This window comes from Mycobacterium sp. pV006, assembly GCF_041287115.1.
GTDB lineage: Bacteria > Actinomycetota > Actinomycetes > Mycobacteriales > Mycobacteriaceae > Mycobacterium.
Map to the genome: position 1 here is coordinate 453,352 of NZ_JBGGKT010000002.1, position 115,079 is coordinate 568,430.

A 115,079-nucleotide genomic window follows, 5' to 3' on the forward strand; every position below is an offset into this window, starting at 1 on the left:
AGGGCCTGACCGGCACGGGGTACGACGGGCACGCGTTCTGGGACATGGAGGGGTTCGTGCTGCCCGTCCTGACCTACACCGCCCCGTACGCGGCCGCCGACGCACTGCGGTGGCGCGCGTCCACCGTCGAGCTCGCCCGTGTGCGCGCCGACGAACTCGACCTGAAGGGGGCCTGCTTTCCTTGGCGCACCATCCGCGGTGAGGAGTGCTCGGCCTACTGGCCGGCCGGCACCGCGGGCTTCCACATCAACGCCGACATCGCGATGGCGTTCGAGCGCTACCGGATCGTCACCGGCGACGATTCCCTGGAAAAGGAGTGCGGTCTGGCGGTGTTCGTCGACACCGCCCGGATGTGGAAATCGCTCGGCCACTACGACCGGCACGGCCTGTGGCGCATCGACGGCGTGACCGGGCCCGACGAATACACCGCGGTCGTCCGCGACAACGTGTTCACCAACCTGATGGCGGCGGCCAACCTGCGCGCGGCCGCCGAGGCGTGCCGACGCCGGCCGGATGCCGCCGACGAGCTGGATGTCGACGACGACGAGATCGCCTCGTGGTGCGCGGCCGCCGACGCGGTGCACATCCCCTACGACGAGGAACTGGGCGTGCATCCGCAGAACGACGGTTTCACCACCCTGCGGGAGTGGGACTTCACCGCCAACACCGAATATCCGCTGCTGCTGCACGAACCGTACGTGCGGCTCTACCCGGCGCAGGTGATCAAGCAGGCCGACCTGGTGCTGGCGATGCAGTGGCAGAGCCACGCGTTCACCGCCGAACAGAAGGCCCGCAACGTCGACTACTACGAGCGGCGTACCACCCGCGACTCGTCGCTGTCGGCGTGCACCCAGGCCGTGATGTGCGCCGACGTCGGGCACCTCGAACTCGCCCACGACTACGCCTACGAGGCCGCGATGATCGATCTGCGCAATCTGCACCGCAACACCTCCGACGGACTGCACCTGGCCTCGCTGGCCGGCGCGTGGACGGCGCTGGTGGCGGGGTTCGGCGGGCTCCGCGACGACGACCAGATCCTCGCCCTGGACCCGCACCTGCCCTCGGGCATCACCCGGATGCGGTTCCGGTTGCGCTGGAGGCAGTTTCGAATCACCGTGGAAGCCGATCACGAATGTGTCACCTACACGCTGCGCGACGGCCCACACTCGCGGTTGGAGATCCGTCACGCCGGGCGACCACTGGAACTCAGCACCGATCGGGAAGTCCGGGTGCCGGTGCGGCCGCGGGTCCCGCTGCTGCCCACTCCGCAACAGCCCCCGGGCCGTGAACCCTTCCGCCGCCACCGCTACCGCCGCGACAACCCCTGAAGATCGTGGCCGCCGGCGACGTCACCGAGACGGCACTCGACGAGCTCTACACCGCTCGGCCCGAGGACTTCACGACTGTGCGCACCCGGTTGGCCAAGGAAGCCAAGCGTCGCGGCGACACCGACGGCGCCGCACGGATCTCCGGTTGTCGCAAGCCCACGGTCGCGGCGTGGGTGGTCAACACCCTCGCTCTGCAGACCGCCGCCCGCGCCGACCTCGCCGATCTGGGCGCGCGTCTGCGCGACGCCCACGCCGCGATGGACGGCACCGAGATCCGCGCGCTGACCGCCGAGCAACGCAAGCTGATCGAGCACCTGAGCCGGGAAGCGCTGCGGCTGGCCGCGGTCGATGCGCCGACCGCGGCGCTACGCGACGACGTAACGGGGACACTGCAGGCGGCCGTGGCCGACCCCGAGGTGGCCGCGCGGCTCGGCCGCCTGACCAAGGCCGAACAGTGGTCCGGTTTCGGTGAGTTCGGCGCGGTGACAACGGTTTCCGGTACCCGTAAGGCCAAACCGCCGCCCCGGGAGCCCGTCCCGCCCAGCGGTCGCAAGGGTCCGGATCAGCAACAGCGTCGGCGCGCACACGCCGAGCTGCTGGCTGCCCGACGCGCCAAGTCCGACGCTGAAGCCGCGCTGAGCGAATTGCAGGCCGACCTGTCGACCGCCCGGCTGCGCCACCAGGATGCGCAGCGCCGGCTCGAGGACGCCGAAGCTGCGTTGACCGCCGCGCAGGACGCCTACGACGCCGGCAAGCGGGTCGTCCGGGAGGCCGCCGAGGCGGTCGCCGACGCCGACGCGAAGTACCGCCGCACCGAGTAGTCGATCCATGCCGGCACCCGCCGCGATATGTTGCCCTCGCACGTCTCACCCCGAGCCGTGTTAAGCGAAATGATCAGCGCCCCGCTTAGATTCGGGAGGTGTCATGGCATCCGACATCCGCAAGGTGATCACCGGAGCATCCATCGGCAACGCGGTCGAGTGGTTCGACTTCGCGATCTACGGCTTTCTCGCCACATTCATCGCCGCACAGTTCTTCCCCGCCGGCAACGAGACCGCGGCGCTGCTGAACACCTTCGCGATCTTCGCCGCCGCATTCTTCATGCGACCACTCGGCGGGTTCTTCTTCGGCCCGCTCGGAGACCGCATCGGCCGACAACGGGTGCTCGCCATCGTGATCCTGCTGATGTCGGCGGCCACCCTCGGTATCGGACTGCTCCCGACCTACGAGGCCATCGGATTGGCCGCGCCGCTACTGCTGCTGGTCCTGCGCTGCCTGCAGGGCTTTTCCGCCGGCGGAGAGTACGGCGGTGGCGCGGTCTATCTCGCGGAGTTCGCCAGCGACCGCAACCGCGGCGTCACCGTCACCTTCATGGCGTGGTCGGGGGTGGTCGGCTTCCTCGCCGGCTCGATCACGGTGACCCTGCTGCAGGCCCTGCTGCCCGCGGCGGCGATGGAGAGCTACGGGTGGCGGATTCCATTCCTGATCGCCGGTCCGTTGGGCCTGGTCGGGCTCTACATCCGCCTGCGCCTCGGTGACACCCCGCAGTTCGCCGAACTCGACAAGGCCGACAAGACCTCCGATTCACCGCTGCGCGAGGCGGTCTCGACGTCCCGGCGGCAGATCCTGCAGGTGATGGGTCTGTTCATCGTGTTCAACATCGGCTACTACATCGTGTTCACGTTCCTGCCAACGTATTTCATCAACACCCTGGAGTTCTCCAGGACCGCCTCGTTCGTGTCGATGACGCTGGCGTGCGTGGTGGCGCTGGTGTTGATCCTGCCGCTGGCCATGCTCTCGGACCGGATCGGTCGCCGACCGTTGCTGATCGCCGGCTCGGTGTCCTTCGCGGTGCTGGCCTACCCGCTGTTCCTGCTGCTGAACTCCGGCTCGCTGGTGGCCGCGATCGTCGCGCACTGCGCGTTGGCGGCCATCGAGTCGATCTACATCTCCACGGCGGTGTCGGCCGGTGTGGAGCTGTTCGCCACGCGGGTGCGGTTCAGCGGGTTCTCCGTCGGCTACAACCTGTGCGTCGCCGTCTTCGGCGGCACCACGCCCTATGTCGTGACCTGGCTGACCGCCACCACCGGCAACCCGATCGCACCGGCGTTCTACCTGATCGTCGCCGCGGTGATCTCGCTGGCCACGGTGCTGACGCTGAGGGAATCGGCCGGCCGGACGCTGGCGCAGGTCCAGTGAGACCCGGTTAGGGTGGGCACAGGCATCCACGAAGAGGAGGTGCACATGAAGTTCCAGGTGCTGCCTTACATCACCGTCGAGGTCGACGACCGGGTCCGGCGCAGGCTGCGCGCCGCCGGCGAGCGGCTGCGCGTCAGCGTCCGGGCCTACCTGCTCAGCGCCGCCGACGACGTCGACACCGCCGGGGACCGGGTCCGCGACATGTGCGACCGGGCCGTGCACCGGGTCGACTCCGTGGTCGCGTCGGTCAACGAGCGCATCGCGCCCGAGCCGCCGCCCGGGCCGACACTGCGGGTCGTGAACGACGACCGCGAGGCCGTCTGAGCTCAGGTCACTACGCGACTCCAGCCCGTCAGGTCGCTACGCGACTTCGGCCCGTCAGGTCGCTACGCGACCGCTGCCGCGGCCCACGAAGAACGACGCCCCCACCAACACCACGCCGACGACGGCGACCGGGATGGCCCACGACCGGCGCGACGACACCGCCGACTCGCACTCCACGGCATAGTCCTGATGCGGAACGATCTCGTTGAGGATCGGCAGGTTGGCCGGATTCTGGTTGTCGACCTGACGGGCCTCCGACAGGTCGGCAGAGATGCCGTTGCCGCAGCCGATCTTCGACTCGGGCCCGGACACCGACACCGGGACCAACAACGCGATGACACCCACCAGCAAAGCGGCCACACCCGCAAACAAGATCAGCTGTCGCAGTTTCATGTCCCGGGTAATAGCCCGGTCGGGCACAACCGAAACAAGATCGATCATCGAAGCCGTGCCGGGCGGGTTGGGCGCGAGGGCGCCGGATGTGTTGTCCTAGTGGGGTGATCGACCATGGAGTGACGGTGCTGCTGGCGCTTCTTGCTGCGGTGTTCCTCGCCGTGGGGATCGTGGTGCGTCAGCGCGCCACCCTCGACGTGCCCGCCGAACACGGCATCAGCACAGTGATGTTCGCGACACTGATCCGTCGCCCGCTGTGGTGGGCCGGCACCGCCGCCGCGCTCGCCGGGTTCGGCTTCCAGGCGCTCGCGCTGGTCGAGGGCTCGTTGCTGCTGGTGCAACCGATCCTGGTCTCGGCGCTGCTGTTCGCACTGCCGCTGTCGGCGCGCTGGGCCGGCCGCCGGGTCACCGGCGCCGAATGGGGCTGGGCGGTGCTGCTGACCGTCGCGCTGGCGGTGTTCGTGGTCCTGGCCAAGGCCAACCCCGGGGACTACGAGGCGTCGCTGTCGTCGTCGGCCCTGGTCGCTGTGGTGTGCACCGCGGCGGTACTCGCCTGCGTGCTGGTCGCGACGCGATCGGTGGGCTGGCGTCGCGCGGTGCTGCTGGCCGTCGCGGTCGGCGTGCTGTTCGGGGTGGTCGCGGTGCTGACGAAACTGGTCATGCACCTGCTCACCCACGAGGGCGTCGGCGCGGCGCTGTCCACACCGGTGCTGTACCTGCTGGTGGTCCTCGGCGTGGTCGCGGTGCTTCTGCAGCAGTCGGCGTTCCACGCCGGGTCACTGCAGACCTCGGTGCCCACCATGCTCGTGCTCGAACCGATGATCGCGGTGCTGCTCGGCGCCGTGGTGCTCGGCGAGAACCTCGACGTCGGACGCTGGGATGCGTTGGCGCTGGCGGTCTCCACCGCGGCGATGGTGGCCGGGACCATCGCGCTGGGTCGCGACGAGGGCGCCTACGAGGAAGCGCTGGCCCATCCGGAGGCCGAGACGGTCTCCCGCGTGGACTAGCCGCCCGCCCACGACGCCCAGCCGGTGACGCGGACGGCGATCACCGGCCCGTCCAGACCCACCCGGCCGTACTGGTCGTACTTGGCGCGCAGCGCCGCCCGCCCCGTCTCGGCGACCGGACCGTTCTCGTGGATCTCGGCGATCCCGTCGGCGCGCACCCACCACAGCCGCGACCAGTCGTCGGCGTAGTGCGACACCAGCAAGCTCACCACCGGCTGGTGCTCGATGTTGGCCAGCCGCTGCAGCCGCCGCCCGGATTTCGGTTTGCCGTCCACCGCCGTGTACACCGTCGGACCGTCGTCCTCGACGAGCGCGAACACCACCGGCACCACGTGCGGGGCGCCGTCGGACCGCACGGTGGCCAGCGTCGCCTCCGGTGCGGCGCCGAAATCGGAAAGCGGTGACCTGCGCTGGGGCACGGCACCCAGCGTAGGTGCCGGCCCTGCCGACTCAGACGTCCTGGACCGGCTCGATGCCGAGGTCGCGGTAGGTCACCAGCGCGTGGAACGGCACCCCGTGGCCGGCGAAGCGCCGCGCGGCCACGTCCCCGCGATCGACCATCGGGATGACGCCGGTGACCACGGCGCCCACCGCGCGGACCCGCTCCAGCGCGATCTCGGTGGACCCTCCGGTGCTGATCACGTCGTCGACCAGCAACACCCGATCCCCGGCAGCCAGGCGGGTGCCCTCGATCCACTGCTCGCGGCCGCGGCTCTTCTGCTCTTTGCGGACCGAGAACCACGCCTTGCCGGTCACCATCGCCACACCGTGGGCCAGCGGGTCCGCACCCATGGTCAGCCCGCCGACCGCGTCGAACTCCACGCCGTGGGCGGCGGCCAGGTCCGCGACTGCGCGGCTCACCACGGTCAGCCGTTCACCGGTGTCCACGGCGTACTTTCCGTCGATGTAGTCGTGGCTGAGCTGACCGCTGGCCAACCGGAAGGGCTCCTCGCGACGCTCGTAGCCGCGCGTGCGGATCAGGTCGAACGCGGCCTGCCAGGTCGGCGGTCGCTGCGGGGTCGCGTTCTGCTCGGGCATGTCGACAGATGGTAGAGGACGCCCGCAGCGGCCTCAGTTCCCGCGTGCCCGCCGCGTCAATTCCACGGCAGCCGAACGCATCTCACCGACCGAACCGATCGGTTGCGGGTAGCCGATCCGCGTGTAGGCCACCCCGCGTTCGGTGGTCAGCCGCAGGTCGAGCCCGTAGCGGTCGGCGCCGGTGCACGTCGCCTCGGTGGCATCGGGGTAGCCCCCGAGGGTGCGGGCCATCGCCAGCAGGGAGTCGGCGTGGTCGGCGTTGAGATGGTTGATCGCGCCGCCGGCGTGCGGAGTGACCGGGTCGGGTTCGGCCCCGGCGTACTCGGCGCCGCTGGTGGAGTCCATCCGGCCGTAGCCGCCGACCCAGCGCACCCGCTGCACCCGCAGCACCCACAGGGAGAAATCGCTGTAGTCGATGTAGTACTTCGCGGCGGCCACCGCGGCGAGGTGGGCCTCGCGGGCAGCGGCGAATTCGGCGCCCTCGGGACGCTCGACGTGGCCGGCCAGCGTGATGCGTGCGTTGGCCAGCGGATCGCCCTCGGCGGCGGGGGCGACGACGGCCAGGCTGGCGCGCGGGTCGCCGGCGAGGTTGCGGCCGTGCTCGGCCAGGTTGGACACGCACAGCACCGGCGCCCCGCCGAGCAGTCCGTAGGTCACGAAGGACGCCCACGGGTCGCCCTCGGAGGTCAGGCTCGCCAGCGTCGCGGTGTTGGTGGACGCGGCGATGGTGCGGGCCTCCTCGGCCGCCGTCGGGCGTGCGGCGCTCGCCGCGCTGGTCAGTGGCGGCGGCACGCTCGGGGCGTCGCCGGGGTCTCCATGGTCACGGCCACCGGTGGTCACGTCCGCACGATAGCGCGCTCGTCGATCAGGCGGGGTATCCGTGTCGCTGTGCGAGAATGGCAGGCACGTGGCGGCTGTCGGGGGAGACTCGAGGAAAATCTGGGAGCAGCATGGCGGAGATCGCGTTACGCGCATTAGCCGCTGCCGGCGTGCTCTCGATCGGTGTGCTCGCCGCGGCCCCGCCCGTGCTCGCGCAACCGTCGGACACCGACGGGTCCACCCAGACCAACGACGCTCCCGATGACGGTGCTTCCGACACCGGCGACACCTCGATCGGCGACGCGGGTGACCCGCCGAAGACCACGGCACCCGAACCGGAGATCACCGTCGACGACGAGGACGACGAACCCCTGGTGTCCGGCGGCAGCGGCACCCGCGACGCACCGCCACCGGATGCGATCGCCCCGCCCCCGCCCGCCAAGAAGGCCGAGTTCGAGAACTCGCTGAAAGTGCCGTTCTTCCGGTTGCCCGCCGCCGACGAGATCCCGGCCGGCACCTGGCCCAGCATCTCGTCGTTCTACACCACCGTCGACATCCCGCTGCCGACCCTCGGCGAGTTCTTCGCGGCGCTGCGGCTGGTGCCGAACCCCACCCCACCGCCGCCGGGCCCGCGGATGGGCATCATGCAGGAAGAACCGGTGCTCGATGCGGGCACCGGTATCCCGGGTGGCGCCGTCGCCGGCGCGGACGGCACCACCGCCGGCAGCGGGTCGACCGTGTTCCGGGCGCCCCTGGTGGTCTCGGTGCCGCGGGCGATGACGAGTGCGGGACCCGGTGCGCCACGGGCCCGGACCGTCGGACCCGGCCGCGCCGGTGACCAGCCGACCACCGCCCCGGGTGTGGCCGGGGTCCGCACGCCGCCGATCCGGGGCTCGATCGCACCCACGCCCGGGACGGCGGTGCCGGCCGCGCCGACCGCCGCGTCCGGTCAGCTGGCGCGTCCGGCGGGGTACCCGCGGGTGCTGACGGGTCCCACGCTCGCCGAGATCGCCGCGGTCGCGCTGCCCGGTCTGGCCGGTCTGATGCTGGTGACGTTCGGCGGCGGCGTGATCGGTTATCGGCAGGCCAACAGCCTGCGTTTCGTCCGGACCGCCGGCGCCGAACGGTTTCTGCCCTAACCGCCACAGGTGGTTGGGCGGCTGTCGTCCTGGGTAGGTTTCACACCAGCTATGGAGGACAGCACATGACACTGCCCTACGCCGACTGGCTGCAGCGGCAGCGTTGGTATGCCGGCCGCACTCGTGAGCTCACCGCGGTGCAGCCGGCGGCGGTGACCCCGCTGCCCGACTCCGGCCTGGATCTGGAACACGCGCTGCTCGACGTGTCCTACACCGACGGGTCCACCGACCGCTATCAGGCGTTGATCGGTTGGGGCGGTTCGGTGGTCGAGAGCGCGATCGCCACCATCGGCCGCGCACCGCGGGGCGACGGACAACAGACCGCCTACGACGCGCTCTACGATCCTGCGGCGGCCCGGCGCCTGCTGACGTTGATCGATCGTTCGGCCACCGTGGGTGCCCTGCGATTCGTCCGGGAACCAGGGGCCGATCTGCCGTTGGACGCGCCCCCACGGGTCTCGGGTGCCGAGCAGAGCAACACCAGCGTGATCTTCGGTGACCGCGCGATGCTCAAGGTGTTCCGCCGCGTCACCGCCGGCGTCAATCCCGACATCGAGCTGAACCGGGTGCTGGCCCGCGCCGGCAACCCGCACGTGGCCCGTCTGCTGGGTTCGTTCGAAACCCATTGGGCCGAGGCGGATTCCGATATGTGCGCGCTGGGGATGGTGGCCGAGTTCGCCGCGGGCAGTGTCGAGGGCTGGGATATGGCGACGGCCGCCACCGCCGCCGGAAGCGGCCCCGACGAGGACTTCGCCCGCGAATCCCACCGGCTGGGCGAGGCCGTCGCCTCGGTGCACGCGACGTTGGCCGAGCACCTCGGCACCGCCGTCGAACCGTTCCCCGTCGACGCCATGCTCGAACGGTTGCACGCCGCGGTGACGGCCGCGCCGGCGCTGCGGGAGTTCGCCGGCACGATCGAGGAGCGCTTCGGCCGGTTGGCCGGACATCCGACCACGGTGCACCGCGTCCACGGCGATCTGCACCTCGGGCAGGTGCTGCGCACCCCCGAGCGCTGGCTGCTGATCGACTTCGAGGGCGAACCGGGCCAACCGCTCGAGGAGCGGCGGCGACCGGACTCGCCCCTGCGCGACGTGGCCGGGATGCTGCGGTCGTTCGAATACGCCGCACATCAACGATCGGTCGACAGCCCCGGGGGCCAGGACGGCGAGGCGGCGGGGAACGCCCGAGAGTGGGTGGCGCGCAACAGCTCCGCGTTCTGCACGGGCTATGCCGCGGTGGCCGGCGCCGATCCGCGCGCACAGGCCGACATCCTGGCGGCCTACGAGTTGGACAAGGCGGTGTACGAGGCGGCCTACGAGGCGCGGTTCCGGCCGTCCTGGCTGCCGATCCCGATGCGTTCGATCGCACGCATCCTCGGCTGACGCCCCCGCTTCACCAAGCTGGCAACCGTGGCCGCCGGTAGGTCGCCGCCGCTCTTCGGCTCCTACTGCCGGCCCGCCCAGGCCAGCCGCGTCCGGACGTCCGAGGACATCCGACGCCGACTGACGGCCACGGTTGCAACAGCGAGTTCAAGCTAACACACCGAAAGCGGAAAAATGCTGAACTGAGCCATCAAGGTCGATGGCTCGCAACGTCTTTCAGTCGGTCACCGCGCGCAGTACCAGGGTGGCCCGCGCGTCCACCGTCACCGGGCTCGCCGCGGCGTGCTCGGTCTCGGGATCGGGCTCGGAAGCCGTGCACAACACCGGCTTCCACGCCCGGCCGAACTCGGTGTCGGGCAACGTGAATTCGATCGGCTCGTAGTGGGCGTTGAAGAACATCAGGAACGAGTCGTCGATCACCCGCTGCCCACGGGCGTCCATGTCGGGGATGCCGTGGCCGTTGAGGAAGACCCCCACCGACTTCGCGTACGCGGTTCCCCAGTCGTCGCCGGTCATCTCGGTGCCTTCGGGGGTGAACCACGCGATGTCGGGCAGGCCGGCGTTGCCGCGCCGTCCCAGCGGCTTGCCGGAGAAGAAGCGTCGCCGCCGGAAGACCGGGTGCGCGGCGCGCAGTTGTGACACCGTGCGGGCGAACTCCAGCAGATCGGTGTCGGCGGCGTCCCAGTCCATCCAGGTGATCTCGTTGTCCTGGCAGTAGCCGTTGTTGTTGCCACCCTGCGTGCGGCCGAGTTCGTCGCCGTGACACAGCATCGGCACGCCCTGGCTCAGCAGCAGCGTGGCCAGGAAGTTGCGCTGTTGGCGGGCGCGCAGCGCATTGACCTCCGGGTCGTCGGTGGGCCCTTCGACGCCGCAGTTCCAGGACCGGTTGTGGCTCTCCCCGTCGTTGTTGTCCTCGCCGTTGGCCTCGTTGTGTTTCTCGTTGTAGGACACCAGGTCGCGCAGCGTGAAGCCGTCGTGGGCCGTGACGAAGTTGATCGACGCGACCGGGCGGCGCGCGGTGTGTTCGTAGAGGTCGGCCGACCCGGTCAGCCGGTAGGCGAACTCGTCGAGCGTGGAGGGCTCACCGCGCCAGAAGTCGCGGACGGTGTCGCGGTACTTGCCGTTCCACTCCGTCCACTGGGGCGGGAAGTTGCCGACCTGGTAGCCGCCCGGTCCCACGTCCCAGGGCTCGGCGATCAGCTTGACCTGGCTGACCACCGGGTCCTGCTGCACGAGCTCGAAGAACGTCGCGAGCCGGTCCACGTCGTAGAACTCGCGGGCCAATGTGGAGGCCAGGTCGAACCGGAACCCGTCGACGTGCATCTCGGTGACCCAGTACCGCAGCGAATCCATGATCAGCTGCAACGTGTGCGGATGCCGGACGTTGAGGCTGTTGCCGGTGCCGGTGTAGTCCATGTAGTAGCGCTTGTCGTCGTCGACGAGGTGGTAGTACGCCGCGTTGTCGATACCGCGCATCGACAGCGTCGGGCCCATGTGGTTGCCCTCGGCGGTGTGGTTGTAGACGACGTCGAGGATGACCTCGATGTTGGCCTCGTGCAGCGCGCGCACCATGGCCTTGAACTCCTGGACCTGCCCGCCGGGATTCGGGTTGGAGCTGTACTTGGAGTCCGGTGCGAAGAACCCGATGGTGTTGTAGCCCCAGTAGTTCGACAGCCCCTTCTCCACCAGCGTCGAGTCGTTGGCGAAGTGATGGACCGGCATCAGCTCGATCGCCGTGATGCCCAGCTGCTGAAGATGTTCGATGATCGCGGGGTGCGCGACCGCGGCGTAGGTGCCGCGGATCTGTTCGGGGATGTCGGGATGGGTCTGGGTGAGCCCCTTGACGTGGGCCTCGTAGATCACCGTGTCGGCGTACTCGTGGCTGGGCGGACGGTCGGTGCCCCAGTCGAAGTACGGGTTGATCACCACGCACTTGGGCATGTTGGCCGCGGAGTCGTCGTCGTTGCGGCTGTCGGGGTCGCCGAAGGTGTAGCTGAACAGCGACTGGTCCCACTCGAAGTGACCGTCGATGGCCTTCGCGTACGGATCCAGCAGCAGCTTGTTCGGGTTGCAGCGCGACCCGTTGGGCGGGTCGTACGGGCCGTACACGCGGTAGCCGTACCGCTGGCCCGGCTCGATGTTGGGGATGAAGCAGTGCCAGACGAAACCGTCGACCTCGGGCAGCGTGATCCGGGTTTCCGCCGTCCCGCCGGAGCCGTCGTCGTTGAACAGGCACAGCTCCACCTTCTCGGCAGCCTCGGAGAACACCGCGAAGTTGGTGCCGTAGCCGTCGTAGGTGGCGCCCAGCGGGTACGCCTTGCCGGGCCACAACTCGAGGTCGGGGGCGTTGCCCGGGGTGCTGACGAACTGGGTCAAAGGACTCTCCTGGATCTCGTCTCGTCGCGGCGCTGGGGGGCCGCGACGGTAGGGGATGCCCGTTGGGGGCGGGACGCAACCGTGGGGTGGGTCAGGTCACCACATCGACGCCGGCGGCCTGCAGCGCCGTGACGGCGTCGGCCGTCGAGGCCGGTGAGACACCGGCGGTGAGGCCGAGGAGCACCCGGGTGGCGAACCCGGCGGCCACGGCGTCGGCCGCGGTGGCCCGCACGCAGTAGTCGGTGGCGATACCGACGACGTCGACGGCGTCCACGTCGCGTGCGCGCAGCCAGTCCGCCAGCCCGGTCCCGGACTCGTCGGTGCCCTCGAAGCCGCTGTAGGCCGCGCTGTAGTGACCTTTGGCGAACACCGCTTCCACCGGTGCGACGTCGAGGTCGGGGTGGAACTCGGCGCCGGGCGACCCGGCCACGCAGTGCGGCGGCCAGGAGTCGACGAAGTCGGGGTTGTCGGAGAAGTGGCTCCCCGGATCGATGTGAAAGTCCTTGGTGGCCGCCACATGCCGGTAGCGCGCGGCGGATCCGGACAGCAGGTCGTTGACGGCGTGCGCCACTGCGGTGCCGCCCTCGACCGCCAGCGAGCCGCCTTCGCAGAAGTCGTTCTGCACGTCGACGATGATCAGGGCGTTGCGGGTGGGTGAATCGCTCACCGCTTCACGGTATCGCCGCCGCGGTCGACCCGCAGGTGAGCGGTCAACAGCAGGTGGTCGAACGCGGCCCGCGGGGGCAGGGTCTCCTCGTAGGACAGTTCGCCGTAGTCGGCCACCAGCTGCTCGGCCAGTGTGCGCAGCTTGACGTTGGTCTCCTGGGAGCGCCAGCGCAGCAGCTCGAACGCGGCGTCGGCATCGACCCGGTAGATGAGCATCAGCATGCCTTTGACCTGTTCGATCACCGCGCGGTTCTCGGTGATCTCGGCCAGCGCGGCGGTCATCATGGCCTTGGCTGCCGACTCGCTGGGGGAGACGTCGACATAGAAGCCGTGGGTACCGATCAGCCGGCCGGCCTCGTCGTTGAGGCGGTCGCCGATCACCACGACCTCATGGGTGTCGCCGCGGGTGTCGATGATGCGGTGGCGCGTGGAGAACGTGCGGTGGGTGCGACGCATCTCCTCCAGGGTCGCCGCCACCTGCTGCCGGTCCTCGGGGTGCTTGTGCGACAGCACCAGCTCGGTGGTCGGTGTCACGGTGCCGGGTTCGTAGCCGTGCAGGATCTGCACCTGTTCGGACCACTCCCACCGTTCGTCGGCGAAGTAGAAGCGGAACCATCCGACCCGCTGCGGAGACCCGCCCGCGAGCGCCTGTTCCAGAGAGTCCTCAGCTGACACAAGATGACATTATGGGCCAGCGGTTCGGCGTCACCCGCCGAACAGCAGATACAGCCCGGTGAACGTGTAGAACACCATCACCAGCATCATCGCGAGCTGCCCGGTGACCTGATGGTCCTTGGGCAGCAGCGCCAGCGAGCGGTCGTGCGCGGCCACCACACCGGCGATGTGACCGGCCACCACGAACCCCACCTTCAGCGTCGCCAACAGGCCGGGATGCATCGACAGCAGGTAACTGACCTCGGCGTCGGCGAGTCCCAGGACGTTCCAGCCGCGCCCCAGCGGATCGGCGAGCTGGATGATCGTCTGCTGGCCCCGTTCCACCAGGTAGGTCAGATAGTGGGCGAAGACGTAGCCGATGACGATCGGGATCAGCGAGTGCGCCAGCAGCCCGGGCAGCTCGCGCCGCCGCGCGGCGTCGACGCCACCGGTGCAGCGCGCCGCGGCCCAGAACGTGGCCGCCACCACGCCGACGAACAGCAGCAGCGTCACCGAGCGCACCAGCGTCGCACCCGTCGTGGAGTCCGTCAGGTTGCCGACCAGCCGGCGGAACTGCGGCGTCGCCGAGAAGCTGTCGAACGCCGTGGATCCCAGCAGTACCGCCAACACCGCGACGACGCCGGGGCGCACGGGCAGCGACGGCAGGTTGTCGAACGGGTTGCCCACGACGATGCGACCGTCGTCGCGGCGACGGAACAGCGACAGCCGCGACGCGACCACGCTGTACACCTCGAACGGGTCGGCGTTGGCGTTCCAGCGCGATCCGAACACCACCGCCCCGGCCAGCGTCACCAGGAGGTACACCACCAGCCAGGTTCGGATCGCGCCCAGCGAACCGGGATTCGGGCTCGCCAGCTCCAACCACACGAACGCCAGCAGGCCGGCCGCGGCGGGCCAGTAACCCAGCGAGCGGGGATAGCTGCGCCCTAGGTTGCGGCCGCCGATCAGCTTGTGCAGTGCGCGCACCGGTGACAGCACCCGCCAGACCGGGCCGATCGCCCACGACAGGGCGACCAGTCCGACCCAGAGCAGCACGTAGAACACCCCGGGCAGCGCGTTGTCCGCGTCCTGCGGTCCGAAGAATCCGGCCATCGCGACCCACGCCGTGAAGGCCAGCGCCAGCACCGCCAGCACCCAGCGGGTCACGGGGGAGTCGACGACGGCGGTCACCCACGCGGGCAGTGCCCGGCCGGGCTTGTCGGTGTCGAAGCGCGGGGTGCGCCACGCCAGGGCGACCACCGCGAACGTGAACGTCAGGGCCCAGGCGGCGCCGATCAGGGCGTAGGTGAAGGGGATGGGCAGATCGGTGGAGCCGCCCAACCCGTGGGCCAGCAGCTGGGTGCTCACCGCACCAGGATGGTGGCGATCGTGGTGTGGGTGTTGTGCAGTTCGACGTCGACACGCCCCGGCATCTCGACGGTGAACTCGAACTCCTGCCCGGGCGCCGCGGCCACCGGGAAGGTGTGTTCGGGTGTCGAGTGGACGTGCAGTTCGTCGGCGGCGTCGCTGTCCACGCGGATCACGATGGGCTGTCCCACGGACGCCTGGAGTTGCTCATTGGTCGGCGTGACACGTCCGTCGGCGATCGTGACGTCGAGGGCCACCTGTTCCTGCTGCTGACCGGTGTCCCCGGCGTCACCGGCCGGGGCGGTCGCGGCGGGTTCGGACGTCGCAGCGGCGGGATCTTGTGCGGTCTCGGAGCTGTTGCCGCAGCCGACGAGCACTACGGCCGCGGCGGCGACTGCCAGCACGTCCTGGAATCGGATTCCGATCACCTCTCATGGTCGATTGTCGTTGCTGTCCAGGGATTCTTCGGCTTCCCGCTTCTTCCGGTTGCGGACCGCGATGTAGATGACGACTCCGGTCACGACGAACGCGGGAGCGAACGCCGGCACGGCGATCCAGATCGGATGGTCGGCCAGGAAGACGACGTCGGCCGGGGGTGTCACGTCTGTCCGGAGGGTTGCAGGTTCTCGGCCTCCCGGCGCGGTTCGCTGTTGTTGATGCGCCCGGCACCCCAGGTGATGCCGGCGACCATCGCCAGCGTGCACGCCAGCACCACCAGGCAGCCGATCAGCCACAGCGACTGCGGGATGTCGGGGCTGCGTTCGCGCTGCAGGATGGTGATCTCGGAGACGAACGGTCGGGTGAACTCCGCCTCGGCGGGCACCTCCTCGGCGCCGATGCCGGGGTCACCGGCCAGGTAGATCGGCACCGCGGCCAGCGTCTTGCCGTCGTGCACGCGCAGCAGCGTTTTCCAGGTGCCCGAGACCGGCATCGGCTCGGTGGAGACGTAGTGGCCGTCGGCGACCTTCTCCAGCGTGTCGACGAACTGGCCCCGCTGGTTGTCGATGCCGCCCTGCCAGCCCAGCACCGCCACCCAGTTCGGGTCGTCGCTGATGACGTCCGGCGGATTGAAGCGGACGTCGGCGGTGACGTAGCGGGCGCCGTCGACGGGTGGCGCCTCGGTGAGCGTGATCTGGGCGGTCGCGTTCTGCGGGGTGTTGTATTGCAGGCCGTTGGCGGCGGCGCCGCCGATGGCCACGACGGTCAGCGCGACCAGGCCGACGCCGATCGCGCGCCGCGGCAGGCGCTGTCCGGTGAGGACCATCCCGCCCATCGCGCCGCACGCGCCGACCAGGATGGCCACCGGGATCGACATCGCCAGCGCCTCGCCCCAGATGCTGCCGGGCCAGGGCAGTGCGTAGACGGAGTTGATCCACAACGATTCCAGCCACAGCCCGACGGTGGCGATGCCCAGACCGCTGACCATGCCGAACACGACGGGTCGGCGGTACAGCGGGGTGAGCGCCAACAGCTCGACCACGACGGCCGCACCGAGGTACAGCGGGAACCAGTTGATCGGCGCGGCGAGGACCGGTCCCACCAGCAGCGCGACGACGCCGCGCAGGCCGATGGCGATGAGCGCGGCGATCAGGGCCGCGCCACGGCCGAGGAAGATGCGCGCCATCACCAGGGCGAGCGCGGCGGCCGCGGCGATCAGCATCGGCTGGAACACCTGCCGGAACTGCGGGACGCCGAAGTCGAACTCGATCTGGTAGACCGACGCGCCGATCAGGACCCCGGCGAACGCGAGGTACAGCACAGCCCGCAAGCCGAGGCCGTCACGCGGTGCGTCGGGGCCGGCGGCGCGTTTGCCTTCGTATTCGAGGAACGCCGCGGCCAGCGTGGAGAAGCCGGCGCCGCCGATCATCATCAGGTGGGTCGGTCCCCACAGCGTCACGTCCTGGCCGAAGATGCGGTGCCAGATGTCGTCGAGCGGGAAGCCGGTCAGCGCGTACAGACCGCAGCCGGCCATCACGATGCCGCCCACCGGCGCGTACCAGTCGTCGGTGATGCGCACGGCTGCCGGTCCGGGACGTTCGCCGTTCAGCGGCAACACCATCGCGGTGCAACCGGCGACGAAGATGCCGAACAGGCCGATCAGGATGAAGTAGTGCGCGGGGTTGGCCAGTGCACCGTCGTCGCGGCCGTTGCCGATGTGCAGGCTGACGTCCCAGATGAACCCGAACAGCGCGCAGATGATCGAGGTGGTGAACATGATGACCGGCAGCGCCACCCAGGACGGCCTCTTGAATCGCTGCGAGGTCCAGTCGGCCAGGCGGGTCAGCCAGGTGATCTTGTGGGTGCGGTGCAGATAGCCGATCCAGACCAGGATCGCGGAGACCACCACCGCTGCCACGGAGAGGCCGATGACCTCGTGGATCGCGGTGCCGCCGCCCTCGTCCTGGGCGAGAACCGACACGTCGTACTGTGCGTGCGCCCAGGTCGGCGCTCCGGAAAAGGTCATATCCATCCCATCGCTGTGCGCTCGGACACATGAGTGACTCTGCTGGCTGATGTTGCCAGAAATCCGCTAGGCGAAACCAGCGGTACCGGATTTTTCCGCAGCGCCACTTCAGGCCCGCCGGGAGGTCATTTCCTCGGCGGTCGGAGCACCTTCATCGCCATCTGCATGACCGGCTCGGGGACCCGGTCCTTGGCGGCCAGCGCGCGGGCCGCCGCCCGGGTGCGCAGCGGCGTACCGCGCCCGAAGTAGCGGTTGAGCGGTCCGCCCGTCGGCTCCAGGTCGACGTGCAGTGGCGGCGCTCCGTCGGCGGCGCCCAGTGCGCGGGCGATCACCATGCGCTGGATCTCACTGGTGCCCTCGAAGATGGTGTACAGCTTCGCGTCTCGATACCACTTCTCCACCGGGTGGTCGGTGATGTAACCCCACCCGCCCATCGTCTGGATGGCCCGCTCGGTGGTCTTCACGGCGACCTCGCTGGCGGCCAGCTTCGACATCGAGCCCTCGCCACGCTCGAACGGCACCCCGGACGCCGCCATCCACGACGCCCGCCAGGTCAGCAGCCGGGCCGCGTCGATCTGCGTGGCCAGGTCGGCGATCGGGAACGCGATGCCCTGGTTGTCGATGATCGGCGCGCCGAACGCCTCGCGGCGGTTGGCGTACTCGGTCATGTACTCCAATGCGGCGCGCGCGATCCCGAGCGCCTGGGCCGCGACCATCGGGCGGGTCTGCTCGAACGTGCCCAGCGCCGCCGACCGGGAGTGGCGCGCTCCCTCTACCGCTTCGCGCGCCTTGGCCAGCTTGTACTCGAGCTTCTCCTGTCCGCCCAGCAGGTTCTCGCCGGGCACCCGCACACCGTCGAACCGCAACTCCGCGGTGTGCGACGCGCGGCAGCCCAGCTTGTCCAGCTTGCGCACCAATTCCAGGCCCGGTGTTCCGCCGGGCACGATGAACAGCGCCTGACCCCGGTGCCCGAGTTCCTGGTCCACCACCGCGTTGACGACGTGGACGTTGGCGATGCCGCCATTGCCGATCCACATCTTGTGGCCGTCGATGATCCAGTCGTCACCGTCGCGGCGGGCGGTGGTGCGCAGGTTGCGCACGTCGCTGCCGCCCTCGGGTTCGGAGATCGCCAGCGCGGCCAGCTTCAGATCGCCGGGGGTGCCGAAACACTCCGGTGCCCACTGCAGCATCTGCTCCGGGGACGCCGCCTGGCCGATCGCCGACAGCGCCAGGGCCGGCATCACCACGGCCAGGCCGATCCCGGCGCAGCCCCAGAACAACTCCTCCATGAACATCGGGAGCGACAGCCCCGTCGGGTCGCCTATCAGGTCGCGGTAGAACAGCGGACTGTAGAAGCCCCGGGTCGCGGCCTCTTCGAGCACCGGCCACGGAAACTCCTGGCGCTGGTCGTATTCCTGGGCGACCGGCCGCACGACCTCCGCGGCGAACTCGTGGGTGCGCCGGGCCAGGTCGTGCTGGGCGGCGGTGGGCGTGATGTTGAACGTCATCTGCGTCCCCTGTGATCGGCCGGATGGTCACCCTGTACCCACCTCGGCCGACAAACTCACCGCACCGCGTCGCCGACCTCGCGTGGACGGACTTCCCAGACGGGCGCGGGTTTCAGCAACGCCAGCGACAGACTGCTGATGCCCATCAGCACCATTGTCAGAACCAGGAACGGGGTGTAGCCGCCGAAGTGGTCCGACGTCGCGCCGGAGGCCAGCGGGCCGAACGCGGTGCCCAGGGACAGCGCGGCGACCATGCCGCCGAACAGTCCGCCGAAGTTGCGCAGCCCGAAGTAACGCGAGGCCAGGTAGGCGATGACGTCGACCTCGGCGCCCAGCGTCAGGCCGAACAGCGCGGCGGCCACCGTCTGGCTGACCGGGTTGGCACCGTCGAACAGCAACAGCGCACTGCCGGCGATCGGCACCAGATACGCACAGGCTCCCACCACGCGGGCCGGGTACCGGTCCAGCAGCACCCCGACGCCGAGCCGGCCGACGATCGAGAAGACACCCACCAACGCCGCGGTGCCGGCTGCTGCCAGCGGTTCGGCGCCGGCGTCGCGCAGGATCGGCACGAGGTGGACCACCACGCCCAAGGTGGTGAACGCGAAAAGCCCCGCGGCGAGCAGCAGTTGGTAGAAGGTGATCGAGCGCAGTCCCTCGCGCATGGTCACCCCGGGGAGCTCGACCGGCTCGCTGTCCTTCTCGGTGACGGTGGCGACGTCCGGTTCGATCCGTTTGCCGGCGCGCACGTCGTCCTGCGCGCCGCGGAAGAACAGGGCCACCGCAGCCAGCACCAGGCCGCCCCACAGCACGCCGAGCCCGATGAACGCGCCACGCCACCCCCACACGCCGATCAGCGCGGTGGCCAGCGGCGGGAACACCGCCGCGGCCAGCGATCCGCCGGACAGGGTCACGGCGAACGCGAGGCCGCGCGAGGTTTCGAAGCGGCTGGCCACCGCCGACGTCCAGACCGTGGTCTGCACCCAGAACGACGCGAACGACAGCAGCGCCCACAGCAGGATCCAGTTGGCCATCGATCCCGTGGCGGTGCCCATCAGCGCGAACGTGGCGGCCATCAGCGTCACGCCGCACAGGCCAACGCGCCGCGGACCCAGCCGGTCGACCAGCAGCCCGATCGGCAGCGCCGCCACGGCGGCGGCCATCCCGACGATGGTCAGGCCCACCGACGCCTGGGCCCGCGACCAGCCGAACTCCTCTTGCAGCGGCGCCATGAACGCGCCGAGGCAGTAGACGTGGATGACGCCCATCGAGTAACCGAGGCCGGCGGCCAGCGGGACCTTGCCGAATCGTCGCCACTCCGCCAGTGCCGCGGTCCTGCTGTCCGACATGCCGACCCCTTGTCATTTACGGGCAGAAGTGTAAAGGCGCTGTTGTTGAGCCGCAGTGTATCCACGCGGGTCTGGATACGCTGATCCGATGACCCGCAACTACGCCACCGCCGATGAGGTCACGCTGTCGGAGTTGCTCGATTTCGTGCGGCCGCGACACCGGATGGTGCTGACCACGTTCCGTGCGGGGGAGTCGCTGCAGAGTTCGCCGGTCACCGGCGGCGTCGATGCCGAAGGCCGCATCGTGATCGCGAGCTACCCGCGACGGGCGAAGGTGGCCAACATCCGGCGCCGGCCGCGCGCCAGCATCGTGGTGCTCTCCGACGACTTCAACGGTCCCTACGTCCAGGTGGACGGGTATGCCGAGGTGGTCGACCTGCCCCACGCGCTCGAACCGCTGGTCGAGTACTTCCGGGTGATCTCCGGGGAACATCCGGACTGGGACGAGTACCGGGCCGCGATGGTCGAGCAGGGCAAGTGCCTGATCAGGGTCACGCCGCAGCGTTGGGGGCCGGTCGCCACAGGCGGATTCCCGCCGCCCTCGGCGCAGTGATGACCCAGGGTGCGCAGGACTGTCGGCGCCGACTGTGGTAGTCAGAGCTAGCGCACGCGTTGCGTCAGCTAGCACGTCAAACTATAGTCTGGACACATGTCCAGGAGGGTTCGGATTCCTTGCTCCAATCGATTCGGGCAGCTCAGGGCGGCTTCCCAGCCTGGACCTGCGCGCCGACGCGTGTCGCTGAAGCGGTGAGCTGATGCGCATCGCACTGCTGTCGTATCGCAGCAAGACCCATTGCGGCGGGCAAGGTGTCTACGTCCGCCATCTCAGCCGCGGCCTCGTCGAACTCGGTCACGAGGTCGAGTTGTTCTCCGGACAGCCCTACCCGGACGGGCTCGACCCGCGGGTCACGCTGACCAAGGTGCCGAGCCTGGATCTGTACCGGGAGCCCGATCCGTTCCGGATCCCGCGGCCCAGCGAGATCAAGACCAGCATCGACCTCGAAGAGCTGCTGACCACCTGGACCGCCGGGTTCCCCGAACCCAAGACGTTCAGCATGCGCGTCGCGCGGTTGCTGGCCGATCGGCGCGACGAGTTCGACGTCGTCCACGACAACCAGTGCCTGGGGACCGGTCTGCTGACGATCGCCGAGTCCGGTCTTCCGGTGGTGGCCACCGTGCACCACCCGATCACCCGCGACCGGGTGGTCGAGATCGACGCGGCCAAGTGGTGGCGCAAACCCCTGGTGCGCCGCTGGTACGCGTTCGCCGAGATGCAGAAGCAGGTCGCGCGGCAGATCCCCGAGCTGGTGACCGTGTCCTCGACGTCGGCCGCCGACATCGCCGCCGACTTCGCGGTCGACCCGGCGCAGCTGCACGTGGTGCCGCTCGGTGTGGACACCGCGCTGTTCCAGCCGGCCCGTGAGCGCGTGCGCAACCGCATCATCGCGATCGCCAGCGCCGACGTCCCGCTCAAGGGGGTCAGTCACCTCCTGCACGCCGTGGCGCGGCTGCGCGTCGAACGTGATCTGGAACTGCAGCTGGTCGCCAAGCTCGAGCCCAACGGGCCGACCGAGAAGCTCATCGCCGAGCTGGGTATCTCCGACATCGTGCACAGCTCCAGTGGGCTGAGTGACGCCGAGCTCGCCGGGCTGCTGGCCTCCGCCGAAGTCGCCTGCATCCCCTCGCTCTACGAGGGTTTCTCGCTGCCGGCGGTGGAGGCGATGGCCAGCGGCACGCCGATCGTGGCCAGCCGTGCGGGTGCGCTGCCTGAGGTGGTCGGTCCCGATGGCGAGTGCGCCCGGTTGGTCACGCCCGCCGATGTCGACGAGCTGACCTCGGTGCTGGGTGAACTGCTGGACTCCCCGCGCGAGTTGCGCCGACTCGGGGACAACGGCCGGCAGCGCGCGCTGGAAGTGTTCAGCTGGGAATCGGTTGCAGCACAGACGGTTGCGGTCTACGAACGAGCTTGCGGGAGGGTCGCGGCATGCTGACCGTCGATTTCGACCGGCTCGGAGTCGGTGCCGGCACCAAGGTGATCGATGTCGGCTGCGGCGCGGGCCGCCACACCTTCGAGGCGTTCCGCCGCGGGGCCGACGTCATCGGTTTCGACCAGAGCGTCTCCGACCTCAATGACGTCGACGAAATCCTGCAGGCGATGAAGCAGCAGGGTGAGGTGCCCGCGTCGGCTGTGGCCGAAGCCGTGAAGGGTGACGCGCTGGATCTGCCCTACGCCGACGCCACCTTCGACTGTGTGATCGCCTCGGAGATCCTCGAACACGTGCCCGAGGACGACCGCGCGATCGCCGAGCTGGTACGGGTGCTCAAACCCGGTGGGCGCCTCGCGATCACGGTGCCGCGCTGGCTGCCGGAGCGCATCTGCTGGGCGCTGTCCGACGAGTACCACGCCAACGAGGGCGGCCACATCCGCATCTACCGCGCCGACGAACTGCGGGACAAGGTGCTTGCGCACGGCCTCCGGTTGACCCATACCCACTATGCGCATGCCCTGCACTCGCCGTACTGGTGGCTCAAATGCGCTGTGGGAACCGAGAAGACGGATCATCCCGCGGTGAGCGCCTATCACAAGCTGCTGGTGTGGGACATGATCGACCGCCCGTGGCTGACCCGCACCGCCGAGTCACTGCTCAACCCGGTGATCGGCAAGAGCGTGGCCCTGTACTTCGAGAAGCCACAATCGAGCTGATGACCGAGATTCCCAGCGTCCCCGGGGTTTTCACCGCCGCTCAGTGTCTGCAGACCGCTGAGTCCATCGCGGCGACGCAGGAATCCAGCGGAGCCATTCCGTGGTCCGACGGCGGGCACACCGATCCGTGGGATCACATCGAGAACGCGATGGCGCTCACCGCAGCCGGACTGCTCGAGCCCGCGCGCCGGGCCTTCGAGTGGTCGCGGACGAACCAGCGCGCCGACGGCACCTGGCCGATCCAGTTGCGCGACGGGGTGATCGAGGACGCGAACAGCGACAGCAACTTCTGCGCCTACATCGCCACGGGTGTGTGGCATTACGTGTTGGTCACCGGTGACAACGATTTCGCGGCGACCATGTGGCCGGTGGTGTCCAGGGCCATCGATTTCGTGCTCGAACTGCAGTACGGCATCGGGGAGATCGCGTGGGGCCGCGGGCCCGGCGGTCCCACCGGCGAGGCTCTGCTGACCGGCTGTGCGAGCATCCACCACGCGATGCGGTGTGCGTTGGCGCTGGCCGACCATGTCGGTGAATCGCAGCCGGAGTGGGAGTTGGCCGTCGGCCGACTCGGGCACGTCATCGCCGAGCACCCGGACGCGTTCGTCACCAAGGACCGTTGGTCGATGGAGTGGTACTACCCGGTGCTCGGGGGAGCGCTGCGCGGTGAGCGGGCGCAGGACCGGATCGATTCGCGCTGGGACGATTTCGTCGTGCCGGGTCTGGGGATCCGCTGCGTCGACGATCGCCCCTGGGTGACCGGCGCCGAAACCTGTGAACTCGTCATGGCTTTGGATGCGATCGGGCAGCAGGACCGGGCCCACGAGCAGTTCGCGGCCATGCACCACCTGCGCGAGGAGGACGGGTCCTACTGGACCGGCCTGGTCTACGCCGACGGCAAACGCTGGCCGGTGGAGCGCACCACGTGGACGGGTGCGGCGGTCATCCTGGCAGCCGACGCGCTGTCGTCGGCGACCCCGGGCAGCGGCATCTTCCGCGGCGTCGATCTGCCCCGTGGCCTGGAAGGCGACTACGACTGCGAGTGCGCGACCACCAGCGAGCGCTGACCGCCGCGCGAGATGCGTTAGCCGGCTCGTAGCGAGTGTGCCGGCCGCCCTTGTACCGGAGGGCCTTCCGATCCCACCAGCCCGTGTTTGTGCTGCACCCGGGTGCGGTCCGGGTGTGAAAGGTCGTGGCCGTCAGGCCACTTGGTCGCGGGTCGTCAGGCCACGTGGTTGTCGGGCCGTCAGGCCACGTGGTTGTCGGGTGGTGCGGGCCCGCCGGGTTCGCCGGGATCGTCGGGTGGTGGGGTGCCGGATTCCGGGTCGTCGATGGCAGGGTTGTCTGTCGCTTCGGCGTTGTCGGTTGCCGAATCGTCGTTCTCGCTCCATAAGTCGGGTTCTTCGGGTGGGCGGAGGAGTCGTTCGGGGCGGTGGTAGTAGTTGATGCGGTTTTGGCCGGTGTCCAGGCCGGGTGGGGGGATCCATTCGACTTCGCAGCGGTCGTTCATGCGGGTGGTCCAGCCGCCTTGTTCGACGCTGCGGTTATCCGGTGGGCAGGCCAGGCCGTTTTCGTCGACGTTGGTGTTGCCGCCGTGGGCGAAGTCGGCTTGGGCGTGGTGGACCTGACAGCCGTAGGCCCCGACAGGACAACACGGCTTGGTGCAGCCGCCGTCGCGGGCGATGAGCATGATCCGCTGCGCCGCCGAGGCGACCCGACGGGCCCGGAACAGGTTCAGTGCTGAGCCGGTAGCACGGTCGAACACCGCCAGGTAGTGGTTGGCGTGGGCGGCCATCCGGATCACGTCGCTGATCGGGATGACGGTGCCGCCGCCGGTGGTGCCGACCCCGGCCCGAGACTCCAAATCCTGCAACGTGGTGCGGATGATGATCGACACCGGCAGCCCGTTGAGTTGGCCGAGTTGTCCGCTCATCAGGGCGATGCGTCCGGCGGCGACCAACGCGTCGTGGCGGCGTTGGGCCAGGGTGCGGTGGTCGTTGTCGATCTGGGCCTGTGAGGGTGTGCCTGAGGTGCAGGGTTGCGGGTCGTCGGGGTTGCACATGCCGGGGGCGGCGTACTTGGCGAAGATGACCTCCAAGACTGCCCACGCCTCCGGAGTCAGGGTCGCCGACAGATCGGTCATCCCATCGGAACCCTGCTTGCACTTCGTGATCCCGCGTTTGCGGGCGCGGTCGGTGTCGTCGGGTTCGGGTCCGTCCTGGTCGAGCAGGAACAAGGTTTGTGCGGCGGCGTCTTTGAGCTCTTTGGGTCCGACCCCGACGGCGTTACGTACCAGATCCATTTCGAAGCGTTCCCGGGTCGCGGTGTCGACGAAGCCGGGCAGTTTGGCCATCGCGGCGCGGATGACCGCGACATGCTCGGCATTGATCAGCCCGTGCGCTTGGGCAACAGCAGTGGCCGGCAGCACCGGCGGCAATGCCGGCCCGCTCAACGGCTGACGCGGCGCCAGCACCGCGGCCTCGCCGAGGCGTCGGCACGCCTCACCGCCGGAGATGCGCCACCGCACCGTCAGTGCTTCTTTCCAGGATTTGGCGCCCAGCTGTTGCGGGGTGGCCTCGACCTGCAACCGCGCCAACAAACGGTGGCTCATCGTGGGCAGCTGACAGCCCAGGGTTTCCAGGTCGTCGAGGGCCTCGATGAGCTCGTGGCGGGTCAGCAGGTCCAGCTCGCACGCGGCGACCTCCTCGAAGGCAGCCTGCAACCCGCTTAGCGCGGTCCGCAGATCCTCACCCGACATACTTCGAACATACGTGCGACCACTGACAAATCCGGCTGCTAGCGCAGGATCAGCCGGGCGGACTTCTCGAGCCGCGCAGCGATGTCCTGATACGAGCCGTAGCCCATGCCGGCACGCACCAACGCACCGGCGTAGAGCATCTCCAGCGAATCGACGACGTCGGGATCGGTGTCGGGGCCGAGCGCCGCGCACAGCCGGTCACGGATGTCGCGGCCGATGCGCTGCCGCAGCACTTCGACGTCGGGATCCTTGCCCAGCAGCGCCGTGGTCACCGCACCGGCGAACTCGGGTTCGCCGGCGACCAGCATGGCGATGTGCGCGAGCACGTCGACAACACGGGTCACCGCGTCATCGGACGCATGCTCCACCTCCGGGGAGCCGGCCAGCCGGCGCCAGAACACCTCGGCGACGAGGTGCTCTTTGGAGGAGAAGTAGGTGTAGGCGGTCGCGGCTCCGACGCCCGCGGCGGCGGCCACGCGCCGCACGGTCATCCCGGCGAAACCTTCGCGGGTGAGCAGGTCGACCGCGGCCTGTCCCAACCGGTCGACGGTGTCGGCCTGTCGGGCCGTCAGCCTGCGCCGAGTCGACTCCAGAGCCGGATCGGACACATGTCCGGACGCTACTACAACACCCTGTGGTCAGCAACGGTAAGTTGACGGGCATGGGTACCGATACCGCGCTGCCGCCCGAGACCGCCGCGTTGTTCGAGCTCGCCGAGCGGGTCACCGGGTTCATGCCGGCCGACGAGGGGCGCACGCTCTACGACACCGCCGTGGCCTACCTCGCCGATGGTGTCGGGGTCGAGATCGGTACGTACTGCGGCCGTTCCACCGTTCTGCTCGGGGCCGCGGCGCAACAGACCGGCGGGCTGATCTACACCGTCGATCACCACCACGGGTCCGAGGAACATCAGGCCGGCTGGGAGTACCACGACGAATCGATGGTCGATCCGGTGACCGGTCTGTTCGACACGCTGCCGACCATGCGGCACACCCTCGACGCCGCCGGGCTCGACGATTACGTCGTCGCGATCGTGGGCCGCTCGCCGGTGGTGGCGCGCGGGTGGCGGACCCCGCTGCGGTTCCTGTTCATCGACGGCGGTCACACGGAGGAAGCTGCCAACCGCGACTTCGACGGGTGGGCCAAGTGGGTCGACGTCGGCGGTGCCCTGGTCATCCACGACGTCTTCCCGGATCCGGCTGACGGCGGTCAGGCTCCTTACCATATCTACTGTCGCGCAATGGATTCCGGAGATTTCCGGGAGGTCCGAGCGACCGGTTCGATGCGGGTGCTGGAGCGGATCTCCGGACTGCCGGGCTCGTTGCGCAGCGGCTAGGGCCGACCGAGAATCGCGGTCGCCGCGTCGACTGCCGGCTCCACCAGCTCGCGCACGTCGCGGCCGTCCTCGACGTACAGCGCCGTCAGTTCGCGCAGGCCGCCGAGCAGGATCAGCGCCAGCGGAGCCGACACCGGCGCCAGGCGGGCGCGGACGAAACCCGCATTCCCGGTCAGGTCGAGCAGCATCTCGGTCAGGCTGGCCATGGCGTGCCGGTGCAGCGGCGCGGCGACGGCGCCGAGCGCCGGGGCCTCACGGATCCAGCTGAGCGTGATCGCCGGTCGGGCGCCGATATGCCCGACATACGCCTCGACCGCCTGCCTGATCTGAAGTCGCCATTCGGCCTCGGGATCCACGCATGCGACGATCGTGGCGATCAACTCGGCGTTGTTGCGGCGCAACAGCTCGAGCAGGCATTCGTCCTTACCGGAGAAGTGTTCGTAGAACGTCCGCTTCGACGTGCGGGCGTGCCGGACGATGTCGGCGACGGTGGTGTCGCGATAACCGCGCTCGCCGATGGCCGCGGTCAGGCCGTCGAGCAGACGGTCGGCCACCGCGGGCAGCGTCGCAGATGTCGGCACGCGGCTTCCTCGTCGAACGGGTCTTGTCTGGGTTGGTACTACGGGGTACCGTACCGGAAAGGTAGCCGGTACATCGCAGTACCGCGGGACGGATCGGGAGCCCCCATGAGTGAGTCGACGATCACCTCGGCAACGCCCTCCGCACAGGTGCGCCTGCCACCCCAGCCGCGGATTCCCTACCCGGCGCAGGCCTCGGGCTTCACGTTGGCGCGCAAATGGACCGTCGCCAAGGTGGTGCAGCGCTACGGCGACGTGGTGTGCATGCGTCTGCCGGTATTCGGGCCGACGGTGCTGGTCGCCGACCCCGCACTGGCCAAGCAGGTGTTCATGGCCGACACCGAGGCCGTCGGCAACATCCAGCCCAACCTCTCTCGCGTCCTCGGTCCCGGCTCGGTGTTCGCGCTCGATGGAGCCGACCACCGTCGTCGACGCAAACTGCTGACCCCGCCCTTCCACGGCCGCAGCATCAAGAACTACGAGAAGATCTTCGAAGAGGAGACGCTGCGCGAGGCGGCGACCTGGCCGGAGGGCCGACCCTTCGAGATCCTCGAGCCGATGATGCGGATCACGCTGAATGCGATCCTGCGCGCGGTGTTCGGCGCCGACGGCAGCCATCTCGACGATCTGCGGCGCATCATCCCGCCGTGGGTGACGCTGGGATCGAAGGTGGCGGTGTTGCCCACCCCGAGTCGCACCTATGGCCGGTTCAGCCCGTGGGGCCGGTTGGCGGTCTACCGCCGCCAGTACGACGAGGTGGTCAGCCGCTTGATCGACGACGTTCGCAACGACCCCGAGTTCGACCAGCGTGACGATGTGCTGGCGCTGCTGCTGCGCAGCACCTACGAGGACGGGTCGGCGATGTCGCGCCAGGACATCGCCGACGAGTTGTTGACCCTGCTGGCCGCCGGCCACGAGACCACCGCGTCGACCATGGGGTGGGTGTTCGAACGCATCAGCCGGCACCCCGAGGTGTTGGAAAAGCTTGTCGCCGAGGTGGATACCGAAGGCAACGAGTATCGCCAGGCGACGCTGCTGGAGGTGCAGCGCGCCCGGACGGTCATCGATTTCGCGGGTCGCCACGTCTACGCGCCCACGTTCGAGTTGGGCGAGTGGGTGATTCCGCGCGGCTACTCGATCGTGGTGGCCATCGACCAGGTGCACCAGCGGTTGCAGGAGTATCCGGACCCGCAGCGTTTCGACCCGCAACGGTTCCTCGGTCAGCGGCCGAACACGTTCTCCCACATACCGTTCGGCGGGGGCACCCGCCGGTGTGTCGGTGCGGTGTTCGCGAACGTGGAGATGGACGTCGTGCTGGCCACCGTGCTGCGGCACTTCACCGTCGAGACCACCACCGCCCCCGGCGAGAAGACCCACTCCCGCGGAGTGGCTTACACGCCGAAGGACGGGGGAGTTGTGACGTTGCGCCGCCGCTGAGCGGCGAATGAGGCTGCCGCCGCTGAGCGGCGAATCTAGCTGCCGCCGCTGAGCGGCGAATGAGGCCGGCGCCGCTAGACCTGGGTGCGCTTCGGCAGCTTCCAGCCGGGTCGGGGGAAGTGGCACGTGTACCCCGTGGGGTAGCGCTCCAGGTAGTCCTGGTGTTCGGGCTCGGCCTCCCAGAAGTCGACCGCCGGGCTGACCTCGGTGACGACCTTGCCCGGCCACAGCCCGGACGCGTCGACGTCGGCGATGGTGTCCAGCGCGATCTGGCGCTGCTCGTCGTCGACGTAGAAGATCTCCGAGCGGTAGCTGGTGCCGACGTCGTTGCCCTGTCGGTTCTTCGTGGTCGGGTCGTGGATCTGGAAGAAGAACTCGAGCAGCGCGCGGTAGTCGGTCTGGGCGGGGTCGTAGATGATCTCGATCGCCTCGGCATGACCGGGATGGTTGCGGTACGTGGGGTGGTCGTTGCTGCCGCCGGTGTACCCGACCCGGGTGGACACGACGCCGGGCTGCTTGCGGATCAGATCCTGCATGCCCCAGAAACAGCCGCCGGCCAGTACGGCTCGCTTGTAGTCGCTCATGGATTCCAGGCTACCGGCGCCTGTACAACCGGGTGGCGGACCGTTTTAATCGACAGCCATGCGCGCAACGGTGGTCGCCCTGACGGTGCTGGCGCTCGTCGGCGCGGCGCCCGCGTCGGCGCAACCGACCCCCGTCGTGCCGGAGATCCCCGCCGACCCAGCGGTGACGGTGTTCGTCGACGAACCCGCGATCGAGAACGCGTATCCCGCGCGGCCGCAGGCCTTCAGCCGGTCACCCGACGACCGCTCGGTGCGGTTGTACTACACCAGCGGAACCCCGCAGTGCTACGGCGCGACCGCGACTGCGACCGAACATGCCGGGGAGGTGGTCGTCAGCCTGCGCACCGGCACCCTGCCCGGGCTGGGCGACCGGGCCTGCATCCTCATCGCGCTGGTCGGCGCGATCGACGTCCCCCTGGATCATCCGCTGGGTGCGCGCGCCGTCCGCAGCGCCACCTGACGCGCGCTCGACAAGCACAGCTGGAACGTGTTCTATTTTGCGGTGTGACGGCTGACACCTTCTCCCGTGCAGAACTCGAAGCGGCCTTCTCGAGGTTCGAGGCCACCGTCGACGAAGCTGCGCGTACGCGCAACTGGGATCCGTGGGTCGACCAGTACACCGAGGACGTGCTCTACGTCGAGCATGCGGCCGGGACCATGCGGGGCCGCGAAGAGGTGCGTCCCTGGATCTGGCGCACCATGGAGAGTTTCCCGGGCAATCACATGACGTCGTTCCCGTCGCTGTGGCACGTCGTCGACGAGGCCACCGGACGCATCATCTGCGAACTGGACAACCCGATGCGCGATCCGGGAGACGGCTCGGTCATCAGCGCCACCAACATCTCGATCCTGACCTACGCCGGTGACGGCCTGTGGTCCCGCCAGGAGGACGTCTACAACCCGCTGCGCTTCGCGTCGGCCGCGGTCAAGTGGTGTCGGAAAGCCGAGGCGCACGGCAGGTTGACTCCGGAGGCCGCCGAATGGCTGGCCACCTACGGGCGGTCGCGGTGACCGCTCTGGTCATCGGGGCCAACGGGTTTCTCGGCAGCCACGTCACCCGGGCACTGGTGGCCGCCGAACAGGACGTCCGCGTGATGGTGCGTCCCGGCGCAGTGACCACCGGAATCGACGACCTGCCGGTCACGCGCCACCTCGGCGACGTCTTCTCCGACGATGTGCTGCGCGAAGCGATGACCGGCGCCGAGGTGGTGTACTACTGCGCCGTCGACACCCGCGGCTGGCTGCGGGACCCCGCGCCGTTGTTCCGCACCAACGTCGAGGGGACCCGCAACGTCTGCGAGATCGCGACCGAACCCGAGATCGCCGCCGGCATACAGAAGTTCGTCTACACGAGTAGCTATGTGACGGTGGGTCGCCGCCGCGGCCGGGTCGCCACCGAAGCCGACGTCATCGGGAACCGCAGGCTGACCCCGTATGTGCGGTCCCGGGTGCAGGGCGAGAACCTGGTGCTCGACTACGCGCAGCGACGCGCGCTGCCCGCCGTGGCGATGTGCGTGTCGACCACGTACGGCGCGCGGGACTGGGGCCGTACGCCGCACGGCGCGATCGTCGCGGGTGCCGCGTTGGGCAAGTTGCCGTTCGTGATGGGCGGTATCGAGCTCGAAGCCGTGGGTGTCGAAGATGCCGCGCAGGCGATGCTGCTGGCCGCGGAACACGGTCGGGTGGGACACCGGTATCTGGTGTCGGACAAGATGATCGCCAACACCGAGGTGGTCCGGATCGCCGCCGCGGCGGCCGGTGCTCCGGCGCCGTCGCGGACGATCCCGCTGCCGGTGTCCTGGGCGATGGCCGCGCTCGGCAGCCTTCGCGGCCGCTTGCGGGGTACCGACGAGCGACTCTCGTTGGAGTCCCTGCGGCTGATGCGCGCCGAGGCACCCGTCGACTGCACCAAGGCCAGAACCGAATTGGGTTGGCAGCCCGCCCCGGTCGAGGATGCGATCCGTGCTGCGGCCCGGTTCTGGGTCGAGGTCAGCGCTGCCCGCCGCCGGAGCCCGCGATGACGGACAAGGTGCGCGTCGACCTGGCCGGGGCGCCGGTCACGATGTTGGCGACGCTCTACGCTAGAGCGCTCGACGCCCGCGCAGACCGGTCGATCCTGCACGACACCTGGGCGGCGGAGGTGGTCGACCGCATCGACTACGACTGGGCCGCAACGACGATGACCCCGGCCAACGCTCCGTCGGTCACGCTGCGGTCAGCCCACTTCGACGGGTGGACGCGCCGGTTCCTGGCGGCGCACCCCGAGGCCGTCGTCGTGCATCTGGGGTGCGGCCTGGACAGCAGGTTCTGGCGCACCGAGCCCGGACCGGGTGTCGACTGGTTCGACGTCGACTACCCCGAGGTCGCGCGTCTGCGTACCCAGCTCTACCCCGAGGCGCCGGGCAACCATGTGGTCGCCGCCTCGGTGACCGACCCCGATCTGCTCGCGAGGTTCCCTGATGACCGCCCGACCCTGGTGCTGGCCGAAGGCCTCACCATGTACTTGAACCGCGACGACGGTCTGACGTTGCTGCGCAATGTGGTCGACCGATTCGCCTGCGGTGAGCTGCAATTCGATGCGTTCAGCCGGTTCGGTATCGCCACGCAGTGGGGCAACGCGGTGGTGCGCGGGTCCGGTGCCCGGCTGTCCTGGGGCATCGACCGACCGTCCGACATCCTCGAGGCGGTCCCGGGAACCCGCCTGCTGCAATGGGTTCCGGTGTTCCGCCCGGAGGTGTTCGCTGCGGCACCGCCCCGTTACCGGCGTCTGGCCGCGGTGTGCAACCGTGTGCCGCTGATGCGCACGGTGGCGCAGTTCCACCGCTACGCCTTCTGACGTCTGCGGGCAGGCCTAAGCTGACGGGGTGCACAGCTCGGCCAGTGTGGCCTTCGCCGGACCGGTCAGCTACCGGCTGACGTTGGCGCCGTTGCGTCGCGGCAGCGGCGATCCGTGCTATTGGGACGAACCCGACGGCACGGTCTGGCGCACCAGCCTGATGGCCACCGGAGCGGTCACCGCGCGCATCAGTCGCGGCGGCCCGACCACCGTGGACTGCGAGGCCTGGGGCCCGGGTGCCGTCGAATTCACCGACGGACTGCCGGCGTTGCTGGGGGCCGATGACGACGCCACGTCCTTCGCGCCGCACCACCCGGTGCTGCAGCGCGCCCACCGCCGAGTGCCTCACCTGCGGTTGGGCCGCACCGGACGGGTGCTCGAGGCGCTCGTCCCGGCCGTGCTCGAGCAGCGCGTCTACGGTTCCGACGCCCGCCGCGCGTGGCGCCGACTGGTCACCCGCTACGGGGCGCCGGCACCGGGGCCGGCTCCCGGGCAGATGCGGGTGCCGCCGACCGCCGACGCGTGGAAGCGCATCCCGTCCTGGGAGTTCCAACGGGCCAACGTGGATCCCGGACGGGCCCGGACCGTGGTCGGTTGCGCTCAACGCGCCGACGCGCTGGAGCGCCTGGTGCGCCGGTCGCCGCAGGACGCGCGCACGGCGCTGACCAGCCTGCCCGGGGTCGGGGTGTGGACCGCCGCGGAGACGGCGCAGCGCGCGTTCGGTGACGCCGACGCGCTGTCGGTGGGCGACTACCACCTGGCCAAGGTGGTGGGACGGTCGCTGCTCGGCCACCCCGTCGACGACGCGGCCATGCTCGAGTTGCTGGCGCCGGCGGCCCCGCACCGGCATCGCGCCGTGCGGTTGCTCGAGGCCAGCGGGCTGGCCGTCTACGCGCGGTTCGGACCGAAGGTACCGATTCCGAATCTGGCCCAATTGTGACGAATTTTGATCATGATTATCGGACCCCGGTGCCGGGTACACGACGCCCGACACGAGCTAAGGAGTCAACTCATGCCAAGATCCTCATATACCGTTCCCGGGCTGTCGGAGAAGGAAGGCGCCGAAGTCGCCAAGTGCCTGCAGAAGGCCCTCAGCCGGTACAACGACCTGCATCTGACGCTCAAGCACGTGCACTGGAATGTGGTGGGACCGAACTTCATCGGTGTCCACGAGATGATCGACCCGCAGGTCGAGCTGGTGCGTGGCTACGCCGACGAGGTGGCCGAGCGCATCGCCGCGCTGGGCGCGTCGCCGAAGGGTACGCCGGGCGCGATCCAGAGCGATCGCACCTGGGATGACTACTCGGTGAACCGGGACACCGCCCAGGCTCATCTGGCGGCGCTGAACCTGGTGTACACCGGCGTCATCGAGGACACCCGCAAGTCGATCGAGACCCTCGGTGACATCGATCCGGTGTCCGAGGACATGCTGATCGGCCACGCCGGGGAACTCGAGAAGTTCCAGTGGTTCGTCCGTGCGCACCTCGAGAACGCCGGTGGTGAGCTCGTGAGTGCGGGCGCGGACTCGGAGAAGGCAGCGGCCTCGAAGGCCAAGTCAGCCTGAGCCAGCAAGGCCAAGTCAGCCTGAGCCTCAGCGGTACGCGGTGAGTCGAGCCACGAGGGCGGTCCTGCCGTCGTGGCCGACCGCCCGTGCCTCGGCGAGTCCGGTGCTGCGGCCCACGCGAAGGACATTTCCTTCGTAGTGGGCTCGCGCGCCGCCGTGGAACGGCCGCAGGTAGTTCACCCGTAACGACCCGGTGCGGAAGGGCGCCGTCGGCGCTGAGGACGCCGCGTCGAGAGCAGCCGATCCCACCACTTCCAGCCCCATCGCCGACACCCCGCCGTGCACGGTGCCGACCTGGTTGTTGAGTACCGCATCGTCGCCCTGCATCAGAATGACTGCGGCCCCGCCGGATTCGCCGATCTGCACGTTCATCAGGGACGTCAGATCGCTACCGGGCAGACACCCGCCCTCGTCGTTTCGCGGCCAGGTGTGGAACGACTCCGGTGCGGTGATGAAGAACGAGTGCACGGTGGCCGTGGCGATCGCTCGTCCGCCCGCCGACAGTTCGCAGTGCGCGACCGCGCCGTTGGCCTTGCCGCCCAGCGGCCGCGCAACGGCCTGCACCGGGGCGCCGGGCTCGGCTGCGATCGCTTCGCCGGCGTCCGGCGCGATCTCCACCGCGAGTTCGCTGGTGACCGTCCATTCCTCGGCAGCCCTGCGCCGGTGGTTGACCAGCCCACCGACGTGGTCGACCAGCAGGGCCAGCGGAGCCACCGTCGGAGCTCCGGTCACCGGATTGACCAGCCCGGCCATCGGGATCGTCGCGACGCAGCGGTCGTCGCGCTCCTCGGTGGTCTCGACGCCGAACCGGCCGAGCGGTGTGTTCAGGGGATAGGGCACGTCGTCAGCCTGACGCGACACCCGGATGCTGGATACCCCCAGGGGGTACCTTAGGGCGTCGCCGGGTCGGTCGCAGTGCGCCGACGCTGAAAATCCGCTGAAGTTCGTTGCGCCGCAGGGCTGTTGACGCGTCCGCGCGGCACCGATCGGTGCGTGGGGCGCCGCGGGGCCCGTCCCGTATCGAATTTTGCTGCGCGGACGCCGCGAGAACTTTTTCTAAGAATCCGATCAGGCTTTCGGCAAATCATGATCAACAGGATTAGAAGTAGTGAAAAGCAATTCCACCACGACATCAGCAAACTGAACCGACCACATGCCGCCAGGTGTGACCCAGCACTCACTCGCCGGCCATTCTATTTGACTATGTGAAACAACCTGTGCCGCAATGAAATTCGCCAACCGCCGGTTGGCGGAGGGAAGCCGCCGTCGGGAGGCCCGCCAAAGAAGTTAGGTAGTGCTAAGTTGGCATGTCACGGCCTTTTTGACATATCGTTTTCTCCACTCGAGGCGTGTGGACCAAGGGCCGTCGTTCATTGCTGCACGAAGGTGCTCCATCGCCAGACCGGCCAACGCGTATATGCGGATATCAGCTCAATGGTCCGTCACAGCGTGTGCACAAAAAAGGTAGGTGGGAATGGCGCCCAGGAAGCAGGGGCTCTACAACCCCGCGTACGAGCACGACTCGTGCGGCGTGGCGATGGTGGCCGACATGCATGGGCGTCGCAGCCGCGACATCGTCGACAAAGCCATCACCGCGCTGCTCAACCTCGAGCACCGCGGCGCCCAAGGCGCCGAACCGAACACCGGGGACGGCGCCGGCATCCTGCTGCAGGTCCCCGACGAGTTCCTGCGCGCGGTGTGCGACTTCGAGTTGCCGGAGCCGGGCAGCTACGCCACGGGCATCGCATTCCTGCCGCAGTCCGCCAAGGACGCCGCCGCCGCCTCGGAGGCCGTCGAGAAGATCGCCGAAGCCGAGGGACTCGAGGTTCTGGGGTGGCGCGAGGTGCCCACCGACGAGTCGTCGCTGGGCGCGCTGGCCCGCGACGCCATGCCGACCTTCCGCCAGCTGTTCCTGGGCGGCGCCTCGGGCATGGACCTCGAACGTCGCGCCTATGTGGTGCGCAAGCGGGCCGAGCACGAACTCGGCACCAAGGGCCCCGGCCAGGACGGCCCGGGCCGGGAAACCGTGTACTTCCCAAGCCTTTCCGGGCAGACCTTCGTCTACAAGGGCATGCTCACCACGCCGCAACTGCGGGCGTTCTACCTCGACCTGCAGGATGAGCGGCTCACCAGTGCGCTGGGCATCGTGCACTCGCGGTTCTCCACCAACACCTTCCCGTCGTGGCCGCTGGCCCACCCGTTCCGCCGGGTTGCGCACAACGGTGAGATCAACACCGTCACCGGTAACGAGAACTGGATGCGGGCCCGGGAGGCCCTGATCAAGACCGACGTGTTCGGCGGTCAGGACCTCGACAAGGTCACCCCGATCTGCACCCCGGGCGCGTCGGACACCGCGCGCTTCGACGAGGTCCTCGAACTGCTGCATCTCGGCGGCCGCAGCCTGCCGCACGCGATGTTGATGATGATCCCGGAGGCCTGGGAGCGCCACGAGTCGATGGACCCGGCCCGCCGGGCCTTCTACGAGTTCCACGACTCATTGATGGAGCCGTGGGACGGCCCCGCCTCGGTGTGTTTCACCGACGGCACCGTGATCGGCGCGGTTCTCGACCGCAACGGTCTGCGTCCGTCGCGGATCTGGGTGACCGCCGACGGTCTGGTGGTGATGGCCTCGGAGGCCGGTGTGCTCGACCTCGATCCGGCCACCGTGGTCAAGAAGATGCGCCTGCAGCCGGGTCGCATGTTCCTGGTGGACACCGCGCAGGGGCGCATCGTCGACGACGAGGAGATCAAGGCGCAGCTGGCTGCCGAGCACCCGTACCAGGAGTGGCTGGACGCGGGGTTGTTCAACCTCGACGAGCTGCCGCCGGGGGACTACGTCCGGATGCCGCATCATCGGGTGGTGGCCCGCCAACAGGTGTTCGGCTACACCTACGAAGAACTGAACATGCTGATCGCGCCGATGGCACGCACGGGTGCCGAGGCGCTGGGCTCGATGGGCACCGACACCCCGATCGCGGTGCTCTCGGCGCGTCCCCGCATGCTCTACGACTACTTCCAGCAGCTCTTCGCCCAGGTCACCAACCCGCCGCTGGACGCCATCCGCGAAGAGGTGGTCACCAGCCTCCAGGGCGCCGTCGGCCCGGAGGGCGACCTGCTCAACCCGGGTCCGGAGTCCTGTCGCCAGATCGTGCTGTCCCAGCCGATCCTGCGCAACGCCGAGCTGTCCAAGCTCATCTGCGTCGACCCCGACCACGAGGTGCGCGGCCACAAGCACGGCATGCGCGCCGCGGTCATCCGCTGCCTGTACCCGGTCAACCGCGGCGGCCAGGGCCTGAAAGAGGCGCTGGACAATGTGCGGGCCAAGGTGTCGGCGGCCATCCGGGAGGGCGCACGCATCATCGTGCTGTCCGACCGGGAGTCCAACGAACAACTCGCACCGATCCCGTCGCTGCTCAGCGTGTCCGCCGTGCATCACCATCTGGTCCGGGAGCGCACCCGCACGCAGATCGGACTCGTCGTCGAGGCCGGTGACGCGCGCGAGGTGCACCACATGGCCGCGCTGTGCGGTTTCGGCGCCGCCGCGATCAACCCCTACATGGCCTTCGAGTCCATCGAGGACATGATCGAACGCGGTGTGATCACCGGCATCAGCAGTGACGAGGCCAAGGCCAACTACGTCAAGGCCGCCGGCAAGGGCGTGCTGAAGGTGATGTCGAAGATGGGCATCTCGACGCTGGCGTCCTACACCGGTGCCCAGCTGTTCCAGGCCATCGGCATCAGCCAGCAGGTGCTCGACGAGTACTTCACCGGGTTGTCGTGTCCCGTCGGCGGCATCGACCTCGACGACATCGCCAACGATGTCGCGGCACGCCACGCGCTGGCGTTTTTGGACCGTCCCGACGAGCGGGCGCACCGTGAACTCGAGGTCGGCGGCGAGTACCAGTGGCGGCGCGAGGGCGAGTACCACCTGTTCAACCCCGACACGGTGTTCAAGCTGCAGCACTCGACCCGCACGGGGCAGTACTCGATCTTCAAGGAGTACACCAAGCTCGTCGACGACCAGAGCGAGCGCATCGCGTCGCTGCGCGGTCTGCTGAAGTTCCGCGAGGGTGAGCGCCCGCCGGTGCCGATCGACGAGGTCGAGCCGGCCAGCGAGATCGTCAAGCGGTTCTCCACCGGCGCAATGAGTTACGGCTCCATCTCCGCCGAAGCCCACGAGACGCTCGCGATCGCGATGAACCGCCTCGGCGGACGCTCCAACTCCGGTGAGGGCGGCGAGGCCGTCTCCCGGTTCGAGCCGGACGAGAACGGGGACTGGCGGCGCAGCGCAATCAAGCAGGTCGCCTCCGGCAGATTCGGGGTCACCAGCCACTACCTGAGCAACTGCACCGACATCCAGATCAAGATGGCCCAGGGCGCCAAACCCGGTGAGGGCGGCCAACTTCCGGGACACAAGGTGTACCCGTGGGTGGCCGAGGTGCGGCACTCGACGCCCGGTGTGGGGCTGATCTCCCCGCCGCCGCACCACGACATCTACTCGATCGAGGACCTGGCCCAGCTGATCCACGACCTGAAGAACGCCAACCCGCAGGCCCGCGTGCACGTCAAGCTGGTCAGCGAGAACGGCGTCGGCACCGTGGCCGCCGGGGTGTCCAAGGCGCACGCGGACGTGGTGCTGATCTCCGGTCACGACGGCGGCACCGGCGCCTCGCCGCTGACCTCGCTCAAGCACGCCGGCGCCCCATGGGAGCTCGGCCTGGCCGAGACCCAGCAGACGCTGCTGCTCAACGGTCTGCGCGACCGCATCGTCGTGCAGGTCGACGGTCAGCTCAAGACCGGCCGTGACGTCGTCGTCGCCGCTCTGCTCGGCGCCGAGGAATTCGGTTTCGCCACAGCGCCGCTGGTGGTGTCGGGCTGCATCATGATGCGCGTGTGCCACCTGGACACCTGCCCGGTGGGTGTGGCCACGCAGAACCCGGTGCTGCGGCAGCGCTTCGCCGGCAAGCCCGAGTTCGTCGAGAACTTCTTCATGTTCATCGCCGAAGAGGTCCGGGAACTGATGGCGCAGTTGGGCTTCCGCACCGTCAACGAGATGGTCGGTCAGGTCGGCGCGCTGGACACCACCCGGGCTGCCGAGCACTGGAAGGCGCACAAGCTGGACCTGAGCCCGGTGCTGCACGCCCCGGAGTCGGCGTTCATGAACCAGGACCTGTACTGCAGCTCGCGGCAGGACCACGGCCTGGACAAGGCGCTCGACCAGCAGCTGATCGTGCAGTGCCGCGAGGCGCTCGATCACGGTACCCCGGTTCGTTTCTCGACGACGATCGCCAACGTCAACCGCACCGTCGGCACCATGCTGGGCCACGAGGTCACCAAAGCCTATGGGGGACAGGGTCTGCCGGACGGCACCATCGACATCACGTTCGAAGGGTCGGCGGGCAACAGCTTCGGGGCCTTCCTGCCCAAGGGCATCACGCTGCGGGTGTACGGCGACGCCAACGACTACGTCGGCAAGGGCCTCTCCGGCGGCCGCGTCGTCGTCCGGCCGCCGGACAACGCGCCGGCGGACTACCGCGCCGAGGACAACATCATCGCCGGCAACGTGATCCTGTTCGGCGCCACCGGCGGCCAGATGTTCCTGCGCGGCCAGGTGGGGGAACGGTTCGCCGTCCGCAACTCCGGCGCCCACGCAGTCGTCGAGGGTGTCGGCGACCACGGATGCGAGTACATGACCGGGGGTCGCGTCGTGATCCTCGGGCCCACCGGCCGCAACTTCGCCGCCGGAATGTCCGGAGGCATCGCCTACCTGTACGACCCCGACAACGCACTGACCGAGAATCTCAACGCCGAGATGGTCGACATCGAAGACATGGGTGGCTCGGAGTCCGAGGACTCCGTGTTCGTCCGCGACATGATCCAGGCCCACGTCGACGCCACCGATTCCACGGTGGGTCAACGGATCCTGGCGGGATGGGACAACGAGTTGGCGCACTTCAAGAAGGTCATGCCGCGCGACTACCGGCGGGTGCTGGAAGCGATCGCAGCCGCCGAGGCCCGCGGGGCGAACGCAGACGAGATGTCCGAGGCGATCATGGCGGCGGCCAATGCCTGATCCCCGCGGCTTCATGAAGCACACCCACCGCGAGACGCCGCCCCGGCGTCCGGTCGACCTGCGTCTGAAGGACTGGAAAGAGGTCTACGAGGACTTCTCCCTGGACACCCTGAAGGTCCAGGCCAGCCGCTGCATGGACTGCGGTATCCCGTTCTGCCACAACGGCTGTCCGCTGGGAAACCTGATCCCGGAGTGGAACGACCTGGTGCGCACCGACCGGTGGCGCGATGCCATCGAGCGACTGCACGCGACCAACAACTTCCCCGAGTTCACCGGCCGGCTCTGCCCGGCGCCGTGCGAGGGCTCCTGCGTCCTGGGGATCAACCAGGACCCGGTCACCATCAAGCAGGTCGAGGTCGAGATCATCGACCACGCCTTCGATCAGGGCTGGGTGGTGCCCCTACCGCCGGACCGCCCGACCGGCAAGACCGTCGCGGTCGTCGGTTCGGGACCTGCGGGTCTGGCTGCCGCGCAGCAGCTCACCCGCGCGGGTCATCAGGTGACGGTGTTCGAGCGCGACGATCGCATCGGTGGTCTGCTGCGCTACGGCATCCCCGAGTTCAAGATGGAGAAGCGCCACATCGACCGGCGCCTCGAGCAGATGCGCGCGGAGGGCACCGAGTTCCGCACCGGCGTCAACATCGGCGTCGACATGACCGCCCAGCGCCTCCGTCAGGACTTCGACGCCGTCGTGCTGGCCGGCGGGGCGACCGCCCGCCGCGACCTGCCGATCCCGGGTCGCGAGCTCGACGGGATCCACCAGGCGATGGAGTACCTGCCGTGGGCCAATCGCGTCCAGTTCGGCGATCCGGTCCTCGACGAGAACGGCCAGCCGCCGATCACGGCCAAGGGCAAGAAGGTCATCATCATCGGTGGTGGCGACACCGGCGCCGACTGCCTGGGCACGGCCCACCGGCAGGGTGCGGTCAGCGTCCACCAGTTCGAGATCATGCCGCGGCCGCCGGAGACCCGCGCGGACTCGACCCCGTGGCCGACCTACCCGCTGATGTACCGCGTCACCTCGGCCCACGAGGAGGGCGGCGAGCGGGTGTACTCGGTCAACACCGAGGAGTTCTTCGGCGAGAACGGCCATGTCACCGGTCTGCGCGGCCATGAGGTGGTCATGAAGGACGGCAAGTTCGAGAAGGTGGAGGGTACGGACTTCGAGATGGAGGCCGACCTCGTGCTGCTCGCGATGGGCTTCACCGGTCCGGAGCGCGAAGGACTGCTCGACGACCTCAAGGTCGAGATCAACGAGCGCGGCAACGTCTCACGCGACGACGCCTTTGCCACTTCGGTCCCGGGCGTCTACGTCGCCGGCGACATGGGGCGGGGCCAGTCGTTGATCGTCTGGGCCATTGCCGAGGGGCGGGCCGCCGCGGCCGCGGTCGACCGCTACCTGATGGGGAGCTCCGCGCTGCCCGCGCCGATCAAGCCGACTGCCGTCCCGCAGCGGTAGGGACCGACACCCTAGTCACATACGTCACTCCAGTCACGTTTGTAACTTGAGCCACATTTGACGGCGTGGCGTGAACCGTTTGCCAGCCATGCGGTGTCTAATGACTTGCCAAGAGGGCTGCGGTAAGGTGGCCCACGGTTCAGCAATTCGGTAGTCGCAGGGGTGAACGCCGTGTATGTCAACCCGATAACTCGGACGCGTGTGGGTCGAATCGCCTGGTCATTGCTTCGCCATCCCGTGAAGAGCCGGGAGTTCCCGGCCAAGGCGGAGCGTCTGATCACCGCCGACGAACTCCTGCGGTACGGCGTCTAGCGAACCCCGCAGAGGTCCACGCAGCCGGTTCGGCGGCAACTGAGAGGGCGTTTGCCCATCTGTTATCGATTCGTGACCCTGCCGGGAGCGCCAGGGGCGGAGCCCACGTGTGTGCGGGCATGGGCGATGGCGTCGTCGAGCGAGTCCACCAGGTGGTTGCGGTGTCGCAGCGTCTCGAACACCCCGACGCGGTCCAGCAGGTCGCGGTGCTCCGGTCGCACCCCCTTGATCAGCACCGTGATTCCCCGGGATTCGAGTTCGGTGCAGATCTCGGCCAAGGTGTTCGCCCCGGTCGCATCGAGCATGCCGAGCTGGGACAGGCGGATGATGACCACCGAGGTCTGCGGATGGCCGTCGTCGATGATCGCCGATGAGATGCGCTCGGCGGCACCGAAGAACATCGCGCCGTCCACGCGCAGCAGCGCGATCTGGTCGTCACCGGGTTGCGGCGGCCCCGGCAGTTCTTCCCGGGTGACGCTGCTGCGCCGCGACACTGCCCGCAGCGCGAAGAACGCGGCGACCACGACACCGATCTGAATGGCCTCGATCAGGTCGAAGCAGACGGTGACCACGGCGGTCAACGTGAAGGTCAACGCATCGGATCGGGTGGAGAACAGGATCTTTCGCATCGTGGAGGCCGACACCATGCGAAACGCGGTGACCATCAGCACGCCGGCCAGCGCGGCCAGCGGAATGGCCGACACCGGACCGGTGGCCAGGTAGACCACGGCGAGCAGGACCAGGCTGTGCACGACGGCGGCCAGGCGGGTGCGCGCACCCGAGCGGACGTTGACCGCGGTACGCGCGATGGCGCCGGTGGCCGGCATCCCCCCGAACAGCCCGGAGGCCACCGAGGCCAGACCCTGCCCGACGAGCTCGCGATCCGGGTCGTACCGTCCGGTGGCGGCCATGGTGGCCGCCACACGTGCCGAGAGCAGCGACTCGATCGCGGCCAGCGCCGCGACGGCCAGCGCGGCGCCGGCCAGGTCGCGCATCGCATCCAGGTCGGCGTGCGGCAGCACGGGTGCCGGCAGCGACGCGGGCAACTCGCCGATGGCCGCGACCGGGATGTCGAACACGACCACCACCAGCGTCGCCACGATGACCGCCGTCAGCGACGCGGGGATCCCGCGGTGCAGCCGGGGCAGGCCGACCATCAGCACCATGACGACAGCCACCAAGGTCAGCGTCCAGACCGCTGCCGTCCAGTCGGCGGCGCGCAGCGCCTGCCACGCCGCGGTGAGCGTCCGCTCGCCCGCCGGCGTGCCGGTCCCCAGCGCCGCGGGCACCTGCTGCAGGAAGATGATCGTGGCGATGCCGAGCGTGAAACCCTCGATGACCGGCCACGGGATGAAGGTCACGGCGCGCCCGAGGCGGCTCGCTCCGGCGGCGAGCACGATCAGACCGCCGAGCACGGTCACCAGCGCGATGCTGCCGAGTCCGTGTTGCGCGACGATCGGCGCCAGCACCACTGCCATCGCGCCGGTCGGTCCGGACACCTGCACGTTGGAGCCGCCGAACACCGCGGCGACCAGGCCGGCCACCACCGCGGTCACCAACCCGGCGGCGGCGCCGACCCCGGAACTGATCCCGAACGCCAGGGCCAGCGGCAGGGCCACGACACCGACGGTGATGCCGGCCAGGACGTCGCGTCGCCAGGTTGTGCGCGCCGGGACCCAGTCGGTGCGTTCGGGCAGGTGGCGACGCAGACCTGCGGTGCTCACGACGGCTCAGTCAGCGGCGGCAGGCTGTCCAGTGCGTCGAGCTGGTCCCGTTGGGCGGCCAGGGTGTCGGCCAGAAACGACCGGGCGATGACGAGCAGCTCGGCGATCTTCGGGTGGGCCAACGTGTAGAAGACGGCATTGCCGACGCGCTCGGCGGTGACGACCCGGTGCCGCTTGAGTACGCCGAGATGCTGGGACAGCAGCGTCGCCTCGAGGTCGGTGCGCGCCAGGATCTCGCTGACCGGGGTGGGCCGTGAACTGGACAGGATCTCCAGGACGCGGATGCGTGCCGGGTGGGCCAGTGCTTTGAAGAGGTTGGCCTTGATCTCGTAGAGCGGTCGGTCCGCGCGCAGGTCGTCGGGCATCATTCACCTAGTGGTTTTATGGATTGATCAAGTCTTCAATCCACTGTAATCGGACGTCGCGGTCTCCGCTCGTCGATGTGTCGAACGTGACAGCGGCACACTGGAGACATGGACCCGGTCACCGCGCTGCGCCAGATCGCCTACTACAAGGACCGCGCACGCGAGGACCCGCGCCGGGTGATGGCCTACCGCAACGCCGCCGACGTCGTCGCGGCGCTGACCGAGGAACAACGCGAGCGCCACGGGACGGCGAACAGTTGGCAGTCCCTGCCCAGGATCGGGCCCAAGACCGCCAAGGTGATCGCCCAGGCGTGGGCGGGCCAGGAGCCCGACGTGCTGGTCGAGTTGCGGGAGTCTGCGCAGGACCTCGGCGGCGGCGAGTTGCGCACCGCGCTGCGCGGAGATCTGCACGTGCACTCGAACTGGTCCGACGGGTCGGCGCCGATCGAGGAGATGATGCTGGCGGCCCGAGACCTCGGCCACGAATACTGCGCGCTGACCGATCACTCGCCGCGCCTGAAGATCGCCAACGGGCTCTCCGCGGAGCGTCTGCGCGAGCAACTCGATGTCATCGACGAGATCCGGGAGACCGTCGCGCCGATGCGCATCCTCACCGGCATCGAGGTCGACATCCTCGAGGACGGCTCCCTGGACCAGGAACCCGAACTGCTCGAACGTCTCGACGTGGTGGTCGCCAGCGTGCACTCCAAGCTCGCGATGGACGAGCCGGCGATGACGCGCCGCATGATCAAGGCGGTGACCAATCCGCACACCGATGTGCTCGGCCACTGCACCGGCCGGCTGGTCACCGGGGGTCGCGGCATGCGGCCGGAGTCGAAGTTCGACGCGGAGAAGGTGTTCACCGCCTGCCGGGACAGCGGCACCGCGGTGGAGATCAACTCCCGGCCCGAGCGGCGCGATCCCCCGACGCGGCTGCTGAACCTGGCCCGCGACATCGGTTGCGTCTTCGCCATCGACACCGATTCGCATGCACCCGGCCAGCTCGACTTCCTCGGTTACGGCGCCCAGCGCGCGCTCGACGCGGGACTGCCCGCCGAACGGATCGTCAACACGTGGCCGGCCGAGGACCTGCTGGCCTGGACGTCGTCGTGAATCAGTCTGGGTCGTGAATCAGTCGGGGAGCATCGGCATCTCCAGCCCCGGGTCGCGCCCGACCAGCACGCCGCGGGTCAGCGCGGTGTTGCCGTAGCGCCCGCGAATCGCATCGACGGTCAGGTCGATCTCGGTGCGTTCGGCAGCTCCGAACGGCAATTCCAGCTGTGCCGCGCCGGCCCGGTCGATGTTGCCGACACTGAAGCCGATCAGCGTCAGCCCACGCTCGGCGATCAGCGGTTGCGCGGAGACCACCAGCTGCCGCGCCGCGGCGAGGATGACATCGGTGGATGCGGTGGCCCGCGGCATGGTGTGTGAGCGGGTCGCCCGGCCGTAGTCGTCAAAGCGCATGCGCAGCACGACGGTCCGGCCGGTCCGGCCCGCCGCGCGCATGCGCCGCGCGATCCGGTCGACGAGGTTGACCACGACGGCGTCGAGTTCGACCGCGGACAGGTGATTGCCCGTGCGGCCGAGCGCGCGTTGCGCCCCGACGGAGCGTCGGCGGTGCCCGGTGACGACACGGCGGCGGTCGTTGTGGTGTGCCAACGCGTAGACCTGGCGGCCCATCGCGCCGCCGACCAGGGACGCCAACGTGGTCTCGTTCAGGTCGGCGACGTCGGCCACGGTCTCGATGCCATGGGCCCGCAGTTTGTCGGCGGTCTTGGCGCCCACACCCCACAGCGCGCGCACGGGCAGGGGATGCAGGAACGCGAGCTCACGGTCGGGCGGCACCAGCAGAAGTCCATCGGGTTTGGCCTGCTGGCTGGCGACCTTGGCGAGGAACTTGGTGCGGGCGATGCCGACCGTGATGGGCAACCCGACGCGCTCACGCACCTGTTCCCGTAGCCGCGCCCCGATCTGGACCGGGGTACCGGCGACGCGGCGCAGACCGCCGACGTCGAGAAACGCCTCGTCCACCGACAGCGGTTCCACCAGCGGGGTGGTGTCGGCGAAGACGTCGAACACCGCGGCGCTGGCCTGTGAATAGGCCGCCATGCGCGGCGGCACGACGACCGCCTGCGGGCACAGCGCGCGGGCCTGCCGTCCGCCCATCGCGGTGCGCACACCGAACGCCTTGGCCTCGTAGCTGGCGGCCAGGACCACCCCGCCGCCGACGATCACCGGGCGCCCCCGCAGCGAGGGGTCGTCGCGCTGCTCCACCGATGCATAGAACGAGTCGAGGTCGGCGTGCAGGATGTCGGCCTCGCCGGTAGATGACACGAACACATGTTCGCATCGGTGGCCGACAACTCAGGGGGCGTCGCCGTAGACCGCGTTCATCCAGATGTGGACCAGGTTGTCGAGGACGCGCTCGTCGGGGACCGCAGGCCGTTGTCCGGCGAAGGACGCGGTCATCACCGCCTCGTTGAGCAGGTTCAACGAGGTCGAGAGCTCGTGGGCCGGCATGTTGTCGGGCAGGTCGCCGCGCTCGCGCAGCGCGGCGATGACGTTGGTGGTGTGGTCGATCGAGCGTTGCATGAACGCCGACCACAGCTCGCGCACCTCGGGGTTGGTGTAGCGCGCGGCGGCCGCGGGCCCGACCAGGGCGCGGTGGGCCCGGAAGGTGGAGTAGAACACGTCGATGCCCGCACGCCAGAACTCGTTGCGCTCCCGCGGCGGGTTGCGGATCAACTCGTCGAGCGCCACGTCGGCCTCGGCGATGACGCGCTCGAGCAGCGTGAGCAGCACCGCGTCCTTGGACGGGAAGTAGAAGTAGAAGGTCGGCCGCGAGATGCCCGCGCCCTTGGCCAGGTCGTCGACGGAGATCTCGGCCAGGGGGCGTTGTTCCAGGAGCCGTTCGGCGGTCTCCAGGATGGCGACCTCGCGATCGTCCCCCGACGGACGGGTGCCGCGCCGGCCGCGCGTCGAGCGTCCGTTCCTCGTGATCGTCACGAGACGTGACTTTACAGCATGTTGAATTTCTCAACACAGTGTTGACCAGATCGACGTTGCGTTGATAACTTGACGCCATGACCGAGTTTGTCGACGTCCTCATCGTCGGAGCGGGGATCTCCGGTATCAGTGCCGCGTGGCACCTGCAGAAGGCCTGCCCGAACAAGAGCTATGCGATCCTGGAGCGCCGCGACACGCTGGGCGGCACCTGGGATCTGTTCAAGTACCCCGGTATCCGCTCGGATTCCGACATGTACACACTCGGATTCCACTTCAAACCGTGGGCCACCGATCAGTCCATCGCCGACGGCCCCTCGATCTGGAACTACCTCAACGAAGCCGCGGTCGAGAACGGGATCGACAAGCACATCCGCTACGGCCACCGGGTGCTGTCGGCGAACTGGTCCGACGAAGATCAACGTTGGGAACTCGTCGTCGAGCGTGACGGCGCGCAGGTCGAGATCCACGCCGCGTTCCTGTGGGCGTGCAGCGGCTACTACAACTACGACGAGGGCTACTCGCCGGAGTTCGCCGGTGTCGAGGACTTCGCCGGCACCGTGATCCACCCGCAGCACTGGCCGGAGGATCTCGACTATCAGGGCAAGAAGATCGTCGTCATCGGCAGCGGCGCCACCGCGATCACGCTGATCCCGGCGCTGGCCGACACCGGCGCGGGCCATGTGACGATGCTGCAGCGCACACCCACCTACGTGGGGTCGCTGCCCGACAAGGACCCGTTCGCCGCGCGGGCCTACAAGCTGCTGCCGGAGAAGCTGGGTTACGCCGCAGCGCGCTGGAAGGCGATCCTGCAGGCCACCGCGCAGTACCAGACGGCGCGCATGTTCCCGGACGTCTTCCGGAAGGCGTTGCGCACCATGGCCGAACGTCGGTTGCCCGAAGGCTTCGACTACGACCGCCACTTCGCCCCGGACTACAAGCCGTGGGATCAGCGAGTGTGCCTGGCGCCCAACGGCGACCTGTTCAAGACCATCCGCAAGGGCAAGGCCTCGGTGGTCACCGACCGCATCGAGCGCTTCACCGAGAAGGGCATCCTGTTGGCCTCAGGCGAGGTGCTCGAAGCCGACATCATCATCACCGCAACGGGTTTGAACGTCCAGTTCTTCGGCGGCGCGCAGGTTCTGCGCAACGGCGCTCCCGTGGACCTGTCGCAGTCGGTGGCCTACAAGGGCATGATGCTCTCCGGTATCCCCAACATGGCGTTCACCTTCGGCTACACCAACGCGTCGTGGACCCTGAAGGCCGACCTGACCTCGGAGTACGTGTCGCGTCTGCTCAGTTACATGGACGAGCACGGCTACACGACCGTGACGCCGCGCGAACCCGGCCCCGACGTCGAGCGGTTGCCGTTCGTGGATCTGACCTCGGGCTACATCCAGCGGGCACTCGACCGGCTGCCGAAGTCCGGGTCGAAGGCTCCGTGGCGCCTCAAGCAGAACTACCTGGTGGACCTCCAGGTGATCCGCCGCGGCAAGGTCGACGACAAGGCACTCGAGTTCAGCCGGGCGCGCGCACCGATGGCGACGTCCGCCTGAGCCGGACCCCGCTCAGGTGACGACGATTCCGTCGTCGTCGCTGTGGACGACCTCGCCCGGCGCGAACGCCACCCCGCCGAACTCGACGGTGACGTCCCGCTCGCCGGCGCCGGTCTTGGTGCTCTTGCGTGGGTTGGTGCCCAGCGCTTTGATCCCGATGTCGAGGGTGCGCAGCGTCGCGGCGTCCCGGACCGCGCCGTGGACGATCAGGCCGGCCCACCCGTTGGAGCGGGCGAGTTCGGCGATGACGTCGCCGACCAGTGCGGTGTGCAGCGATCCGGAACCGTCGATCACCAGCACGCCGCCGTCGCCGGGTTCGGAGAGCACCGACTTCAGCAGCGCGTTGTCCTGGAAACAGCGCACGGTGGTGATCCGGCCGGCGAACTCCGTCCGCCCGCCGAATTGACGAAACTGCAGGTCACAGCTACGGACGTCGGGTCCGATCTCGTCGACGAGGTCGGCGGTGGGGCGTGGTTGCACGGTCACCGGGCCAGTATCTCAGTCAGCGTCGCGGCTGCCCGCACGGCGGGCCACCAGCAGCACCAACAGCAGCGCCAGCAGCCCGGTCGCCGCGGCCGCGGCCACCGGTACGCGTGACGACTGCGGGGCCGGGGCGCTCAGCGGGGCAGAAGCCGCGGTACTGGCGGTCGCGACCGCCGATTTGGCTTGTGCAGCAGCCTCTTTGGCTGCCGAGGTGACGGCGTCCTCGGCCCGTGGCGGGGCCGCCGCAGCCGGGGGAACCGCCGGCTTGTCCGGAGCGACCTTCTTGGCGGGAGCTTTCTTGACCGGCGCCTTCTGCGGGTTGGCCTTCTTCGCGGGAGCCTTCTTCGCCGCCGCCTTCTGCGGAGCGGCCTTCTTGGCGGGGGTCTTCTTCGCCGCCACCGTCTTCTTGGCGGGCGCCTTCTTCGGCGGTGTCTTCTTCACCGGCGCGACCGGCGGATCAGAGGCCGGGGTGGCGGCGTCAGGCCGTTCCTCGGGCCGATCCGGCTGCTCTGCCATGTCGTTGCTCCTTTGAGTGTCTGCGCGCGGCAGTGGTTCCCATCATGCCAGGCGGCTCACCCTGCGATCGCCAGTGCGGCAGCCGCCGCGAGCGCCACGCACATCACGGCCAGTTCCGTCAGCGCCCGCTTGCGGGACAGCTCCGCGGGGCTGCGGTGCCCGCGGGCCGCCGGTACCCACACCGTCCGGTGCCGCCACGCCAGGCCCAGCAGCACGCCGGTGCAGACCACCTTCAGCGTGAGGATGCGTCCGTAGCCGGTGTGCAAAAGCGCACCGGGAGAATCCAATTCGACGAAGCCGGCGACGGTTCCGGCGACGAGCAGCGTCAGCACGCACCACAACGACATCTGGGAGAAGCGCGGCAGCACCCGCGACCACCGGCCCCGATGCGTGACGGTCAGCACCACCGCGGCCAAGGCGCCACACCACAGGGCCGCGGCCAGAATGTGCGCGGCGACAGCGAGGCTGCCGACCGCGTCATGCGCCAGATGCCCGCTCAAGGGGCGTCCGAGCAGCCCGACCGCGGCCGCACCGGTGGTGATCACGGTTGCGGCCGGGGTCGGCGGCGCGAGCGCCGCGACGACGACGACGAGCGCCGCGGCGGCGATGCTCAGCAGCGTGACCCGGCCCGCCGCGGTGGCCGTGGCGAACTCGTATGCGGTGCGCCATCCCAGGGTCCACACCCCGGTCCCGGCGGCCGCGGCGCCTTGCGTCACGAGCCGCACCAGCTCGGCGCTCAGCCACACCGCGGCGGTGATGACCAGCGGTCCGGCCGCGTCGCGGCGCAGTTCGGCGCGGTGACGTCCGGTGTCGAGCAGCGGGACGGCCGCCAACCCGAGGGCCACGACGGCGGCGCCGCCGGCGATCGCCCGCACCGTGGCGGCGCCCAGCGCGACGTCGGGGTAGGCGAGCGCCCAGACCAGGACACAGGAGAGCGACGAGAGCAGTGCCGCGCCGGCTACCGCGCGACGCCGGTTCACCGTCGGCGCCGAACCGCCCATACACCGGCCAGCGCGACCAGCACCACGGCCCCGGCGACGAAAGGCCACACCGGCGCACCGGCGTCGGCGTCGGGTTGCTCGGCGTCGTCCTGCACCGCCGGAGAGGTCGGCGCTTCCGTCGGATCCGGCACCGGAGCGGGCGCACCGGTGGTGACGCGGAACGTCCAGGAACCGCTGACCACGTGACCGTCTGCGGAGGTGGCCCGGTAGTTCACGGTGAAGTCCCCGGCCGGGGCGCCGGGTCGCACCCCGACGCTGATCACCGGCCCGTCGACGACGGGATCCCCGTCGCCCCACTGCTCCCCGTCGGGGCCGACGACGGTCATCGCCGCGAACTGCGGCTGCATCGGTTCGTTGAACGTCGCACTGACCGTGGCGGGAGCGGTGGCGACCTCACTGTCGGCGGCCGGATCGGTGCCGATCAGCGCGGCGTGTGCCCAGGCGACACCGCCGTTGACGCCGGCACCTGCCATCAGCAGGGTCGCGGTCAGCACCGCGAGCGCATACCTGGTCAGGAACGTGATCCGCACCGCGATCAGGCCACCCCGAGTCGCGCCATCAGGTCGGCGTCGATCCCGTCGAGCTGCTCCGAGATCGCGGCATGGGCGGCCCGGCGGCGGGCCGACGGCATGTTCTCGGCCGCGGCGACCGCGGCGGCCAGATCCCCGAGCCGATCGGTGATCGCGGTGACGAACTGGCGGGTCTCGGCGTCCTTCGGCTTCTTCTCGGTGAGCAGCCGGACCGACTGTTCGGCCCCGGCGATGCGCGCCGACAGCCCGGCGCCGTGTCCGGAGAACTGCCCCAGTTGGCTCAGGGGCACACCGAGCTGGTCCGCCCGGCGCTCGTCGATGAGCCCGCGCGCGGCGATCGACGCCCGATACACCAGCGGTACCGCCACCGGGGCCAGCAGGCGCACCACCGTCAGCACGCGACGGATCCGGCCGGGGGAGAGCAACGTGCCCTCCCGGGCGGCCTTCAGCTGGGTCTCGGCGACCCGCAACGCGGTGCGGTCGCTGTCCCGCTGGGCCTTCAGCTGCGCGGCCAGCGCCCGTGTCTGCGCCTTCTGCTCAGCCTTGAACCGGCGGACCTCGTTCTTGGCCGACAAGCGGGCCTCGAGCTTGGCCTTGGCTTTGATCGCACGAGCCTCGGCCTTGCGGGTAGCACGGGACTTGCGTGTGAACAGACCCATCCCTGCAGCCTCCGTCGGTCGTCGGCACCTCCGCGCGGATGCGGCGGCATGCAGCCAACATTATCGTTCGCCGTACGAGCGGGAAGCGCTCGTCCCCGAGGCGCCTCGTCACGGCCTTTCGTGAGCAAACCCGCCGTGCGAGAATCGACCGACAACCAGGGCAACATCTGGCGATCATCAGGGGGCGGTGAGGTCGTGGGTTCGGGAGCGCACCGCGTCGCGGCGGTTCTGCTCGCGCTGTTCACCATGGCCGGGTTGGGCGCCGGCGGCGCGGCCGCCGATCCGCGGCCGGTACCCGATGGCGAGACCCGGGATTCGGTGAGCAAGCACCGCGCCGCGGCCCGTGCCGTCGAGCAACGGCGCGACGAGCCGCGGCCCCGATGCCACCGCCGCGAGAAGAACTGTGGGTTCGGGTTGCCGTCCCGCGAACAGGACGAGCTGCAGTCGCCCGGCGGCGACGGAGGCTGGGGCAGCGTGCAGGCGCCCGAGTGGAACTTCCGGTCGCCGCTGGCGCCGCCGCGGGTGCCCCCACCGGTGGTCGAACCGCCCGCCCCGGACGTCGTGGACACCGTGCCGGGCGTGGGTCTGCCCGCGACTTCCCCGGCCGGCGCTCCGATCAGCGTCCCGGTGTTGCCGATGGTGCCGGTCGCCGTGGCGCCTCGCCCGGCCGGTCCCGGCGGACCCGCGGCTGCCGCGCCGCGTCCGCAGGCGCCACCGGAGCCGCCCGCCCGCAGTCCCGGCCCGCGGGCGGCCGAATCGACGGCGCCCCTGGGTAATTCCGGGGTGGCGTCATCGGCGCCGAGGGTCGGGTACGCGGACTATCTCCGCGGTGCCGGCCTGGCGCAGATCGCGGCGGTGGCGCTCCCGGGGCTGGCGGGCATCCTGGTGCTCACCGGCGCGGGCGGACTGCTCGGATACCGCCAGGCCAAGGCCGGTCGGGCGGTGGCCGTCCGTCCGGTCGCCCGATTCATCAACTGACCGAAACCGCGCACCCACAACGGGTGTGCGGCGCATAGTGGACCCAGAGAGGGGGGTCGATGCCTGCGAGCCGGCGCGTCACCCGCGCGGTCAGCGAGGTGCTGAACCTGGCGCCGCGGTACGGCGAGATCACGCTGCCGCGCCTCGTGGAGGCGGTCAGCGAGCACCGCGGCCGTCCGATCGAGCTGACGACCGCGGAGTTGCCGCCCGGGGTGTGCGGGCAGTGGCGCCAGTACGCCGACCACGACGTGTTCCTCATCCAGGAGGGACTACCGGCGTGGGACCGCACCCTGGCCCACGAGCTCGGGCATCTGGTGCTCGGCCATGAAGGCATCCCGGTGGTACAGGCCGCGCGGGAGAGCACCGAGGTGGCCACCTCGGAGCTGATCGGCTACATGCTCAACCAGCGCACCGGCTGCATGGGACCCGCCGGCGAGGACCAGGAGCAGGAGGCCGAGGACTTCGCCGCGCTGCTGATCTACCGCTTGGGACGCCTGCCGTCGGACCGGTCGTCGATCGTGCAGGTGCGTCTCGGAGAGGCATTTGGTTGATCGTCTGGATCATCGCCGGTCTGCTCGGGTTGGCTACCGGTCTGCGCATCGGCTGGGCGCTGGTCAACAAACAGTCCCTGGTCAGCACCGCGATGATCGTGGCATTGGGCAGTCTCGGCGCGGTGGCGGCACTGAACTGGCAGCCTCTGGCCCTGCTCATCGACACCACACTGGGCCGGCCCAACATCTCGATGGGGTTCAGCCAGGTCGCGCTCATCGGATGCGCGGCGGGCAGCGCCGTGATGATCACCACGGTGTCGAGCGCCCGCAGCCCGAGGACCGCGCGGCGGATCGCGATCGCGCAGTACGGTGTGGCCGCCGTCATCGCGGCCGCCGCGATGCTGATCTTCCTGTCCGAGGACCAGCAGCAGGAGATGTCCCCGCAGGAGTACCTGCGGCAGAACCTCAATGCCGAGGGCATGTCGTGGGCGTGGTTGCTGCCGCTGCTGTATGTGCTGATGGCTCTGAGCCTGGTGGTGTGGGCGGGTCTGCGGCACTCCAACCGGACGCGGCGCGGGCGGGCTCTGTTCGTGTTCACGGTCGGGATCGTGCTGATCGCGTTGGCGCTGGCGTTCTTCCTGCTGCGTGCGGTCGGCACGTCCGGGTTGGTCGGCGTGGGGGCCGGGGCGACGCTGCTGGGGGTCGCGATGCTCGTCGTCGCCGCGGGCTCACTGCTGCCCAGCCTCGAGGACTGGTTGGGGGCGCGGCGGGAATTGCGTGTCATCGCGCCGCTGCTCGAGGAGCTGGGACGACGCCACCCTGACGTGGGGATCGGGGTGCGACCCCGCGGTCCGCTGGTGTTTCGGGTCGCCGAGCGGATGTCGCTGATCTCCGATGCGCTGTTCCTGGAAGCCACCGCCGCCGACGGGACGCGCCGGCTGGAGGCCGAGTCGGAGGACGACGAGAAACCGGCCCAGGCAGGCCAGGTTCCCGACGTCGACGCGCGAGAGCAGGCCGCCGCCGTCGCGGCGTGGATCCACGAGGGCCGCGACGGTGACGGCCACCGCGGGTTTCCCGGAATGAGCTGGCTTCGTCAGCCGCCGGACTATTCCGATCGCGAATGGATCCTGGAGATCGCCCGTCAGTACCGGGAGCTCACCCGCGGCAGCGGCGACCGCAAGACACCGAGGGCGTCTTCGCCGGTGCCGCAGCGCGGCTGATCTTCGCCGCTGCCGCAGCGGGGCGGAATCGAGCTAATCGAGATTCTCGCGACGCCGCAGCTCGTCGACCTTCTCCACGATGTCCTGCTTGGCCTCCGGGGACAGCCCGACGGTACGTGCGGCAATCCGGCGCACCCCTTCGTCGCGCATTCCGGCCAGCAGTGTCAGTTCCTTGTCGAGCTTCTCGTAGTACTCGTCGTCGGTGAAGTAAGCCGGCTTGATGCGGAAGAAGTTGGCAAGCGCGGCCATGGTCGCCATGGACGGGTTGGTTCGGTTGCCTGAGCGCAACTGGGAGAGATACGGCGCGGACATCGTGACCCCTTCGGCCTTGAGCGCCGCGATCACCTCCGCCGACGTGTGCGGGCCACGTCCGGGCGGGTAGACGGTGTCGAACAAGCGGTTCAGGCGGGCGGCAAACGTGTTGCTCATCGGGTTGACCTCCACAAAAGGCGAGCGGCTATTCAGGGGCGGCGTATTTGCTGATTATGGTAGCGACAGTTGGGTCGACAACCAAGTGCAAACGACGGAATTGTTCCTCCGGTGTACGCGGTGATGACGTCGCTGCTGCGTGAACGACGTCGTCGATCGCACCTCGCACGCTCGATACGAGGTGCAGCTAGGCAAATAGTAACGGGTCCGCGGCAGGGGTGGCTGCGTCGGTTGCCAGCCTCCGTCGAGCATGTGGGGTCATCTGGACTCCGGCAATCTCAGATAACGACACAAACAGCCGGCTTAATATTTGCTGAGAGAACCCGCGGCGCAGGGCTCGAATGTGGCTCTGAGCAGGGGACACGCCCTGTCCGGCGGCAAACCCGCGGGGCGGCCGGCGAAAAGGTCGCCGGCGACGTTGTCAGTAGCCAGTGGCAGATCGGCAGGTCTCGGGCCCCGAAGCTCCACGTGACGAATTTTGACGCTTACGCAAACATGTGACGATTGCCACTGTCGCGGCTGCCATCGCGACCGCCGACGTGACCCCCGCGGCCACCCAGGGCAGCCCGAGCGCCGCGTCGAACAGGATGAACAGGCCAAACAGCAGGAACAGCACACTGGCCAGCCCATGCAGGAAGCGGTCGGGAAGACGCTTGTGCAGGATCGCGCCGACGGCGATCGCGACGCCGTCGGCGGCGATCATGCCCAGGGTGGCGCCGATCCAGACGCCGAGCCAGGGCCGGTCGCTGGCCAGCGCCACGGTCGCGAGCATCGTCTTGTCGCCGAGTTCGGCGAGTACGAACGACGAGATGATCGCCGGGACGACGAAACGGGGCTCGGCGAGACTCGGGCTGTCCTCGCTGTCCTCGGACTGCCGGCCCTCCCGCCAGGTCCACACCGCGAAGAGCAGGAACGCGATCGCCGCGGCGAAGGCGATGGGCCGTTCCGGCAGTGTCATCCCCAGGAAGTGGCCGATGGCCACCGACAGGCCGTGCACGAGCATCGCCGCGACGCCGACCCCGGAGAGCACCACCCACCACCGGTGGCGCAGGGAGTAGGTCATGGTGATCAGCTGCGACTTGTCGCCGAGTTCGGCGACGAAGACGACCGCGAGGCTGACGAGAATCGCAGAGAGCATGCAGACCTTTCGACACTCTGCCTGCGGGAGCCGGGCTCCCACGCGACATCGGCCGAAGGTCTCGCCCACCACGAGGTGTGGTTCGTCGGCCGGGCTCGCGCCAGTATGTCGACTCGACGATTGGGGGCTACTCCCCTTCGCTTACTTGACCGACCCTAACCACTTCCGTGTGAGATCGCCAGTGCGGGGGGCGATTTCGGGTCGCCGAACAAAATGTTCGGGCGTTCGAACGATGCTCTTCGAATGCCCTTACGCGGCAAGCAACATCGCCAGGATGGCGGTGTCGGGATGGCTGATCGGATCGACGCCCACCCGACTGACCATCGACGTCACCGTCCCGTCGGCCTCCGCTTCCACCCAGGCCGCACGATGTTCCAGCCCGAGGTGGGGCAGTCCCGGCAGCAGGACGCACCCCGATGCGGCGCCGGTGCACTCGGGCAGCGACGGCGTGGTCTCCGACGGTGGGTGCAGCATCAGCAGCGCCGGCGGTTGGGATTCGGCGAAATGGCCGGGCGGCACGGCGGATTCACCGACCACCGGGCCCTCGGCGACCACCAAGCCGACCGTACCGGGCTCGGGATCATCGGGCAGTTCCTCCCGCGCGCCGAATATCGTTGTGGTGGAGAGCAATCCGGGCAGCGATGCCACGCGGACCGCGACCATCAGAAGTTGCGCCCACTCTTTGGTGGAGTCCGGCCAGCGACCGGAGACCACGAATCCCTTGAGTGATCCGCGCGAATGGAACGGGGCGATCCCGATCGCCCGACTGGACCCGTGATCCAACTTCGCCTCCCGGCATCCTGGGTACACAAATGCCCGACACGACTGTGGGTCGCTCGCACAGCATGCGGCAGGAAGTCACTGGCACGCAAGGGGAGTCGAGTGCCAACGCAACGAACCCGGCTCGGCGGGGATCCGCTCGAACCGGGTTCGTGGGTGTCGGGGGAGCCGTCAGGACGGCGGGTAGACGCCCATCTGCTTGCCCTTGTCGGTCTGCCAGAAGATGTCGGCGATCTGGTCGATGATCTTGATGACGTTCTCGGCGACGGCGGGGTCGAGCGACTTCTTGATGTCGCCGGCGCCCTTGACGCCCTCCCAGAACAGCTGATGCAGGTTGGGGAACTGCTCGAAGTGCTCCGGGGTGAAGAAGTCGGCCCACAGCACGGTGAGGTGGTGCTTGACCTCGCCGGCCTGGCGCTCCTTGATGATGATGGCGCGCGTCTTGAAGTGCTCGTCGTCGGAGTCGTGGTACTTCTGGATCGTCTTCAGGCAGGACAGCGCCTCGATCTTCGCCTGCGCGGGATCGTAGACACCGCAGAACAAGTCGCAGTGAGCGTGGGCGGGGGTCGCTTGGGAAAAGGCGGAGTTGAAAAGTCGATGCAGCATGGCTCTAACTTACCCTTTGGGCGTGCGATGTCACCATGGGCTCCGATCACGTTGGCCGCTGCGCCGATTCGTGGTCGTGGAGCACTCGATGGCGCCGATGCTGCAACCGGGCGACGGGTTGCTGGCAGTGCGGTGCGGTGACGCGAAACCGGGGCAGGTGCGGGTGTTCCCCCACCCGCGTGGACGCGCGATGTTTCTGGTCAAGCGGGTGGATGCGGTGCACCACGGCGGCGATGGAGCGCGCTTCGAGGCGCGGTCGGACAACGCTTCGGAGCCCGGGGTGATCGACTCGCGGCACTTCGGCCCGGTGCCGGTGCGCGGCTCCTACCGGGTGGTGCTCGCCGTGCGGGGCGGACGCGTGTGGCCGGTCCGCGCGAGGAGGGTCAGAACAAGATGATCAGGGCGAGAACACCCAGCAGGAGCAGGGCGATCACGCCGGCGCGCATGAGCGACATCAGCTGGCTACGGGTGTAGGCGCGCGAGGAGGACTGCCACTCCGATGGCGGGAATGCGGATCCCGAACCCGTCGACGACGACATCAGAAACTCCTCACCTGCACGCTTACCTACCTCCCCCGAATACCCGAGATTCAGTGAGATCTGTCACAGTCAGACCGTGTGACGCCGATCATAACCCCTCGACTTCGCTGACGGAAAATCAGGGAAGTGCGCCCCGGTCCGACCGCCATGTTGCTTAGCCTAACGAGCAATTTCGCTCGCTTCGTTGGACGGCTGTGCAAACCCGGACCTGCCCACTTGGTCGTTATCCACAGTGACGGCCCGCGCAGACGCCTGTGACCGGCGTGCGGGAGGCGAGGTAGCGCGCCGCTGCCTGTGGATGAACCTGTGGAAACTGTGGATAGGTCGGCCTCGACGCCACATTGCTGACCGCTGAATGTGGCCTGGGCCACTCCCGCATGTCAGCATGGGCGCCATGAACGGGCCAGACGACGCGGGCATCCCGCAGGCACACATCGGCGAAGTGCCGACGACCTTCGACGCCTCGGTGGTGCTCCTCGATGTGCGAGAGCACGACGAGTGGCAGCGTGGCCACGCACCCGGCGCGCAGCACATCCCGATGGGCGAGATCCCCGCCCGCCTCGCAGAGATCGACCGCGAGGCGCAACTGTTCGTGGTGTGCCACCTCGGCGGCCGCTCGCAGCGGGTGGCGCAGTACCTCGCCCAGAACGGATTCACCCCGATCAACGTCGCCGGCGGCATGGCCGCGTGGGCCGAAGCCGGCCGCGCCGTGGTCACCGACAGCGGCGCGGCGGGCACGGTCTGAGCGACCGTCGCGCAGCGCCGGCGCTCTATCCTGGTGCGATGATCCAAGTGTGTTCCCAGTGCGGGACGCGGTGGAACGTGCGCGACCGGCAGCGGGTGTGGTGTCCGCGCTGCCGCGGCACGCTGCTGGCTCCGTCCGGGTCCGCCCCGGCGGCGGGTTGGGGGCGTCCGGCACAGCCGGCGGGAGCACCCCGGGGCGGCGAACGTCCCGCCCCGTCGTTGCCCGCGGGATTCCGCTGGGTCGCGGTTCGCCCCGGTGCGCCGCCGCCGCCGCGGCGCGGGCCTCGTCACCTGGGCCCGACACCGCGGTATCAGACCATTCCGCGGTGGGGTCTCACCGAACAGTTCGAGGCGCCGGCCGCACAGGAGCCGGTGCGCTCCGGCCCGTCGGCGACCGTCGTCCGGATGACGCTGGTGACGACGATGGCGGTGCTGGGTGCCGCGGCGTTCGTGCACTTGGTGCGCTACATCCTGCTGATCATCAACCGCACCGTGCTGTTGAACCCGTGGATCGCCGCCGGCGCGACCTGGGGCGGTGTCGCGGTCAGCGTGGTCGCGGCCTTCATGATCGTCGCGAGCGCAGTGGTGTTGACCAACTGGCTGATCGCGCGACGGGCGGCCGCGTACGCGCATCTCGGCCAGGCTGACCCGCGGCCGACCTGGTCGCTGCGGGCGGGGTCGCTGATCCCGGTGCTGAATCTGGTCTGGGCGCCGGTCTTCGTGATCGAGCTGGCCGACGCCGAGTCCCGGCTGCGGTGGTTGCGCGGACCGATCCTGCTGTGGTCGCTGGTGTGGACGGCGGCCACCGCGGTGTCGGCCTTCGCGATCGCGACGAGCTTCACCACCGACCCCCAGGGCATCGCCGACAACACCGTGACCTCGATCGTGGCGTACCTGTTCGGGATCGCGGCCCTGGTGCTGGTGCTGCAGGTGTTCCTCGGCTTCGAGCGCCAGCCCGTCGAGCGGCCGTCCAAGCGGTGGGTGCCGGTCGCCGTGCCCTCGGACGGGGAACCGGACCGCGCCGACGGGGACGACGGCGCGGCGGTTGAGCCGCGAGACCGGAACCCGGCAGCATAGGCCCATGAGTTCTGGCCCGGCCGGTGGCGGCCACCCGTTCGTGGTGGCCCACCGCGGCGCCTCGGCGGAACTACCCGAGCACACCCGCGTCGCGTACGTGAGGGCCCTCGACGAAGGTGCCGACGCGGTGGAATGCGATGTGCGGCTGACCCGTGACGGCCACCTGGTGTGCATCCACGACCGTCGGCTGGACCGGACGTCGACGGGCACCGGCCTGGTCAGCGAGATGACGCTGGACCAGTTGCAGGAGTTGGACTACGGCGCCTGGCACCCGAGTTGGCGCGCCGACGGGAGCCTCGGCGATACGGGTCTGTTGACGCTCGACGATCTGGTGTCGCTGGTGCTGGACTGGCACCGTCCGGTCAAGATCTTCATCGAGACCAAGCATCCGGTGCGCTACGGCGCGCTCGTGGAGTCCAAGGTTCTGGCGGTACTGCAGCGCTACGGTATCGCCTCGCCGGCGTCGGCCGATCTGTCGCGCGCGGTGGTGATGTCGTTCTCGGCGGCCGCGGTGTGGCGGATCCGTCGGGCGGCGCCGCTGCTGCCCACCGTGTTGCTCGGGGAGACGTCGCGTTATCTGGGCGGCAGCGCGGCCACCACCGTCGGCGCCACCGCGGTCGGGCCGTCCATCGCGACGCTGCGCGAGCATCCGGAGCTGGTGGATCGCGCCGCGGCGCAGGGCCGGGCGCTGTACTGCTGGACCGTCGACCATTACGAGGATGTGCAGTACTGCCGCGACCTCGGTGTCGGTTGGATCGCCACCAACCACCCCGGCCGGACCAAGGGTTGGTTGCAGGACGGATTGACAGGCGCCGGCCGGGACTGACCCGACCGGCGCCGATCAGCTGCAGGTCTAGAGCGCTCCGCCGGCCGCCTTCGGGGCGGTCGCATCCGCGGACGGGGCGTCGATCTCGCGGGCCACGAAGGTCTCCAGGTCGAACAGGTCGGCGCCGGCGCGCTCGGCGACCCGGACCAGCGTGGTCATCAGCGCGAGCTCCTCGACCTGCTCCTTGAGGAACCACTGCACGAACTGCTCGCCGAGGTAGTCGTTCTCGTCGCGCGCGGTGGCCGCGAGCCGGCTGAACTGGTCGGTGACCGCGCGTTCGAGGTCCAGGGCCAGACCGATCGCGTCGCGCGGGGTGTCGAAGGCGTTGCGCACGGGGTCCAGGGCGGGGATCTCCACCGGGACGCCGCGGTCGACGAGATAGCGCACCAGCATCATCGCGTGATTGCGTTCCTCCACCGACTGCCGGTAGAAGAGCTTGGCCAGCTGCGGCAGGTCGGCAGCGTCGAAATGCACGGCGATGGCCAGGTACTGCTGCGACGCTCCGAGTTCGCTGCGGACCTGGTCGTGCAGGAGGCTGTGGAACTTGGTGTCAAGTGCGTCTGTCGTGGTCATGGCACCACAATAGGCCAGGTCAGAGGCGGTTGTCAGCGAAGGTCAACCTAATTGAGCGTAGGTTGCCCTTACTGAGTATCGCCTTTGTGGCGCGTGTAACAACACCCGGAAAATGTTTGCTGAGGCTCAGGGTGCGCCGTCGAGCAGTTCCGGCGGGATCGCCGAATCGGTCGCCAGCGCGGTGAACAGCGCCTGCGCGGCCTGGTCGTCCCACACCACCACGGCCCCGGAGCCGTTGACGCCGAACTCCCCGATGGGGACGGTCACCGTGGTGACGTCACCGCGCAGCGCCCACGCCAGCCGCACGATGTTCCACACGTGCTCGCCCTCGCCGACGGTGAGCGTGTCGGTCAGCGCGCGCATCGTCGGGTACCAGCGCAGCGGGTTGACCAGCACCGCCGGGCTGACCACCCGCTGCACCAACGTCGAGACGAACTGCCGCTGGTTGGCCATGCGGTCCAGGTCGGCGCGCGGGGTGGCGCGGCTGCGCACGAAACCCAACGCGGTGGCGCCGTCGACGTGCTGACAGCCGGCGGCCAGGTTGATGCCCGCCAGCGGGTCGTCGATGGGCTCGGCCGGACAGATCGTCACCCCGCCGACCGCGTCCACCAGCGCCGCGAACCCACCGAACCCGATCTCGGCGTACCGGTCGATGCGCAGCCCGGTGGCTTCCTCGACGGTGCGGGTCAGCAGCGGGGCGCCACCGATCGAGTACGCCGCGTTGATCTTGTCGCTGCCGTAGCCGGGGATGTCGACATAGGAATCCCGGGGGATCGACACCACGGTGGGCGGCGTCGACGACGACCAGCCGGGCAGGTGCACCAGCAGGATGGTGTCGGTGCGGGGCTGCCCGAGGTCACCGCCGGTGGTCAGCGCGGCCTGTTGTTCCGGGCTGAGGTCGCTGCGGCTGTCGGACCCGACGAGCAGCCAGGTGGTCCCGGCTCCCGCGGCCGGCCGGTCGGCATAGGACGTCAGCGCCGCGATCCGCCGCAGGGACAGGTCGGTCCACACCGCTGCGGCGACGGTCGCGGTGACCGTGACCAGCAGGACGGCCAGGACGATCTGCGGCCACCGGCGGCGTCGACGGCGTGGTGCAGGACGTGGTGGCGCTGCCGGGCGGGGGGACTGCTGCCGCGGCGGGGGTGCGGCGGGTTGCGGTCGCCGCGGCGGGGGCGGGGGAGGTTGCGGCCGTCGCGGGGGCGGGGCGTTACGCGGGGGCGGCGCGGGGACTCGCGGCGGCGGGGGTCGGCGGCGCGGCGTCGGCGGGTTGGGCGGCCACGGCGGACGGTACCCGGGGTCACGCCGGATGACGTGCGGCGGTTCGCGCCGGTCCGGTGGTCCTGCTCCGGTCACAGACTGAGGTTAGTCGGATCAGCGCAACCAACCCAGTTGCCCCGCCAGCAGCGAGTAACCGACGAACGCCACCGCATCGATCAGGGCGTGCGCGATGATCAACGGCCACAGGCGGCCGGTGCGCTGCCAGGCGTAGCCGAAGACCAGACCCATCGCGATGTTGCCCAGCCCTGCGCCGAACCCCTGGTAGAGGTGGTAGGCCCCGCGCAGCAGGCTCGAGACCACCAGCGCCACCCACGGGTTGACCCCCAGCTGGCGCAGCCGGGTCAACAGGAACCCGACCACGATCACCTCCTCGGCCCACCCGTTGCCGAAGGACAGCAGCAGCAACACCGGGATGCGCCACCAGGTGTCGTTGAGTTCGGCCGCCTCCACCGCGGCGTTGAGGCCGATGATCCGGGCGATCTGATAGAGCGCCAGGCCCGGGACACCGATGAGCAGGGCCAGCCCGACACCACCGAGAACATCTGCGCGCCAACGGATCCGGTCCAACCCGATCCGGGCGGGACCGTCACCGCTACGCCACAGCAGATACACCGCCAGCGCTCCCCAGGCCAGCAGCTGGAACACCGCGGCCAGGTTGAGGCCGAGGTCGATCAGGTCGAACGACGATCGGCGCGGGTTGATCGCGACGGTCTGGTCGGCGAGCCCGACCAGGACGCTCTCGACGAGACGCAGCAGCGCGGTGTAGGCGCTCAGGGCGAAGGTGACCGCCAGCACGACGGCCACTTCGATGCGCAGCGCGCGGCGCTCGGCCACGGTGAGATCGCCGTGGCCGCCGGGGGAGTCGCTCACCCGAGCAACGCTAGACCCCGCGAGCCCGCAGACCGTTGAGGAAGGGGCAGCCCATCAGGACCCGGATCGCCTGGCTGAGACCGGAGACGTCGTCGACCGGCTTGGTGAACGGCAACCGCACGTCGTGGTCGCCGTCCTCGCCCTCCACCCGCAACTGCACGCCGTAGCGGTCCAGCCCCAGCGGGCGGACGCGGCCCCGCCGCAGCGTGTTCGGCAGGCGGGCGGCGAGCCGGTCGACGATGTCGCGGTGCGCGGACTCCAGGTGCTGCAGCCAGCCGGACTCCAGGGCGCAGAACGGGTCGGGCCGCGCGCCCAGCAGGACCGACAGCGGCACCGACTCCGCTCCGGTGGAGTCGGCCACCACGACCGACTCGACCTCCAGGCGCATCATCGCGTAGCGGTGCTCGTCGGCCGATCCGGGATTGACCTGCAGCAGAGCGGGATTGGGGTCGGTGGCGGCGATCAGGTCCAGCAGTGCCGGCACCTCGGCGTCGGACACCGTGCGCAGCCGGCCCTGGATCCAGACCAGCGACCGCACGGGCTCACGCAGGGGCAGCGGTGCGTAGTCGGTCATCTCGAGCACCGCCTGGACGCCGGCGTGGCCTGCGGCCACCACGGTGCCGTTGAGCGCATCGTCACTCGGGACGGTGATCGCGAACGACCCGTCGCCGAGGAGGTGGTGCACGGGGGTCGGGGTCGGTTCCAGACCTTCGACAGCGACGATGGCACTGCACGGTCGTGCGCACAAGCTGCGGATCCGCTCGGCTGTGGTCGGTGCTGAAGAGGTCATCACGCCACCTTTCTTCTTGGTAAGGTTTGCCTAACTTAACTAGCCCCTGGCGGATGGCGCAAGAGCTTCCTCGCAGCGGAACGGGATTACCGCGCGCGACCGATAGGCTGTTGCGGTGCCCGGCATCGCCTACCTCGGACCTGAGGGAACGTTCACCGAGGCTGCGCTGCGCGCCCTCGAGGCCGACGGACTGATCCCCGGCGGCACCTCGCCGACGCGCGTGCAGCCGCTGCCCAAGGACACCGCGGCCGCCGCGCTGGCGGCGGTGCGCAGCGCCGACGCCGACTTCGCGTGCGTCCCGATCGAGAACTCCATCGACGGTTCGGTGATGTCGACGCTCGACAGCCTGGCCGTCGGTCCGCCGCTGCAGATCTACGCCGAGCTGACCCTCGACGTGTGCTTCACCATCGCCACCGCGGCCGACCGGGACGGGGCGCCGGTGCGGACGGTCGCGGCGTTCCCGGTCGCGGCCGCACAGGTGAAGCACTGGCTCGCCGAGCACCTCCCGGAAAGTCAACTGGTTCCGGCGAATTCGAACGCCGCGGCGGCCCAGGACGTCGCCGCAGGGCGCGCCGACGCCGCCGTCACCACAGTCCTGGCCGCCCAGCGCTACGGGCTTCGCGAGCTGGCCGCCGGCGTCGTCGACGAACCCAACGCGCGCACCCGGTTCGTGCTCGTAGGCCCACCCGGGCCACCGCCCGCCCGGACGGGCGCCGACCGCACCTCGGTCGCGCTGCGGCTGCACAACGTGCCGGGAGCGCTGGTGTCGGCGATGACCGAACTGTCGATCCGCGACATCGACCTGACCCGGATCGAATCCCGGCCCACCCGCACCGAGCTGGGCACCTACGTCTTCTTCCTGGACTTCGTCGGCCACATCGACGACGAGCCGGTGGCCGAGGCCATGCGGGCGCTGCACCGCCGGTGCGCCGACGTGCGCTACCTGGGTTCCTGGCCCACCGGAACGTTGGTCGGGGCCGCCCCGCCGTCACTCGACGAGGCCTCGGGGTGGCTGCGCGGGCTGCGTGAGGGCGCGCCGTGAGCGGCAGGCTGGTGCTCGTGCGGCACGGTCAGACGCACGGCAACGTCGCCCGCCGCCTCGACACCCTGCCCCCGGGTGCCGAGCTGACCGACCTCGGCCGCGAACAGGCCCGCACGTTCGCCCGCGGGTTGCCGCGCCGTCCCGGGCTGCTCACGCACTCGATCGCCACCCGCGCCGTGCAGACGGCCTCCGAGATCCACGGGGTCATCAGCCCGACGGCCCACGTCGGGGCGCGCGAACTCGACGGCATCCACGAGGTGCAGGTCGGCGAGCTGGAGAACCGCAGCGACGACGAGGCCCACGACGAGTTCAACGCGATCTACCGGCGGTGGCACGGCGGGGAACTCGACCTCGCGATGCCCGGGGGCGAGTCCGGGCGCGACGTCCTCGACCGCTACATCCCGGTGGTCGACGGGCTGCGCGCCGAATACCTCGACCACGACTCCTGGACCGACGACATCGTCGTGGTCAGCCACGGCGCGGCGATCCGGCTGATCGGGGCGGTGCTGTCCGGGCTGGACAGCAGGTTCGCCGTGGACCACCACCTGGCCAACACCGAGGCGGTGGTGCTCGCGCCCTCAGGCGCGGGCCGCTGGAGCTGTGTGCAGTGGGGCGCGGTGACGCCGCCGTTCGGTCCCGAGCCGGCCGTGGTCACCGAGCCGTCGCGGTCACCCGACCCGATGGGCTGAGACCGCCGCCGATGACACCTCGTCGCAGACGCAACCCACGCTGCTGCAGTCCAGGTGCATGTCGTGTACGGCGGCAGGGGCGAAACAGTCCGGCTCGGTGCACTCGTCGCGTTGATACGGATGGTGGATCAGGGCGCCGTGGCAATGTTCCAGACCTGTCCGACAGGCGCGGCACGCTGTGCTCATGACTCGTTCATAGCATCCGCGACCGACAGCGCGCGGTCGCCGCGCCCGCGCGCAGGCCACGCAATCGGGTCAGGCCCAACCCAATTCGTGCAACCGCTCGTCGTCGATCCCGAAGTGATGCGCGATCTCGTGGATCACCGTGATCGCCACCTCCTCGACCACCTGCTCCTCGGTCTCGCAGATGTCCAGCAGCGCCTCGCGGAAGATCGTGATCGTGTCCGGCAGTGAGCCCGCATACCAGGAATCCCGCTCGGTCAACGCGACGCCTTCGTAGAGGCCGAGAAGGTCGGGCTCCTCGGCGTGCCGGTCGGCAACCAGGATCACCACGTTGTCGATCGCTGCGGCCAGTTCGGCGGGGATGAGGTCGAGGGCGTCACCGACCAACTCTTCGAACCGCTGCGTGCTCATCCGTACCGCCACGGATCACGGGCCCGGTGGCGGCGGCGGAGCGAGCGGGTCGGCCGGGGGCGCCGGCGCAGGAGGCGCGGCGGGGGCCGGCGGTGGCGGCGGTGCCCCGAACGGCAACCCCGGCGGCGGCGGGGGCGGGGGCAGACCCGGCGCCGGTGGCGGGGCGGCCTCGGGTGCCGGCGGCGGTGCCGGAGCCGGTGTCTGCTCCGTGGCGGCGGGCCCGGGCGCCGGCTCACGCATGTGTTCGGTCTGCTGGGTGGACGTGCTGCCGGTCTGGTTCGACGACGTGCCGCCGGAACTCGACGACCCCGACGAGCTCGACGAGCCGCTCGAGGACGATGTCGATTCGGACAGCTCGGGCACCGGGATCGGCGGCAGGTTCAGCCGCTCGGCGGGGATGTCCGGCGGCGGCACGGGCGGCTGCCCGTTGATCAGCAGGGGGCCCTTGGCGCTGTTGAGCAGTGTCGACCACCCGCCGTTGCCGAGGGTGGCGCCGATGCTGCACGAGACCTGCTTGCTGCCCGCGGCCCAGCTGGGCAGCGAGATCGTGCTGTAGATCAGGGTCAACGTGGTGTTGCGCAGCTGGATCGGCGCCAGGTAGGCGTCGGTCAGCTTGGTGCAGGTGTCCTTGATGTAGGTGTCCTGCTCGGGTTCGGCGGGCAGGGCATCGGGGAACCGCTCGGCCAGGTTGACCGCGCCGGTCACCTCCATCGCGTGCGGGGCCGAGCAATCCACCGGGATGTCGGTGGGCTGATTGGTGCCGGGGTCGATGCCCAGGCAGGTTCCCGGCGGCCACACCTTGGACTGGTCGACCTCGGCCACCCGGCCGGAGAACGGCAGCTGCTGGTTGTTCGGCCCGGGCAGCTGCAGCCCGCACAGCATCCGGCGCTCGCCGGACTGTCGCCACGCCTTGTCTCCGGACCACAACATGCTCACGGTGAACCGGCTGTTGGGGTCGTACCGCGGCCCGAGGTACCGCTTGACCGCCGCGGTGCACTGCTCCTGGCTGATCTGCTGGATGCGCGCCGGGGACGGCGGTTCGGCGTCGGGACCGTACTCGCTGCCCGGGAAGGTGCGCATGTCCACCGACGCAGCCACCTCGAACCGGTGCTCGCCCGCGCAGTCGACGATCTGCGCGGAATCGGGCGTACCGTCCGGCCAGTCCAGGCAGTCCCCACTCTTGGCCTGATCGAACGTCGCGTTGCCGCGCGGACCCAGGGAGATCGAGTTCGCGGTCAGTCCGCTGGCCGGATCGGTCTGGGGCAGCGCGGTGATCACACCGGCGATCAGCAGACCGCCCAGCGCGGTCAACAGCAGTGCACGGCGGGTGGCCTCGGCCTGCAGGCTGCGCCACCAGCCGCGGGAGGGCGTGGGGTCGGACATCCGCTCCATTGTGACAGGCGTGTCAGGTGCTGTGACAAGTGATGCAGTTGTAACGTTATGCGGTTCGAACCGGGCTTGCGGCCGCCCCGTAGGGTATGGCCGTGATCGACCTCAAGGTGCTGCGAGAAAACCCCGACGTCGTCCGCGCCTCCCAACGGGCCCGCGGTGAGGATCCCGGTCTGGTCGACGCGCTGGCCGAGGCCGACGCCGCCCGCCGCACCGCGATTTCGGCCGCCGACAACCTGCGTGCCGAGCAGAAGGCGGCCAGCAAGAAGGTCGGCAAGGCCTCCCCCGACGAGCGGCCGGCGCTGCTGGCCGCGGCCAAGGAGCTCGCCGAGCGGGTCAAGGCCGCCGAGGCCGCCCAGGTCGACGCCGAGCAGGCCTTCACCGCCGCGCACATGGCCATCTCGAACGTCATCATCGACGGCGTCCCTGCCGGCGGTGAGGACGACTTCGTCGTGCTCGACACCGTCGGGGAGCCCCCGAGCCTGACGGACCCGAAGGACCACGTCGAACTCGGCGAATCGCTGGGGCTGTTCGACATGGAACGCGGCGCCAAGGTGTCGGGCTCGCGGTTCTACTTCCTCACCGGCGCCGGCGCGCTGCTCCAGCTGGGCCTGTTCCAGCTCGCCGTGCGCACCGCGGTGGAGAACGGTTTCACGTTGATGATCCCGCCGGTGCTGGTGCGTCCCGAGATCATGGCCGGCACCGGCTTCCTGGGTGCGCACGCCGACGAGGTGTACCGCGTCGAGGCCGACGACCTCTATCTGGTCGGCACGTCGGAGGTGCCGCTGGCCGGGTACCACTCCGGCGAGATCCTCGATCTGTCGGACGGGCCGCTGCGCTACGCCGGTTGGTCGTCCTGCTTCCGCCGCGAGGCCGGCAGCTACGGCAAGGACACCCGCGGCATCATCCGGGTGCACCAGTTCGACAAGGTCGAGGGCTTCGTCTACTGCACCCCCGAGCAGGCCGAGGCCGAACACGAGCGGCTGCTGGGCTGGCAGCGCCAGATGCTCGCCGCGATCGAGGTGCCCTATCGCGTGATCGACATCGCCGCAGGCGATCTCGGCTCCTCCGCGGCCCGCAAGTTCGACTGCGAGGCGTGGGTGCCCACGCAGCACACGTACCGCGAGTTGACCTCGACGTCGAACTGCACGACGTTCCAGGCGCGCCGGCTGGCGGTGCGCTACCGCGACGACAACGGCAGGCCGCAGACCGCGGCCACGCTCAACGGCACCCTGGCCACCACCCGCTGGTTGGTGGCGATCCTGGAGAACCACCAGCAGCCCGACGGCAGCGTGCGGGTTCCGCAGGCACTGGTGCCCTACGTCGGCACCGACGTGCTGAGCCCGAAAAGCTAACGCGCGCCCAGGAGTTCATCGAGCACCCGGACGAACTCGTCCGGGTCGGCGGGCGTGCACGCCGGCTTGAGGCGGGTGCCGGCGACGTCGAGGGTCACCAGCGTGGTCTTGAACGGCCTGCTGACGTCCAGCGGTAGCCAGCGGCGCAGATCCGAGCTGCCCCACATCCGGAAGCGGTGCGTGAACAAGCCGAGTGCCTCGGTGGAGTAGCTCCGGATGTCGCGCAGCGGAATGACTTTCGACGTTCCCGACGGAAAGTGGTAGCGCCGCAACGTCAGCGCCTCCTTGTCGAGCTGGATGCGTCCGTCGTCGTAGTACAGCGTCTGGGTACCGGTCACAGCTTCTCCGACCGTAGTTCGTGTCCTTTGGTGGTCAGGCACCTGCCGTTGGTCAGGTTCCACTGCCAGCCGTGCAGGTTGCACGTCAAGGTGTTGCCCTCGACCACGCCGAACTTCGACAGGTCTGCCTTCAGGTGCGGGCAGCGGCGCTGGATCTCCCAGCCGTCCAACGTGATCGACGCGCTGTCGTCGTGCGCCTCGGCGAACCAGCCGTCGGCGTAGGCGATCCGCTCGGGGGTCAGACACTTGAAGAACGTGTACAGGTACTCGTTGTAGCCGCCGACCCGCCACGCAGAGAACCGGGTGGACAGGAAGATCGTGTTCACCCAGTCCGGCTCGTCGTCGCGCAACACGGTGCGCACCAGCTCGGGAGCCACCGCGAAGCCGTAACGGAACTTCTCGTCGGCGATCGGTTCGCGCACCACGCGTTTGGGGAAGTCCAGCACCACGGTCTCGTCGTGCCCGCCGCCGGACATGCGCAGCTCGACGGGATAACCGATGCCGTCGCAGATCTGGTCGCTGGCCAGCATGATCGGCTCGAACACCGCGCGCAGCGGCTCGAGCAGCGGGTCGCCGGTCGCCGGCGCCCACCGGGCCTTCTCGGCGGCCAGCACCGGCGCCATCCGATCGGCGTAGTCGGCGATGTAGTCGGCCTTGCCGGTGGTGAAGATCTTCTCGACCTCGTCGTCGGGCAGCGGGTGGGTCAGCGCGTGCAGCTGCGAGCCGGTGACGTCGGCGACCGAGCCCGGGATCATCAGCAGGCCGCCGTCGTGTCCGTGCGCCCGCATCTCGCCGAGGAACACCATCTGGTCGGGGAAGATGTTGGCCGGATCCCCGTGGTCGTCGTTGAGGTCGCGCAGCTCCGGGTCCAGGAAGCAGGGCGGCCCGGCGGACGGAATCACCCAGGTCGCCCCGACCTGCGCGATGTACTGCCGGCACCGGTCCATCTGGCGCTGGCGTTTCTGCACGCCGAAGGCCTCCTTGGCGCGGGCGGGCATGTCGTAGACCATCGGGTACCAGATCGCGCCCGAGTACTGCAGCATGTGCACGTCGACCTGCCCGAACTCCGCGTGCAGAACGTCGAGATCCACCGGGCGGGCGTCGTTCATGTTGAAGGCGACGGTGTCGCCGTCGTCGACGACCAGCCCGGAGTCGCCGATCGGACCGTCGGCGGGTGCGCGCAGCGCGATGATCATCACATCGAGATCGCCCTTGGGTCCGCTGACGGTGTGCTTGACCGAGTCGGTGGTCTCGAAGAAGCGGTGGAAACCGAGTTTCTCCAGCTCGCGGCGCAGATCAGGGACCGGGAAGTCCGGCAGCAGCACCATCGCGTCCTTGTTGACGTGGGCGCGCAGGTTCTCCGGATCGAAGTGGTCCTTGTGCAGGTGGGACACGTAGAGGTAGTCGACGTCGCCGAGTGCCGCCCAGTCCAGCCCGCTGTTGTCCGGGAAGGGGAACCAGGACGCGAAGTAGGCGGGGTTCACCCAGGGGTCGCACAGGATGCTCCCGGCCTTGGTGTCGATCCGGAAGCCGGCGTGCCCGACGCTGGTGACCTGCACAGATGTCCTTCCGAGTGGCTGCGGTTCCGGTTAGCAGCTTAGCGCCGCGACAACCGTGCGTCGGTCCGGCGCGAGGGGGCGCCGCGGAGCACTACGCTGATTCGCTGTGGAACCGGTTTACGGCACAGTGATCCAGATCGCTCGGCTGGTCTGGCGCGTGCAAGGTCTCAAGTTCACCGTCACCGGCGTGGAGAATCTTCCCCGCACCGGTGGCGCGGTCATCGCGATCAACCACACCAGCTATTTCGACTTCACGTTCGCCGGGCTGCCCGCCTACCGGCAGGGCCTGGGTCGCAAGGTGCGGTTCATGGCCAAGAAAGAGGTGTTCGACCACAAGATCACCGGGCCGATCATGCGCAGCCTGCGCCATATCGAGGTCGACCGGCAGAGCGGCGCGGCGTCGTTCGAGGAGGCCTGCCGCAAGCTCGCCGAGGGCGAGTTCGTCGGCGTCTACCCCGAGGCGACCATCAGTCGCAGCTTCGAGATCAAGGAGTTCAAGTCCGGCGCCGCGCGGATGGCGATCGCGGCGAACGTTCCGATCGTGCCGCACATCGTCTGGGGCGCCCAGCGGATCTGGACCAAGGACCACCCGAAGAAGATGTGGCGGCCCAAGGTGCCCATCCACATCGCCGTCGGCAAGCCGATCCAGCCGACCCTGCCGGCCGCCGAGTTGACCGCGCTGCTGCACTCGCGCATGACGCATCTGCTCGAACAGGTGCAGGACGCCTACGGCCCGCACCCGGCCGGAGCATTCTGGGTGCCGCACCGGCTGGGTGGCGGTGCGCCGACAATGGCCGAGGCCGCCCGGTTGGACGCCGAGGAAGCCGCGGCCAGGGCTGCGCGGCGGGCCGGCCCGACGGCCGCGGGTGGTGAACCCGGGGGAGCATCGGGGTAGCGATGGAGCCGGTCTACCGCGCGCTGGAGGCCACCGCCGCGTTGCTCGTCCGAGCTACCGCCACCCGGATCGACTTCCGGGGGTTGGAGCACATCCCGGCCTCCGGCGGCGCCGTGGTGGCGATCAACCACACCGGCTACGTCGACTTCCTGCCCGCGGGGCTGGCCGTGGCGCGGCGCGGACGCCGCCTGCGGTTCATGCTCAAAGCCGAGATGAACGACGTGCCGGTGGTGCGGTTCCTGATCAAGCACACCGGCACGATCCTGGTCGACCGGCAGGCCGGGGCGGGCGCCTACGCCGACGCGGTGCGCGCGCTGCGCGCCGGCGAATTGGTGGGCGTCTACCCGGAAGCGACCATCAGCCGCAGCTTCGAGCTGAAGGACTTCAAGTCCGGCGCGGCGCGGATGGCCTCCGCGGCGCAGGTGCCGATCGTGCCGATGATCGTGTGGGGCACCCAGCGGATCTGGACCAAGGACCATCCGCGGGCGCTGGGGCGTAAGCATTTTGACGTCACCGTCGCCGTCGGTGCGCCGATCCCGCCGCGGGGTACGGTCGAAGAACTGATGGCGACGTTGCGGAGGGACATGACCGAGCTGCTGTACTCCGCTCAGGCGGGTCACGATCACCCGGCCGGGGCGTTCTGGGTTCCGCACCGCCTCGGTGGCGGGGCGCCGACGCCGCAGGAAGCCGAGCGTCTCGACGCAGCCGAGCGGGCGCGCCGCGCCCGCAGGCGGACCGACCGCGCATGACACCGGAACTGATCGCCACCGACGTCGACGGCACGCTGATCGACGACGAGGAGCGCGTCACCCCCAGGACACGGGCCGCGATCGAGGCCGCCCTGGATGCGGGCGCCCATTTCGTCCTGGCGACGGGCCGGCCGCCGCGGTGGGTGGGACCGATCGTCGACCAGCTGGGCTTCGCCCCGATGGCGGTGTGCGCCAACGGGGCGGTGGTCTACGACCCGGCCAGCGACCGCATCGTCTCGGCGCGCACCCTGTCGGCCGACGCCCTGGCCGAACTGGCCGAGATCGCGACCCGGCTGATCCCGGGCGCCGGACTGGCCGTCGAGCGGGTCGGGCGCAGTGCGCACGACGCGGCCACGCCGCAGTTCGTCAGCTCGCCGGGATACGAGCACGCGTGGCTCAACCCGGACAACACCGAGGTGTCGCTGGAGGATCTGCTCAGTGCGCCCGCGGTCAAACTGCTGATCCGCAAGGCCGGGGTCACCAGCGCCGAGATGGCCGATGTGCTGGCCGGTCACATCGGCAACGCCGGGGACATCACCTACTCGACGAACAACGGGCTCATCGAGGTCGTGCCGCTCGGCATCAGCAAGGCCACCGGGATCGCCGAGGTGGCCACCCCGTTGGGCATCTCGGCAGCCGACATCGTGACCTTCGGGGACATGCCCAACGACGTGCCGATGCTGTCGTGGGCGGGCCTGGGTGTGGCGATGGGCAACGCGCATCCCGAGGCGCTGGCCGCGGCCGACGAGGTCACCGAGACCAACGCCGAAGACGGTGTGGCGCAGGTGCTCGAGCGGTTCTGGCAGGTGGACTGAAGTTCTCAGACCGGGTTGGCCGGCGGCGTGAAACGCTCGAGCTGGATCGGCGCCATGTCCGCGGGTGCGGGCGGCAACTCGACGGGCACTCCGTCGAGCACCCGGGTCACGGTGTGCTTCTCGCGGTCGAAGTTCAGGGTCCCGTGCTGGAAGTTCTGCACGATCCACAGCGGCTCGGCGATCTCCCCACTGGTCGGCAGGCCCAGCGCTCCGCGTTCGAAACCCAGTGAGCCCCAGGATTTGTAGAGCTCACCGGTGACGGGTTCGGCGCCGGTCTCCGGCGACCAGTAGATCGCGCCGCGTTCGAAGGTGACATACCGGGTCGCGCCCTCGCCGGAGGCCTCCGGTGAGGTGGGCCGGCCGAGGAAGCTGTTCATCCCGCCGAGCGACTCCCATTTGGCGAATATTGCTCCGCCGCGCAGGGATTCGGCGAGCTGCTCGGGTCCGGGCGGGTCGTTGAAGCGCGCGGCGATCTCGCGGATCATGTCCATCTGCGCGTACGCGGCGGCACCCGGACATTCGGTGGCCCCGACGTCGCGGTGGGTGAAGATGGTCGGCAGGGTCGGCGAGGACCCGAACGGGAACTTGGTGAACGACCCGCCTTCGGAGGGCAGTGCCACCGCGCCCAGCGGATCGACACCGGACTGGCCCAGCACCCAGCCCAGAAGCCGTGCGGTGGTGCGCAATTGGATGGGTGTGGGTGGTTCGACGTCGAAGTTGCCGAGCATCGCCGCGCCCCACGTGTTGTGGTTGAAGCCACCGGTGTGCGCGCCCTCGACCGGTCGGGTCATCCCGCCCGCGCGGCCCTCGAACACCTGTCCGTACTTGTCCACCAGGGCGTTGTAGGCGATGTCGCACCAGCCCAGCATGCGGGTGTGGTACTCGTAGATCGACCGGACGATCCCGGCGGAATCCTGCGGCGAGTAGTCGTTGCTGCCGGCGGTGTGGTGCACCACGCCTGCGCGGATCTTGCTGTCGTAGCGCGGTTCTCCGCAGCGCATCGACTCGTCGGCGCCCCACCCTGCGCGCGGGATGATGTGCGGCGGCTGACCCGGCGGCGTGGCCGCATTGGGCAACGGCAGCATATCGACGGGCGCCTCGGGCGGGCTGATCAGAACGGCGTTGACGTTCTCGCCGAACGGATGCTCGGTGTTGGCGGGAATGTAGCCGAGTTCGGGTCCGTCGGTCTCCGCCACGGTCGCCGGTCCGGTTGGTGCGGCGTCCTCGGGGCGGGTGACGGCGATCTGGACGGTCGTCGTGCGCCCGACGAACACCGGTTCGGTGCCGCGCGGACCGGGCAGGTCGGCGCCGACGCCTTCCATGGCCTCGGCCTCGTACCAGGGTCCCCAGCTGCCGTCGTCCTTCTTGGCGCGGACCCGGGCGGTGGTCTCGGTCAGGTCGGCCGCCGTCAGCGCGACCATCGAGAACGGAGTGTCCTGGTGTATCTCGCGGACGGTCTCGCCGCCACGCAGATCGGGGAGGGGTTGGTGCACCATCTGCGGGGCGCCGATGGTTGCGGGGGCCGGACCCGCGTCCTCACCCGGGACGCCGTTGATCGCCCACGGCAGCATGATCACCGTCGCCGCGACTGCGGTGAACAGGATCGATGGGGCGGGGCGCCGACACAGCACGGACTGATGTTACGTATGTGCCAATTGTTACTTGTGTTGCGACACGCGAAAAGTGGGACCCGTAATTCCCGCACGGCAACGGCACCGCAGAGCACAAGGCATCTGCGGTGCCGTCCTGTGTGAAGGACTCAGGCGCCGGGATCGGTGAGCGCGTCGGCCGTCTCGGGTGCGGCCTCGGCGGCACCCAGCGGTGCCTCGCCGGCGGCGGTGGCCACCGGTGCGGCGGGCACCGGGGCCGGCGGCTTGACCGCCGACATGATCGCGGGCATCACGATGCCCTTGAGCAGGTCGATTGCCTCGCCCGCGCCCAGCTGGTTGGCCGCGCTGGTGAGGTCGGACAACAGGCCGCCGCTGCTGGAGGCCACCGGCTGGGTCACCGCCAGCGAGGGATCCCCGAGGATCGGGTAGGTGCCCAGCGCGGGGTCCAGGCCCACGGGCGCGGAGATCGGGACCTCACCGGTGAGCGGCAGGCCCGAGGTCGAGATCGGGGCCGCGCCGAGCACCGGGTCGGTCAGTGCCGGTGGGGTGCTCAGCCCGGGTGTGGTGAGCGCCGGGTCGGTCAGACTCGGCGTCGTCAGACCCGGGTTCGCCAGCGCCGGGTCGGTCAGGCTCGGGGTCGTCAGACCCGGGCTCGCCAGGGCCGGATCGGTCAACGCCGGCGTGGTCAGGGCGGGCGCCAGGCCTGCCGGGCTGGTCAACGACGGGTTGGTCAGCGCGGGATTGGTCAGGCCCGGGCTGGCCAGTGCCGGGTCGGTCAGGGTGGGCGTGGTCAGGCCGGTGCCCAGGCCCGGAGTCAGCGTGGTCGGGGACGCTGCTCCGCCCCCCAGCAGGCTCGGCATCGGGGGAAGGTTGATCCCGAACTGCGACAGGCCCTGCGACAGCGCGGACATCAGCTCGGCGGGAAGGTCGGTGATGTTCGCGGCCTGCACGAACTCGCGGTGCTGCGGGGCGCCGTTCTCGGCGGACAACTCGGACACGGCTGCCACTGCAACAGGACCCGCGACAGCCAGAGCGGCGACTGAGCTCAAGGCCGTCGAGAGCCGGCGTCGACGTCGGTTCGGCACGGAAGTCTCCTCAATACATGGACTACATTTTCGACTTGATGCAGGTAGGGCGCGTAAATCGGGTTACGCGATCGATGGTACTGAAGTGACTGCTGTGAATAGAGTGACGATATTGAATCGTGAGCCAATCGCGACCTACGCCGCTGCGCCGAATCGGGGACGGCGAGCGCAGTCCGATACCCTTGCTGCCGATGATCTCTCCTGAGCCCTACGATCTGTTCGTCGTCGGTTCCGGCTTCTTCGGCCTGACGATCGCAGAGCGGGCGGCGACGCAACTGGGCAAGCGGGTGCTCGTGATCGAACGCCGCAGCCACATCGGCGGCAACGCGTACTCCGAACCCGAGCCCCGGACCGGGATCGAGGTCCACAAGTACGGCGCCCACCTCTTCCACACCAGCAACAAGCGGGTGTGGGACTACGTGCGTCAGTTCACCGAGTTCACCGGCTACCAACACCGCGTCTTCGCGCTGCACAACGGGCAGGCCTACCAGTTCCCGATGGGCCTGGGTCTGGTCTGCCAGTTCTTCGGGCGCTACTACTCGCCGGACGAGGCGCGGGCGCTGATCGCCGAGCAGGCCAGCGAGATCGCGACCGCCGACGCGCAGAACCTGGAGGAGAAGGCCATCTCGCTGATCGGCCGCCCCCTCTACGAGGCGTTCGTCAAGCACTACACCGCCAAGCAGTGGCAGACCGACCCCAAGCAGCTGCCGGCGAGCAACATCACCCGGTTGCCGGTGCGCTACACATTCGACAACCGCTACTTCAACGACACCTACGAGGGACTCCCGGTCGACGGTTACACCGCCTGGCTGGAGAACATGGCCGCCGACGACCGCATCGAGGTCCGCCTGGACACCGACTGGTTCGACGTGCGCGACCGGTTGCGCGCCGAGAGCCCCTCGGCGCCGGTGGTCTACACCGGCCCGCTGGACCGGTACTTCGACTATGCGGAGGGCCGCCTGGGCTGGCGCACCCTGGACTTCGAGCTCGAGGTGCTCGACGACTGCGGCGATTTCCAGGGCACCCCGGTCATGAACTACAACGACGCCGACGTGCCCTACACCCGCATCCACGAGTTCCGGCACTTCCACCCCGAGCGTGACTATCCGAACGACAAGACGGTCATCATGCGGGAGTACTCGCGGTTCGCCGAGAACGACGACGAGCCCTACTATCCGATCAACACCGACGCCGACCGTGCGATCCTGGCCGCCTACCGGGCCCGCGCCAAGGCCGAGACCGCCTCGTCGAAGGTGCTGTTCGGCGGTCGGCTCGGCACCTACCAATACCTGGACATGCACATGGCGATCGCCAGCGCCCTGAACATGTACGACAACACGCTCGCGCCCCACCTGCGGGACGGGCTGCCGCTGAGCGATCCCGAGACAGAAAGCAACCGACAATGAGTGACATCCCGTCCGGCGCCCTGGCGCCCGGGCAGTCGCGTGCGGTGAGCCCGCTGGCCCGCGTGATCCTGCCGCGCCCCGGGGAGCCGCTCGACGTGCGCAAGCTCTACATCGCCGAATCGGACACCAACGCCCGGCGCGCACATGCGCCGTCGCGCACCGAGCTGCAGATCGGCGCGGACTCCGAGGTGTCGTTCGCCACGTACTTCAACGCGTTCCCGGCCAGTTACTGGCGTCGTTGGTCGACCCTGGACACCGTGGTGCTGCGGGTCGAACTGACCGGCAACGCACGGGTGGACGTCTACCGCTCCAAGTCCACCGGTGCCCGGATCACCGTCGGCGGCGCCCCTATCGAGAGCGTGCAAGCAGAACCCGCCACTGGGTCTGATGTCGGCGCCAGCGCCTCTGTCGAGTTCGAGATCGACCTCTCGCCGTTCGAGGACGGCGGCTGGGTGTGGTTCGACATCACCACCTCCACCGCGTCGACGGTGCACGCCGCCGGCTGGTACGCGCCGGTGCCCGCGCCCGGCCGGGCCGACGTCACCGTCGGCATCCCGACGTTCAACCGGCCCGCCGACTGCGTCAACGCGCTGGCCGCGCTGACGTCGGATCCGAGGGTCGACGAGGTGATCGGCGCGGTCGTCGTCTCCGACCAGGGCACCGCCAAGGCCAAGGACCATCCGGACTTCGCCGCCGCCGCCGCGGCGCTCGGGGACCGGCTGACCATCCACGACCAGCCGAACCTCGGTGGCTCGGGCGGCTACAGCCGGGTGATGTACGAGGCGCTGAAGAACACCGACTGCGAACAGATCCTGTTCATGGACGACGACATCCGCATCGAGCCCGACTCGATCCTGCGGGCGCTGGCGTTGAGCCGTTTCGCCAAGGTCCCCACGCTGGTCGGCGGACAGATGCTCAACCTGCAGGAGCCGTCGCACCTGCACGTCATGGGCGAGATGGTCGACCAGGCCAACTTCATGTGGACCAATGCCCTGAACACCGAGTACGACCACAACTTCGCGAAGTACCCGCTGGCCGACGAGGAGGAGCGGCGCAGCCAGCTGCTGCACCGCAGGATCGACGTCGACTACAACGGCTGGTGGATGTGCATGATCCCGCGGCGGGTCGCCGAGGAACTCGGGCAACCGCTGCCGCTGTTCATCAAGTGGGACGACGCCGAATACGGTCTGCGGGCCGGCGAGCACGGCTACCCGACCGTCACCCTGCCCGGCGCGGCGATCTGGCACATGGCCTGGAGCGACAAGGACGACGCCATCGACTGGCAGGCCTACTTCCACCTGCGCAACCGGCTGATCGTCGCGGCCCTGCACTGGGACGGCAACATCCGCGGACTGGTCGCCAGCCACTTCAAGGCCACCATGAAACACCTTCTCTGCCTTGAATATTCGACGGTGGCCATCCAGAACAAGGCGATGGACGACTTCCTGGCCGGACCGGACAACCTGTTCTCCATCCTGGAGTCGGCGCTGCCGACGGTGCGCAAGATGCGCGAGGAGTACCCCGACGCGGTCGTGCTGCCCGGCGCGACCGCGCTGCCGCCGCCGACGGATCGCAGGCGCCGGCCCGTCCCGATCCCGACCAGCAAGCCGGCCATCCTGTGGCGGCTGGGCCGCGGCGTCGTCCACCAGCTCAAACCGCACGACCCGGCCCATCACGTCCGGCCCCAGAGCAACGTCGCCACCCAGGACGCCCGATGGTTCTCGTTGTGCGCGGTCGACGGCGTCACCGTGACCACCGCCGATGGTCGCGGCGTGGTCTACCGGCAGCGGGACCGGGAGAAGATGGCAGAACTGCTCCGGGAGTCGCTGAAGCGCCAGGCTCTGTTGGTCCGCAAGTTCGACAAGCTGCGCAAGGAGTACCGGGCCGCGCTGCCGATGCTGACCAGTACCCAGAAGTGGGAGACCGTGCTCAACCCTGCGTCGGAACCCGCCCATGGATGAGCACCCGCGCGGCGAGGATGCCGTGCTGGTGGCCGTGCAGTCGGCGCTCGCGCATCGCCCCGGGGTGTTGACCACCGCGCGCGCGATGTCGCATTTCGGGGAGCACAGCCTCGGCTGGCTGGCCGCGGCCGCGGTCGGTGCGGCGCTGGTTCCGCGGCGCCGCCGGGAGTACGTCGCCGCCGGGGCCGGCGCGTTCGCCGCGCATGCGGCCGCCGTACTCATCAAGCGTGTGGTCCGGCGCACCCGGCCCAGCCACCCGGCGATCGCGGTCAACGTCGGCACCCCCAGCCGGCTGAGTTTCCCGTCGGCGCATGCCACCTCGACCACCGCGGCCGCGCTGCTGCTGGCCCGGCCGACCGGGTTGCCGCTGCCGGCTCTGCTGGTGCCGCCGATGGCGTTGTCGCGCTTGGTGCTGGGTGTGCACTATCCCAGCGACGTGCTGACCGGGATCGCGGTCGGCGCCGTGGTCGCGAAGGGCGTGGCGCGGGTCAGCGCCCGGGCGGCGGGCGAAGGAGGATGCCGATGAGCGCTCGCGCGAAGAGGAGACGAAACCGATGAGCGGGTCCGGGCAGCAGGAGGCCACGGCGGTCGGGCCGCCGAAGAGTCTGGCCGGCGGAATCGTCAAGGCGTTGCGGCCCCGGCAGTGGGTCAAGAACGTGCTCGTGTTCGCCGCGCCGGTGGCCGCCCTGGGCGACGACCGGTACGTCTACGACTACCGCGAAGTCCTGGTGCGGGTGCTGCTCGCGTTCGTGGTGTTCAGCCTGGCGGCCTCGTGTGTGTATCTGATCAACGACGCGCGCGACGTCGAGGCCGACCGCGCGCACCCCACCAAACGCTTCCGCCCGATCGCGGCCGGGGTGGTGCCCGAATGGCTGGCCTACACGCTGGCCGCGGTGCTGGCCGTGGCCTCCCTGGGAATCTCGTGGCTGGTCACCCCGAACCTGGCGTTGGTGATGGCGGTCTACATCGCCATCCAGCTGGCCTACTGTTTCGGTCTGAAGCACCAGCCGGTGATCGACATCTGCATCGTGTCCTCGGGCTTCCTGATCCGGGCCATCGCCGGCGGTGTGGCCGCCGATGTGCCGTTGTCCCAATGGTTCCTGTTGATGATGGCGTTCGGCTCGCTGTTCATGGCGGCCGGAAAGCGTTACGCCGAACTGCAACTGGCCGAACGCACCGGCGCGAAGATCCGCAAGTCGCTGGAGGCCTACACCAGTTCATATCTGCGTTTCGTGTGGACGCTGTCGGCGACGGCGCTGGTGTTGTGTTACGGCCTGTGGGCTTTCGAGCGTGACGCCACCGGATCGACCTCCTGGTTCGTGGTGTCGATGGTCCCGTTCGTGATCGCGATCCTGCGCTACGCGGTCGACGTCGACGGAGGCCTGGCCGGCGAGCCGGAGGAGATCGCGTTGAAAGACCGGGTGCTGCAGCTGCTCGCGGTCGCGTGGATCGGAAGCATCGGTGCCGCAATCTTCCTCAGCTGAGCGCGCGCCGGCGCGTGGTTCGGCGGTGGACGACCTGCTGCGCCGCTGGCCGGCCCATCCCTACCACCGGTGGGTGCGCCTGAGCCTGTGGGTCAGCGTCACGGTGGTGGCCGCCCTGTTCGCGTGGGGCGCCTACCAGCGCCGGTGGATCGCCGACGACGGCTTGATCGTGCTGCGCACGGTGCGGAACCTGTTGGCGGGCAACGGCCCGGTGTTCAACGCCGGAGAACGGGTGGAGGCCAACACGTCGACGGTGTGGTCGTATCTGGTGTACGTGGCCAGTCTGGTCAGCGGGTCGGCCCGCCTGGAGTACGTGGTCCTGGTGCTGGCCTTCGTCCTCTCGGTGCTGGGTGTGGTGTTCGTGATGCTGGGCACCGCACGTCTGTACGCGCCCAGCCTGGCCGGCCGCAGCGCGGTGCTGCTGCCCGCCGGTGCCCTGGTCTACATCGCGGTGCCGCCGGCCCGCGACTTCGCGACCTCCGGCCTCGAAAACGGGCTCGTGCTGGCCTATCTCGGGCTGCTGTGGTGGATGATGGTCTGCTGGTCGCAGGCCCTGCGTAAACCTCGAACCGCGCCTCAGACCGACCAGATCTTCATCGTCGCACTGGCTTTCGTCGCCGGGTTGTCGGTGCTGGTGCGGCCGGAACTGGCCTTGATCGGCGGAGCAGCGCTGGTGATGATGCTGGTGGCGGCCCCCGACTGGCGTCGCCGCGCCGTGATCATCGTCGCCGGCGGGCTGCTGCCCGTGGGCTATCAGATCTTCCGGATGGGCTACTACGGGTTGCTCTTTCCCGGCACCGCGCTGGCCAAGGACGCCTCGGGCTCGAAGTGGGACCAGGGCCTGGCCTACCTCGCCAACTTCAACCAGCCCTACCTGTTGTGGGCGCCGGCGGTGCTGCTGATCGGGCTCGCGGTCATGGTGATGTTGCTGCGCGGCCGGCCGGCGTGGGTGAACCGGCGTGCGCCCGAGGGCACCGCCCGGTGGGCGCGGGTCGTGCAGAACCCCACGGCGGTCGTGGTTTTCATGCTCGCCAGCGGGCTGCTGCAGGCGGTGTACTGGGTCCGGCAGGGCGGGGACTTCATGCACGGCCGGGTCCTGCTGACGCCGATGTTCTGCCTGCTGGCTCCGGTGTCGGTGATTCCCTTGATGCTGCCGGACCGGACCCGGATGGCCCGCGGCGCGGGCTACCTGTACGCCGGAGCCACCGCGGTGCTGTGGCTCGCAGTGGCCGGATGGGCGCTGTGGGCGGCCAATTCACCCGGCATGGGTGCCGACGCCACCCGGGTCACCTACAGCGGCATCGTCGACGAACGGCGGTTCTACTCCCAGGCCACGGGGCACGCGCATCCGCTGACCGCCGCCGACTACCTGGACTATCCGCGGATGCGGGCGGCGCTGATCGCGATCGACAACACCCCCGACGGGGCGCTGCTGCTGCCGGCGGGCAACTACGACCAGTGGGACGTGGTGCCGGCCATCCCGCCGCCGCCGGACCTGCGCACACCGGACTACCGGGGCCCGCACACCGTGTTCTTCACCAACCTCGGCATGACCGGCATGAACCTCGGTCTGGACGTCCGGGTGATCGACCAGATCGGACTGGCCAACCCGTTGGCGGCGCACACGGAGCGGCTCGAGGACGGTCGGATCGGCCACGACAAGAACCTGTTCCCCGACTGGGCGGTGGCCGAGGGTCCGTTCCTCAAGGAGCCGCCGTGGATTCCGCGCTACCTGGACGAGGACTGGATCCGCCAGGCCGAGGCGGCGCTGAAATGTCCGGAGACAGAAGCGGTCCTGGCGGCCCGGCGCGCCCCGATGGGGCCACGCCGGTTCCTGTCGAATGTCGTCAACGCCGCGAAGTACACGAGCTACCGGATCGACCGAGTGCCGCTCTACGAACTCGAACGCTGCGGCCTTCCGGTGCCCGAACGGGTCAACCCGCCCTACACGGGTATGCCCGCCACGGGCCCGTAGACCATGACGGCTACGGACGTGCCGATTTGTTGACCACGTGGTTCTTCTGCTTTCGTAACGTTGCAGCCATGTCGGTCAGATAAGACATGTGACGGGCGTCGCGGGCCGATCGCGACGCGAAGAGATCGCCACAAGGGTGTGGTTGACTACACGGGCAGCTTTGCGGCCGGGAGCGTTTCGAAGCACCGATGGTCCGCCGCTGCTTGACGACAGATTGGATTGACAAACGCATGAAGTTGGTTGGGAGGCTGCGCGGGGCAGCCAAGGTCTCGTGGCGCCGGTTCACGGTGGCAGCCATGGTGGCGGCGGTTCTGCCCGCGCTGGTCGGCACGATCGGCGGTTCGGCGACTGCCGGGGCGTTCTCTCGTCCCGGCCTGCCGGTCGAGTACCTGATGGTGCCGTCGGCGGGGATGGGCCGTGACATCAAGGTGCAGTTCCAGAGCGGCGGGCCCAACGCCCCCGGCCTCTACCTGCTCGACGGCCTGCGCGCGCAGGACGACTTCAACGGCTGGGACATCAACACCCAGGCCTTCGAGTGGTACCTCGACTCCGGTCTCGCGGTGGTCATGCCGGTCGGCGGCCAGTCCAGCTTCTACAGCGACTGGTACAGCCCGGCCTGCGGCAAGACCGGTTGCACCACCTACAAGTGGGAGACGTTCCTGACCCAGGAGCTGCCCGCCTACCTGGCCGCCAACCACGGCGTGGACCCGAACCGCAACGCGGCCGTCGGCCTGTCGATGGCCGGTTCCGCGGCGCTGACCCTGGCGATCTACCACCCGCAGCAGTTCCAGTACGCCGGTTCCCTGTCGGGCTACCTGAACCCGTCCGAGGGCTGGTGGCCGTTCCTGATCAACCTCTCGATGGGTGACGCGGGCGGCTACGACGCCAACGACATGTGGGGACGCACCGAAGACCCCAACAGCGCCTGGAAGCGCAACGACCCGATGGTCAACATGGGCAAGCTGGTCGCCAACAACACCCGCATCTGGGTGTTCTGCGGCAACGGCAAGCCGGCCGAGGTCAACGGGACCATCGCGGGCGACAACCTGCCCGCCAAGTTCCTGGAAAGCCTCACCTTGCGCACCAACAAGACCTTCCAGGAGGAGTACATCGCCGCGGGCGGTAAGAACGGCGTGTTCAACTTCCCGTCCGGCGGTACCCACGACTGGCCGTACTGGGGTCAGCAGCTGCAGCAGATGAAGCCGGACGTCCAGCGGGTGCTCGGTGCCGTCCCGCAGCCGTCGGCTCCGGCTGACGCCGCGACCGCGGTCGCGCCCGTTTCCGCGGGCGGCTAATCCACGCACGACACGACGGCGGTGACCCTGTGGGGGTCGCCGCCGTCGGTCGTTTCCGGTCCCGCTTCGCCCCCGCACCGTCGCGGTGATGTGGTTCACTACCTTGCGGAAACCCCTGTCGAGCAAAGGTGATGTGATGCGTGCGGTGATGCGGTCGGTCCTTGCGGTGGTGGCGGCCGTTGCGCTGTGGTCGGCGGGTGTGACGCCGTGGGCCGGGCAGACCGCCCCCGCGCAGGCGCAGGGGGTCGAGTTCCTCATGGTGCCGTCGCCGGCCATGGGCCGCGACATCCCGGTCGCGTTCCAGGGTGGCGGTCCGCACGCGGTGGTTCTGCTCGACGCGTTCAACGCCGCACCCGACGTCAGCAACTGGGTCACCGCGGGCAACGCGATGAGCACACTGGCCGGCTCCGGGGTGTCGGTGGTCGCGCCGGCCGGCGGCGCGTGGAGCATGTACACCAACTGGGAGCAGGACGGCAGCAAGCAGTGGGAGACGTTCCTGGCCGACGAGCTGCCGAACTGGCTGGCCGCGAACAAGGGTCTCGCCCAGGGCGGGCACGGCATCGTCGGCGCCGCCCAGGGCGGCACGGGTGCGCTGACGCTGGCCGCCTTCCACCCCGGCCGCTACCGCTACGCCGGGTCGCTGTCGGGATTTCTGACCCCGTCGGCGACCGCCATGAACGGGGCCATCACCGCCGGGCTCGCGCGGTTCGGCGGAGTCGACACCCGCAACATGTGGGGGCTGCCCCAGCTGGGCCGCTGGAAGTGGCACGACCCCGACGTGCACGTGCAGCTGCTGGTCAACAACAACACCCGGCTGTGGGTGTACAGCCCCGGGACCACCACGTGCACCGATGTGCCGGCGATGATCGGCTACTGCGATCAGGCCCAGGGCAGCAACCGCTCGTTCTATCAGCACTACCGCGGCGCCGGCGGCGGCAACGGCCACTTCGACTTCCCGACCTCCGGCAACCACGACTGGGGTTCGTGGAGCGCGCAGCTGGCCGCGATGTCGGGCGAACTGGCGGCCGTGTTGCGCTGAGAGCTGCTGTCGCTCAGCTGATCCTCAGCAACCGGCCGGTACCTTGGACGGCGTGCAATACGGCTCACGGTCAGCGATGTCAGCGGTGGCAGGATTGTCGGCGCTGATCGCCCTGCCGGCGGCGGTGCTGAGCGGCTGCGGCTTCGGTGACGACGTGATGTCCGGCCTCGGCGCGGAGACCGAGCCCGCCCCATCGCACGGTGAGTCCTCGGTCCGGTTGCCCGGTCCCGGTGAACCCGGCGTCCAGTCCAACGCGCTGGTGGTCACCCCGCGCCAGCAGGACTACCTCGACGCTCTGCACGCGGCGGGGGTCGCCCCGTCCAGCGACCTCACCGCGTTGAGCATCGGCTCCTACGTGTGTCAGGCACGCGCCGCGAAACACTCCGACCAGGCGGTATGGGATTTCATCGCGCCGATGGTCGGCCCCGATGCGAATGACCCTGCGACCCGCGACACCACGGCCGACTACATTCGCATCGCGACCGACCGACTCTGCTGACCAGGAGCCCCCCACCTCATGGCGAAGACCAACCGGCGGAAACGCCACCGCTTGCTCGCGCTGATCGCCGCCGGCGCGGTGGGCCTCGTCGTGGTGCTCATCGTGGCCATCGTGATCGTCGTGCTGCGCCGGCCGGACGCGCCGCAGACCGCGGTACCGCCGACGGCCGTACCACCGACCGCGGTGCCGCCGACGAAGAAGCCGCGGCCCGACTTCCAGGACGCCAGCTGCCCGGACGTGCAGTTGGTATCGATCCCGGGCACCTGGGAGTCGTCGGTCACCCTCGACCCGTACAACCCGGTGCAGTTCCCGGCGGCGTTGCTGCTCAACGTCACCAACCCGATCCGGGCGCAGTTCGGCGCAGACCGGCTCGAGGTGTACACCGTCCCGTACACCGCGCAGTTCCACAATCCGCTGTCCGCGGACAACCAGATGTCCTACAACGACAGCCGCGCCGAAGGCACCCGCGCCGCGGTGGCCGCCATCACCGACATGAACAACCGGTGCCCGTTGACCAGCTATGTGCTGGTCGGCTTCTCCCAGGGCGCGGTGATCGCCGGTGACATCGCCAGCGACATCGGCAACGGACGCGGCCCGGTCGACGAGGACCTGGTGCTCGGGGTGACGTTGATCGCCGACGGGCGGCGTGAGGCCGGCGTCGGCCAGGACGTCGGTCCGAACCCGCCGGGACAGGGCGCGGAGATCACGTTGCACGAGGTGCCGACCTTGTCGGCGCTGGGGCTGTCGATGACGGGCCCGCGGCCCGGCGGGTTCGGCATGCTCGACGGCCGCACCTACGAGATCTGCGCACGCGGGGACCTGATCTGTGCGGCCCCGGAGTCGGCGTTCAACATCACCGCGCTGCCGAAGACCCTCGAAGTTCTCGCCGGTGGCGCCGGTCAGCCGGTGCACGCGATGTACGCCACGCCGGAGTTCTGGAACGTCGACGGTCAGTCGGCCACGCAGTGGACGCTGAACTGGGCGCAGAGCGTCGTCGATAACGCGCCGCAGCCGAAACATGGCTGACCCGTGACCGACACGGACCTGTCCGAGATTTGGCACGCCCGCGCAGGTCGCTTAGCATTACCAACAGTTTAAGGAAAATCTAAGAGCGCAGCCGGTGGCTGATGGGGTGGGGGGCCTACTCCCCGGTACGATCTTCGGGTTCGGGACGATGATTGCGCACGGATTTTCGCGGGATTTCCTTCCGCTTGATTGGAGTAAAGATGGCCTTCCACAACCCGTTCCTCAAGGACGGATTGATCAAGTTCCCCGACAACGGAAACCTGGTCAAGCACGTCGAACGATGGGCGAAGGTGCGTGGTGACAAGCTGGCCTACCGCTTCCTGGACTTCTCCACCGAACGTGACGGTGTCGCCCGCGACCTGAACTGGGCCGACTTCAGCGCCCGCAACCGCGCCGTCGGCGCCCGCCTGCAGCAGGTGACCCAGCCCGGCGACCGCGTCGCGATCCTGTGCCCGCAGAACCTCGAGTACCTGGTCGCGTTCTTCGGCACGCTGTATTCGGGCCGCATCGCGGTGCCGCTGTTCGATCCGAACGAGCCAGGCCACGTGGGCCGGCTGCACGCCGTGCTCGACGACTGCGAACCGTCGGCGATCCTGACCACCACCGCCGCCGCCGAGGGCGTGCGCAAGTTCTTCCGCACCCGGCCGGCCAACCAGCGTCCCCGCGTCATCGCCGTCGACGCGGTGCCCGACGAGGTCGGCGCCACCTGGGAGCCCATCCACGTCGCCCACGACACCATCGCCTATCTGCAGTACACCTCGGGTTCGACGCGCATCCCGACCGGCGTGCAGATCACCCACCTGAACCTGGCCACCAACGTCGTGCAGGTCATCGAGGCGCTCGAAGGCGAGGAGGGCGACCGCGGCGTGTCGTGGCTGCCGTTCTTCCACGACATGGGTCTGATCACGGTGCTGCTGTCGCCGATGCTCGGGCACTACATCACCTTCATGACGCCGGCGGCGTTCGTCCGCCGGCCCGGCCGGTGGATCCGCGAGATGGCGCGCAAGCCCGAAGACACCGGCGGCACCATCTCGGTGGCCCCGAACTTCGCGTTCGACCACGCCGCGGCGCGTGGGGTGCCCAAAGATGGCGAGCCCCCGCTGGATCTGTCCAACATCAAGTGCATCCTCAACGGCAGCGAGCCCATCTCGGCGGCGACCGTGCGCCGCTTCAACGAGGCGTTCGGTCCGTACGGATTCAAGCCGCAGGCCATCAAGCCGTCCTACGGTCTGGCCGAGGCGACGCTGTTCGTGTCGACCACGCCGATGGATGCGATGCCGACGATCACCTCGGTCGATCGCGACGAGCTGAACAACCACCGCTTCGTGCCGGTGCCCGACGATTCGCCGAAGGCGGTGCCGCAGGCCGGCGCCGGCAAGATCGGCGTCGCCGAGTGGGCGGTGATCGTCGACAACGACACCGCCACCGAGCTGCCCGACGGCCAGATCGGCGAGATCTGGATCAGCGGTCAGAACATGGGTACCGGCTACTGGAACAAGCCCGAGGAAACGATCGCCACGTTCCAGAACATCCTCAAGTCGCGCACCAACCCGTCGCATGCCGAAGGCGCCCCCGACGACGCCACCTGGGTCCGCACCGGTGACCTCGGTGCCTACCACGACGGTGAGCTCTACATCACCGGTCGCGTCAAGGATCTGGTCATCATCGACGGACGCAACCACTACCCGCAGGACCTCGAGTACTCCGCGCAGGAAGCCAGCAAGGCGCTGCGGACCGGGTTCGTGGCGGCGTTCTCGGTGCCGGCCAACCAGCTGCCCGACGAGGTCTTCGAAGACGCCCACTCGGGTCTCAAGCGCGACCCCGACGACACCTCCGAGCAACTCGTGATCGTCGGTGAGCGCGCGCCCGGCGCGCACAAGCTCGAGATGGGCCCGATCGTCGACGACATCCGCGCCGCGATCGCGGTCCGGCACGGGGTGACGGTGCGTGACGTGCTGCTCACCGCGGCCGGCGCCATCCCGCGCACCTCCAGCGGCAAGATCGGCCGACGGGCCTGCCGGTCTGCCTATCTCGACGGAAGCCTGCGCAGCGGCAAGATCGCCAATGCGTTCCCGGACGAGACGGATTGACGCATCAACTCCAGCAACGGCAACGGCGGCTGTCCGGCTGCTGATCGTGAGGTTATGTGAACATGACTGAACCGCAAGAAGATTCAGTTTCGCCCGCGGCTCCGGTGAACGGGCCGGACATGTCTGTCGCCGAGATGCGGCAGTGGCTGCGCAACTGGATCGGCAACGCCACGGGTCAGTCACCGGACTCGATCAGCGAGTCCGCGCCGATGGTGGAACTCGGCTTGTCCTCGCGTGACGCGGTGGCCATGGCCAGTGACATCGAGGACCTCACAGGGGTGACGCTGACCGCCACGGTCGCGTTCCGTCACCCCACCATCGAGTCGCTGGCCACCGTCATCGTCGAGGGTGAGCCCGAAGAGGACACCGCGGCACTGGACGCCGAGGACTGGTCGCGAGACGTCGACGAGGGTCGCGCCAACATCGCGATCGTCGGTGTCTCGACCCGCTTCCCGGGCGACATGAACACCCCGGACCAGATGTGGGACGCCCTGCTGGAGGGCCGTGACGCCATCACCGACCTGCCCGAGGGCCGGTGGTCGGAGTTCCTGTCCGAGCCCCGTGTCGCCGAGCGCGTCGCCAAGGCCCGTACCCGCGGCGGCTACCTGTCCGACATCAAGGGCTTCGACGCCGAGTTCTTCGCACTGTCGAAGATGGAGGCCGACAACATCGATCCGCAGCAGCGGATGGCCCTGGAGTTGACCTGGGAAGCGTTGGAGCACGCCCGCATTCCAGCGTCGGCGCTGCGCGGCGAGAACGTCGGCGTCTACATCGGCAGCTCGGTCAACGACTACATGTTCATGTCGGTCGCCGACCCGGCGGTCGCGCATCCATACGCGATCACCGGCAACTCCAGTGCGGTGATCGCCAACCGGGTTTCCTACTTCTACGACTTCCGCGGGCCGTCGATGTCCATCGACACCGCGTGCTCGTCGTCGCTGGTGGCTGTGCACGAAGGGCTCAAGGCGCTGCGCGCCGGTGACGCCGACGTGGTGGTCGCCGGCGGCGTCAACGCGCTGATCACCCCGCTGGTGACGCTGGGCTTCGACGAGGTCGGCGGCGTGTTGGCGCCGGACGGCCGGATCAAGTCGTTCTCCGCCGACGCCGACGGTTACGCCCGTTCCGAGGGCGGCGGCATGGTGGTGCTCAAGCGCCTCGAGGACGCCCGCCGCGACGGTGACGAGATCATCGCCGTGATCGCCGGCGGTGCGGTCAACCACGACGGCCGGTCCAACGGCATGCTCGCGCCGAACCCCGATGCGCAGGAAGCCGTGCTGCGCAAGGCCTACAAGGACGCGGGCATCAACCCGCGCACCGTCGACTACGTCGAGGCGCACGGCACCGGCACCATCCTGGGCGACCCGATCGAGGCCGACGCACTGGGCCGGGTGGTGGGTCGCGGTCGCGCCGACGACAAACCGGCCCTGTTGGGCGCGGTGAAGTCCAACATCGGGCACCTGGAGTCGGCGGCCGGGGCGGCCAGCCTCGCCAAGGTCGCGTTGTCGTTGCAGCGCAACAAGATCCCGCCGTCGATCAACTACGCCGGGCCCAACCCGTACATCGACTTCGACGCCGAACACCTCAAGGTCGCCGACACGGTCACCGACTGGCCGCGCTACAGCGGGCAGGCGATCGCCGGTGTGTCGGGCTTCGGGTTCGGTGGTGCCAACGCCCATCTGGTGGTGCGTGAGGTGCTGCCGTCGGATCTGGTGGAACCCGCCCCCGAACCCGAGGTGGCCGTGGTCAACCCGGCCGGGGACAGCAAGCCCGCCGTCTACGTCGGCGGCATGTTGGTCGAGGACGAGGACGACGAGGACGAGTTCGGCGACGACGCGCACGACCCGGAGTTCTACGGCGTGGTGGGTGCCGACGAACCCGAGTTGCCCGGCCTGACCGACGAGGCGCTGCGCCTGTTGGAGATCGCCCGCGAGGAACTGGCCGCGGCCGAAGCCGAGAACCCGACGAAACCGCTGATCCCGCTGGCTGTTTCGGGGTTCTTGACCTCACGAAAGCGCGCCACGGCCGCCGAGCTGGCCGACTGGATCGACAGCCCCGCCGGACGGGAGTCGTCGCTGGAGGCCATCGGCCGCTCCCTGTCGCGGCGTAACCACGGCCGCTCCCGGGCGGTGGTGCTGGCCCACGACCACGACGAGGCGATCACCGGGCTGCGCGCACTGGCCGAGGGCAAACCGCACCCGTCGGTGCTCGCCGCCGACGGGCCGGTCACCAACGGCCCGGTGTGGGTGCTGGCCGGTTTCGGTGCCCAGCACCGCAAGATGGCCAAGAGCCTGTATCTGCGCAACGAGACGTTCGCCGAGTGGATCAACAAGGTGGACAGCCTCATTCAGGACGAACGTGGCCATTCCGTCCTCGAACTCATCCTCGACGACGCGATCGATTACAGCGACGAGACCACCGAGCTCCCGATCGAGAAGGTGCAGCTGGTCATCTTCGCGATCCAGATCGCGCTCGGCGAGCTGCTCAAGTCGCACGGCGCCAAGCCCGGTGCGCTGATCGGGCAGTCGCTCGGTGAGGCCGCCGCCGCGTACTTCTCCGACGGTCTGTCGCTGGAGGACGCCACCCGCACGATCTGCTCGCGCGCCCACCTGATGGGTGAGGGCGAGGCCATGCTGTTCGGCGAGTACATCCGGTTGATGGCGCTGGTGGAGTATTCGCCCGAGGAGATCGTATCGGTCTTCGGCGAGGATGAAGCCTTCGAGAACCTCGAGGTGTGCGTCTACGCCGCGCCGAGCCAGACCGTCATCGGCGGGCCTCCGGACCAGGTCGACGCGATCATCGCGCGCGCGGAGTCCGAGGGGAAGTTCGCCCGCAAGTTCCAGACCAAGGGCGCCAGCCACACCTCGCAGATGGATCCGCTGCTCGGTGAGCTGGCCGCCGAGTTGCAGGGCATCGAGGCGCGGCCCGTGCAGGTGCCGTACTACTCGACGGTGCACGAGGGCAGCCTGATCCGGGCCGGGTCCGACGCGATCCACGACGTCGACTACTGGAAGAAGGGCCTGCGCCACAGCGTGTACTTCACGCAGGGCATCCGCAACGCGGTCGACAACGGGCACACCACGTTCCTGGAGTTGGCGCCCAACCCGGTGGCCCTGATGCAGGTGGGGCTGACCACCGCTGCGGCGGGACTGCATGACGCGCAACTGATCCCGACGCTGGCCCGTAAGCAGGACGAGGTCGACTCGATGACCACGGCCATGGCGCACCTGTTCGTGCACGGCCACGACCTGGACTTCCGGACCCTGTTCCCGCGCCGGTCGCGCGGACTGGGTGGGGCGCTGGACTTCGCCGACATCCCGCCGACGCGGTTCCGGCGCAAGGAACACTGGCTCGACGTCCGGTTCACCGGCGACAGCTCGACGGTGATGCCGGGCAACCACGTCGCCACCCCGGACGGCCGGCACGTGTGGGAGTACAGCGCCCGCGGGACCGTGGACGGTCAGGCGCTGGCCAACCTCGTGAAAGCCGCTGCTGCAGCAGTCCTTCCGGACGCCAAGCTGACCGCGTCGGAGCAGCGGGCCGTGCCCGCCGACGATGCGCGGCTGGTGACCACCCTGACCCGGCACCCCGGTGGGGCCAGCGTGCAGGTGCACGCGCGCATCGACGAGTCGTTCACGTTGGTCTATGACGCGATCGTCACCCGCGCCGGTGCGCAGACCGTGCTGCCGACCGCCGTCGGGGCCGGCGCGGTTACCGAGATCGCCTCTGCGGCAACACCGGAACCCGAACCCGAGGACGACAGCGCGGCGATCCTGCAGGACAACCTGACCGCAGGCGCGGGCCTGGCCGCCGGGTTCGCGAAATGGTCACCGGACTCCGGGGAGACCATCGCCGACCGGCTCGGCGCGATCGTCGGCGCGGCAATGGGTTACGCGCCCGAGGACCTGCCGTGGGAGGTCCCGCTGATCGAGCTCGGCCTGGACTCGCTGATGGCGGTGCGGATCAAGAACCGTGTCGAGTACGACTTCGACCTGCCGCCGATCCAGCTCACCGCGGTGCGCGACGCGAACCTGTACGCCGTGGAGAAACTGATCACCTACGCCATCGAGCACCGCGACGAGGTCGACCAGATCGCCGAGTCGCAGAAGGGCATGAGCGCCGAGGAGATCGCGGCCGCCCAGGCCGAGCTGATGGGCGGGGCCAGTACGGTCGCCGAGCTGGAGGCCAAGCTGGCCGAGGCCGGTCATCCGCTCGCAGAAGCTGCTTCCGAGCAGGCGTCCGTGCTCTCCGGTGCGAACCTGACGACGGCCACCACCCCGGTGCCGGATCCGCAGGCCGCGCCGAGCACGCAGGACGGCGACATCCCGCCGCCGCCCAGGGACCCGAGCGGACCGTCCATCCCGGCCCCGCCGACCGACCCGTCCGGTCCCGGCAATCAGGCCAAGCCGACGGCCGCCGCAGCTGGGCCCAAATCGACTGCTGCCGCAGCGGCGGCGAAGGTGCTGACCCAGGAAGCCGTCACCGAGGCGCTGGGCGCCGATGTGCCGCCGCGTGACGCGGCCGAGCGGGTGACGTTCGCGACGTGGGCGATCGTGACCGGCAAGTCGCCGGGCGGCATCTTCAACGAGCTGCCGTCGATCGACGCCGACGTCGCCGAGAAGATGGCCGCGCGGCTGTCCGAACGCGCCGACGGCACCATCACCGCCGACCAGGTCACCGGTGCCGGCACCATCGAGCAGTTGGCGACCATCGTGCGTGACCTGATGGACGCCGGCGTTGTCGACGGTTTCGTGCGCACCCTGCGTCCCCGGCAGGAGGGATCGGACCGGGTCCCGGTGTTCGTGTTCCATCCCGCGGGCGGCTCGACGGTGGTCTACGAGCCGCTGATGCAGCGGCTGCCGGCCGACACCCCGATCTTCGGCATCGAACGCGTCGAAGGGTCCATCGAGGAGCGCGCCGCGCAGTACGTGCCGAAGCTGATGGAGATCCAGGGCACGGGCCCCTACATCCTCGCGGGCTGGTCGCTGGGCGGGGCGCTGGCCTACGCCTGCGCTCTCGGACTCAAGAGCAAGGGTTGCGACGTGCGTTTCGTCGGGCTGATCGACACGGTGCGTCCGGGTGAGGAGATCCCGCAGACCAAGGAGGAGACCCGCGCCCGGTGGGACCGCTACGCGTTGTTCGCGCAGCGCACCTTCAACGTGGAGGTCCCGCCGATCCCGTACGAAGAGCTCGAGGCGCTCGACGACGAGGGGCAGGTCCAGTTCATCCTCGACGCGGTCAAGCAGAGCGGAGTCGACATCCCCGGCGGCATCATCGAGCACCAGCGCACGTCCTACCTGGACAACCGGCTGCTCGAGACCGCGGAGATCCAGTCCTACGATGGGCACGTCACGCTCTACATGGCCGACCGCTACCACGACGACGCGGTCTTCTTCGAGCCGCGCTACGGCATTCGTCAGCCCGACGGCGGCTGGGGTGAGTTCGTCAGCGACCTCGAGGTCGTGCCGATCGGGGGCGAGCACATCCAGGCCATCGACGAGCCGTACATTGCGAAAGTCGGGGCACATATGAGCGCGGCGATCGACGCCATCGACGCGCACGCGAGGAGCAATTCGGACGAGGGTGAAGGTAAGTGACGACGAAGACCACCGCCGAGCTGCTCGCCGAACTGCGCGAGAAGCTCGAGCAGGCCAAGGAGCCGGGCGGCGAGAAGGCCATCGCCAAACGCGCCAAGAAGGGCATCCCCAGCGCGCGTGAGCGCATCCACGCGCTGCTCGACCCGGGCACCTTCCTGGAGATCGGCGCACTGGCCAAGACGCCGGGGGACCCCGACGCGCTGTTCGGCGACGGCGTGGTGACCGGCCACGGACTGATCAACGGCCGCCCGGTCGGCGTCTTCAGCCACGACCAGACGGTGTTCCAGGGCTCGGTCGGTGAGATGTTCGGCCGCAAGGTCGCTCGCCTGATGGAGTGGGTCGCGATGGTCGGCTGCCCGATCATCGGTATCAACGACTCCGCCGGGGCGCGCATCCAGGACACCGCGACGTCGCTGGCCTGGTACGCCGAGCTCGGCCGCCGCCACGAGTTGCTGCGCGGCCTGGTGCCCGAGATCTCGCTGATCTTCGGCAAGTGCGCCGGCGGTGCGGTGTACTCGCCGATCCAGACCGATCTGATCGTCGCGGTGCGCGACCAGGGCTACATGTTCGTCACCGGGCCCGACGTCATCAAGGACGTCACCGGTGAGGACGTCACCCTCGACGAGCTCGGCGGCGCCGACGCGCAGGCCCGCTACGGCAACATCCACCAGGTCGTGGAGTCCGAGGCCGCGGCGTTCCAATACGTCCGCGACTATCTGAGCTTCCTGCCGGCCAACGCGTTCGACGACCCGCCGGTCGTCAACCCGGGTCTGGAGCCGGAGATCACCCCGCACGACCTGGAGCTGGACGCGATCGTGCCGGACTCCGACAACCAGGCCTACGACATGATGGAGATCCTGCTGCGGATCTTCGACGACGGCGACGTCTTCCCGGTCGGTGAGCAGGCCGGTCCGGCGATCATCACCGCGTTCGCGCGCGTCGACGGACGTCCGGTCGGCGTGATCGCCAACCAGCCGATGTACATGTCCGGCGCCATCGACAACGAGGCGTCCGACAAGGCCGCCCGGTTCGTGCGGTTCTGCGACGCGTTCAACACTCCGCTGGTGTTCGTCGTCGACACCCCCGGGTTCATGCCGGGTGTCGCGCAGGAGAAGGGCGGCATCATCAAGCGCGGCGGCCGCTTCCTCAACGCGGTGGTCGAAGCCGACGTCCCGAAGGTCACCATCACGATCCGCAAGTCCTACGGCGGCGCGTACGCGGTGATGGGTTCCAAGCAGCTGACCGCCGACTTCAACTTCGCCTGGCCGACGGCCCGCATCGCGGTGATCGGCGCCGAGGGCGCGGCCCAGCTATTGGTGAAGCGGTTCCCGGACCCGACGGCACCCGAGGTGCAGAAGATCAAGGCCGACTTCATCGAGGGCTACAACGCCACGATGGCGGTGCCGTGGGTGGCCGCCGAACGCGGCTTCATCGACGGGGTCATCGAGCCGCACCAGACACGGCTGCTGCTGCGCAAGTCGATGCGCCTGCTGCGGGACAAGCAGATCAACCGTGTCCAGCGCAAACACGGCCTGACCCCGATCTAGGGATCGACGTGCGGTTGGATGGAGCGCGTGTCGACTGATTTCACCGGGCTCAGACGAGGCGCGCCGCTGGGTGACCCGCGGCTGGATCTGTGCGACCTGTACGTCTTCCGTTCGCCTCAGGATCCCGAACGTACTGCGCTGATCCTCACGGCCAACCCGGCCGCCGGCCCGATGTGTCCCGGCGCGGTGTACCGCATCGCGATCGACAACGACGGCGACCTGCGCAACGACATCGCGTTCAACTTCGTCTTCAGCGAGACCTACGGCGCGCAGTCCGCACCGAAGCAGCGGGTCGACGTGTATCTGGCGCTGCAGGCCGACGCCCGCGTCGACGCCGCGGCCGGGTCGCGGATCTTCGGTGATGTGGAGGTGTCCTTCGACGCGACGCCGCGGATGTGGCAGTCCGGTTCGTACTACCTGTTCGCCGGGGTGCGCGCCGATGCGTCCTTCGCCGACACGAACATCATCGCGATGGCCGTGGAGCTGCCGACGGCCTATCTGGGCGCCGAGCCCGACGTCCGGATCTGGGCGCGGGCCAGCCTGCTGCGCGACCGGGAGTGGATCCACGCCGACCGCGTCGGCCATCCCTGGGTCAGCGGTTTCTTCACCACCGAGGACGAGTTGGCCGAGTACAGCTCCGGGGAACCCAACCAGGACCGCACCCGCTGGATGGCCCACCTGATCGAGCTGATGGCCGAGACCGGCGGCTACACCCGCGAGGACGCGGTCGCCGCGATCGAGGCCGAGGGCACGCTGCCGGACATGCTCACCTACAACCCGTCCAAGCCGGTCGCGTACCCCAACGGCCGCACCCTGACCGACGACGTCGCCGACTACCGGTCGAAGTTCCTGACCAACGGTCGGAAAGGTTTCTCGGGACTGAGCGAGCCCACCGGTCTGCTGCCGGAGTTCCCCTATCTGGGTGCTCCGACCGATCGCCCCTGACAGCCTTCCCTGACACGGGGGCCACTTCGACATTAGGATTCGCCCATGCCGCTCAGCGACGGCGAGGTGATCTCGGGCTACACGATCGCGCGGCTCTTGGGGGCGGGCGGTATGGGCGAGGTGTATCTGGCCAAGCATCCCCGACTGCCACGTTATGACGCACTGAAGGTGCTGTCGGCCAGTGTGTGCGCCGACGAGGAGTACCGGCAGCGGTTCCACCGCGAGGCCGAGATCGCCGCGACGCTGTGGCATCCGCACATCGTCGCGGTGCACGACCGGGGCGAGTTCGAAGGTCGGCTGTGGCTCTCGATGGATCACGTCGAGGGCACCGACGCGGCGAAACTTCTGGCCGAGCGGTATCCCGGCGGGATGCCGCCGGATCTGGTCGCGCGCATCGTGTCGGCCGTCGGGGAGGCGCTGGACTATGCGCATCAGCAGGGACTGCTGCACCGCGACGTCAAACCCGCCAACATCCTGATCGCGGACCCCGAGACCGAGAACGAACGGATCATGCTGGCGGACTTCGGGATCGCCCGCCGCGTCGGCGAGGTCAGCGCGCTGACCGGCACCAACATGACCGTCGGGACGGTCGCCTACTCGGCGCCCGAACAGTTGACCGCCGACGAGCAGATCGACGGGCGCGCCGACCAGTACGCCCTGGCGGCCACCGCGTTTCAGTTGCTGACGGGTTCCCCGCCGTTCAAGCACGAGAACCCGGCCATCGTGATCAGCCGGCATCTGACTGCGCAACCGCCGTCGATCGCCGACCACCGCCCCGAATTGTCTTCGCTGGGACCGGTGTTCGGGAAGGCGCTGGCGAAGTTACCGTCCGACCGCTTCGACCGTTGCGTCGACTTCGCGCGTGCTCTGGGCAACCGCAGTGCGGTCGACCGGCCGGGATCGGCCGCCGATCCGGAGGCGACGGTGTATGCGCGTGCCGCGGCGCCGCGCACGCCGCGGCGGCGGTGGGTCGCGGTGGCCGCCGCGACGATTCTGGCGCTGACAGCGGTGGCCGGGGTGGTCCTGCTGGCGCAGTACGAGCGACGTGAGGGCCGCGCCGAGGCGACCGGTTCGGCGCCGGGGGCGGTGGCTCTGCCGGTGGTGGTCGTCGGCGCCGACTGCGCGACGTTGGGCGCGGCCGGGATCACCGAGGCGGGCGAACCGGCGTACTGCGCGCGGTTGGCGTCGTCGGGCGCACCGCTGTGGTCGAAGTATCCGGGCGAGATCGCCCACCCGTCGGCCCATCCCACGGCCACCGCCGACGCCCCGGTGCTGGTGTGTGTGGAGCAGACCGGCCGCAGTCAACTGGACTGCCACAACGACATCCTCGCCGAGAACACCGACCCGGAGGCCAACGACAGATGAGCAAGGGATTTCCGCCGGGGCCGGTGCGGCAGATCGGGTTCGTGGTCACCGACGTCGACGAGGCGATTCAGTCGTGGCTGCAGCTCGGCGTCGGCCCGTGGTTCGTGATGCGCGGAGTCCCCGCCCGGGTCGACTACCGCGGCCGACCCTGCGAGGTGGTCCAGTCGATCGCCATGGCCAACACCGGCGATCTGCAGGTCGAGCTGATCCAGCAGGACGACGACACCCCGAGCATCTTCACCGAGTTCCTGGCCGAGCACGGCCCCGGTTTCCATCAGATCGCCTACTGGGCCAAGGATTTCGATGAGGCGATCCGGTCGGCCGAGGAGGCGGGGCTACCGGTGGTGTGGTCCGGCGGTGACGAGAACACGGTCCGGTTCGCCTACCTCGAACCTCCCGCCGGCCCCGTCGCGATCGTGGAGATCATGGTGCTCAACGACATCACCCGGGCAATGGCCGAGCTGGTGCGCAGCGCCGCGCAGGATTGGGACGGTAGCGACCCCATCCGGGATCTGAAGATCTGATCAGTTGGTGTCGCCGGCGGTCGCGGCGATGGCGTCACCGAACCACTTCTCCTTGATCAGGTTGTAGGTGCCGTCTTCGCGCATCCGGAACAGGGCCTGGTTCACCGGTTTCCGCAACGGGCTGCCGATGTCGAACACGAAGCCCTGGTTCTCCTCCTGGAACACCGGGCCGGCCAGCACCGCCACGCCCTCGCCGCGGTGGGCGACGTAGTAACGCAGCACCGGGGAGTCGAACACCACGGCGTCGTAACCCTCTTCGCGCAGCAGGTGGTAGGACTCCTCGATGGTCCGGGTCTCAGTCGCGGCGATGCCCATGCCGCGCAGGAAGTCCGCGGCCGTGGTGTCGGCCACGGTGGCCACCGCCTTCTCGTAGAGGTCGGCCGGACCGGTGATCTTCGCGTCGAGCTTGGCGACGGTCAGCGTGGCGCTGAGGTTGGCGGTGTAGAACGACACGAAGACGATGCCGGCGAAACCCCACAGGATCGCCATCGCCTGGGTGATGGCTTTCGACGCGGTGGTGCTGTTCTTGCCGACCAGCGATCCGATGCCCCAGCTGAACGCCTGGATGATGCCCGGGAAGTAGGCGCGGTCCACCACCGGCCGGGGACCGCGCCGTTCGATCAGCCAGAACAGGTGCGCGGGCAGCACGCTGACCACCACGGCGGCGCTCAGCCAGATCAACATGGTGCGCGACAAGAGCAGGTCGAGGTAACCGCCGAGGCCCGGCACCGCCGGCCGGGTGTCATGGACCGGCACGATGATCTGCAGCCCGCCGTCGAGGGTGGGCTGGGAGAAATCGAAGCGCTGCTCACGGTCGGCGGTCAGCGAGATCGCGCCGATCGCCACGTCGGCGCGCCGCTCGGCCACCATCGAGAGCTGCCCGTTGACGTTGTCGGTGGTGGTGAACTCGGTCTCCCGGCCCAGCCGGCGGGCGACCTCGTTCCACACGTCGATGCTGAACCCGGTCAGTTCGCCCGCGTCGGTCTGCATGACGAACGGTTCCAGCGTGTGGATGGCCACGGTGACCGGCGGCTCGGGTTCGGGTTCGGGAAGCCCGGGCTGGCCGCCCGCCGCGGGGGCCAAGAGCAGACCCCCGATCAAGAGGGTCAGTACCAGGACAAACCGGCGCGCACCCAAGATCGCCTACTCCTCACATGGTCCGCCATCCTGCACCCTACCGTCGGGTACGTTACGGCTGGATCCGGATCGGTCCGGGGGAGTAGAGGCCGGAGTGGGTGGTCTCGCCCAGCTCGATCTCGGCCGGTTCGGCGTCGACGATGGTGTCGAAGCGACGCAGCGATCCCCAGTCCTGACCCCAGTCGCGGGACAGGTAGGTCGACATCACCGAGGCGCGCAGCAACAGGTCGGTGATCCCGAGCAGACCGCCGTTGATGCCGTCCTGCCAGGTGTCGGTGCTCTGCAGTTTGGCGTAGTAGTCCGGGGAGATCCGGAATCTCGGCACCTCGGTGACACCGTTGGCGTGCAGCATCGGTTGCTGGCACGGGAATGCCAGCCCGACCGCCCAGTCCATCAGCACCGGTTCGTCGGAGCCGACGTACTCCTGCACCGACTGCAGTTCGGGCACACGTGGTGGCGTCACCGCGATCCAGTCGCCCTGGCCGAGGTTGAGGTCCTCGGCGATCACGCGGACGGCGACCGCGTCGGCCGGGACGGCCTCGCGCGGGTAGCGCAGGTTGCGCCACGACGGTGTCGGGCCGATGTCGTACGGCTGGACGCGGCCCGCGGGAACGGGTGCGCCGTCGGGTCCCGGGGTGGCGTATTCGAGTTCGACGGTCTGACCGGAGCTCACGCCCTCGGCCACGCTGCGTCCGGCGATCGTCCCGGCCGCGGTGATCACCACGAGCGGGTGCGCGTCGTCCGGTGCCGGCAGCGCGTACCAGGACGAGGCCAGTTTGGCTTCCTGTTGCGCTGCTTCGGAGTACGTGCCGGCCACCGGGACCCGGGCGGGGTCCAGGCCGTAGGGCAGCGGCACCGTCGAGCCGTTGACCCCCGGCTCCGACAGCTCGATCGGCCGGTTCCAGTCGTAGTCGGTACCGGGCTGCGGATTGTTCAGCCGGATGGCCTCGGCGATGATGCGGTCGGGAACTCCGTTGGGGGAGAAGCCCGTCGGGTTCGCGCCGCCGAGTGCGCCGAGCGGCCCGGTCGGCTGGCCCGGAAGTGGTTGCAGGAAGCCCGCGTTGGAGTCGGGTTCGACCAGGACGTCGTCGGCGAGTCCGCAACCGCCGACGAATGCGCGGATGTTGGCCCACCCGTTGGAGTAGGTCGGGTACTGGCGGACCATTCCCATGGCCATCGAGGCGACCATCACCACGACCATGAAGCCGGCGGCGATCGGGATCGGTGCCGCGGTCAGCTTGTCGACCACCCGGGCGCCCCGTCCCGGTGACAGATGCAGCAGGAAAGCCCACACCGCGGTCACGACGAACAGCGCGAAGAACACGGCACTGACGGTGATGCCGCCGAGCTGGGGCACCGAGTTGTTGTACGGCACACCGAAATTCGAGACGTACCACCAGCCGTTGGTCGACGCGAAGCACAGGGCGAGCACGAAGAACACCAACGCCAGGAACACCATCCGGTTACGTGCCGAGCGCAGCACCGCGCGCGACACCAGCACCGTGGCCAGCGCGGCCATCGCGCCGCCGACCGCCGCGAACAACCCGAAGTGGTGGATCCACTTGGTGGGGGTGAACATCAGGAAGAAGATCGTCGCGAAGATCACGCCCATCAACCGCCAGGCGGGTCCGCGGGCCACACCGGGCACCCGTTTGCGGCGCAGCATCATGAACAGCGACGGGAACAGACACATCGCGGTGAACAGGAACGCGAAGCGGCGTGCCACGGCCCCGTCGGTGGTCTGCAGTACCAGGTAGTAGTAGCGCAGGTTCTCGGTGTACCACTCCTGGCTCGGCCCGATCGCGGTCCGGATCCTGGTGGCTTCCAGCACCGTTGCCAGCGTCTGGTCGGCGAACACCACGGCCAGCACGATCGTGCCCGCGGCCAGCAGCGGCGCGAGCAGCGGCCACGTCCCCACCCATTGCCGACGGCGCATCAGGATCCGCAGGATCGGTCGACCACCGGCCACCAGCGCGGCCACCGCGATCAGCCCGGTGGGTTGGATACCCAGGGTGAACGCCGCGGTGATGATCGCGAACGCGGCCGGTGTGAGCCGGCCGGACCGGATGGCGCGCTCGATCAGCACGTAGGTCACCAGCGCGCCGGTGGCGATCTGACCCTCCGGGCGCAGCCCGTTGTTGAACGGCATCCACGCACCCAGCAGCACCAGGCCGGCCGCCCACAGTGCGGGGCGACTGGCCGCCACCGCGGGTCCGAGGCGGGGCAGCACCTCGCGGGAGAGCAGCAGCCAGCAGATCAGCGAGCACACCAGGTCGGGCAACCGCATCCAGATGCTGGCGGTGCTGACCTGCGTCATCAGGGCCAGCAGGTTGTAATACCAGCCGAACGGGTCCTCGGGGCTGCCGAACCACCGGAAATAGTTCGACATGTAGCCGGCGTGCTCGGCCACCCGGGCCATGCCCAGGATGTAGCCGTCGTCGGAGGAGTTGGCGCCGATGACGTACCAGAGCGCGAAGCCGCCGACGACCGCCCCGTCGACGGGGGTGACGGTGCGCCAGCGGGTCGGGATGAGGCGCTGCATGCGCCGACCGTCGAGCCGGTCCAGCCGCCACAGCGCCAGCAGCGCGATCGCGGTGCAGGCGATGGCGAGCAGGATCGCGGCGAGCTTGAGCGCGGTGGGTTGCGTGGTGAAGCGCGTATCGATGGTCGCCGACAGCGACAGACCGGGCGGTGCGGGGCCGACGAGGTCGGTGAACACGCCCACGATCGCGGGCCGTAGGTTCGGGTCCGGGTAGCCGGTGCGCTGCGGCGAGCCCGCGTCCTCACCCTCCTCCTGGGTCAGGCCGACGAACTCGGCGTACGTCCCGTCCAGGTTCGACGTGATCTCGATGGTCGAGCAGCCACCGAGGCGGTCGCGCTCGACGCTGGCGACCACGACGTTGCGCACGATGACGTCGACGCGCGACTCGGTGACGTTGACCAGCATCGCGTTCAATGCCGCGTCGCGGCCTTCCGCCGGTGCGGTGCCCAGCACCAGGCCGCCGTCGGCGCGCATTCCGGCCACCACCTCGCACGGGATGGTCGCGGTCAGGTCCACCGGCGCCTGGGAGATCAGCGGGGCGGTGACGTTGTCCAACTCGCCCTGCTGCGGCCAGTTCAGCGTGGCGGTGGTCTGGGTGACGGGCAGCAGCGGCGTCGCGATGGCCAGCAGCATCCCGAGCAGACCGGCGATCGTGGCGACCCAGCGCGCCGTCTTCACATCACTCACGGCAGGACCCGATTTGCCGTTCACGGCTTTACCCGAATTGCCGTTCACGGCAGCGCCCTGATCGGTCCGCCGCGACTCCACCCGAACACCCGCGTCGTTCCCTCCTCGATCACCGCGTTCGGCGCCTCGTCAGCCGGCACCACCCGCAGGTAGCGCTCGATCGAACCCCAGTCGCGGTACCAGTCGCCCCGCAGATAGGTCGGGATCGTCGCCGTGCGCAGCAACGCCTGGATGAACAGGAACGGGCCGCCGTCCTCGGCGGACTGCCACTGGTTCGACGACGCCACCATCTGCTTGAAGTTCGGCAGGATCCGGTACTCCGGCAGCTCGGCGACCCCGAGGTGCTGGGCGAATGGCCGCTGACACGGGAAGTTCGACGCGGTCGCGATGTCCATCAGGACCGGGGTCTGCGAGCCCAGGAAGTCACTCGCGGTCTCCAGCACGGGCACCCGCGGTGGCGTGAACGCGAACCACTGGTCCTCGGACAGGTTCGGGTCGTCGGCGACGATGCGCACCACGTTGGCCTCCGGCGGCGCCCACGACAGCGGGAAGCGCAGGTTGCGCCACGCCTTCTGCTGGAAGATGTCGATCGGCTGCACTTCGTTGAGCGCCTGGTAGGTGCCGTCGGGTCGGTGCACGCCCCACTGCAGCTTCAGGGACTGCCCGTAGTTGAAGGAGCCGTCTTCCTCGTAGTACCAGATCGCGCCGGCCGCGGCGACGGTCACCAGCGGGCGTTCGGGGGTGCGGGGCGGCAGCTGGTACCAGGCGGAGGTGGCCTCGGCCGCGATGGTGTTCTCGTCGAAACTGCCCATCACCGGTACCCGGTCGGGATCCAGCCCGAACGGCAGGAACACCCGGGAGCCGTTGACGCCCTCCGGTCCGTACCCACCGCCGGTGCCCGCGGCGTAACCGACGCCGATGTTCGGTTTGTCGATCGGACCGTCGGAGTTCACCGTTCCGGGGTTGGCGGCCACCGGTTCGGCGGGTTCGAGGGTGTCGCTGACGCCGTTGGGGGTGAACCCGACCGGATTCTCACCGCCGAGCGGGCCGTACTGGCCGTACCGCTGGCCGGGCACCGGCTCGAGCAGCCCGGCGTTGGTGTCGGGTTCGACGAGGACGTGGTCGGCCATCGCGCAACTGGTGTCGGAGGTCAGCGCCGCCAGGTTGGCCGCGCCGGTGGTGTAGACCGGGTAGCGCCCGACGGTGGCCTTGACCATCGAACCGATTTCGAGCACCACCATGATCGTCGCGACGACCAACAGCGGGGTGGACGCCAGCGCACGGTTGCGCCCGGTGTCGGCGACCTCGGTGTGGCCGGCGTAGTCGATGCGGAAGTGCAGCCACCCCGCCAGCAGGCCGCAGGCGATGGCGAGCACCAGGAAGATGGTCGTCACCGGGTAGCCGAAGATCACCGGCTGTTTGTCGAACCACGGGACCCCGTAGTTGCCGACGTAGAACCAGCCGTTGATGCCGGAGGTCGCCCAGGCCAGCACGAACAGCAGCGCGGTGACATACAGCGCGAGGTTGCGTCGCGAATGCAGCCCGACCCGGGCGAACGCGAACGCGGTGACGCCGCCGAGCGCGCCCGCCAACCCGGCGAACGCCCCGAACTGGATGGCCCACTTGGTCGGGGTCACGGTGAGCAGCAGCAGACCCACCCCGGTGGTGCCCACCAACCGCCACAGCGGCGGGCTGATGGCGCCGGGCACCGAGCCGCGGCGCAGCAGCACCATGATCACACCGAACAGGCACAGCAGCAGGATCAGCACCGCGAAACGCCTGGTCATCGAGCCGTCGACGCTGTCCTCGACGGTCAGGAAGTAGTAGCGCAGGAACTCCTGGTACCAGGGGATCGTCGGTCCGACGACGTACTTGATGCGGATCGACTCGGCGACGGTGGCCAGCGTCTGGGCCCGGAACACGATGACGAATACCAGCGAGGCTGCCGCAACCAGCGGGGTCAGGGTGGCGCCCAGACCGTCGGTGGCCCGGCGGGCCGCGATCAGCCGGGTCAGTGCCCGTGCGCCCGCCAGCAACGGCGCCAACGCGATGAGGCCCTGCGGTGCCAACGTGACGGCGAACATCGCGATGATCACCGCGACCGCGGCCGGCCACAGCCGTCGGGTTCCGATCGCCTGCTCGACGAGCATCCACACCGCGACGGTGGCGAACGCGATCAGCGGTTCGGGACGCAACCCGTTGTTGAACGGCAGCCACGCAACCAGGAACACCGCGGCGGTCGTCCACACCGCGACCTTGTTGTCCGCGATGCGTCGCCCCAGCCGGGGCAGGACGCAGCGACTGATGATCAGCCACGTCGCGATGGCGGCCAGGGTCGCGGGCAGCCGCATCCACACACTCGCGGTGCTGACCGAGGCGAGTTGCGCGAGCACGGCCTGATACCAGTCGAACGGGGCTTCGGACGCGCCGAAGTACCGGAAGTAGTTGGTCAGGTAGCCCGCTTCCGACGACACCCGCGCGATCGTCGCGTTGTACCCGTCGTCGGAGGACGGTGGTCCCACCACGTGCCACACCAGCAGGGCGCCGACGACGCCGGCGTCGGCCAGCCAGGTGGACAGCCCGACCCGTCGCCGCCGTGCACGCAGGCGGCGTCCCGCCGTGCGGTCCAGCACGGCCAGCGCCCCGATCGAGGCGATCACGCACAGCACGCCGAGCACCATCACGGCGGTCTTCAACGCCGTCGGGGAGGTGATGAAGCGGGTGTCGACGTCCACGCGCGCGGCCAGGCCCGCGTCCATTCCGACCTCGAGGTCGGTGAACGCGCCCGCCACCTGTGGACGCTTGTCGACGCTCAACGTGCCTGCCGCACCCGGGATACCGACGAAGTCCGCGCCGACCGCACTGACGTCGGCCCAGATCCGCAGCTCGGAGCAGGCGCCGGCGTCGACGTCGGCGCGCGGCGCGACCGCGGCGACGGTGTCGCGGAACGCGACGTAGACCACGTCGTCGTTGGCGCGGACGAACAGTCCGTTGCGGCCGGCGTCGATGCCGCCGGACGGGATCGTCGAGAACACCACGCCGGCGTCGTCGGGCATGTTCGCCACCGCCCGGCACGGGATGGTGACGGTCAGCGAGCGCGGCGCGCCCGAGACCAGCGGGGCGGTGATGTCACTGACGAACCCGTCGTCGCCGACCGACTGGGGCCAGTTGATCGTCGCGGTGGTCTGGGTGACCGGGAGAAACGGTGTGACCGCACACAGCGCGATCCCCAGCAGCCCCGCGAAGAACGCGACGAGACGAGCGGTGGGGGCGGGCACGAGGGTCGATGGTAGACGGAGTCAGCTCAGGCGCAGCGGCGCCGGGCGCCACAGGCCGCTGCGCGTTGTCGAACCGAGATCCAGTTGCGCGGGTTCGGCGTCGGGGTAGTACGGCGTGAGCTGCTGCAGGGCGCCCCAGTCGCGGAACCAGTCGTGTTTGAGGTACGTCGGCACCGATGTGGCGCGCAGCAGCAGCTCGGTGATGCCGAGCGGACCACCGCCCAGATAGTCCATCACCGGGGAGTTGGCCTCGGCGCCGAACCGGTCGGGCAGGATCCGCCACTTGGGCACCTCGATGACGCCGTTGCGATGGTCGAAGGGCCGCTGGCACGGGAACGCCAAGCCGACGAGCCAGTCCAGCAGCACCGGATCTTCGGACCCGACGACGTCCTGCAGGGTGCGCAGGGTCGGGATACGTGGCGGAGTGACCGCGATCCAGTGCTGCGGGTCCAGGTCGTCGTCGTTGGCGACGACGCGGATGCGGGTGGCGTCGGCGGGGATCGAGGTCAGCGGGGCACGCAGGTTGCGCCACGCCGGGGCGGCGCCGACGTCGGCGAAGTCCACGCTGCCGCCTGGCTCCCCGTCCTCGCGGGCCCACTGCACCACCACTTCGCCCTGGTCGAACCGGCCCGCCGCGGCGATCACCAACAGCGAATCGGTGCGGTCGCCGTCACGCCAGTCGTCGGGCAACCGGTACCAGGCCGAACGCAGGGATGCCGGCTGTTGCGTGCCGGCGCGCCAGCTGCCCATCACCGCGGTGCGCGCAGGGTCCAGTCCGTAGGGCAGCCGGGCGCGCGAGCCGTTGATGCCGGCCGCTGCGGTGGTTCCGCCTTCGGTGCCGGCTTCGCTGCCGGTGACCACGCCGCTGTCGCTGTCGGCGAAGTTGCTCGAACCGGGTTGTTCCATCACCGGGTCTGCGGAGATGTCGGACGGAATCCCGTTGGGACCGAAGCCGTCTGCGAGCTCGCTGCCGAGCGCTTCCCCGGGCGGTACGTCGATCGGGGTGAGCAGTCCGGCCGTGGGGTCCTGTTCGACCATGACGTCTTCGGCCATGCCGCACGTCTTTCCGGTCAGGGCCTCCAGATTCGAGCGGCCCACCGTCCAGGCCGGATACTGGCCGATCATCGCCGCCGTCAGCGACACCACTTCGAAGGTGACCAGCGCCCACGTCGCGATCGCCAGCGGCGCCTGGGCCACGGTTCGCCATCGTCGTCCCCCGTTGGTGGGTGAGCCGTCACGGCCGGAGAAGTGGAACCACGCCGCCAACAGCAGCGCGAGCACCGACAGGCCCAGCAGGATGGTCGTGAAGCCGAACTTCCACTCGGGGAACGAGTTGGACCAGGGGACACCGAAATTGGAGACGTACCACCAGCCGTTGACGGTGGCGAACGACAGTGCGGTGATGAACAGCACCGCCGCGGCGAAGATCGTGCGGTTGCGGCGGGACCGCATGGCCGCGGCCGAGACGGCGACGGCGGCCAGAGCGCCCAGGCACCCCGCCAGGCCGGCGAACACCCCGAAGTGGTGCGTCCACTTCGTCGGGGTGAACATCATCGCCAGGATCGAGATGACGGTGATCCCGATGATGCGTTGGCTCGGGCCTTTCGCGGTGCCCGGGATCCGGCTGCGCCGCAACGTCATCGCGATCGACACCGCCAGCGCCAGCAGCAGGGTCAGCACCGCGAAGCGGCGCGCCACCGATCCGTCGGGACTGGTGGTGAACAGACGTGAGTACCGGATGTGTTCGTCGAACCAGGCCAGACTCGGTCCGACCGCGGACTTGAAGCTGGTGGCGTCGAGTTCGGCGGCCAGCGTCTGGTCCCGGAAGATCAGGAAGATCGTGACGGTGCCGGCGGCCGCGATGGGGGCCAGCAACGCCGAGTAGCCGAACCGCGAGACATGCGCCGCGACGATCGTCTTCAGCGGGCCGATCGCGACCAGCAGCGCGCCGATCGCGGCGATGCCGGTCGGGCCGGAGAACAGCGTCAGTGCCCCGATGATGATGGCGACCGCGACCGGCAGCAGCCGGCTGGTGGCCACGCCGCGCTCCACCGAGCACCAGGTCAGCAGGATGCCCAGCGCGATGATCGGTTCGGGACGCAGGCCGTTGTTCAGGGGCAGCCAGAACGCCAGGAACAGACCGGCGGCCGTCCAGGCCGCGGCGCGGCTGTGCTTGACCGCCGACCCGAGCCGCGGAATGACCTCCCGGCTGATCAACCACCAGCAGGCCAGCGCCATCAGCAGGGTGGGCAGGCGCATCCACACGCTGGCGGTGCTGACATGCGCCCACAGGGCGAGCAGGTCGTAGTACCAGCCGACCGGCGCCTCGGGCGTGCCGAACCAGCGGTAGTAGTTGGCCATGTAGCCGGCGTTCTCCGAGACGCGGGCCATGGTCAGGATGTAGCCGTCATCGGCGGTGTTGGCGCCGACGAAGTGCCACCACACCAGCACGGCGGTGACCAGACCGTCGAGCGGGCGGAACGACCACCAGCGTGACGGCAGGAACCGCTTGTGGCGTCGTCCGTCGGCCCGGTCGAGCACGTGCAGCGCACCCAGCGCGACGACGGTCATCGCGACGCCGATGATCATCGCCAGCAGCTTCAGCAGCGTGGGGGTGGTGCTGTAGCGCGTGTCGATGGTGGCGGAGAACTGCAGGCCGGGCGGCGCGGGTCCGGACAGGTCGGTGAAGACCCCGACGATCTGCGGACGGAAGTCGTAGCCGCCGCGTTCGCCGCGCAGCGGTTCGTCGGGGTTCTCGGCGTTCTCGTTGGCCTGTCCCTGGGTGAGGCCGACGAACTCGCCGGTGACCTTGTCGGCGTGCGCGGTGAACGTCAGCTCACGGCAGTCCGGGCTGAGCACCGCATCCAGCGGAGCGCTGACCACCGGGGTGTTGCGCACGATCACCAGCACGTCGTTGTTGACGCGTTCGATGAGCAGCCCGCGGTCGATGGCCTTGGGGGCCTGCTTGGGCACCGTCGACAGCAGGATGTTGCGGCCGGGCCGGTCCAGTCCCGCGGCCACACTGCAGGGCACGGTGATCTCGAGGTCGGTGGCGACGTAGCCGATCAGCGGAGCGTCGACGCTGGCCAGTACGTCGTTCTGCGGCCAGTTCAGTTGCGCGGTGGTCTGCGTGACCGGCAGCAGCGGCGTGGCGATCGCCAGCAGCGTGCCCAGCAGGCCCGCGACGATCGCGGTCAGCCGCGCGGTGCGGTGGTTACTGCCCCTCACCCGTCGGACCACGGGGCTAGATGGTAATTGGCTTGCGGATGGCCAGCACAAACGGGCCGATCGTGGACACGTCGAAGCGCGGATCGTCGAACAGCGCCTCGTCGAAGGACACGTGGTAGCGGCGCACGTTGGGCTGGTTGGGGTACACGTCCTCGGCCAGACGCAGGGTGAGCGTGTCGTTGGCGCCGCGGCGCAGCAGGAACACCGTCGGCGGCTCCCACGGCAGGTCGTCGAGCGCAGCGATGAACTCGTCGGCGTCGTCCAGCCTGGCCCAGCTCTCGATCGCCGCGGCGCGCTGCTCGAACTGCGCCAGCGGGTTCGCGTAGTGCGACGTCAGGCCCTGGAATCCGTAGTAGGGGTAGTAGGACAGGAAGCTGTAGTCGGCGGTGAGCACCACCGTCTCGTTACGCGGCTTCCCGGTGACGTCCTGGATGCGGTCGTCGACCTTGCGGTAGTACTGCTCGGCTCCGGGTGGCCGGCGGTCGGCGCGTTCGCCGTAGCCGTCGGTGTCGGTGTAGGCGACGACGATGTCCGACCGCAGCACGTCGGGGATGTCCTGGCTGAACGTGACGGCACCCAGCCCGCCGATCACGGTGGCCACCGCGACCACCTTGCCCGCGTTGGTGCGCTGCACCCGCGCCGCGGCCGCGCGGGTCACCTCGAGGAACCCGAAGGCGCCGGCGGCGGCCAACAGGATCGTCAGCGTCGGCTGCAGCCGGAACGACAGCAGCGTGGTGCCCAGCAACGTCGTCAGCATCGACAGCAGCGACCACAGATACACGGTCAGCACGGCGACGGCGAGCGCGCCTGCGCGGGTGGAGGTGCGCGCGTAGACGACCAGCCACATCGTGCCGAGCATGCACAGCGCTCCGAGCAGCGTGAACTGCAGCATTGGGAAGGACAGTTCGGCGCCGTCCTTGGGCAGATAGTGCTGGGCGGTACCGGTTTCGGCGGGGGTGCCGCGGGCGGCGGCCAGCAGGTAGGGGCCCCAGCCGATCAGCGCGAGCAGCCCGGAGATGCCGGCGATGGCGCCCAATCGCAGTAACGGCTCCCAATGTCTGCGGGAGGCGGCGACCAGCAGCGCCATCACCGTCAGTGTCAGGGCGGCATAGGCCAGCAGCAGCGTGTAGAACAGCGCGGCCACGCCGAGGAAGATGCCGGTGCCGACGATCGCGGCCCAACCACCCCCTCTGGTCCCCGCGCGCAGGCCCGACCACGCCAGCACGAAGATCGGCGGCAGCAGCACGGCGATGATGGCGGCGTAAGGCTCGGCCGGGGAGTAGGCCAGCGCCGCGGCCGCGGTCGCGGTGGAGACCACCAGCGCGTACTCGAACCGGATCATGGCGGCCCACAGGACCAGCGCCAGCACGATCGCGATCGTGATGGAGATGATCGACCAGGGCTTGAACATCTCCCAGGCGGGCATGCCGGCCAGGTCGGCGAGGCGGCCACCGAGCCAGAACCAGCCCGGGGGATAGAACGGCGGCAGACCGATGTAGGTCATGTCGTTCAGGGCCGGCGAATCGGCAAGGCGGGTCAGGTATTCGGTGCGGAACTGTTGGTCGACGGAGATGCCGAACAGATACAGCCGGGTGGCTCCGAGCGGCATCGCGAGTGTGACGACCGAGAACGCGGCGAGGAACAGCAGCGCGCCGATCCGCGCCAGAGTGTGGCGTCCGCGACGCCAGAGCAGTCCGCTGGCGAGCAACCCGACCAGACATCCGACCTGGCCGACCGTGGTCAGCGCGTGCAGCTGGTTCGACGAGTTGTAGGCGGGCCATTCGACGCGCGCGATCGCCACCAGACTGACCACCGCGACCGCTACCGCCACGGCGGTCGCGACGACCATCTGGCCTGCGACCTTCGCCGGCGCGGCCAGAGCGCTGCGCATCAGATGGGCAGCTTGCGGAAGATCGGACGGGGGATGTGGCGCAGCACCATCATCACGTAACGGAACGCGCCGGGAGCCCACACCAGCTCCTTGCCCTTGGCCGCCGAGGTGACCGCGAGTTCGGCGACGTACTCCTTGTCGACGGTCAGCGGGGCTTCCTTGACGTGCGCGCTCATCCGGGTGCGTACCTGCCCGGGCCGGATCACCAGAACGCGAACCCCGTACTCGCGCAGGGCCTCTCCGAGCCCGAGATAGAAGCCGTCGAGGCCGGCCTTGGTGGAGCCGTAGACGAAGTTGGACCGGCGAACACGCTCGCCTGCGGCCGAGCTCATCGCGATGATCTGGCCGAAGCCCTGGGCGCGCATCTTCTCGCCGACCAGCACACCGACGGAAACCGCTGCGGTGTAGTTGATCTCGGCGATCTGCACAGCCTTGCGCTGGTTCTGCCACAGCTCCTCGGCGTCGCCGAGCAGGCCGAACGCGACGATGGCCACGTCGATGTCACCGCCCGCCCAGGCCTGGGCGATCACGTTCGGGTGGCTGTCGGTGTCGACGGCGTCGAAGTCGATCACCTCGACCTCTCGTGCTCCGGCCTGCTCGAGTTGTTGCTTGGCGGCGTCGCGCAGCGGGTCACCGGGCATGCAGGCCAGCACCACACGGGCTTTGGCGTCGCGCAGATAGCGCTCGCAGATCGCCAGGCCGATCTCGGAGGTACCGCCGAGGAGCAGGATCGCCTGTGGGTTACCCGTCGCGTCGAACACCATCTACAGCAACTCCAGTCGTCGGGCCATGTCGGAAGCGAAGACCCCATCGGGATCGACCTTGCGACGCACCGAGATCCACTCGTCGATGCGTGGGTACATGGCGTGGAAGGTTTCGGCGGTGGTGCGGGAATCCTTGGCGGTGTAGAGCCGTCCGCCGAACTCCAGTACCCGCTTGTCGAGGCCGTTGAGGAAGGCGTTGAGCCCGGGCGTGATCTGGAAGTCCACGCACACGTTCCACCCGGGGATCGGGAAACTCAGCGGAGCACTATTGCCCGGTCCGAAGAGCTTGAACACGTTGAGGAACGACGGATGTCCTGAGCGCTGGATGTCGACCATGATGCGCTTGAACTCGTCGACGGCCTCGGTCGGCACGACGAACTGGTATTGCGCGAAACCGACTTTGCCGTAGGCGCGGTTCCATTCCCCGACCATGTCGAGGGGGTGGTAGAACTGCGTCAGGTTCTGCGCCTTGCCGCGGTAGGTCTTGCCCATGCGGTACCAGAGCTCGGTCATTGCGCCGAAGGTGTACTTGTTGCCCAGGCCGTTCGGGAACACATCGGGCGCCGTGAAGTATTGCGGCGCATCGAATTTCAGCGGGTCTTTCTGGAGCTTGTCCGGCAGCTGGTCGAGGGTGGCCAGTGATCCGCGGGAGATCACCGCCCGGCCCAGCTTCGGTGGTGCGCTGATCGCGTCGAACCACGCGCTGGAGTAGGTGTAGTTGTCCTCGGTGCCGTCGCTGTGGAAGGCGATGGTTTCGTCGAGGCTGCCGGTGACGTCGCCGTCGGCGATGAAGTAGGCCGTCTCGGTGGGGGTCATCGCGATGGTGGCGCGCAGGATGATCCCGGTCAGACCGTTGCCGCCGACCGTGGCCCAGAACAACTCGCTGTCCGGGCCGGTCGGAGTCAGGTGCCGCACCTGCCCGTCGGCGGTCAGCAGGTCGATGCCACGCACGTGGTTGCCGAAGCTTCCGGCGCTGTGGTGGTTCTTGCCGTGGATGTCGCAGGCGATTGCGCCGCCCACGGTGACCTGTCGGGTGCCGGGCAGCACCGGCACCCACAGTCCGAGGGGCAGCGCGGCACGCATGAGTTGGTCGAGGTTGACGCCGGCGTCGACGTCGACGAGGGCGCCGTCGGCGTCGATGGAGTGGATCCGGTTGAGTGCGGTCATGTCGACGACCAGGCCGCCGCCGTTCTGCGCGTTGTCGCCGTAGGACCGGCCCAGTCCGCGTGCCAGGACGCCGCGTCCCCCTTGGTCGGCGGCGCGGGTGACGGCGGTGGCGATCACCTCGGGGTCTGGCGTCGAAAGGACGTGCGCCACCGTCGGCGAGGTGCGACCCCAGCCGGTCAGCCGTCGCGGGGTCGTCGGGACTTCGGTGCCAAACATCGTCACAGAGGGTACCGGTTGGGGCTGATCATTCAGCGGAGCCGGAAGATCACCGTGCGCTGGACGATGAAGTTGATGACGGTGGCGGTGCCCTGGGCGATGACGAAGGCGACCGGCACCTGCCAGGGCTGATTCTCCCATTCCAGATAGAGCACGTAGTTGATGCCGACCTGCACGGCGTAGGTGATCGCGTAGAGGACGACGACGGCGATGAACCGCGCGGTGCTGGGCGGCGCCTGGAACGTCCACCGCCGGTTGATCAGGTAGGCGGTGGTGGTGCCTGCGATGAAACTGAGGGTCTTGGCGACGTTGACGTGCAACCCGACGGCCAGCAGCGCGACATACAGACCGAAGTCGACGACGGCCGCGAACCCTCCCGTGAGCAGGAAACGCCAGATCTGGGTGCGCAGGCTCAGCTGCGGTGAGATCGGGGGCTCGGCCACCCGGGCAGCTTACGGGCTGCTCAGAACGGGGGTGCGTCGTTGGGTGGTGGGAGGAGTTCGTCTCCGTTGTCGGTCGGGGTTGCTTCGTTGATGCGGCGGAGGACTTGGTTGTAGCGGGTTTGGGCTTGGGCGCGGGTGTATCGCCGCCGGGGCATCATGATGCCGCGTCGTTGGTCGGTGGGTGGTGGGGGTGGTGGCTCGTTGGTCCAGAGGGTGGCGGTGGGTTTGCACAGGGCCGGGAACAGCAGGGCGCTGCCGGGTTTGGTGAGATACGTGTGGCCGGTGGGGCTGACCCATTCGATGGTGCCGTCGGGGTATTGCCGGTCGGTCCAGCCGTCGGGTCCGCACCAGAACGTTTTGAGCAAGTGGTGAAAACGGCAGAGGCACTTGAGGTTTGAGGCGTGGGTGGGGCCGATGGGGTGGGGCACGGTGTGGTCGATGTCGGCTTTGGTGGCTGCGATGTCGCACAGCGGGAAGCGACAGGTCAGGTCGCGGCAGCGGATGAACTCGGCCAGTGCGCGGGAGGGCAGGTAGCGGGGCTCGGCGGGGCTGTCGCCGGGGTGGATGATTTCGCGGATGCGGGCGTTGCTCAGCAGCGGGTGCAGCCCGGCGGCGGGGACCAGTCCGGCGCCGAAGATCAGCGCGGCTTTCGGCGACGACGCGGTCGCCGAGTCGGCCGGGGAAGCCGGCTTTGGCTCCGTGGTGTCCTCAGCCCCGTCCTCGTCCTCGTCCTCGGTCTCGGTCTCGGTCTCGTTCTCGTCCTGCGCGGGGTCAGCGTCGACCTCGGCCTGCGGCGTCGATTGTTCTTCGGCGGGCTGCGGGCGCAGCTCTGCCCGCGAGGCAGAGCCGGCCTCAGTCCCGGACTCAGCCTCAGCCTCAGCCTCAGGCTGGGGCTCGGGCTCGGTGGGTGCGGGTTGGTCTTGCTTTACCGTCTGGGCGGATTCTCTTGCGGTGTGCAGGGTGGTGGTGTCGGTGACGACGTAGATGAAGGTGTTGGGGGTGGGGGCGGGGTTGTTGGCGGCGTG

The 115,079-nt window shown here is 69.2% G+C and carries 101 protein-coding genes and 1 pseudogene (1 of these 102 running past the window's edge); 51 read left to right on the plus strand and 51 right to left on the minus strand.

Features of this window, described 5'->3' with window-relative positions; all coding sequences use genetic code 11:
* The 4 genes from ACAG25_RS05500 to ACAG25_RS05515 all read left to right on the plus strand — a co-directional run.
* A protein-coding gene (locus ACAG25_RS05500) for a glycoside hydrolase family 65 protein (protein ID WP_370487414.1) crosses the window boundary here: on the plus strand, positions 1-1,328 show its 3' portion. It extends 1,045 nt beyond the left edge of the window; 1,328 of the gene's 2,373 nt are visible here — the last part of the coding sequence; the start codon falls outside the window, past its left edge; its stop codon occupies positions 1,326-1,328.
* Positions 1,329-1,333: 5 nt separating this feature from the next.
* A complete protein-coding gene (locus ACAG25_RS05505; RefSeq protein ID WP_370487284.1) occupies positions 1,334-2,149 on the plus strand; it encodes a hypothetical protein in 816 nt (271 codons plus the stop codon).
* A gap of 103 nt (positions 2,150-2,252) precedes the next feature.
* Complete coding sequence (locus ACAG25_RS05510; protein ID WP_370487285.1) at positions 2,253-3,527, plus strand: MFS transporter; 1,275 nt, start codon at positions 2,253-2,255, stop codon at positions 3,525-3,527.
* Positions 3,528-3,572: 45 nt separating this feature from the next.
* Positions 3,573-3,851 carry a hypothetical protein gene (locus ACAG25_RS05515; protein WP_370487415.1) on the plus strand — a complete coding sequence of 93 codons (279 nt, stop codon included), beginning with the start codon at positions 3,573-3,575 and terminating at the stop codon, positions 3,849-3,851.
* Positions 3,852-3,905: 54 nt separating this feature from the next.
* Here the strand turns inward: ACAG25_RS05515 and ACAG25_RS05520 are convergent, their stop codons facing one another.
* Positions 3,906-4,244, minus strand: a complete 339-nt coding sequence (locus ACAG25_RS05520) for an aminopeptidase (protein ID WP_370487286.1) — start codon at positions 4,242-4,244, stop codon at positions 3,906-3,908.
* Between the two features lie 104 nt (positions 4,245-4,348).
* Here ACAG25_RS05520 and ACAG25_RS05525 point away from each other — a divergent pair, with 104 nt between their 5' ends.
* Positions 4,349-5,251, plus strand: coding sequence for a DMT family transporter (locus tag ACAG25_RS05525; protein ID WP_370487287.1), 903 nt, complete (start codon positions 4,349-4,351; stop codon positions 5,249-5,251).
* On the opposite strand, the gene ACAG25_RS05530 is transcribed toward ACAG25_RS05525, so the two are convergent.
* Genes ACAG25_RS05530 through ACAG25_RS05540 form a run of 3 tightly spaced genes read right to left on the minus strand, consistent with a single transcriptional unit; the run spans position 5,248 to position 7,129 of the window.
* Positions 5,248-5,670 (minus strand): TIGR03668 family PPOX class F420-dependent oxidoreductase, encoded by a 423-nt coding sequence (locus tag ACAG25_RS05530; RefSeq protein WP_370487288.1) that lies wholly within the window; start codon positions 5,668-5,670, stop codon positions 5,248-5,250. The two genes, ACAG25_RS05525 and ACAG25_RS05530, sit on opposite strands and share 4 nt — an antisense overlap.
* A 31-nt stretch (positions 5,671-5,701) precedes the next feature.
* The gene (pyrE, locus tag ACAG25_RS05535; RefSeq protein WP_370487289.1) at positions 5,702-6,289 is read right to left on the minus strand and encodes an orotate phosphoribosyltransferase; all 588 of its coding nucleotides are present in this window, start codon (positions 6,287-6,289) and stop codon (positions 5,702-5,704) included.
* Positions 6,290-6,322: 33 nt separating this feature from the next.
* Positions 6,323-7,129 (minus strand): HugZ family protein, encoded by an 807-nt coding sequence (locus tag ACAG25_RS05540; RefSeq protein ID WP_370487290.1) that lies wholly within the window; start codon positions 7,127-7,129, stop codon positions 6,323-6,325.
* Positions 7,130-7,239: 110 nt separating this feature from the next.
* On the opposite strand from ACAG25_RS05540, the gene ACAG25_RS05545 reads away from it, so the two are divergent.
* Together ACAG25_RS05545 and ACAG25_RS05550 are read left to right on the plus strand one after the other, a co-directional pair.
* Complete coding sequence (locus tag ACAG25_RS05545) at positions 7,240-8,247, plus strand: hypothetical protein (protein WP_370487291.1); 1,008 nt, start codon at positions 7,240-7,242, stop codon at positions 8,245-8,247.
* Between the two features lie 65 nt (positions 8,248-8,312).
* Entirely contained in the window at positions 8,313-9,629 is a 1,317-nt protein-coding gene (locus tag ACAG25_RS05550) for a maltokinase (protein ID WP_370487292.1), read from the plus strand.
* 216 nt (positions 9,630-9,845) lie between these two features.
* On the opposite strand, the gene glgX is transcribed toward ACAG25_RS05550, so the two are convergent.
* The 9 genes from glgX to ACAG25_RS05595 all read right to left on the minus strand — a co-directional run bounded on the left by glgX (position 9,846) and on the right by ACAG25_RS05595 (position 20,014).
* Positions 9,846-12,005: a glycogen debranching protein GlgX gene (glgX, locus tag ACAG25_RS05555; RefSeq protein WP_370487293.1), complete on the minus strand. Its 2,160-nt coding sequence runs from the start codon at positions 12,003-12,005 to the stop codon at positions 9,846-9,848.
* Positions 12,006-12,096: 91 nt separating this feature from the next.
* Entirely contained in the window at positions 12,097-12,672 is a 576-nt protein-coding gene (locus ACAG25_RS05560; protein ID WP_370487294.1) for an isochorismatase family protein, read from the minus strand.
* Positions 12,669-13,346, minus strand: coding sequence for a PAS and ANTAR domain-containing protein (locus ACAG25_RS05565; protein ID WP_370487295.1), 678 nt, complete (start codon positions 13,344-13,346; stop codon positions 12,669-12,671). The genes ACAG25_RS05560 and ACAG25_RS05565 overlap by 4 nt, the downstream gene beginning before the upstream one ends.
* 30 nt (positions 13,347-13,376) lie before the next feature.
* Positions 13,377-14,693 carry a hypothetical protein gene (locus ACAG25_RS05570; RefSeq protein ID WP_370487296.1) on the minus strand — a complete coding sequence of 439 codons (1,317 nt, stop codon included), beginning with the start codon at positions 14,691-14,693 and terminating at the stop codon, positions 13,377-13,379.
* The gene (locus ACAG25_RS05575; RefSeq protein ID WP_370487297.1) at positions 14,690-15,121 is read right to left on the minus strand and encodes a hypothetical protein; all 432 of its coding nucleotides are present in this window, start codon (positions 15,119-15,121) and stop codon (positions 14,690-14,692) included. The genes ACAG25_RS05570 and ACAG25_RS05575 overlap by 4 nt, the downstream gene beginning before the upstream one ends.
* A 3-nt stretch (positions 15,122-15,124) precedes the next feature.
* A complete protein-coding gene (locus ACAG25_RS05580; protein ID WP_370487298.1) occupies positions 15,125-15,295 on the minus strand; it encodes a hypothetical protein in 171 nt (56 codons plus the stop codon).
* Entirely contained in the window at positions 15,292-17,157 is a 1,866-nt protein-coding gene (locus ACAG25_RS05585) for a hypothetical protein (protein ID WP_370487299.1), read from the minus strand. Before ACAG25_RS05585 ends, ACAG25_RS05580 begins: the two co-directional genes overlap by 4 nt.
* A 125-nt stretch (positions 17,158-17,282) precedes the next feature.
* Positions 17,283-18,665 carry an acyl-CoA dehydrogenase family protein gene (locus tag ACAG25_RS05590; protein WP_370487300.1) on the minus strand — a complete coding sequence of 461 codons (1,383 nt, stop codon included), beginning with the start codon at positions 18,663-18,665 and terminating at the stop codon, positions 17,283-17,285.
* Between the two features lie 56 nt (positions 18,666-18,721).
* Positions 18,722-20,014 carry an MFS transporter gene (locus ACAG25_RS05595; RefSeq protein WP_370487301.1) on the minus strand — a complete coding sequence of 431 codons (1,293 nt, stop codon included), beginning with the start codon at positions 20,012-20,014 and terminating at the stop codon, positions 18,722-18,724.
* A gap of 88 nt (positions 20,015-20,102) precedes the next feature.
* On the opposite strand from ACAG25_RS05595, the gene ACAG25_RS05600 reads away from it, so the two are divergent.
* The 4 genes from ACAG25_RS05600 (at position 20,103) to ACAG25_RS05615 (ending at position 23,785) form a co-directional block, all read left to right on the plus strand.
* Positions 20,103-20,567: a PPOX class F420-dependent oxidoreductase gene (locus tag ACAG25_RS05600; RefSeq protein ID WP_370487302.1), complete on the plus strand. Its 465-nt coding sequence runs from the start codon at positions 20,103-20,105 to the stop codon at positions 20,565-20,567.
* Positions 20,568-20,769: 202 nt separating this feature from the next.
* On the plus strand, positions 20,770-22,005 hold the full coding sequence (locus tag ACAG25_RS05605; RefSeq protein ID WP_370487303.1) for a glycosyltransferase family 4 protein: 1,236 nt from the start codon (positions 20,770-20,772) through the stop codon (positions 22,003-22,005).
* Positions 21,999-22,718, plus strand: coding sequence for a class I SAM-dependent methyltransferase (locus ACAG25_RS05610; RefSeq protein ID WP_370487304.1), 720 nt, complete (start codon positions 21,999-22,001; stop codon positions 22,716-22,718). Before ACAG25_RS05605 ends, ACAG25_RS05610 begins: the two co-directional genes overlap by 7 nt.
* On the plus strand, positions 22,718-23,785 hold the full coding sequence (locus tag ACAG25_RS05615; RefSeq protein WP_370487305.1) for a prenyltransferase: 1,068 nt from the start codon (positions 22,718-22,720) through the stop codon (positions 23,783-23,785). The genes ACAG25_RS05610 and ACAG25_RS05615 overlap by 1 nt, the downstream gene beginning before the upstream one ends.
* A 179-nt stretch (positions 23,786-23,964) precedes the next feature.
* On the opposite strand, the gene ACAG25_RS05620 is transcribed toward ACAG25_RS05615, so the two are convergent.
* Together ACAG25_RS05620 and ACAG25_RS05625 are read right to left on the minus strand one after the other, a co-directional pair.
* On the minus strand, positions 23,965-25,476 hold the full coding sequence (locus tag ACAG25_RS05620) for an HNH endonuclease signature motif containing protein (RefSeq protein WP_370487306.1): 1,512 nt from the start codon (positions 25,474-25,476) through the stop codon (positions 23,965-23,967).
* A 38-nt stretch (positions 25,477-25,514) separates the two neighbouring features.
* Positions 25,515-26,084, minus strand: a complete 570-nt coding sequence (locus tag ACAG25_RS05625; RefSeq protein WP_370487307.1) for a TetR family transcriptional regulator — start codon at positions 26,082-26,084, stop codon at positions 25,515-25,517.
* Positions 26,085-26,137: 53 nt separating this feature from the next.
* Between ACAG25_RS05625 and ACAG25_RS05630 the strand changes: the two genes are divergently transcribed.
* Complete coding sequence (locus tag ACAG25_RS05630; protein ID WP_370487308.1) at positions 26,138-26,812, plus strand: class I SAM-dependent methyltransferase; 675 nt, start codon at positions 26,138-26,140, stop codon at positions 26,810-26,812.
* On the opposite strand, the gene ACAG25_RS05635 is transcribed toward ACAG25_RS05630, so the two are convergent.
* Positions 26,809-27,393: a TetR/AcrR family transcriptional regulator gene (locus tag ACAG25_RS05635; RefSeq protein WP_370487309.1), complete on the minus strand. Its 585-nt coding sequence runs from the start codon at positions 27,391-27,393 to the stop codon at positions 26,809-26,811. The genes ACAG25_RS05630 and ACAG25_RS05635 overlap by 4 nt on opposite strands.
* A gap of 105 nt (positions 27,394-27,498) precedes the next feature.
* Here ACAG25_RS05635 and ACAG25_RS05640 point away from each other — a divergent pair, with 105 nt between their 5' ends.
* Positions 27,499-28,827 carry a cytochrome P450 gene (locus tag ACAG25_RS05640; RefSeq protein ID WP_370487310.1) on the plus strand — a complete coding sequence of 443 codons (1,329 nt, stop codon included), beginning with the start codon at positions 27,499-27,501 and terminating at the stop codon, positions 28,825-28,827.
* 74 nt (positions 28,828-28,901) lie between these two features.
* Here the strand turns inward: ACAG25_RS05640 and msrA are convergent, their stop codons facing one another.
* Complete coding sequence (gene msrA, locus ACAG25_RS05645; RefSeq protein WP_370487311.1) at positions 28,902-29,411, minus strand: peptide-methionine (S)-S-oxide reductase MsrA; 510 nt, start codon at positions 29,409-29,411, stop codon at positions 28,902-28,904.
* Between the two features lie 58 nt (positions 29,412-29,469).
* Between msrA and ACAG25_RS05650 the strand changes: the two genes are divergently transcribed.
* From ACAG25_RS05650 to ACAG25_RS05675, 6 genes are all read left to right on the plus strand, one after another.
* Entirely contained in the window at positions 29,470-29,871 is a 402-nt protein-coding gene (locus ACAG25_RS05650; RefSeq protein ID WP_370487312.1) for a hypothetical protein, read from the plus strand.
* A 44-nt stretch (positions 29,872-29,915) separates the two neighbouring features.
* Complete coding sequence (locus tag ACAG25_RS05655) at positions 29,916-30,422, plus strand: nuclear transport factor 2 family protein (protein WP_370487313.1); 507 nt, start codon at positions 29,916-29,918, stop codon at positions 30,420-30,422.
* On the plus strand, positions 30,392-31,432 hold the full coding sequence (locus ACAG25_RS05660; RefSeq protein ID WP_370487314.1) for an NAD-dependent epimerase/dehydratase family protein: 1,041 nt from the start codon (positions 30,392-30,394) through the stop codon (positions 31,430-31,432). Before ACAG25_RS05655 ends, ACAG25_RS05660 begins: the two co-directional genes overlap by 31 nt.
* Complete coding sequence (locus ACAG25_RS05665; protein ID WP_370487315.1) at positions 31,429-32,247, plus strand: class I SAM-dependent methyltransferase; 819 nt, start codon at positions 31,429-31,431, stop codon at positions 32,245-32,247. Before ACAG25_RS05660 ends, ACAG25_RS05665 begins: the two co-directional genes overlap by 4 nt.
* A gap of 28 nt (positions 32,248-32,275) precedes the next feature.
* Positions 32,276-33,187, plus strand: coding sequence for a DNA-3-methyladenine glycosylase (locus tag ACAG25_RS05670; RefSeq protein WP_370487316.1), 912 nt, complete (start codon positions 32,276-32,278; stop codon positions 33,185-33,187).
* A 72-nt stretch (positions 33,188-33,259) separates the two neighbouring features.
* On the plus strand, positions 33,260-33,811 hold the full coding sequence (locus ACAG25_RS05675) for a Dps family protein (protein ID WP_370487317.1): 552 nt from the start codon (positions 33,260-33,262) through the stop codon (positions 33,809-33,811).
* 27 nt (positions 33,812-33,838) lie between these two features.
* Here the strand turns inward: ACAG25_RS05675 and ACAG25_RS05680 are convergent, their stop codons facing one another.
* Positions 33,839-34,651, minus strand: a complete 813-nt coding sequence (locus ACAG25_RS05680) for a hotdog fold thioesterase (protein WP_370487318.1) — start codon at positions 34,649-34,651, stop codon at positions 33,839-33,841.
* 634 nt (positions 34,652-35,285) lie between these two features.
* Between ACAG25_RS05680 and gltB the strand changes: the two genes are divergently transcribed.
* Both gltB and ACAG25_RS05690 read left to right on the plus strand, forming a co-directional pair.
* Positions 35,286-39,884 (plus strand): glutamate synthase large subunit, encoded by a 4,599-nt coding sequence (gltB, locus tag ACAG25_RS05685; protein ID WP_370487319.1) that lies wholly within the window; start codon positions 35,286-35,288, stop codon positions 39,882-39,884.
* Positions 39,877-41,343 carry a glutamate synthase subunit beta gene (locus ACAG25_RS05690; protein ID WP_370487320.1) on the plus strand — a complete coding sequence of 489 codons (1,467 nt, stop codon included), beginning with the start codon at positions 39,877-39,879 and terminating at the stop codon, positions 41,341-41,343. The genes gltB and ACAG25_RS05690 overlap by 8 nt, the downstream gene beginning before the upstream one ends.
* A 374-nt stretch (positions 41,344-41,717) precedes the next feature.
* On the opposite strand, the gene ACAG25_RS05695 is transcribed toward ACAG25_RS05690, so the two are convergent.
* Positions 41,718-43,379, minus strand: a complete 1,662-nt coding sequence (locus ACAG25_RS05695; RefSeq protein WP_370487321.1) for a SulP family inorganic anion transporter — start codon at positions 43,377-43,379, stop codon at positions 41,718-41,720.
* Positions 43,376-43,744: an ArsR/SmtB family transcription factor gene (locus ACAG25_RS05700; RefSeq protein ID WP_370487322.1), complete on the minus strand. Its 369-nt coding sequence runs from the start codon at positions 43,742-43,744 to the stop codon at positions 43,376-43,378. The genes ACAG25_RS05695 and ACAG25_RS05700 overlap by 4 nt, the downstream gene beginning before the upstream one ends.
* Before the next feature lie 108 nt (positions 43,745-43,852).
* Here ACAG25_RS05700 and ACAG25_RS05705 point away from each other — a divergent pair, with 108 nt between their 5' ends.
* Positions 43,853-44,857 (plus strand): PHP domain-containing protein, encoded by a 1,005-nt coding sequence (locus ACAG25_RS05705; protein ID WP_370487323.1) that lies wholly within the window; start codon positions 43,853-43,855, stop codon positions 44,855-44,857.
* Between the two features lie 18 nt (positions 44,858-44,875).
* Here ACAG25_RS05705 and dinB read toward each other — a convergent pair whose 3' ends face one another.
* The gene (gene dinB / locus ACAG25_RS05710; protein ID WP_370487324.1) at positions 44,876-46,084 is read right to left on the minus strand and encodes a DNA polymerase IV; all 1,209 of its coding nucleotides are present in this window, start codon (positions 46,082-46,084) and stop codon (positions 44,876-44,878) included.
* A 24-nt stretch (positions 46,085-46,108) separates the two neighbouring features.
* Entirely contained in the window at positions 46,109-46,750 is a 642-nt protein-coding gene (locus ACAG25_RS05715; RefSeq protein WP_370487325.1) for a TetR/AcrR family transcriptional regulator, read from the minus strand.
* A gap of 77 nt (positions 46,751-46,827) precedes the next feature.
* Between ACAG25_RS05715 and ACAG25_RS05720 the strand changes: the two genes are divergently transcribed.
* Entirely contained in the window at positions 46,828-48,303 is a 1,476-nt protein-coding gene (locus tag ACAG25_RS05720; protein WP_370487326.1) for a flavin-containing monooxygenase, read from the plus strand.
* Positions 48,304-48,315: 12 nt separating this feature from the next.
* Here the strand turns inward: ACAG25_RS05720 and rraA are convergent, their stop codons facing one another.
* Genes rraA through ACAG25_RS05745 form a run of 5 tightly spaced genes read right to left on the minus strand, consistent with a single transcriptional unit; the run spans position 48,316 to position 51,492 of the window.
* On the minus strand, positions 48,316-48,789 hold the full coding sequence (gene rraA, locus ACAG25_RS05725) for a ribonuclease E activity regulator RraA (RefSeq protein ID WP_370487327.1): 474 nt from the start codon (positions 48,787-48,789) through the stop codon (positions 48,316-48,318).
* Between the two features lie 12 nt (positions 48,790-48,801).
* Positions 48,802-49,302, minus strand: coding sequence for a hypothetical protein (locus tag ACAG25_RS05730; RefSeq protein WP_370487328.1), 501 nt, complete (start codon positions 49,300-49,302; stop codon positions 48,802-48,804).
* A gap of 56 nt (positions 49,303-49,358) precedes the next feature.
* Positions 49,359-50,303, minus strand: coding sequence for a CopD family protein (locus ACAG25_RS05735; RefSeq protein ID WP_370487329.1), 945 nt, complete (start codon positions 50,301-50,303; stop codon positions 49,359-49,361).
* Positions 50,279-50,827: a copper resistance protein CopC gene (locus ACAG25_RS05740; RefSeq protein ID WP_370487416.1), complete on the minus strand. Its 549-nt coding sequence runs from the start codon at positions 50,825-50,827 to the stop codon at positions 50,279-50,281. The genes ACAG25_RS05735 and ACAG25_RS05740 overlap by 25 nt, the downstream gene beginning before the upstream one ends.
* An 11-nt stretch (positions 50,828-50,838) precedes the next feature.
* Positions 50,839-51,492 (minus strand): DUF6474 family protein, encoded by a 654-nt coding sequence (locus ACAG25_RS05745; RefSeq protein WP_370487330.1) that lies wholly within the window; start codon positions 51,490-51,492, stop codon positions 50,839-50,841.
* Positions 51,493-51,687: 195 nt separating this feature from the next.
* On the opposite strand from ACAG25_RS05745, the gene ACAG25_RS05750 reads away from it, so the two are divergent.
* Genes ACAG25_RS05750 through ACAG25_RS05760 form a run of 3 tightly spaced genes read left to right on the plus strand, consistent with a single transcriptional unit; the run spans position 51,688 to position 54,181 of the window.
* The gene (locus ACAG25_RS05750; protein ID WP_370487331.1) at positions 51,688-52,470 is read left to right on the plus strand and encodes a hypothetical protein; all 783 of its coding nucleotides are present in this window, start codon (positions 51,688-51,690) and stop codon (positions 52,468-52,470) included.
* A 59-nt stretch (positions 52,471-52,529) separates the two neighbouring features.
* The gene (locus tag ACAG25_RS05755) at positions 52,530-53,021 is read left to right on the plus strand and encodes an ImmA/IrrE family metallo-endopeptidase (RefSeq protein WP_370487332.1); all 492 of its coding nucleotides are present in this window, start codon (positions 52,530-52,532) and stop codon (positions 53,019-53,021) included.
* Positions 53,018-54,181, plus strand: a complete 1,164-nt coding sequence (locus tag ACAG25_RS05760; RefSeq protein ID WP_370487333.1) for a hypothetical protein — start codon at positions 53,018-53,020, stop codon at positions 54,179-54,181. Before ACAG25_RS05755 ends, ACAG25_RS05760 begins: the two co-directional genes overlap by 4 nt.
* 33 nt (positions 54,182-54,214) lie before the next feature.
* On the opposite strand, the gene ACAG25_RS05765 is transcribed toward ACAG25_RS05760, so the two are convergent.
* From ACAG25_RS05765 to sodN, 4 genes are all read right to left on the minus strand, one after another.
* Positions 54,215-54,610: a transcriptional regulator gene (locus ACAG25_RS05765; RefSeq protein ID WP_370487334.1), complete on the minus strand. Its 396-nt coding sequence runs from the start codon at positions 54,608-54,610 to the stop codon at positions 54,215-54,217.
* A gap of 421 nt (positions 54,611-55,031) precedes the next feature.
* Positions 55,032-55,748 (minus strand): TMEM165/GDT1 family protein, encoded by a 717-nt coding sequence (locus ACAG25_RS05770; RefSeq protein WP_370487335.1) that lies wholly within the window; start codon positions 55,746-55,748, stop codon positions 55,032-55,034.
* 249 nt (positions 55,749-55,997) lie between these two features.
* A complete protein-coding gene (locus ACAG25_RS05775) occupies positions 55,998-56,531 on the minus strand; it encodes a peptidase (RefSeq protein ID WP_370487336.1) in 534 nt (177 codons plus the stop codon).
* A 168-nt stretch (positions 56,532-56,699) separates the two neighbouring features.
* On the minus strand, positions 56,700-57,134 hold the full coding sequence (sodN, locus tag ACAG25_RS05780) for a superoxide dismutase, Ni (RefSeq protein ID WP_370487337.1): 435 nt from the start codon (positions 57,132-57,134) through the stop codon (positions 56,700-56,702).
* Positions 57,135-57,156: 22 nt separating this feature from the next.
* Here sodN and ACAG25_RS05785 point away from each other — a divergent pair, with 22 nt between their 5' ends.
* A complete protein-coding gene (locus ACAG25_RS05785) occupies positions 57,157-57,531 on the plus strand; it encodes a S26 family signal peptidase (protein WP_370487338.1) in 375 nt (124 codons plus the stop codon).
* Here ACAG25_RS05785 and ACAG25_RS05790 read toward each other — a convergent pair.
* Positions 57,518-57,673: a hypothetical protein gene (locus ACAG25_RS05790; protein ID WP_370487339.1), complete on the minus strand. Its 156-nt coding sequence runs from the start codon at positions 57,671-57,673 to the stop codon at positions 57,518-57,520. The two genes, ACAG25_RS05785 and ACAG25_RS05790, sit on opposite strands and share 14 nt — an antisense overlap.
* Before the next feature lie 394 nt (positions 57,674-58,067).
* Between ACAG25_RS05790 and ACAG25_RS05795 the strand changes: the two genes are divergently transcribed.
* From ACAG25_RS05795 to ACAG25_RS05805, 3 genes are read left to right on the plus strand one after another with little or no spacing between them, the layout of a single operon-like run.
* Entirely contained in the window at positions 58,068-58,418 is a 351-nt protein-coding gene (locus ACAG25_RS05795) for a rhodanese-like domain-containing protein (protein WP_370487340.1), read from the plus strand.
* A gap of 38 nt (positions 58,419-58,456) precedes the next feature.
* Positions 58,457-59,494: a DUF4328 domain-containing protein gene (locus ACAG25_RS05800; RefSeq protein ID WP_370487341.1), complete on the plus strand. Its 1,038-nt coding sequence runs from the start codon at positions 58,457-58,459 to the stop codon at positions 59,492-59,494.
* 4 nt (positions 59,495-59,498) lie between these two features.
* Entirely contained in the window at positions 59,499-60,320 is an 822-nt protein-coding gene (locus tag ACAG25_RS05805) for a glycerophosphodiester phosphodiesterase (protein ID WP_370487342.1), read from the plus strand.
* Positions 60,321-60,347: 27 nt separating this feature from the next.
* Here the strand turns inward: ACAG25_RS05805 and ACAG25_RS05810 are convergent, their stop codons facing one another.
* From ACAG25_RS05810 to ACAG25_RS05825, 4 genes are all read right to left on the minus strand, one after another.
* The gene (locus tag ACAG25_RS05810) at positions 60,348-60,893 is read right to left on the minus strand and encodes a ferritin (RefSeq protein WP_370487343.1); all 546 of its coding nucleotides are present in this window, start codon (positions 60,891-60,893) and stop codon (positions 60,348-60,350) included.
* A gap of 126 nt (positions 60,894-61,019) precedes the next feature.
* Positions 61,020-62,246, minus strand: coding sequence for an LCP family protein (locus ACAG25_RS05815; RefSeq protein ID WP_370487344.1), 1,227 nt, complete (start codon positions 62,244-62,246; stop codon positions 61,020-61,022).
* An 18-nt stretch (positions 62,247-62,264) separates the two neighbouring features.
* A complete protein-coding gene (locus ACAG25_RS05820) occupies positions 62,265-63,041 on the minus strand; it encodes a CPBP family intramembrane glutamic endopeptidase (RefSeq protein ID WP_370487345.1) in 777 nt (258 codons plus the stop codon).
* Between the two features lie 10 nt (positions 63,042-63,051).
* Positions 63,052-63,831 carry a DUF2470 domain-containing protein gene (locus tag ACAG25_RS05825; protein WP_370487346.1) on the minus strand — a complete coding sequence of 260 codons (780 nt, stop codon included), beginning with the start codon at positions 63,829-63,831 and terminating at the stop codon, positions 63,052-63,054.
* A gap of 115 nt (positions 63,832-63,946) precedes the next feature.
* On the opposite strand from ACAG25_RS05825, the gene pheA reads away from it, so the two are divergent.
* Both pheA and ACAG25_RS05835 read left to right on the plus strand, forming a co-directional pair.
* The gene (gene pheA / locus ACAG25_RS05830) at positions 63,947-64,873 is read left to right on the plus strand and encodes a prephenate dehydratase (protein ID WP_370487347.1); all 927 of its coding nucleotides are present in this window, start codon (positions 63,947-63,949) and stop codon (positions 64,871-64,873) included.
* On the plus strand, positions 64,870-65,562 hold the full coding sequence (locus ACAG25_RS05835; protein WP_370487348.1) for a histidine phosphatase family protein: 693 nt from the start codon (positions 64,870-64,872) through the stop codon (positions 65,560-65,562). Before pheA ends, ACAG25_RS05835 begins: the two co-directional genes overlap by 4 nt.
* 255 nt (positions 65,563-65,817) lie before the next feature.
* Here ACAG25_RS05835 and ACAG25_RS05840 read toward each other — a convergent pair whose 3' ends face one another.
* Both ACAG25_RS05840 and ACAG25_RS05845 read right to left on the minus strand, forming a co-directional pair.
* The gene (locus tag ACAG25_RS05840; RefSeq protein ID WP_370487349.1) at positions 65,818-66,168 is read right to left on the minus strand and encodes a metallopeptidase family protein; all 351 of its coding nucleotides are present in this window, start codon (positions 66,166-66,168) and stop codon (positions 65,818-65,820) included.
* 3 nt (positions 66,169-66,171) lie between these two features.
* Positions 66,172-67,548 carry a septum formation family protein gene (locus ACAG25_RS05845; protein WP_370487350.1) on the minus strand — a complete coding sequence of 459 codons (1,377 nt, stop codon included), beginning with the start codon at positions 67,546-67,548 and terminating at the stop codon, positions 66,172-66,174.
* 92 nt (positions 67,549-67,640) lie between these two features.
* Between ACAG25_RS05845 and serS the strand changes: the two genes are divergently transcribed.
* Positions 67,641-68,900: a serine--tRNA ligase gene (gene serS / locus ACAG25_RS05850; protein WP_370487351.1), complete on the plus strand. Its 1,260-nt coding sequence runs from the start codon at positions 67,641-67,643 to the stop codon at positions 68,898-68,900.
* Here serS and ACAG25_RS05855 read toward each other — a convergent pair.
* Positions 68,897-69,238, minus strand: a complete 342-nt coding sequence (locus ACAG25_RS05855) for a hypothetical protein (protein WP_370487352.1) — start codon at positions 69,236-69,238, stop codon at positions 68,897-68,899. The genes serS and ACAG25_RS05855 overlap by 4 nt on opposite strands.
* On the minus strand, positions 69,235-70,797 hold the full coding sequence (locus ACAG25_RS05860; protein WP_370487353.1) for a Rieske 2Fe-2S domain-containing protein: 1,563 nt from the start codon (positions 70,795-70,797) through the stop codon (positions 69,235-69,237). Before ACAG25_RS05860 ends, ACAG25_RS05855 begins: the two co-directional genes overlap by 4 nt.
* Before the next feature lie 106 nt (positions 70,798-70,903).
* On the opposite strand from ACAG25_RS05860, the gene ACAG25_RS05865 reads away from it, so the two are divergent.
* The 3 genes from ACAG25_RS05865 to ACAG25_RS05875 are packed head-to-tail and all read left to right on the plus strand — an operon-like array spanning position 70,904 to position 73,256.
* Positions 70,904-71,692, plus strand: a complete 789-nt coding sequence (locus tag ACAG25_RS05865; RefSeq protein WP_370487354.1) for a lysophospholipid acyltransferase family protein — start codon at positions 70,904-70,906, stop codon at positions 71,690-71,692.
* A 2-nt stretch (positions 71,693-71,694) separates the two neighbouring features.
* Positions 71,695-72,441 carry a lysophospholipid acyltransferase family protein gene (locus tag ACAG25_RS05870; RefSeq protein ID WP_370487355.1) on the plus strand — a complete coding sequence of 249 codons (747 nt, stop codon included), beginning with the start codon at positions 71,695-71,697 and terminating at the stop codon, positions 72,439-72,441.
* Positions 72,438-73,256: an HAD family hydrolase gene (locus ACAG25_RS05875; protein WP_370487356.1), complete on the plus strand. Its 819-nt coding sequence runs from the start codon at positions 72,438-72,440 to the stop codon at positions 73,254-73,256. Before ACAG25_RS05870 ends, ACAG25_RS05875 begins: the two co-directional genes overlap by 4 nt.
* A 5-nt stretch (positions 73,257-73,261) precedes the next feature.
* On the opposite strand, the gene ACAG25_RS05880 is transcribed toward ACAG25_RS05875, so the two are convergent.
* A complete protein-coding gene (locus ACAG25_RS05880; RefSeq protein ID WP_370487357.1) occupies positions 73,262-74,887 on the minus strand; it encodes an N-acetylmuramoyl-L-alanine amidase in 1,626 nt (541 codons plus the stop codon).
* Positions 74,888-75,015: 128 nt separating this feature from the next.
* Positions 75,016-75,951 carry a hypothetical protein gene (locus ACAG25_RS05885; RefSeq protein WP_370487358.1) on the minus strand — a complete coding sequence of 312 codons (936 nt, stop codon included), beginning with the start codon at positions 75,949-75,951 and terminating at the stop codon, positions 75,016-75,018.
* Positions 75,952-76,142: 191 nt separating this feature from the next.
* On the opposite strand from ACAG25_RS05885, the gene glf reads away from it, so the two are divergent.
* The 15 genes from glf (at position 76,143) to ACAG25_RS05960 (ending at position 98,701) form a co-directional block, all read left to right on the plus strand.
* Complete coding sequence (gene glf, locus ACAG25_RS05890) at positions 76,143-77,357, plus strand: UDP-galactopyranose mutase (RefSeq protein WP_370487359.1); 1,215 nt, start codon at positions 76,143-76,145, stop codon at positions 77,355-77,357.
* A complete protein-coding gene (locus ACAG25_RS05895; protein WP_370487360.1) occupies positions 77,354-79,318 on the plus strand; it encodes a glycosyltransferase in 1,965 nt (654 codons plus the stop codon). Before glf ends, ACAG25_RS05895 begins: the two co-directional genes overlap by 4 nt.
* On the plus strand, positions 79,311-79,844 hold the full coding sequence (locus ACAG25_RS05900) for a phosphatase PAP2 family protein (protein WP_370487361.1): 534 nt from the start codon (positions 79,311-79,313) through the stop codon (positions 79,842-79,844). The genes ACAG25_RS05895 and ACAG25_RS05900 overlap by 8 nt, the downstream gene beginning before the upstream one ends.
* A gap of 28 nt (positions 79,845-79,872) precedes the next feature.
* Complete coding sequence (locus tag ACAG25_RS05905) at positions 79,873-80,802, plus strand: decaprenyl-phosphate phosphoribosyltransferase (RefSeq protein ID WP_370487362.1); 930 nt, start codon at positions 79,873-79,875, stop codon at positions 80,800-80,802.
* Positions 80,780-82,777, plus strand: a complete 1,998-nt coding sequence (gene zomB / locus ACAG25_RS05910) for a flagellar motor control protein ZomB (RefSeq protein WP_370487363.1) — start codon at positions 80,780-80,782, stop codon at positions 82,775-82,777. Before ACAG25_RS05905 ends, zomB begins: the two co-directional genes overlap by 23 nt.
* 230 nt (positions 82,778-83,007) lie before the next feature.
* Complete coding sequence (locus ACAG25_RS05915) at positions 83,008-84,072, plus strand: esterase family protein (protein ID WP_370487365.1); 1,065 nt, start codon at positions 83,008-83,010, stop codon at positions 84,070-84,072.
* Between the two features lie 136 nt (positions 84,073-84,208).
* Positions 84,209-85,111 (plus strand): alpha/beta hydrolase-fold protein, encoded by a 903-nt coding sequence (locus tag ACAG25_RS05920; protein ID WP_370487366.1) that lies wholly within the window; start codon positions 84,209-84,211, stop codon positions 85,109-85,111.
* A 76-nt stretch (positions 85,112-85,187) separates the two neighbouring features.
* Positions 85,188-85,610, plus strand: coding sequence for a DUF732 domain-containing protein (locus ACAG25_RS05925; RefSeq protein ID WP_370487367.1), 423 nt, complete (start codon positions 85,188-85,190; stop codon positions 85,608-85,610).
* An 18-nt stretch (positions 85,611-85,628) separates the two neighbouring features.
* Positions 85,629-86,636 carry a cutinase family protein gene (locus tag ACAG25_RS05930; protein ID WP_370487368.1) on the plus strand — a complete coding sequence of 336 codons (1,008 nt, stop codon included), beginning with the start codon at positions 85,629-85,631 and terminating at the stop codon, positions 86,634-86,636.
* 200 nt (positions 86,637-86,836) lie between these two features.
* Positions 86,837-88,726, plus strand: a complete 1,890-nt coding sequence (gene fadD32, locus ACAG25_RS05935; RefSeq protein WP_370487369.1) for a long-chain-fatty-acid--AMP ligase FadD32 — start codon at positions 86,837-86,839, stop codon at positions 88,724-88,726.
* Positions 88,727-88,788: 62 nt separating this feature from the next.
* A complete protein-coding gene (gene pks13, locus ACAG25_RS05940) occupies positions 88,789-94,320 on the plus strand; it encodes a polyketide synthase Pks13 (RefSeq protein WP_370487370.1) in 5,532 nt (1,843 codons plus the stop codon).
* Positions 94,317-95,867 carry an acyl-CoA carboxylase subunit beta gene (locus tag ACAG25_RS05945; protein WP_370487371.1) on the plus strand — a complete coding sequence of 517 codons (1,551 nt, stop codon included), beginning with the start codon at positions 94,317-94,319 and terminating at the stop codon, positions 95,865-95,867. The genes pks13 and ACAG25_RS05945 overlap by 4 nt, the downstream gene beginning before the upstream one ends.
* Positions 95,868-95,894: 27 nt before the next feature.
* A complete protein-coding gene (locus ACAG25_RS05950) occupies positions 95,895-96,812 on the plus strand; it encodes a DUF4331 family protein (protein ID WP_370487372.1) in 918 nt (305 codons plus the stop codon).
* 45 nt (positions 96,813-96,857) lie between these two features.
* A complete protein-coding gene (locus tag ACAG25_RS05955; RefSeq protein WP_370487373.1) occupies positions 96,858-98,177 on the plus strand; it encodes a serine/threonine-protein kinase in 1,320 nt (439 codons plus the stop codon).
* Positions 98,174-98,701: a VOC family protein gene (locus ACAG25_RS05960; protein WP_370487374.1), complete on the plus strand. Its 528-nt coding sequence runs from the start codon at positions 98,174-98,176 to the stop codon at positions 98,699-98,701. Before ACAG25_RS05955 ends, ACAG25_RS05960 begins: the two co-directional genes overlap by 4 nt.
* On the opposite strand, the gene ACAG25_RS05965 is transcribed toward ACAG25_RS05960, so the two are convergent.
* From ACAG25_RS05965 to ACAG25_RS06005, 9 genes and pseudogenes are all read right to left on the minus strand, one after another.
* Positions 98,702-99,838, minus strand: a complete 1,137-nt coding sequence (locus ACAG25_RS05965) for a transporter substrate-binding domain-containing protein (RefSeq protein ID WP_370487375.1) — start codon at positions 99,836-99,838, stop codon at positions 98,702-98,704.
* Between the two features lie 52 nt (positions 99,839-99,890).
* A complete protein-coding gene (locus tag ACAG25_RS05970; protein WP_370487417.1) occupies positions 99,891-103,013 on the minus strand; it encodes an arabinosyltransferase domain-containing protein in 3,123 nt (1,040 codons plus the stop codon).
* Between the two features lie 98 nt (positions 103,014-103,111).
* The gene (locus ACAG25_RS05975) at positions 103,112-106,345 is read right to left on the minus strand and encodes an arabinosyltransferase domain-containing protein (protein ID WP_370487376.1); all 3,234 of its coding nucleotides are present in this window, start codon (positions 106,343-106,345) and stop codon (positions 103,112-103,114) included.
* 21 nt (positions 106,346-106,366) lie between these two features.
* Positions 106,367-109,624 carry an arabinosyltransferase domain-containing protein gene (locus tag ACAG25_RS05980; protein ID WP_370487377.1) on the minus strand — a complete coding sequence of 1,086 codons (3,258 nt, stop codon included), beginning with the start codon at positions 109,622-109,624 and terminating at the stop codon, positions 106,367-106,369.
* A complete protein-coding gene (locus ACAG25_RS05985) occupies positions 109,590-111,464 on the minus strand; it encodes a galactan 5-O-arabinofuranosyltransferase (protein WP_370487378.1) in 1,875 nt (624 codons plus the stop codon). The genes ACAG25_RS05980 and ACAG25_RS05985 overlap by 35 nt, the downstream gene beginning before the upstream one ends.
* On the minus strand, positions 111,464-112,228 hold the full coding sequence (locus ACAG25_RS05990) for a decaprenylphospho-beta-D-erythro-pentofuranosid-2-ulose 2-reductase (protein ID WP_370487379.1): 765 nt from the start codon (positions 112,226-112,228) through the stop codon (positions 111,464-111,466). The genes ACAG25_RS05985 and ACAG25_RS05990 overlap by 1 nt, the downstream gene beginning before the upstream one ends.
* Positions 112,229-113,611 (minus strand): FAD-binding protein, encoded by a 1,383-nt coding sequence (locus tag ACAG25_RS05995; RefSeq protein ID WP_370487380.1) that lies wholly within the window; start codon positions 113,609-113,611, stop codon positions 112,229-112,231.
* A gap of 32 nt (positions 113,612-113,643) precedes the next feature.
* Complete coding sequence (locus tag ACAG25_RS06000; protein ID WP_370487418.1) at positions 113,644-114,039, minus strand: GtrA family protein; 396 nt, start codon at positions 114,037-114,039, stop codon at positions 113,644-113,646.
* Positions 114,040-114,074: 35 nt separating this feature from the next.
* Positions 114,075-115,079: pseudogene (locus ACAG25_RS06005) on the minus strand (HNH endonuclease); the annotation flags it as partial.

Coding starts and splice junctions, on each gene's coding strand:
- ACAG25_RS05510 (WP_370487285.1), top strand. CDS start 2,253: ATGGCATCCGACATCCGCAAGGTGATCACCGGAGCATCCATCGGCAAC.
- ACAG25_RS05515 (WP_370487415.1), top strand. CDS start 3,573: ATGAAGTTCCAGGTGCTGCCTTACATCACCGTCGAGGTCGACGACCGG.
- ACAG25_RS05520 (WP_370487286.1), bottom strand. CDS start 4,244: ATGAAACTGCGACAGCTGATCTTGTTTGCGGGTGTGGCCGCTTTGCTG.
- pyrE (WP_370487289.1), bottom strand. CDS start 6,289: ATGCCCGAGCAGAACGCGACCCCGCAGCGACCGCCGACCTGGCAGGCC.
- ACAG25_RS05545 (WP_370487291.1), top strand. CDS start 7,240: ATGGCGGAGATCGCGTTACGCGCATTAGCCGCTGCCGGCGTGCTCTCG.
- ACAG25_RS05550 (WP_370487292.1), top strand. CDS start 8,313: ATGACACTGCCCTACGCCGACTGGCTGCAGCGGCAGCGTTGGTATGCC.
- ACAG25_RS05585 (WP_370487299.1), bottom strand. CDS start 17,157: ATGACCTTTTCCGGAGCGCCGACCTGGGCGCACGCACAGTACGACGTG.
- ACAG25_RS05590 (WP_370487300.1), bottom strand. CDS start 18,665: ATGACGTTCAACATCACGCCCACCGCCGCCCAGCACGACCTGGCCCGG.
- ACAG25_RS05595 (WP_370487301.1), bottom strand. CDS start 20,014: ATGTCGGACAGCAGGACCGCGGCACTGGCGGAGTGGCGACGATTCGGC.
- ACAG25_RS05600 (WP_370487302.1), top strand. CDS start 20,103: ATGACCCGCAACTACGCCACCGCCGATGAGGTCACGCTGTCGGAGTTG.
- ACAG25_RS05605 (WP_370487303.1), top strand. CDS start 20,770: ATGCGCATCGCACTGCTGTCGTATCGCAGCAAGACCCATTGCGGCGGG.
- ACAG25_RS05610 (WP_370487304.1), top strand. CDS start 21,999: ATGCTGACCGTCGATTTCGACCGGCTCGGAGTCGGTGCCGGCACCAAG.
- ACAG25_RS05615 (WP_370487305.1), top strand. CDS start 22,718: ATGACCGAGATTCCCAGCGTCCCCGGGGTTTTCACCGCCGCTCAGTGT.
- ACAG25_RS05620 (WP_370487306.1), bottom strand. CDS start 25,476: ATGTCGGGTGAGGATCTGCGGACCGCGCTAAGCGGGTTGCAGGCTGCC.
- ACAG25_RS05630 (WP_370487308.1), top strand. CDS start 26,138: ATGGGTACCGATACCGCGCTGCCGCCCGAGACCGCCGCGTTGTTCGAG.
- ACAG25_RS05640 (WP_370487310.1), top strand. CDS start 27,499: ATGAGTGAGTCGACGATCACCTCGGCAACGCCCTCCGCACAGGTGCGC.
- msrA (WP_370487311.1), bottom strand. CDS start 29,411: ATGAGCGACTACAAGCGAGCCGTACTGGCCGGCGGCTGTTTCTGGGGC.
- ACAG25_RS05650 (WP_370487312.1), top strand. CDS start 29,470: ATGCGCGCAACGGTGGTCGCCCTGACGGTGCTGGCGCTCGTCGGCGCG.
- ACAG25_RS05660 (WP_370487314.1), top strand. CDS start 30,392: ATGGCTGGCCACCTACGGGCGGTCGCGGTGACCGCTCTGGTCATCGGG.
- ACAG25_RS05665 (WP_370487315.1), top strand. CDS start 31,429: ATGACGGACAAGGTGCGCGTCGACCTGGCCGGGGCGCCGGTCACGATG.
- ACAG25_RS05675 (WP_370487317.1), top strand. CDS start 33,260: ATGCCAAGATCCTCATATACCGTTCCCGGGCTGTCGGAGAAGGAAGGC.
- gltB (WP_370487319.1), top strand. CDS start 35,286: ATGGCGCCCAGGAAGCAGGGGCTCTACAACCCCGCGTACGAGCACGAC.
- ACAG25_RS05690 (WP_370487320.1), top strand. CDS start 39,877: ATGCCTGATCCCCGCGGCTTCATGAAGCACACCCACCGCGAGACGCCG.
- ACAG25_RS05700 (WP_370487322.1), bottom strand. CDS start 43,744: ATGCCCGACGACCTGCGCGCGGACCGACCGCTCTACGAGATCAAGGCC.
- ACAG25_RS05705 (WP_370487323.1), top strand. CDS start 43,853: ATGGACCCGGTCACCGCGCTGCGCCAGATCGCCTACTACAAGGACCGC.
- ACAG25_RS05720 (WP_370487326.1), top strand. CDS start 46,828: ATGACCGAGTTTGTCGACGTCCTCATCGTCGGAGCGGGGATCTCCGGT.
- ACAG25_RS05730 (WP_370487328.1), bottom strand. CDS start 49,302: ATGGCAGAGCAGCCGGATCGGCCCGAGGAACGGCCTGACGCCGCCACC.
- ACAG25_RS05735 (WP_370487329.1), bottom strand. CDS start 50,303: ATGGGCGGTTCGGCGCCGACGGTGAACCGGCGTCGCGCGGTAGCCGGC.
- ACAG25_RS05745 (WP_370487330.1), bottom strand. CDS start 51,492: ATGGGTCTGTTCACACGCAAGTCCCGTGCTACCCGCAAGGCCGAGGCT.
- ACAG25_RS05755 (WP_370487332.1), top strand. CDS start 52,530: ATGCCTGCGAGCCGGCGCGTCACCCGCGCGGTCAGCGAGGTGCTGAAC.
- ACAG25_RS05765 (WP_370487334.1), bottom strand. CDS start 54,610: ATGAGCAACACGTTTGCCGCCCGCCTGAACCGCTTGTTCGACACCGTC.
- ACAG25_RS05770 (WP_370487335.1), bottom strand. CDS start 55,748: ATGCTCTCTGCGATTCTCGTCAGCCTCGCGGTCGTCTTCGTCGCCGAA.
- sodN (WP_370487337.1), bottom strand. CDS start 57,134: ATGCTGCATCGACTTTTCAACTCCGCCTTTTCCCAAGCGACCCCCGCC.
- ACAG25_RS05790 (WP_370487339.1), bottom strand. CDS start 57,673: ATGTCGTCGTCGACGGGTTCGGGATCCGCATTCCCGCCATCGGAGTGG.
- ACAG25_RS05795 (WP_370487340.1), top strand. CDS start 58,068: ATGAACGGGCCAGACGACGCGGGCATCCCGCAGGCACACATCGGCGAA.
- ACAG25_RS05800 (WP_370487341.1), top strand. CDS start 58,457: ATGATCCAAGTGTGTTCCCAGTGCGGGACGCGGTGGAACGTGCGCGAC.
- ACAG25_RS05805 (WP_370487342.1), top strand. CDS start 59,499: ATGAGTTCTGGCCCGGCCGGTGGCGGCCACCCGTTCGTGGTGGCCCAC.
- ACAG25_RS05810 (WP_370487343.1), bottom strand. CDS start 60,893: ATGACCACGACAGACGCACTTGACACCAAGTTCCACAGCCTCCTGCAC.
- ACAG25_RS05825 (WP_370487346.1), bottom strand. CDS start 63,831: ATGACCTCTTCAGCACCGACCACAGCCGAGCGGATCCGCAGCTTGTGC.
- ACAG25_RS05845 (WP_370487350.1), bottom strand. CDS start 67,548: ATGGAGCGGATGTCCGACCCCACGCCCTCCCGCGGCTGGTGGCGCAGC.
- ACAG25_RS05870 (WP_370487355.1), top strand. CDS start 71,695: ATGGAGCCGGTCTACCGCGCGCTGGAGGCCACCGCCGCGTTGCTCGTC.
- ACAG25_RS05875 (WP_370487356.1), top strand. CDS start 72,438: ATGACACCGGAACTGATCGCCACCGACGTCGACGGCACGCTGATCGAC.
- glf (WP_370487359.1), top strand. CDS start 76,143: ATGATCTCTCCTGAGCCCTACGATCTGTTCGTCGTCGGTTCCGGCTTC.
- ACAG25_RS05895 (WP_370487360.1), top strand. CDS start 77,354: ATGAGTGACATCCCGTCCGGCGCCCTGGCGCCCGGGCAGTCGCGTGCG.
- ACAG25_RS05900 (WP_370487361.1), top strand. CDS start 79,311: ATGGATGAGCACCCGCGCGGCGAGGATGCCGTGCTGGTGGCCGTGCAG.
- ACAG25_RS05905 (WP_370487362.1), top strand. CDS start 79,873: ATGAGCGGGTCCGGGCAGCAGGAGGCCACGGCGGTCGGGCCGCCGAAG.
- ACAG25_RS05915 (WP_370487365.1), top strand. CDS start 83,008: ATGAAGTTGGTTGGGAGGCTGCGCGGGGCAGCCAAGGTCTCGTGGCGC.
- ACAG25_RS05920 (WP_370487366.1), top strand. CDS start 84,209: ATGCGTGCGGTGATGCGGTCGGTCCTTGCGGTGGTGGCGGCCGTTGCG.
- ACAG25_RS05925 (WP_370487367.1), top strand. CDS start 85,188: ATGTCAGCGGTGGCAGGATTGTCGGCGCTGATCGCCCTGCCGGCGGCG.
- ACAG25_RS05930 (WP_370487368.1), top strand. CDS start 85,629: ATGGCGAAGACCAACCGGCGGAAACGCCACCGCTTGCTCGCGCTGATC.
- fadD32 (WP_370487369.1), top strand. CDS start 86,837: ATGGCCTTCCACAACCCGTTCCTCAAGGACGGATTGATCAAGTTCCCC.
- pks13 (WP_370487370.1), top strand. CDS start 88,789: ATGACTGAACCGCAAGAAGATTCAGTTTCGCCCGCGGCTCCGGTGAAC.
- ACAG25_RS05955 (WP_370487373.1), top strand. CDS start 96,858: ATGCCGCTCAGCGACGGCGAGGTGATCTCGGGCTACACGATCGCGCGG.
- ACAG25_RS05960 (WP_370487374.1), top strand. CDS start 98,174: ATGAGCAAGGGATTTCCGCCGGGGCCGGTGCGGCAGATCGGGTTCGTG.
- ACAG25_RS05970 (WP_370487417.1), bottom strand. CDS start 103,013: ATGCTGCTGGCCATCGCGACGCCGCTGCTGCCCGTCACCCAGACCACC.
- ACAG25_RS05985 (WP_370487378.1), bottom strand. CDS start 111,464: ATGCGCAGCGCTCTGGCCGCGCCGGCGAAGGTCGCAGGCCAGATGGTC.
- ACAG25_RS05990 (WP_370487379.1), bottom strand. CDS start 112,228: ATGGTGTTCGACGCGACGGGTAACCCACAGGCGATCCTGCTCCTCGGC.
- ACAG25_RS05995 (WP_370487380.1), bottom strand. CDS start 113,611: ATGTTTGGCACCGAAGTCCCGACGACCCCGCGACGGCTGACCGGCTGG.